The 115,343-nt window shown below is 33.1% G+C and carries 91 protein-coding genes, 3 pseudogenes and 1 riboswitch (1 of these 95 cut by a window edge); of the genes and pseudogenes, 63 read left to right on the top strand and 31 right to left on the bottom strand.

Features of this window, described 5'->3' with window-relative positions:
• A protein-coding gene (xylR, locus tag D9V42_RS03035) for a transcriptional repressor XylR (RefSeq protein ID WP_107555308.1) crosses the window boundary here: on the bottom strand, positions 1–545 show its 5' portion. The gene continues 607 nt to the left of window position 1, outside the view; the window shows 545 of its 1,152 coding nt (coding positions 1–545); the start codon lies at positions 543–545; its stop codon lies off the left edge, out of view.
• A gap of 575 nt (positions 546–1,120) precedes the next feature.
• Here xylR and D9V42_RS03030 point away from each other — a divergent pair.
• The 3 genes from D9V42_RS03030 to D9V42_RS03020 all read left to right on the top strand — a co-directional run bounded on the left by D9V42_RS03030 (position 1,121) and on the right by D9V42_RS03020 (position 3,890).
• Positions 1,121–2,554 carry a YhgE/Pip family protein gene (locus D9V42_RS03030; RefSeq protein WP_122063008.1) on the top strand — a complete coding sequence of 478 codons (1,434 nt, stop codon included), beginning with the start codon at positions 1,121–1,123 and terminating at the stop codon, positions 2,552–2,554.
• 22 nt (positions 2,555–2,576) lie between these two features.
• Entirely contained in the window at positions 2,577–3,029 is a 453-nt protein-coding gene (locus tag D9V42_RS03025) for a MarR family winged helix-turn-helix transcriptional regulator (protein WP_107531936.1), read from the top strand.
• Between the two features lie 294 nt (positions 3,030–3,323).
• Positions 3,324–3,890, top strand: coding sequence for a DUF4064 domain-containing protein (locus D9V42_RS03020; RefSeq protein ID WP_107555310.1), 567 nt, complete (start codon positions 3,324–3,326; stop codon positions 3,888–3,890).
• 91 nt (positions 3,891–3,981) lie between these two features.
• Here the strand turns inward: D9V42_RS03020 and D9V42_RS03015 are convergent, their stop codons facing one another.
• The gene (locus D9V42_RS03015; RefSeq protein ID WP_107555311.1) at positions 3,982–4,803 is read right to left on the bottom strand and encodes a helix-turn-helix transcriptional regulator; all 822 of its coding nucleotides are present in this window, start codon (positions 4,801–4,803) and stop codon (positions 3,982–3,984) included.
• 875 nt (positions 4,804–5,678) lie between these two features.
• Between D9V42_RS03015 and D9V42_RS03010 the strand changes: the two genes are divergently transcribed.
• From D9V42_RS03010 to D9V42_RS02960, 11 genes are all read left to right on the top strand, one after another.
• On the top strand, positions 5,679–6,602 hold the full coding sequence (locus D9V42_RS03010) for an AEC family transporter (protein WP_122063006.1): 924 nt from the start codon (positions 5,679–5,681) through the stop codon (positions 6,600–6,602).
• Between the two features lie 101 nt (positions 6,603–6,703).
• A complete protein-coding gene (gene xylB / locus D9V42_RS03005; RefSeq protein ID WP_122063004.1) occupies positions 6,704–8,191 on the top strand; it encodes a xylulokinase in 1,488 nt (495 codons plus the stop codon).
• Between the two features lie 148 nt (positions 8,192–8,339).
• Positions 8,340–8,449: riboswitch (TPP riboswitch) on the top strand.
• A 68-nt stretch (positions 8,450–8,517) separates the two neighbouring features.
• Positions 8,518–9,102 carry a thiamine phosphate synthase gene (locus D9V42_RS03000; RefSeq protein WP_142402305.1) on the top strand — a complete coding sequence of 195 codons (585 nt, stop codon included), beginning with the start codon at positions 8,518–8,520 and terminating at the stop codon, positions 9,100–9,102.
• Entirely contained in the window at positions 9,095–10,207 is a 1,113-nt protein-coding gene (locus D9V42_RS02995) for an NAD(P)/FAD-dependent oxidoreductase (RefSeq protein WP_122063015.1), read from the top strand. Before D9V42_RS03000 ends, D9V42_RS02995 begins: the two co-directional genes overlap by 8 nt.
• Positions 10,197–10,397 carry a sulfur carrier protein ThiS gene (gene thiS / locus D9V42_RS02990; RefSeq protein WP_122063002.1) on the top strand — a complete coding sequence of 67 codons (201 nt, stop codon included), beginning with the start codon at positions 10,197–10,199 and terminating at the stop codon, positions 10,395–10,397. Before D9V42_RS02995 ends, thiS begins: the two co-directional genes overlap by 11 nt.
• Position 10,398: 1 nt before the next feature.
• The gene (locus D9V42_RS02985; protein WP_107555315.1) at positions 10,399–11,166 is read left to right on the top strand and encodes a thiazole synthase; all 768 of its coding nucleotides are present in this window, start codon (positions 10,399–10,401) and stop codon (positions 11,164–11,166) included.
• A complete protein-coding gene (locus tag D9V42_RS02980) occupies positions 11,166–12,164 on the top strand; it encodes a ThiF family adenylyltransferase (RefSeq protein WP_208639066.1) in 999 nt (332 codons plus the stop codon). Before D9V42_RS02985 ends, D9V42_RS02980 begins: the two co-directional genes overlap by 1 nt.
• Before the next feature lie 230 nt (positions 12,165–12,394).
• On the top strand, positions 12,395–14,245 hold the full coding sequence (gene nrdD / locus D9V42_RS02975; protein ID WP_122062998.1) for an anaerobic ribonucleoside-triphosphate reductase: 1,851 nt from the start codon (positions 12,395–12,397) through the stop codon (positions 14,243–14,245).
• Positions 14,242–14,778, top strand: a complete 537-nt coding sequence (nrdG, locus tag D9V42_RS02970) for an anaerobic ribonucleoside-triphosphate reductase activating protein (RefSeq protein WP_107555318.1) — start codon at positions 14,242–14,244, stop codon at positions 14,776–14,778. Before nrdD ends, nrdG begins: the two co-directional genes overlap by 4 nt.
• Positions 14,779–15,164: 386 nt before the next feature.
• Positions 15,165–16,148 (top strand): choloylglycine hydrolase family protein, encoded by a 984-nt coding sequence (locus D9V42_RS02965; RefSeq protein ID WP_107555319.1) that lies wholly within the window; start codon positions 15,165–15,167, stop codon positions 16,146–16,148.
• 187 nt (positions 16,149–16,335) lie between these two features.
• Positions 16,336–21,594, top strand: a complete 5,259-nt coding sequence (locus D9V42_RS02960) for a GA-like domain-containing protein (protein WP_122062996.1) — start codon at positions 16,336–16,338, stop codon at positions 21,592–21,594.
• Between the two features lie 99 nt (positions 21,595–21,693).
• On the opposite strand, the gene D9V42_RS02955 is transcribed toward D9V42_RS02960, so the two are convergent.
• The 4 genes from D9V42_RS02955 to D9V42_RS02940 form a co-directional block, all read right to left on the bottom strand.
• Complete coding sequence (locus D9V42_RS02955; protein WP_107531305.1) at positions 21,694–22,263, bottom strand: NADPH-dependent FMN reductase; 570 nt, start codon at positions 22,261–22,263, stop codon at positions 21,694–21,696.
• Positions 22,264–22,273: 10 nt separating this feature from the next.
• Entirely contained in the window at positions 22,274–23,335 is a 1,062-nt protein-coding gene (locus D9V42_RS02950) for an LLM class flavin-dependent oxidoreductase (RefSeq protein ID WP_122062994.1), read from the bottom strand.
• A gap of 13 nt (positions 23,336–23,348) precedes the next feature.
• Complete coding sequence (locus D9V42_RS02945) at positions 23,349–24,275, bottom strand: VOC family protein (RefSeq protein ID WP_122062992.1); 927 nt, start codon at positions 24,273–24,275, stop codon at positions 23,349–23,351.
• Positions 24,276–24,495: 220 nt separating this feature from the next.
• A complete protein-coding gene (locus tag D9V42_RS02940; RefSeq protein ID WP_122062989.1) occupies positions 24,496–25,113 on the bottom strand; it encodes a GntR family transcriptional regulator in 618 nt (205 codons plus the stop codon).
• A 116-nt stretch (positions 25,114–25,229) separates the two neighbouring features.
• Between D9V42_RS02940 and D9V42_RS02935 the strand changes: the two genes are divergently transcribed.
• The 3 genes from D9V42_RS02935 to D9V42_RS02925 are packed head-to-tail and all read left to right on the top strand — an operon-like array spanning position 25,230 to position 28,868.
• Entirely contained in the window at positions 25,230–26,105 is an 876-nt protein-coding gene (locus D9V42_RS02935) for an NAD(P)-binding domain-containing protein (protein WP_107555941.1), read from the top strand.
• An 8-nt stretch (positions 26,106–26,113) separates the two neighbouring features.
• A complete protein-coding gene (locus D9V42_RS02930; protein WP_122062987.1) occupies positions 26,114–27,490 on the top strand; it encodes a four-carbon acid sugar kinase family protein in 1,377 nt (458 codons plus the stop codon).
• Positions 27,491–27,506: 16 nt separating this feature from the next.
• Complete coding sequence (locus D9V42_RS02925; protein ID WP_122062985.1) at positions 27,507–28,868, top strand: gluconate:H+ symporter; 1,362 nt, start codon at positions 27,507–27,509, stop codon at positions 28,866–28,868.
• Positions 28,869–29,015: 147 nt separating this feature from the next.
• Here the strand turns inward: D9V42_RS02925 and D9V42_RS02920 are convergent, their stop codons facing one another.
• Positions 29,016–29,591 carry a LysE family transporter gene (locus tag D9V42_RS02920; protein ID WP_107555944.1) on the bottom strand — a complete coding sequence of 192 codons (576 nt, stop codon included), beginning with the start codon at positions 29,589–29,591 and terminating at the stop codon, positions 29,016–29,018.
• A 131-nt stretch (positions 29,592–29,722) separates the two neighbouring features.
• On the opposite strand from D9V42_RS02920, the gene D9V42_RS02915 reads away from it, so the two are divergent.
• Together D9V42_RS02915 and D9V42_RS02910 are read left to right on the top strand one after the other, a co-directional pair.
• A complete protein-coding gene (locus D9V42_RS02915; protein WP_051283187.1) occupies positions 29,723–30,271 on the top strand; it encodes a helix-turn-helix domain-containing protein in 549 nt (182 codons plus the stop codon).
• A gap of 285 nt (positions 30,272–30,556) precedes the next feature.
• The gene (locus D9V42_RS02910) at positions 30,557–31,576 is read left to right on the top strand and encodes a DUF418 domain-containing protein (RefSeq protein ID WP_107555945.1); all 1,020 of its coding nucleotides are present in this window, start codon (positions 30,557–30,559) and stop codon (positions 31,574–31,576) included.
• A gap of 101 nt (positions 31,577–31,677) precedes the next feature.
• On the opposite strand, the gene D9V42_RS02905 is transcribed toward D9V42_RS02910, so the two are convergent.
• A complete protein-coding gene (locus tag D9V42_RS02905) occupies positions 31,678–33,246 on the bottom strand; it encodes an alanine/glycine:cation symporter family protein (protein ID WP_122062983.1) in 1,569 nt (522 codons plus the stop codon).
• Between the two features lie 246 nt (positions 33,247–33,492).
• Here D9V42_RS02905 and D9V42_RS02900 point away from each other — a divergent pair, with 246 nt between their 5' ends.
• Positions 33,493–34,029, top strand: a complete 537-nt coding sequence (locus tag D9V42_RS02900; RefSeq protein ID WP_233665012.1) for a sulfite exporter TauE/SafE family protein — start codon at positions 33,493–33,495, stop codon at positions 34,027–34,029.
• Positions 34,030–34,251: 222 nt separating this feature from the next.
• Here the strand turns inward: D9V42_RS02900 and D9V42_RS02895 are convergent, their stop codons facing one another.
• Together D9V42_RS02895 and D9V42_RS02890 are read right to left on the bottom strand one after the other, a co-directional pair.
• Positions 34,252–34,674 (bottom strand): DUF2871 domain-containing protein, encoded by a 423-nt coding sequence (locus tag D9V42_RS02895; RefSeq protein ID WP_029379243.1) that lies wholly within the window; start codon positions 34,672–34,674, stop codon positions 34,252–34,254.
• 384 nt (positions 34,675–35,058) lie between these two features.
• A complete protein-coding gene (locus D9V42_RS02890) occupies positions 35,059–35,919 on the bottom strand; it encodes an oxidoreductase (protein WP_122062982.1) in 861 nt (286 codons plus the stop codon).
• 82 nt (positions 35,920–36,001) lie between these two features.
• Here D9V42_RS02890 and panB point away from each other — a divergent pair, with 82 nt between their 5' ends.
• The 6 genes from panB to D9V42_RS02860 all read left to right on the top strand — a co-directional run bounded on the left by panB (position 36,002) and on the right by D9V42_RS02860 (position 48,129).
• Complete coding sequence (gene panB / locus D9V42_RS02885; RefSeq protein ID WP_107563158.1) at positions 36,002–36,814, top strand: 3-methyl-2-oxobutanoate hydroxymethyltransferase; 813 nt, start codon at positions 36,002–36,004, stop codon at positions 36,812–36,814.
• Positions 36,811–37,659 carry a pantoate--beta-alanine ligase gene (panC, locus tag D9V42_RS02880; protein WP_122062981.1) on the top strand — a complete coding sequence of 283 codons (849 nt, stop codon included), beginning with the start codon at positions 36,811–36,813 and terminating at the stop codon, positions 37,657–37,659. The genes panB and panC overlap by 4 nt, the downstream gene beginning before the upstream one ends.
• Positions 37,660–37,907: 248 nt before the next feature.
• On the top strand, positions 37,908–39,395 hold the full coding sequence (gene mqo / locus D9V42_RS02875) for a malate dehydrogenase (quinone) (RefSeq protein WP_107555950.1): 1,488 nt from the start codon (positions 37,908–37,910) through the stop codon (positions 39,393–39,395).
• Positions 39,396–40,077: 682 nt separating this feature from the next.
• Entirely contained in the window at positions 40,078–45,963 is a 5,886-nt protein-coding gene (locus tag D9V42_RS02870) for an Ig-like domain-containing protein (RefSeq protein ID WP_122062979.1), read from the top strand.
• A 220-nt stretch (positions 45,964–46,183) separates the two neighbouring features.
• Positions 46,184–47,704 carry an aldehyde dehydrogenase family protein gene (locus tag D9V42_RS02865; RefSeq protein WP_122062976.1) on the top strand — a complete coding sequence of 507 codons (1,521 nt, stop codon included), beginning with the start codon at positions 46,184–46,186 and terminating at the stop codon, positions 47,702–47,704.
• Positions 47,705–47,802: 98 nt separating this feature from the next.
• Positions 47,803–48,129: a hypothetical protein gene (locus tag D9V42_RS02860; protein ID WP_107556080.1), complete on the top strand. Its 327-nt coding sequence runs from the start codon at positions 47,803–47,805 to the stop codon at positions 48,127–48,129.
• A 118-nt stretch (positions 48,130–48,247) separates the two neighbouring features.
• Here the strand turns inward: D9V42_RS02860 and D9V42_RS02855 are convergent, their stop codons facing one another.
• Positions 48,248–49,189, bottom strand: coding sequence for a DsbA family protein (locus D9V42_RS02855; protein ID WP_172592884.1), 942 nt, complete (start codon positions 49,187–49,189; stop codon positions 48,248–48,250).
• 140 nt (positions 49,190–49,329) lie between these two features.
• On the opposite strand from D9V42_RS02855, the gene D9V42_RS02850 reads away from it, so the two are divergent.
• The 3 genes from D9V42_RS02850 to D9V42_RS02840 all read left to right on the top strand — a co-directional run bounded on the left by D9V42_RS02850 (position 49,330) and on the right by D9V42_RS02840 (position 51,514).
• A complete protein-coding gene (locus D9V42_RS02850; protein WP_107556082.1) occupies positions 49,330–49,887 on the top strand; it encodes a TetR/AcrR family transcriptional regulator in 558 nt (185 codons plus the stop codon).
• Positions 49,888–49,913: 26 nt separating this feature from the next.
• A complete protein-coding gene (locus D9V42_RS02845; RefSeq protein WP_107556083.1) occupies positions 49,914–50,261 on the top strand; it encodes a DoxX family protein in 348 nt (115 codons plus the stop codon).
• 272 nt (positions 50,262–50,533) lie between these two features.
• Positions 50,534–51,514, top strand: coding sequence for a tRNA dihydrouridine synthase (locus D9V42_RS02840; RefSeq protein ID WP_107556084.1), 981 nt, complete (start codon positions 50,534–50,536; stop codon positions 51,512–51,514).
• A 57-nt stretch (positions 51,515–51,571) separates the two neighbouring features.
• On the opposite strand, the gene D9V42_RS02835 is transcribed toward D9V42_RS02840, so the two are convergent.
• The gene (locus D9V42_RS02835; protein ID WP_107556085.1) at positions 51,572–52,762 is read right to left on the bottom strand and encodes an MFS transporter; all 1,191 of its coding nucleotides are present in this window, start codon (positions 52,760–52,762) and stop codon (positions 51,572–51,574) included.
• Between the two features lie 424 nt (positions 52,763–53,186).
• Between D9V42_RS02835 and D9V42_RS02830 the strand changes: the two genes are divergently transcribed.
• The 8 genes and pseudogenes from D9V42_RS02830 (at position 53,187) to D9V42_RS02795 (ending at position 61,611) form a co-directional block, all read left to right on the top strand.
• Positions 53,187–54,152 (top strand): DUF4352 domain-containing protein, encoded by a 966-nt coding sequence (locus tag D9V42_RS02830; RefSeq protein ID WP_208639064.1) that lies wholly within the window; start codon positions 53,187–53,189, stop codon positions 54,150–54,152.
• 30 nt (positions 54,153–54,182) lie between these two features.
• Positions 54,183–54,533, top strand: coding sequence for a DUF4064 domain-containing protein (locus D9V42_RS02825; protein WP_107554472.1), 351 nt, complete (start codon positions 54,183–54,185; stop codon positions 54,531–54,533).
• A 446-nt stretch (positions 54,534–54,979) separates the two neighbouring features.
• A complete protein-coding gene (locus tag D9V42_RS02820) occupies positions 54,980–56,032 on the top strand; it encodes a M23 family metallopeptidase (RefSeq protein ID WP_122062972.1) in 1,053 nt (350 codons plus the stop codon).
• Positions 56,033–56,208: 176 nt separating this feature from the next.
• Positions 56,209–56,952: a glycerophosphodiester phosphodiesterase family protein gene (locus D9V42_RS02815; RefSeq protein WP_107554470.1), complete on the top strand. Its 744-nt coding sequence runs from the start codon at positions 56,209–56,211 to the stop codon at positions 56,950–56,952.
• Between the two features lie 214 nt (positions 56,953–57,166).
• Positions 57,167–57,614: pseudogene (gene arr / locus D9V42_RS02810) on the top strand (NAD(+)--rifampin ADP-ribosyltransferase).
• A gap of 193 nt (positions 57,615–57,807) precedes the next feature.
• Positions 57,808–58,749, top strand: coding sequence for a mechanosensitive ion channel (locus D9V42_RS02805; RefSeq protein ID WP_122062970.1), 942 nt, complete (start codon positions 57,808–57,810; stop codon positions 58,747–58,749).
• A gap of 336 nt (positions 58,750–59,085) precedes the next feature.
• Positions 59,086–59,541, top strand: coding sequence for a MarR family winged helix-turn-helix transcriptional regulator (locus tag D9V42_RS02800; protein WP_107529870.1), 456 nt, complete (start codon positions 59,086–59,088; stop codon positions 59,539–59,541).
• A 426-nt stretch (positions 59,542–59,967) separates the two neighbouring features.
• On the top strand, positions 59,968–61,611 hold the full coding sequence (locus D9V42_RS02795; protein WP_122062969.1) for an alpha-keto acid decarboxylase family protein: 1,644 nt from the start codon (positions 59,968–59,970) through the stop codon (positions 61,609–61,611).
• A gap of 89 nt (positions 61,612–61,700) precedes the next feature.
• Here D9V42_RS02795 and D9V42_RS02790 read toward each other — a convergent pair whose 3' ends face one another.
• The gene (locus tag D9V42_RS02790) at positions 61,701–62,927 is read right to left on the bottom strand and encodes an NADH-dependent flavin oxidoreductase (protein ID WP_411775704.1); all 1,227 of its coding nucleotides are present in this window, start codon (positions 62,925–62,927) and stop codon (positions 61,701–61,703) included.
• Positions 62,928–63,191: 264 nt separating this feature from the next.
• Between D9V42_RS02790 and D9V42_RS02785 the strand changes: the two genes are divergently transcribed.
• The 6 genes from D9V42_RS02785 to D9V42_RS02760 all read left to right on the top strand — a co-directional run bounded on the left by D9V42_RS02785 (position 63,192) and on the right by D9V42_RS02760 (position 67,646).
• Positions 63,192–64,196: an LLM class flavin-dependent oxidoreductase gene (locus D9V42_RS02785; RefSeq protein ID WP_122062967.1), complete on the top strand. Its 1,005-nt coding sequence runs from the start codon at positions 63,192–63,194 to the stop codon at positions 64,194–64,196.
• Positions 64,197–64,217: 21 nt separating this feature from the next.
• The gene (locus D9V42_RS02780) at positions 64,218–64,550 is read left to right on the top strand and encodes a glycine cleavage system H family protein (protein WP_107554463.1); all 333 of its coding nucleotides are present in this window, start codon (positions 64,218–64,220) and stop codon (positions 64,548–64,550) included.
• Positions 64,551–64,553: 3 nt separating this feature from the next.
• Positions 64,554–65,339 carry a protein-ADP-ribose hydrolase gene (locus tag D9V42_RS02775; RefSeq protein ID WP_122062965.1) on the top strand — a complete coding sequence of 262 codons (786 nt, stop codon included), beginning with the start codon at positions 64,554–64,556 and terminating at the stop codon, positions 65,337–65,339.
• Positions 65,332–66,216, top strand: a complete 885-nt coding sequence (locus D9V42_RS02770) for an SIR2 family NAD-dependent protein deacylase (protein WP_107554461.1) — start codon at positions 65,332–65,334, stop codon at positions 66,214–66,216. Before D9V42_RS02775 ends, D9V42_RS02770 begins: the two co-directional genes overlap by 8 nt.
• A gap of 9 nt (positions 66,217–66,225) precedes the next feature.
• Positions 66,226–67,248 carry a lipoate--protein ligase gene (lplA, locus tag D9V42_RS02765; RefSeq protein WP_122062963.1) on the top strand — a complete coding sequence of 341 codons (1,023 nt, stop codon included), beginning with the start codon at positions 66,226–66,228 and terminating at the stop codon, positions 67,246–67,248.
• Positions 67,249–67,445: 197 nt separating this feature from the next.
• Positions 67,446–67,646, top strand: a complete 201-nt coding sequence (locus D9V42_RS02760; RefSeq protein WP_107554459.1) for a hypothetical protein — start codon at positions 67,446–67,448, stop codon at positions 67,644–67,646.
• A 94-nt stretch (positions 67,647–67,740) separates the two neighbouring features.
• Here the strand turns inward: D9V42_RS02760 and D9V42_RS02755 are convergent, their stop codons facing one another.
• Positions 67,741–68,073 carry a YflT domain-containing protein gene (locus tag D9V42_RS02755; protein WP_107554458.1) on the bottom strand — a complete coding sequence of 111 codons (333 nt, stop codon included), beginning with the start codon at positions 68,071–68,073 and terminating at the stop codon, positions 67,741–67,743.
• 42 nt (positions 68,074–68,115) lie between these two features.
• The gene (locus D9V42_RS02750; RefSeq protein ID WP_122062961.1) at positions 68,116–68,514 is read right to left on the bottom strand and encodes a hypothetical protein; all 399 of its coding nucleotides are present in this window, start codon (positions 68,512–68,514) and stop codon (positions 68,116–68,118) included.
• A 207-nt stretch (positions 68,515–68,721) separates the two neighbouring features.
• On the opposite strand from D9V42_RS02750, the gene D9V42_RS02745 reads away from it, so the two are divergent.
• On the top strand, positions 68,722–69,717 hold the full coding sequence (locus D9V42_RS02745; RefSeq protein ID WP_122062959.1) for a Gfo/Idh/MocA family protein: 996 nt from the start codon (positions 68,722–68,724) through the stop codon (positions 69,715–69,717).
• 216 nt (positions 69,718–69,933) lie between these two features.
• On the opposite strand, the gene larC is transcribed toward D9V42_RS02745, so the two are convergent.
• Genes larC through D9V42_RS02715 form a run of 6 tightly spaced genes read right to left on the bottom strand, consistent with a single transcriptional unit; the run spans position 69,934 to position 76,339 of the window.
• Positions 69,934–71,115 (bottom strand): nickel pincer cofactor biosynthesis protein LarC, encoded by a 1,182-nt coding sequence (gene larC / locus D9V42_RS02740; protein WP_122062957.1) that lies wholly within the window; start codon positions 71,113–71,115, stop codon positions 69,934–69,936.
• 17 nt (positions 71,116–71,132) lie between these two features.
• A complete protein-coding gene (larB, locus tag D9V42_RS02735) occupies positions 71,133–71,891 on the bottom strand; it encodes a nickel pincer cofactor biosynthesis protein LarB (protein ID WP_107554454.1) in 759 nt (252 codons plus the stop codon).
• 21 nt (positions 71,892–71,912) lie between these two features.
• Positions 71,913–72,737, bottom strand: a complete 825-nt coding sequence (gene larE / locus D9V42_RS02730) for an ATP-dependent sacrificial sulfur transferase LarE (protein WP_122062955.1) — start codon at positions 72,735–72,737, stop codon at positions 71,913–71,915.
• 16 nt (positions 72,738–72,753) lie between these two features.
• Entirely contained in the window at positions 72,754–74,016 is a 1,263-nt protein-coding gene (gene larA, locus D9V42_RS02725; protein ID WP_122062953.1) for a nickel-dependent lactate racemase, read from the bottom strand.
• A gap of 3 nt (positions 74,017–74,019) precedes the next feature.
• Positions 74,020–75,183, bottom strand: a complete 1,164-nt coding sequence (locus tag D9V42_RS02720) for a 2-keto-3-deoxygluconate permease (protein WP_122062951.1) — start codon at positions 75,181–75,183, stop codon at positions 74,020–74,022.
• Between the two features lie 25 nt (positions 75,184–75,208).
• Positions 75,209–76,339, bottom strand: coding sequence for a glycerate kinase (locus D9V42_RS02715; RefSeq protein ID WP_122062949.1), 1,131 nt, complete (start codon positions 76,337–76,339; stop codon positions 75,209–75,211).
• 134 nt (positions 76,340–76,473) lie between these two features.
• On the opposite strand from D9V42_RS02715, the gene D9V42_RS02710 reads away from it, so the two are divergent.
• The 4 genes and pseudogenes from D9V42_RS02710 (at position 76,474) to D9V42_RS02695 (ending at position 83,436) form a co-directional block, all read left to right on the top strand.
• Entirely contained in the window at positions 76,474–77,553 is a 1,080-nt protein-coding gene (locus D9V42_RS02710; RefSeq protein WP_107554449.1) for a CdaR family transcriptional regulator, read from the top strand.
• Between the two features lie 1,057 nt (positions 77,554–78,610).
• Positions 78,611–81,244 carry a pyruvate, phosphate dikinase gene (gene ppdK, locus D9V42_RS02705; protein ID WP_122062947.1) on the top strand — a complete coding sequence of 878 codons (2,634 nt, stop codon included), beginning with the start codon at positions 78,611–78,613 and terminating at the stop codon, positions 81,242–81,244.
• The gene (locus D9V42_RS02700; RefSeq protein ID WP_122062945.1) at positions 81,237–82,052 is read left to right on the top strand and encodes a pyruvate, water dikinase regulatory protein; all 816 of its coding nucleotides are present in this window, start codon (positions 81,237–81,239) and stop codon (positions 82,050–82,052) included. Before ppdK ends, D9V42_RS02700 begins: the two co-directional genes overlap by 8 nt.
• A 467-nt stretch (positions 82,053–82,519) precedes the next feature.
• A pseudogene (locus D9V42_RS02695) lies at positions 82,520–83,436 on the top strand (AEC family transporter).
• A gap of 25 nt (positions 83,437–83,461) precedes the next feature.
• Here D9V42_RS02695 and D9V42_RS02690 read toward each other — a convergent pair.
• The 4 genes from D9V42_RS02690 to D9V42_RS02675 form a co-directional block, all read right to left on the bottom strand.
• A complete protein-coding gene (locus D9V42_RS02690; protein WP_122062942.1) occupies positions 83,462–83,977 on the bottom strand; it encodes a hypothetical protein in 516 nt (171 codons plus the stop codon).
• On the bottom strand, positions 83,970–84,449 hold the full coding sequence (locus tag D9V42_RS02685; protein ID WP_244204770.1) for a hypothetical protein: 480 nt from the start codon (positions 84,447–84,449) through the stop codon (positions 83,970–83,972). Before D9V42_RS02685 ends, D9V42_RS02690 begins: the two co-directional genes overlap by 8 nt.
• A gap of 37 nt (positions 84,450–84,486) precedes the next feature.
• Positions 84,487–84,687, bottom strand: a complete 201-nt coding sequence (locus tag D9V42_RS02680) for a helix-turn-helix transcriptional regulator (protein ID WP_107529893.1) — start codon at positions 84,685–84,687, stop codon at positions 84,487–84,489.
• 293 nt (positions 84,688–84,980) lie between these two features.
• Complete coding sequence (locus tag D9V42_RS02675; protein WP_107529894.1) at positions 84,981–85,526, bottom strand: helix-turn-helix domain-containing protein; 546 nt, start codon at positions 85,524–85,526, stop codon at positions 84,981–84,983.
• Positions 85,527–85,612: 86 nt separating this feature from the next.
• On the opposite strand from D9V42_RS02675, the gene D9V42_RS02670 reads away from it, so the two are divergent.
• From D9V42_RS02670 to D9V42_RS02645, 6 genes are all read left to right on the top strand, one after another.
• Positions 85,613–86,797, top strand: a complete 1,185-nt coding sequence (locus D9V42_RS02670; RefSeq protein WP_107529895.1) for a CynX/NimT family MFS transporter — start codon at positions 85,613–85,615, stop codon at positions 86,795–86,797.
• 181 nt (positions 86,798–86,978) lie between these two features.
• Positions 86,979–88,463 carry a cardiolipin synthase gene (gene cls, locus D9V42_RS02665; RefSeq protein ID WP_107529896.1) on the top strand — a complete coding sequence of 495 codons (1,485 nt, stop codon included), beginning with the start codon at positions 86,979–86,981 and terminating at the stop codon, positions 88,461–88,463.
• Between the two features lie 315 nt (positions 88,464–88,778).
• Positions 88,779–90,179, top strand: coding sequence for a MocR-like transcriptional regulator GabR (gabR, locus tag D9V42_RS02660; RefSeq protein ID WP_122062938.1), 1,401 nt, complete (start codon positions 88,779–88,781; stop codon positions 90,177–90,179).
• A gap of 97 nt (positions 90,180–90,276) precedes the next feature.
• On the top strand, positions 90,277–91,593 hold the full coding sequence (gene gabT / locus D9V42_RS02655) for a 4-aminobutyrate--2-oxoglutarate transaminase (RefSeq protein WP_122062936.1): 1,317 nt from the start codon (positions 90,277–90,279) through the stop codon (positions 91,591–91,593).
• 84 nt (positions 91,594–91,677) lie between these two features.
• Positions 91,678–93,057, top strand: coding sequence for an NAD-dependent succinate-semialdehyde dehydrogenase (locus D9V42_RS02650; RefSeq protein ID WP_122062934.1), 1,380 nt, complete (start codon positions 91,678–91,680; stop codon positions 93,055–93,057).
• A 173-nt stretch (positions 93,058–93,230) separates the two neighbouring features.
• Positions 93,231–94,631 (top strand): APC family permease, encoded by a 1,401-nt coding sequence (locus D9V42_RS02645; RefSeq protein WP_122062933.1) that lies wholly within the window; start codon positions 93,231–93,233, stop codon positions 94,629–94,631.
• Between the two features lie 162 nt (positions 94,632–94,793).
• On the opposite strand, the gene D9V42_RS02640 is transcribed toward D9V42_RS02645, so the two are convergent.
• The 3 genes from D9V42_RS02640 to D9V42_RS02630 form a co-directional block, all read right to left on the bottom strand.
• A complete protein-coding gene (locus D9V42_RS02640; protein WP_122062931.1) occupies positions 94,794–95,801 on the bottom strand; it encodes a PTS sugar transporter subunit IIC in 1,008 nt (335 codons plus the stop codon).
• A 224-nt stretch (positions 95,802–96,025) separates the two neighbouring features.
• The gene (locus D9V42_RS02635; RefSeq protein WP_017723888.1) at positions 96,026–96,916 is read right to left on the bottom strand and encodes a fructose bisphosphate aldolase; all 891 of its coding nucleotides are present in this window, start codon (positions 96,914–96,916) and stop codon (positions 96,026–96,028) included.
• 135 nt (positions 96,917–97,051) lie between these two features.
• Entirely contained in the window at positions 97,052–97,768 is a 717-nt protein-coding gene (locus D9V42_RS02630; protein ID WP_017723887.1) for a class I SAM-dependent methyltransferase, read from the bottom strand.
• A 529-nt stretch (positions 97,769–98,297) separates the two neighbouring features.
• On the opposite strand from D9V42_RS02630, the gene D9V42_RS02625 reads away from it, so the two are divergent.
• On the top strand, positions 98,298–99,920 hold the full coding sequence (locus D9V42_RS02625; RefSeq protein ID WP_017723886.1) for a BCCT family transporter: 1,623 nt from the start codon (positions 98,298–98,300) through the stop codon (positions 99,918–99,920).
• A gap of 176 nt (positions 99,921–100,096) precedes the next feature.
• On the opposite strand, the gene cudC is transcribed toward D9V42_RS02625, so the two are convergent.
• A complete protein-coding gene (gene cudC / locus D9V42_RS02620; protein WP_017723885.1) occupies positions 100,097–100,657 on the bottom strand; it encodes a choline uptake/conversion transcriptional regulator CudC in 561 nt (186 codons plus the stop codon).
• A 199-nt stretch (positions 100,658–100,856) separates the two neighbouring features.
• Here cudC and betB point away from each other — a divergent pair, with 199 nt between their 5' ends.
• Both betB and betA read left to right on the top strand, forming a co-directional pair.
• Entirely contained in the window at positions 100,857–102,350 is a 1,494-nt protein-coding gene (betB, locus tag D9V42_RS02615) for a betaine-aldehyde dehydrogenase (protein WP_122062929.1), read from the top strand.
• A 68-nt stretch (positions 102,351–102,418) separates the two neighbouring features.
• A complete protein-coding gene (gene betA / locus D9V42_RS02610; protein WP_107529905.1) occupies positions 102,419–104,101 on the top strand; it encodes a choline dehydrogenase in 1,683 nt (560 codons plus the stop codon).
• A gap of 307 nt (positions 104,102–104,408) precedes the next feature.
• Here betA and D9V42_RS02605 read toward each other — a convergent pair whose 3' ends face one another.
• Positions 104,409–106,571, bottom strand: coding sequence for a bifunctional glycosyltransferase/CDP-glycerol:glycerophosphate glycerophosphotransferase (locus D9V42_RS02605; RefSeq protein ID WP_122062927.1), 2,163 nt, complete (start codon positions 106,569–106,571; stop codon positions 104,409–104,411).
• Positions 106,572–107,017: 446 nt separating this feature from the next.
• On the opposite strand from D9V42_RS02605, the gene D9V42_RS02600 reads away from it, so the two are divergent.
• From D9V42_RS02600 to D9V42_RS02590, 3 genes are all read left to right on the top strand, one after another.
• The gene (locus tag D9V42_RS02600; RefSeq protein WP_244204769.1) at positions 107,018–107,488 is read left to right on the top strand and encodes a GNAT family N-acetyltransferase; all 471 of its coding nucleotides are present in this window, start codon (positions 107,018–107,020) and stop codon (positions 107,486–107,488) included.
• Between the two features lie 241 nt (positions 107,489–107,729).
• A complete protein-coding gene (locus tag D9V42_RS02595) occupies positions 107,730–108,356 on the top strand; it encodes a nitroreductase family protein (protein WP_107529907.1) in 627 nt (208 codons plus the stop codon).
• 470 nt (positions 108,357–108,826) lie between these two features.
• Positions 108,827–109,966, top strand: coding sequence for a CapA family protein (locus D9V42_RS02590; protein ID WP_122062925.1), 1,140 nt, complete (start codon positions 108,827–108,829; stop codon positions 109,964–109,966).
• Positions 109,967–110,023: 57 nt separating this feature from the next.
• Here the strand turns inward: D9V42_RS02590 and D9V42_RS02585 are convergent, their stop codons facing one another.
• Positions 110,024–110,965: a nucleoside hydrolase gene (locus tag D9V42_RS02585; RefSeq protein WP_122062923.1), complete on the bottom strand. Its 942-nt coding sequence runs from the start codon at positions 110,963–110,965 to the stop codon at positions 110,024–110,026.
• Between the two features lie 283 nt (positions 110,966–111,248).
• On the opposite strand from D9V42_RS02585, the gene D9V42_RS02580 reads away from it, so the two are divergent.
• The 3 genes and pseudogenes from D9V42_RS02580 (at position 111,249) to D9V42_RS02575 (ending at position 115,084) form a co-directional block, all read left to right on the top strand.
• Complete coding sequence (locus D9V42_RS02580) at positions 111,249–112,646, top strand: MFS transporter (RefSeq protein WP_107529910.1); 1,398 nt, start codon at positions 111,249–111,251, stop codon at positions 112,644–112,646.
• A 102-nt stretch (positions 112,647–112,748) separates the two neighbouring features.
• Positions 112,749–112,907 (top strand): annotated as a pseudogene (locus D9V42_RS15545) (ABC transporter ATP-binding protein); the annotation flags it as partial.
• Between the two features lie 536 nt (positions 112,908–113,443).
• The gene (locus D9V42_RS02575; protein WP_122062921.1) at positions 113,444–115,084 is read left to right on the top strand and encodes an APC family permease; all 1,641 of its coding nucleotides are present in this window, start codon (positions 113,444–113,446) and stop codon (positions 115,082–115,084) included.
• Positions 115,085–115,343 lie beyond the last annotated feature (259 nt).

The raw sequence follows: 115,343 nt of genomic DNA, 5'->3' as shown, positions 1-115,343 counted from the left end.
ATAACGACAGGAACATTTGTGAATGACTTTAATTCATCAGTAAATGTACTGCGTTTATTTTTATGAAAAGGAAGGTTGATAATGTTTTGCTCATCGTCGACGATACCATGTATGGATATAGATATACCAAGTAACCCATGTAACGTATCATATCTTTCTGACACATTTATATTAGATTCTAAAATTTGTAATATGCTGCTTACATTCTTATCTTTTAATTCGTAGGAATCTTGCTTTAATATAGTGGCATCAAAGTAGTTGTACATTAATTCAACAGAATCATATGTTAAATCCATGGAAATATAGTAGCCATATTTTTGGTTGATTTCGAGTAAAATAGGCTTACGTCCACCACTTTTAGTACTATTACCTTCTCCTACTTCATTAACTAAACGCTTGTGTTTTAAGTTGTTCAGAATGTTAGAAATAGTAGCTTTATTAAGTTCTAAATTCTTCGATATTTGTGTTCGTGAAATATTACTGTTATTGAATATTTGTTTTAATACACGCTTCTCATTTTCATTTATTATAAAATTATTTTCCATTTATTATTACCTCTTATCTAATTTGGACAGGGGAAGTTCAGTTAATATTACCAAGTGTAACATAGTGTAATGTGAGTATTGGCTGTTGGCAAACGATATAAGCAACTTTATTCTATAATCAATTATATATTATAAAGTGGAAAATATAAATTTAAGTTATAGACGTAGCATATTGAGTGAGCATAGATTGATTAATATACGTCACACTTTAATAATGAATTTAAGTAAGTTTATAAAATTATGATTTCATTTTAATGACGACAATTTAAATGACTAAGCTTAAGTTCAAATTAATTTACAATAGATTGTTATATAATGAAAATAAATTCTATATAATATGTTTATTGATTTTACAATAATAGAATTTATCTAATTATAATAACTTCGGTTGACAACTGATTTTGAAGCGAGTATGATATAAAAATGTATAAGGGGTGTACTGTTTTGAAGATTTATATATCCCCAAAAATTTGAATAGCTATAAACGCCCCGGAATAAGCACTCTAGCATGTTTCGGTTTTTAAAGTTCTAATAGTACACACAGTGTACAATTTAAAAAAGGAAGGTAAGAAAAGATGTTTAATGAATTTAAATTTATTTTTAGAAACAAAATGTTAATAATAGCGCTTATAGCAATCGCAGCTATCCCATTGCTATATGTAGCATTATTTGTAGGTTCAATGTGGAGCCCATATGATAAGACAGATCAATTAAAGATTTCCATTGTTAACCAAGACAAGACTGCAAAATTGAATGATGAAAAAGTTACAATCGGTGATGATGTAGTCGATAAATTAAAAGATAATGATAAATTTGACTTCCAAGAGGTTTCCAAAAAAGAAGCATATGACCAACTTGAAAGAGGGAAAAGCGTTGGTACAATTATTATCCCTAAAGATGCATCAAGTAACGCAACAACATTATTAGATAAAAATCCTAAAAAAATAAATTTAGAAACACAAGTAAATCCAGGATCAAGTTACACTGGTAGTCAATCAGCTCAGAAAGCAATTAATACAGTGACAGATTCAATCAAAGACAATATTCGTTCAAATTATTTAGACCAATTATTTGATAGCGCCAAAAAATCAAAATCTGGTTTCCAAGATACTTCTGAAGCTTTAGGAGAAATGTCAGATGCTGAATCTCAACTTATTGATGGAAATCAACAAGTTACAGACGGTTTGAAACAGTTAGAACCTGCAGTAGGACAGCCTGCACAACAATTGATTTCAGGAAATCAACAAGTTACAGATGGTTTAACTCAATTACAACAAAATAATAATCAATTAAAAGAAAAAATTGACCAATCAGTTTCTCAACAAGAGGGTGTCGCATTTGAAGGAGATAATGAAAAAGCTCTAAATAATGTGACGAAAGTGGATGAGAATAACGCTACAGAAGCTGATAAGTATGGTGAAACAATTGTCCCATATATGGCAAGTGTTAGTTTATTTGTAGGCGCAGTTTCATTTAGCGCAATTTATCCTTTAAGAAAAGTATTAAGTAAAGAGATAACATCGATTAAACAAGCATTTGGCAAACTATTATTGTATCTTGTACAAGGTACAATATCAGCACTTTTAATGAGTAGTTGGGCGATATTTGCACTGAATATGTCTATCGATAATATCGGTAAATTTATCTTGGTAGGATTATTGTGGGCCATCGCAGCAATTACCATTACAACATTCTTGAGCCTATTGCTAGATAGAATAGGACTCTTTATATCAATGGTCTTACTGATACTGCAGTTAAGTTCAAGTGAAGGGATGTTCCCAATAGAATTATCTGCACAATTCTTCAGATGGATTCACCCATTCTCACCAATGTCATACGCAATACAAGGTTATAGAGAAGCAATCTTTACTCATGCAGGACATTTTAACTTTGGTTTTGTGGTAGCCTTACTCATTGGTATTATTGTAGTAATGATGATTTTACAATATATAGTTATATTATGGTTTAACAAAAGACAAAGAGTACCATTCTCAATAGAGTTTAAATAAGTGTTATTCGGAGGTGGCTTATTTGGAAAATGTAGATAAGACAATTGAAGAAGCGATTATTAAGTTTCAAATAGTAATGTTGCATTTAAATAAAGAGATTGTGGATATCGTTAAGGAGACCGGGCTGAGTAATTTGCTTTCAAGAGAACAGATTGAGGCAATGAGAATTATAAAAACTGAGGGCAAAGTAACGATTAATGAATTAGCTGGTTTACAAAATATTTTTAAAACGGCAGCATCAAAGCGTATAGCGAAATTAGAAGATATGGGCTATGTGCAACGTGCGTATTCAGATAATAAACGTATCAAACTCATTAAATTGAGTGATGAAGGTGAAGCATTTTTGAAGAAAGCAACAGCTGTTATGACAGAAGCAGTGAAAGATCGCCTTGGAAATAAATTTACAGCCGAAGAAGTTCATCATTTCGTAGATCAACTTACACATATTGATAATGCTTTTAGAGAACACAAATAAATTACAAAAAATGACCCGAGACATATAGTGATGTTTCGGGCCATTTTTTTATGTAGACTTCTTGTCGAAAATGAATGAATACAATGAAATCATTTTAAGCAAGTAGTTTTTGGTCTGATTCTCTTAATTTTTTATCTAATATTTATAATAAGAAGAAAGGCTAATACCTATAAAATATAGACTTAAATATTCGCAATTAGTATAATTAACATTGTAATTAAGTATTTTTTATATTATGTTGGTAAATATTATTGTTTTAATAAATTTAATTTTATAAATAGGAGGAACATTGTTATGAAAAGAACAACAGAACGCGTACTAACGTGGATTGGTATCGCGCTACAATTAATTGCTGTAATCATATTGGCTGTTTTTATTCCGATGTTTGGAAATAGTGAGCTCAAAGATACTTTTATTAATCAAATGATGCAAGAAGAGGCTAGCGTTACATATGAAGATGCTAATGCATTCTTTAGTACACTAAGCGGACTTGTAACTGCAGGTTTAGTAATAGGTATTGTAATTTTAATTATCGCATTGATAGCAGCATTCTTAATTGGTAAAAAAGCTAAAGTAGCAGGCGTTTTACTAATTATAGCAGGTGTAATTTCTTTATTAGGTAATTGGATTAATGCTGTGCTGTGGATTGTTGCTGGTATCATGCTATTAGTGAGAAAACCCAAAGCACCTATTTATAGTAAAGATAATGATGAGGACGTAAATCCATATATTAAAGATGGTTCACAAGTTAAAGAACACAATAATTCGTTTGTTTTATCAGAAGAACAAAAAGAAAATGAAAAAGAAGCTATCAAAGATGAATATACAAAATCAGATGAAGAGAACAAATATAAATACTAAATAACAAATGTAATAACATAATTTTAAACACCAAGTCGCCCTTAATGTATGAGGTACTTGGTGTTTTTCATATACAAATAATGATGTAAAATCATTCGGATTTTATTAAATCTAATATTTGTTGTAAATATTTATATAACTCATGCTGCTCGATTCTTTCGTTCACTTGATTAATAGGATTTTGATTGATAAATTCTTTAGGTGACATGTGCATTATATTTTTAAAATCACGCAAATAAGTATTGTAAGAACGAAATCCATACTCTCTCCAGGTAGATTCCCAATTACCATGTAATAAAAGCTCCCTCGATAAACTGTAAATCTTCACTTTTTTTATATACTTTAATAAAGATATATTCATTTTCTTTGAAAATTCACGTGAGAGATAACTACTGTTAACGTAAAACTTCTTTGAAATGTAAGATAAAGTTAAAGGTTTTTTATAATTTTTATTGATATACTCGACTACATTTTTAATTAGTTTGTTTGAATATGACATATTCACATACAAATTATCTTTTGAATGATTAAGGTAATTAATAAGTTTTATCACTCCAATATCCGCATTGAAAAAATCCTCCTCTAGAATTGCCTTTAATGTCTCAATATAAGTTTCAGTTATTACTTTTGGAGGTGGATAATTGTCTGAAGCACCTTCTCTGTACACTAATGAAAAACGGTGATAGGTGATGTTGTTTACAGAAATACAAGCAATGATAGCTTGCCTACTAATTATTAAATTTTCTTCGAAGTCATAAACTATAAAAACTTCACCTTGTTGGAACGTATACGTTGAAGCCAATTTTTGAAAAGAGACTTCACCTGCGATAACTAAATATAAATTCGCGAAGTTAGGTGTATTTAAATAGTTTAGTTTGTCATGTTGTTTATAAATAACTAGGTTGTAATTCACTATGCTCCCTCCGACCTTTTTATAGTGGAATGAATTCTTGAATTAATTTCAGCCACAAAAGCATATATTATATTAAAAATATTACAACTAATTTATATTACGGTCAATTATTAAAGTGTAGTTAAATAAAAATTACTTAATAATATAAAAATATTTGATTTAGTAGATGATTTTGCATGTTTTTTTGCATGTTTTTTGCTTAGAAATGTCATGACTTGACTCTGTTTTTTAGATTTGAATTCTATCATAGAAGTTTGTGGCTACGCATGTTCTATTTTTTGAGGGAGTAACTGATATAAACTATAGCTTACCTAGTTGCACATTACTTATTAAAAATATTTTTTATAGTCATTTAGTTGTGTTGTTTTTGAATGTTTTAATAAAACGTTTTGAACAAACTAAATTGTTTTATTGAGGAAGATGTATAAAAGGTGTAAATTAATATTATAAGGGTACTACTTGATTTATTATCTATACTTAAAATTCATTTTTCAAAATATCAAATAATGAGGTGAAGTAAATGTTAATAATGGTTGCAGTTCTTACACCAATATTACTTGTCGGCTTTATCGTGATGTCGATTTTAGAAGAAAAGAAAAAAGGAAAGAAAAAGTAAGTTTATTACTATAAATTAATAAACAAAATTTAATTTGCTGGTATTGATACATGTTGTTTAACGTGAAACATAACTTAACAGTTTTGTGGGTATGCTCAGTTCTTGCATTGTATAAAAGAATTTGTAATGGCTAGGTCATATGCAAATAGTTTTAACATGACCTATATTTGATTGATTTTCAAGGGGGCACTTATGTAAATTTCTCATTATTTCATAAGTACAAAAGTAAGTGGAATTAGGCAAAGGGGGCAAAATTAAAATGCATGAAATGTTAATTATTTTAGAGACTGTATTATTGCCTATTTTTATTATGATTGTAATAGGGTATGTACTGCAGAAAAAATTCACATTAGATTTAAAAACATTGGCAAAGTTAAACATATACATATTTGTACCTGGATTCATATTTGTAAAATTTTACAAGACGAATTTTGAAATCAAGCTCTTATTGTATATCGTAGTATTCTTTATCATATACATAATTATTCTCTATGGTATTGGTAAGTTGTTGGCCTATTTTGGTACAAAGGATAAAGGTGAAGCAACAACATTAACGAATAGCGTATTATTTTTTAATTCTGGTAATTACGGCGTTCCGGTAAATGATTTAGTATTTAAAGGAGATCCTTTGGCGATGTCTGTTCAAGTCATTGTGCTTTCCTTACAAAATATATTTACTTTTTCATATGGTATATTTTCAATACAAGCTGTGCACATTGGGAAACTTAAAGCGGTATTAGGTTACTTTAAGATGCCTGTTTTATATGCTTTAATATTTGCGATTGTTTTAAATTATGGTAATGTCCCTATACCTAAATTTATATGGACACCGGCAAACTATATTGCAGATGCAATGATAGCAATTGCCTTATTATTATTAGGTGCCCAGATTGCTAATATTAAATTTAGCTTTAAGTGGTCAAGTTCATATGTGTTTATATTTGTGAGGCTGATTGTTGGTCCGGTGATAGCCCTTGGTATTATCAAACTGATGGGGCTTGAAGGTATCATAGCACAAGCGTTATTTATTACTTCAGCTATGCCTACATCCGTTAATAGTTCAGTTATTGCCCAGGAATATGATAATCATCCAGAACTTGCGGCTGAATTAGTCTTTTTATCAACATTACTGAGTGCGATAACTGTAGTCATCGTCATTTATATGTCGAAACTAATATTCTAACTTCAGCGTCATTGTCATATCATATGATTGGAAATTTGAAAGTTATTTCAATATGATACAGTTGTTGAATATTTAAAATCTAACAAAAGGAATCGATGATATTGAATGAAGCAGTGTTAGGTATAGATGTAGGAACAAGTTCAGTTAAAGTTATAGCCGTGAGTAAAGAAGGAGAAGTTTTAGCTAAGGTTAGCGAAGAGCTTGATGTGATACAACTTCAATCTGGATATAATGAGCAACAACCAGATGAATGGTTTGAGGCAACAAAAGTATGTATTAGACAAATAGTAAGTAACAACGCGCTAAATGATATCTATATTTGTGCTTTATCGTTATCTGGTCAAATGCATAGTTTAGTGGCATTAGATAGCAATAATAAACCGATTCGAAATGCAATATTATGGAATGATACTCGATCAACACATCAGTGCGCAACAATTGAACAACAATTTGGTAATTATGTGTTATCCAATCCGGTGTTAGAAGGTTTTACACTGACGAAATTGCTATGGATAAAAGATTATGAGCCTAAAAATTGGAACAAGATAGCAACATTCTTATTACCTAAAGATTATGTGCGGTTTAAGCTTACTGGTAAGATAAATATGGAATATTCAGATGCTTCGAGCACACTATTAATGGATCCAAAACAGAAAAATTGGTCGAAGGCCATTGGCTCACAATTTGGTATTCATAATATTTACCCCCCACTCGTATCATCCGGAGATTTTATTGGATATGTAGAAAGTAGCTTAGCTAAATCATTAGGATTAAAAGAGGATGTAGCTGTTTTTGCGGGTGGTGGTGATAATGCATGTGGCGCACTTGGTGCGGGTGTTATCAAATCCAATGATACATTATGCAGTATTGGTACGTCTGGCACGTTATTAACTTGTGAAGCAGATGAAGGGAAGATGTATCACCATAATTTACACTATTTTAATCATGTTGTAGAGAATAAATCATATGTAATGGGCGTGACGCTTGCTGCTGGAGATAGTTTGAATTGGTTAAAAAATCATGTGTTCCCTAATTTAACTTTCAATCAAATTTTAAGCTTAGCAAGTGAATCTACAATTGGCAGTGAAGGGTTGTTATTTGCACCATATCTTTCAGGTGAGCGTACACCACATGGCGATTCCAAAATTAGAGGCAGCTTTATCGGGTTAAGTACTTTACATACAAATGCAGATATAGCTAGATCAGTAATTGAAGGTATTACTTATTCATTGTATGAAACATTGGTATATTTACGTGAAAAAGGGAAAGACATAACGCATATTACATCAATCGGTGGTGGTGCGAAAAATGATTTTTGGTTACAATTACAGGCTGATATATTTAATGCGAAAGTCAGTAAATTGAAATATGAGGAAGGGCCTTGCATGGGTGCTGCAATGCTAGCGATTGTCGGTTTGGGTTGGCATGAAAACATAGAAGATGTAGTTAATCAATTTATTGTCTATGATAGAACTTTTCTGCCAAATAAAGCTCATCATGAACGCTATATTAAATATTTTGAAATATATCAAGAAGTCTATCGTCAGACCCGACCTATAACAGCACGTTTGTTAGAGTTGTCTTTATAAGTGAGAAAACACATAATCATGTTATCTATTATTAGTAACATGTGCTACCAATGTCAAAGTGATACTTGAAAAGTAAATCATTATAAGTTAGATTGTAAGTAATCGCTAAAACATGTGAATGAACATTTATTTTGAAAATTTAATAGATAGAAACCACTGGAAGTGCCTTTGATAAAGGCTGAGACCGAAGTAATAACTGAGGGATTCCTAGAACCTGATCCAGTTCGCACTGGCGTAGGAAAGTGGCGTTTTCTATGATAGAAGTAATCATATAACGTTATTTTTCCACCAGGAAAAATAACGTTTTTTTATTTGGGGTGAATATATTGTTTATTGCTATTACACCATATCAAGATTTGTCTAAATCACATATTAACCATTACTGTGAAATCGAAGGTATGATCGATTACTTATTAATAAGAGTGCCAATGAATACTGAAGAAGTCATTCAGTGGGTTTATGAATTACTAAAAAATGAGTTTCCTAAGGATAAGATTATTGTTCATAGTGATATCAACGTAATCCTACAATGTGACTTGTCGGCAATTCATTTTAGGGAAAATGACCCTTGTATTGAGGAGGTGCAAGCTAGTTACCCTGATATACAAGTAAGTATGTCTACGCATCATAAAGAAGCTATTGTTAACGCTAAATATTTAGGGCTAGATTTTGTGTTGTTTGGACACGTATTTGAAACACCTTCTAAACCACAGCAAACACCTAGAACAAAGTCGGAGGTTAAAGCAGCGCTACAAATTGATATTCCGATTATTGCAATTGGAGGTATTAATCAACATACTTTATCTTATTTACCTAATGGATTTTCAGGAATAGCCGGTATTTCTATTTTTAATCAATACTCGAAACAAGAACTCAAGCATATGAAGGAAGCGTGGGATGGGCATGTATGATGTCATTATTATTGGATCAGGAGTCATGGGCATGTCAATCGCACGTGGGTTAAGTCAGACTTTTGCGAATATAGCTGTGATAGATAGAGATGAAACAGGTAAGCATGCATCTTATAAAGCGGGTGGGATGTTAGGCGCGCAAAATGAATTTACCGAAAACAATGCTTTGTTTAGTTTGGCAACAACTTCTCAAAGGATGTTCGAACCGCTAAGGGACAGTTTGTTTGAAGAGGTTGGCGTGGATATTGAGTATTTAAATAGCGGATTAATAAAATTGGCTACGGATCATTATGATAATAAAAAGATTGAGCAACAATATCAATTTTTAAGACAACATTTTACATCTGTAGAACGTCTTAGCCCGACTGATGTCCAACACGTGTCCAATGGAGCCATTACTTCAAAACATACAAATGGTATTTATATGCCTGAAGATAATCAAATCAATGCAAACCGCTATACCAAAGCGTTGTTGAAGTCACTATCACATCGACATATAGATAGGATATACCAAACAACTGTGACTCATATTGAAGCCGAAAAAGACGGATACCGTGTGGATACACAAAGTGGAACTTATTATTCTGAAAAGCTAATTGTCACGGGTGGCGCTTGGACAAGCAAACTTTTACAGCAATATTTACCTTGTGAAGCGGTTAGTGGTGTAAAAGGGGAAGTACTATTGATAGAACAACCCGATTTGAATTTGGATGTTACCATGTTCCTGACAAATGGTTGCTACGTCGTCCCTAAATTAAAGAATAGATATTTAGTCGGTGCAACAAGTTACTTTGATGACTATTCAGTTGGGGTGTCTAATTCAGGAAAATCCTGGCTTAAGTCACAGGCTTTGCACTATATACCTGATTTGAAAAATGGAAAAATCATAAATCAATGGTCAGGTATACGGCCCTATTGTCAAAATGAACAACCTATTATGGATGAAGTAGATAAAGACTTATTTGTGATTGCTGGCCATTATCGCAATGGGATTTTACTTTCGCCTTTAATAGGTGAGTTGATGAGTCAATGGATTATCAGCGGACATAGGCCAACACAATTGTATGATTTTCAGATTAGGAGAGGTGAACGAAATGAAATGTAAGATTAATGGTGACGTATTTAACTTTGAACAACCAATTAATATACAAGAAATAATTCAATCATTGGGTCTCGATGAAAGACGTATTATTGTAGAGCATAATGAAACATTGATTAAGCGAGAACAATTTACATCTCGAATAGTCAATGACGAAGATAACTTAGAATTATTAGAATTTGTAGGAGGCGGTTAATATGTTTAAAATAGGCAACTTTACATTAAATTCAAGATTATTATTAGGTACAGGAAAATTTGATAATGAAGAGATACAAACTCAAGCTATTGAAGCAGCAGAAACAGAAGTATTAACTTTTGCAGTGAGACGCATGAATTTATATGACAAAGATTTACCAAATCCATTAGCAAAAGTTGATTTATCGAAATTCATCACATTTCCAAATACTGCAGGGGCTAAGACAGCTAAAGAAGCAGTCCGTATAGCAGAAATTGCTAATCATGCAGGTGTTTGCGACATGATTAAGGTAGAAGTCATTGGTGATGACGAAACATTATTGCCTGACCCATTAGAAACGTATGAAGCGTGTAAAATGTTATTGGAAAAAGGTTATACGGTCTGTCCATATATATCTAATGATGTTGTGTTAGCGAAACGATTAGAAGAGTTAGGTGTTCATGCAATTATGCCGCTTGCTTCTCCTATTGGTACGGGGAGAGGAATCAATAATCCATTAAATTTACGCTATATTATTGAACGCGTCAATGTACCAGTAATCGTAGACGCAGGTATTGGTTCACCTAAGGATGCTTGTCATGCGATGGAATTAGGAGCTGATGGTATTTTACTTAATACGGCGATATCAAGTGCAGCGAATCCTGTGAAAATGGCAGAAGCAATGAATAAAGGGATTAGTGCCGGAAGATTAAGTTATGAAGCAGGAAGAATACCTGTGAAGTATACAGCGCAAGCATCGAGCCCAACTGAAGGCATTGGGTTCTTATGATAGAACGTTACAATCGACAAGTAAGATATCACCAGTTTGGTGAGCACGGTCAAAGACAACTTCAAAAAACTCATGTCATGATTATGGGTGCAGGTGCGCTTGGTAGTCACAGTGCAGAAATGTTAGTAAGGATGGGGGTAGGCTCACTTACTGTAATCGATATGGATATTGTTGAGTTATCCAATTTACATAGACAAGCGTTATATGATGAGTTGGATGCGGAACAGATGCTACCTAAAGTTGAAGCATTAAAGCATAAGTTGAATCAAATCAATAGTAACGTACAAGTGACAACAATAGATAGTGAAATAACAAATTTAAATATTGAAAATCTATTAACGACATATCGACCGGATATTGTTATAGATGGTATGGACCATTTTAAAATAAGATATTTAATCAATGAATCTTGTAACAAGCACAATATACCTTGGATTTATGGCGCTGCAGTTGGTAGTCAAGGTACTGTTTATGGTATCGATGATCAAGGCCCATGTTTGAAATGTCTACTTGAAACAATGCCAAGTACTGGTGAAAGTTGTGCAATAAATGGTGTGCTACCACCAGTAATTTATCAAGTAGCTAGTATGCAAGTTTCCGAGCTAATGAGATGGGCCACTAACGAAGCATTTTCAAAAAAACTTATAACTATGGATTGTTTTAATATGCAATATAAGTCTATGGATATAAGTGCTTTAAAACAAAGTGATTGTAATGTTTGTGAGAAACATGATTATGCATTATTAAATGATAAATATGACACTAAGATAGAGAAGCAATGTGGAGACATGTTCTTGTTACGCTTTAATGCCGACATTTTTAACTATACTGGTTATTTACCTGTGACCGTAAAAAAAACTAATGACTTTGTGAAACTATTGTCCTATGGGCCTCATGAAATCACTCTGTTCAAAGATGGAAGAATGAATGTCTACGGTGTTGAAAATGAGGAGGCAGCGGAGAAAATTTATAGAGAAATTGTAAAGAGCATAAGTTGAATATAAAATAATTTAAAGCACTGACTAGACAATAGGATGATTAACTATTGTTTAGCAGTGTTTTCTATGCTTTTAGGTTATTAATATAGATATTTTGAAAACGCAATTAAAGTTCATAAAAACTTCGAAATGATTTTACGAATTTGTGAACGGCTTGCCCATTCATTGAAACACTATATGTTGTGTTATAAATTGTAATAAGACACAATATATAGAAATGAGGGGATAAAATGAATAAACTTGAACAAGATTTAAAGCATTTAATAACCAAAGATCCTACAGTAGTAAATGAAAATGCCAACAAGGATAGTGCCACATTTTCGACAATGAGAGATTTAACAGCTGGTGTAGTATCTAAATCATATGCGCTGAATTATTTATTACCAGAACATGTTGCAACAGCTCATAAAGAAGGGGACATACATTTTCATGATTTAGATTATCATCCTTTTCAACCGCTTACGAATTGTTGCTTAATAGATGCAGAAAGTATGCTCAAGAATGGTTTTCAAATTGGGAATGCAACTGTGACTTCACCTAAATCAATTCAAACCGCCTCTGCCCAACTTGTACAAATCATTGCCAATGTTTCTAGTAGCCAATATGGAGGGTGTACAATTGATCGTGTTGATGAATTACTGAGCCATTACGTTCAATATAATGAAGCTAAGCATCGAGAATTGGCTGGAAAATTTGTGAAACCACAAGACATAGAAACTTATGTTGATTATCGAGTTTCACAAGATATTGAAGATGCTATAGAAAGTTTAGAATATGAAATCAACACATTGTATACATCAAATGGTCAAACACCTTTCGTAACATTAGGGTTTGGATTAGGAACGGATGCATATAGCCGTAAAATTCAGCAAGCAATCCTTAACACTAGAATCAAAGGTTTGGGTAAAGATCGTATTACTGCGATTTTCCCAAAACTTGTGTTCTCAATTAAAAAAGGTGTGAATTTTAGTTCGAAAGATCCGAATTATGATATAAAACAATTGGCATTAGAATGTTCTACTAAAAGAATGTATCCCGATATTTTGAATTATGATAAAACGGTCGAAATATTAGGTGATTTTAAAGCTCCGATGGGTTGTCGTTCATTTTTACCAGCTTGGAAGAACAAAGATGGACAATTTGAGAATAATGGAAGATGTAATCTAGGTGTTGTGACATTAAATGTGCCTAGAATGGCAATTGAATCTAATGGTGACATTGAAATATTTTGGAAAATATTCCATGAACGAATGGCACTAATGCATGATGCGCTCGTATATCGCATTCAACGCATTTCCGAAGTAACACCTGATAATGCTCCTATTTTATATAAAAATGGTGCATTTAAACATCGTTTAACGGATACAGAAGATATTATGACGTTGTTAAAAGGAAAACGAGCTACTTTATCTATGGGATATATCGGTTTGTATGAAGCCGCTACAGTGTTTTATGGTCCTAATTGGGAAACGCAGTCCATAGCTAAAAAATTTACATTAGATATATTAAAAGCAATGAAAGTTTACCAATTGAAATGGACTGAGCAATATGATGTTTGGTTCAGTATTTATAGCACACCAAGTGAGTCTCTAACTGATCGTTTTTGTAGACTTGATATGGAGAAATATGGTGAAATACCAAACGTCACTGATAAAGGATATTATCAGAATTCATTTCACTATGATGTGAGAAAAGATATTACACCATTTGAGAAAATTGATTTTGAAAAGGATTACCCTTTTTATGCAAGTGGCGGTTATATCCATTACTGTGAATATCCGAAATTAAATCATAATTTAAAAGCATTAGAAGCAGTGTGGGATTATTCATATGATAAGGTAAGTTATTTAGGTACGAATATTCCGATTGATCATTGTAGGGAATGTGACTTTAGAGGTGATTTTAAAACCACAACAACAGGCTATCAATGTCCTGAATGTGGCAATGATGACCCTACTACGGTTGATGTAGTAAAACGTACATGCGGATATCTTGGTAATCCAGTTCAACGCCCTACAATTGAAGGAAGACATAAAGAAATGTGTGCACGAGTGAAACACTTGAAAGACCAAACAACATGACAATATTAGATATTAAAAAAGGACAAGGTTACATTGCCAAAATTGAGTCACAAAGTTTTGTTGATGGAGAAGGTGTCAGATGCAGTTTATATGTCTCAGGGTGTCCATTTGCCTGTGAAAATTGTTATAACAAAGTGGCGCAAAATTTTAGATATGGTGAAAGGTTTAACGATTTAATCTTAGAAGAAATATTAGAAAACTGTGAACCTGACTATATTTCCGGGTTAAGTATCTTAGGAGGAGAACCATTTTGTAATTTAGACATTACATTAAAGTGCGCCCAAGCATTTAGAGAAAAATTTGGCTATTCAAAGACATTATGGGTTTGGACAGGTTTTTTATTTGAATATTTAATGGAAGATAAAGGTGAAAGAAACGAGTTGCTTAATCATATAGATGTGCTTATAGATGGTCCTTTTATAAACCATTTATATCAACCTAACTTACCATATAAAGGTTCTTTGAATCAGCGAATAATTGACGTAAAAGCATCTTTATCACAGGCACAAGTACGTGAACTACAATTAACGTAATTTAATGTAGAAGCAAGGTTGAGATAAATAATCTCATAACTACGACTACCAACTTAACAAAGCAGTTTGTTATTATCATAGCGCAGCTATTAATATAGTAAAGTATATTAAAAACGAAAATATATTGGCTTTCTCACTTATAGGGATGGGACAACACAATCATTTTTGAAAAAAGGTGATTTCTGTCTCGTCCTTTTTAGTGTCCTTTTTAGTGAAAGTCGTTACACGATGAAAGTTGATTTCAAGTGTCAACTTTTCATAAATGGATGCATATCACAAGCGAATTACTATTAATATAAAGTATAATTAACTAAAATAAATATTGATGAAAAATATAAAGTAATTAATTTTTTGACATAGAGAAGGGTGAAAGGAGCAGATTAATCATGTGCACTGGTTTTTCATATTTATCGAAAAGTAACCAAGTGATGTTAGGGCGTACAATGGATTTTGTATATCAATTAAAAGGGAACCCTGCTGTACAACCTCGTCACTTTTATTGGGAATCACGCGTAGCGTATAAAGGTAAAACAAAGTATGGTTTTGTTGGATCGGGTAGTGATATGGAAGGATTCTTATTTGCAGACGGTGTAAATGAACATGGTCTCGGGGCTTCAATACAGTATTTTAGAGGATATGCAACATATGCCACTGATGTACGAGAAGGGTATATGAACATTGCTCAAAGTGAAGTGATTACATGGGTGTTAGGTTACAATCAAAATATTGAAGATTTAATAGAAAATGCTAAATCTGTAAATGTTGTTGCACACACACTTAATGATATAGCTGAAGTTCCTCCATTACATTATCATATTACTGATGATTCAGGTAGAACGATTGAATTAACTTTTAAAGAGGGTAGTATGATTGTAAATGAAAATCCAGTAGGAGTCTTAACTAACAATCCAGATTTAAATTGGCATTATGAAAATTTGAGGAACTATATAAATATTACGCCACAACGTCCTCAAGCAAGCCAACTTATGAATACTATTTTCCCAACTCTAGGAAATGAAGGTGGAACATACGGATTACCCGGTGGATACACTTCAGCCGAACGTTTCGTTCGAATGGCTTACTTAAAAAATAATTTAGAAGAAACAAGTAACGCAGAAGAAGATGTACTCAATGCATTTAAACTTTTAGAAATTGTTAGTATACCCAAGGGCGCAGTTAGAGACGAAGAAGCGGCCCTCCATTATACTTTGTATCAAACAGTCCTAAATTTAACTACACGTACAATGTACATTAAATGGTACGATTCAAATCAGATTACAGAATTACAACTCACAGAAAATTTATTGAATAAAGAAGCATTAACGATATTTGAACCAGTTGCAGGCTTAGTAACAAATCGGTTAAATTAACAAACATTATAAATGACAGAACGCCTTTCAATATAAAATGGAAGGCGTTCTTTTTTTGTGTTATCCCAAAATTTTACTGTGAAGAACCATTTTTTTACTTAATATATAAAGTTACTCCTTCTTCTTATACAAAAAAATATAATTATAGATGGTGTCGATATTATCAAAAAAGGAGAAGTAGACAACTATGAGAGTACTCGCAGAATATATTGCTAGAAGAAACAATAAGTATTCTATTCGGAAATTTACTATTGGAACAGCATCAGTGTTATTAGGATCCGTTCTTTTTATCAATCAAGATAGCGAAGCAGCAGCAGATATGGTAAATGACAAAGAAAGCATTGCAGCACAAAATAACGCTGAAGCGCAAGTTATTTCAGAAGCAAAACAGTTTGATTTAGAGGAAGTTGCAGAAAAGCATTCTAAAGAAACTCAAATTGATGAAAATAATTCAAATGTTGTAAATCAAAAATTATCGAAAAGTAAAGAGACAAATCAAACAACACAAGAAGACGAACAAAACGCTCTTAAAAATGAAGTGAAAGTAGAAGAAGGGCAAAGGCAAAGTGAAATTTCAAATAAAGTAGATGAGTCAACAAACTATAATTTTGAAAAAGAGCAAATAAAGAAGCAAGAAAATAAAATAACTGAACAAAATAAAACAACCATTTCATCACATGAAAAATCTTCTAATACAAATAGGGATAATGATAATTCTATACCTATAGAAGAAAAGCAATCTACAGTAGAGAAGAAAGTGGAAAACGCTAATCAAATTAAAAATAATGGTGTTGAAGAGCAAAAATTTGTTGATGATGGAGAACAAAACAAAGTACCTGTAGTTACACAAAAGATAGAAAGTAACAATGATATCAATCAAAGTAATAGCTTAAATGTAATAGATTTAAATAATGAAACAAAAGAATCGGATAAAAATAAGCCTAAATCACGAGTAGCAAGGAGCTTGAATAGGTTACCTTATAATAGTCGTTTCAGTTATAGACGCTACAGTCAGAGGTTAAATTACGATACTGTACAATCAGGGGATTATATTCTGACAGCCATAAGAGAGGTAGAAAGAAATAGAGACGAATTAACTGAAGAAGAAAGAAAACTATTCATGAGAAATATCATTCGACAAACATCACTTAAGAATAATAAGAGCGTTTATAATAATGTTTTTAGAGGCATTTACTCAGTACTTGGAAATAGAAAAATCAATGCTGCTCAAGCAGATAAAATCAATGAGTTATTATTTAAAATGAAAGATTTAACTTTTAATAGAGACAATAATGATTATCGAGCTGTTTATACATTTACGAATCAATCTGATGTAACTAAAAACCATTTTGGTATCGTAGAAGATGAGATTTTTTATAATGACGGTGAAGTACTAATTGCAACAATGGTTTTGTCGAAAGAAAAAGGTAGAGGTACGTACCGATTTGAGAATTATGGAATAAGACCTAACGCAAGTCTTAGTAAAAAAATTAAAAAAGTTTTCGCTGTATATAATGGTAGACAAAGAGTTTTATTACAACAAGACCATCTTGGATATTATTCATATACTCGACCAGATAGTGGGTCTAATGGAAATCCAAACACTGGAGGCGGTTCTGGAGGTAGTGTTGAATTTGTTATATCATTTGATGCTAGTTACTATATAGATGTTAAAAAAGATAAATTATTTGGATATATACTAAGCGATACATTAGATCCAAATGTCCTTAGAGGAGTCAATATTACCAACCAATCTGTGGATATTGATGATGTAGCAAGAAGAATTAATGGAGCTCTAGTTAAAGCTAAAAAACAAAAGGCAGAAGAAGCTATCCAATCTGCAGAACAAGCACAACAATACGCTGAACAACAGTTAGCAGAAGTAACAGCGGATGGAGCGGTAAGCCCTGCTGAAAAACAGAAAGTTGATGAGGCAATTACCGCTTTGGAAGAAGCAAAACAAATAGCTATAGCTAAACTTGGCACCGTGTTGGAGGGTGCAGCAGGTAAAGAAGATCTTCAAGGTAGGATAGATGGAATACCTACATTGACTTCCCCAGAAGTGAATGATTTAGATAGTAATGGTGTAATAGATACTGTTCAATTGGCTGAAGCTGCTCAAGCTGTACAAGCCGCAGAAGAAGCCAAACGAACTTTAGATCAAAAGTTAGAAGAAGCAACAAGGGATAGTTTAATAAATCCCGATGAACAAGCTACTATTAATCAATTAAATCAAGCATTCAAAGTGGCTAAGAGCGCAGCCAGTAACAAAATTAAAAATGTACCTGATGGAACTAAAGGTAAAAACACCCTTCAAAATAAATTAGATCAAATGAATGAAGTGACAGTTCCTGAAATCAATGACCAAGATAGTAATGGTGTTCTAGACACAGAACAGTTGTCACAAGCAGATCAAGCTGTTCAATCAGCAGAACAAGCGCAACGAGCTGTAACTCAAAAATTGTCAGAAGTGAATTCAGATGGACTAATTACTCCAGATGAAAAAGCTGAAATAGATAGGTTGAATCAAGCATTAGAAACGGCTAAGACAACTGCATCTGAAAAGATAGATAATGTGCCTGAAGGAATGCCAGGTAAATCAGATCTTCAAACAAGGTTAGCGAAAATCACCACAGTTGTATCACCAGAAGTGAATGATCGTGACAGTAATGGTGTACGAGATGATCAGCAAATATCTGAAATAGCACAAGCCTTAATTGCATTAGAAGCAACAAAAATAATAGATGATCAAAAGTTAGCAGCAGTATTATCAGATGGCTTAGTAACTCCAAGTGAAAAAGAAGAAATTGATAAATTAAATAAAGTTCTATCGATGTTAAAAGAGGAACTATTAGAAAAAGTTAATGAATTGCCTGATAGTATGCTAGATAAGGCCCAATTTCAACAAAATATAAATCGAATTACTTCTGTAATATCGCCAGAAGTAAATGATAGAGATAGTAACGGGGTCTTAGATACTGTTCAACTATCAGAAGCAGAAAGAGCAATTATAGCAGCCAAAGAAGCTAAGCGAGCAGCAGATAATAAATTATCTGAGGCTACAGCGGATGGATTGATTAATCCGACTGAAAAAGGCGAGTTAGACCAACTCATTGAAGCGTTAGAAACAGCGAAGACAAATGCATCAGAGAAATTGACTAACGTCCCAAATGGTATGACTGGAAAAGCCGATTTACAAACACGCCTAGAAGGAATCGGAACAGTAACGTCCCCAGAAGTTAACGACCGAGATAGTAATGGAGTGAAAGATACAGTCCAATTATCATATGCGGAACAAACAATTGTGTTAGCTGAAGAAGCTAAGAGAGCGGTAGATAATAAGTTAACAGAAATCACAGGTGATGGCTTAGTGAATCCAAGTGAGAAAGCTGACTTAGACCGATTAATTGAAGTATTAGATAAGGCTAAAGCAGACGCTTCTACCAAATTAAATAATGTACCAGACGGTACAGCTGGTAAAGCTGATTTACAAACACGTCTAGAAGGAATCGGAACAGTAACAGTACCTGAGGTCAATGATCGAGACGGTAATGGAGTTCTAGATACTGTACAACTATCGGAAGCAGAACAAGCAATTGTGTCAGCTGAAGAAGCTAAGAGAGCGGTAGATAATAAGTTATCTGAGGTTATAGCGGATGGATTGATTAATCCGACTGAAAAAGGTGACTTAGATCAACTCATCGAAGCGCTCGAAACAGCGAAGACAAACGCAACAGAGAAATTAAATAATGTACCAGATGGTACAGCTGGAAAAGCCGATTTACAAACACGCTTAGATAGAATCGGAGCAGTGACAGCACCAGAGGTCAACGACCGAGATAGTAACGGAGTTCTAGATACTGTACAACTATCGGAAGCAGAACAAGCAATTGCGTTAGCTGAAGAAGCTAAGCGAGCGGTAGATAATAAGTTGTCTGAAATTACAGGTGATGGATTGATTAATCCGACCGAGAAAGCAGAGTTAGATCGACTCATCGAAGCGTTAGAAACAACTAAGATAAACGCAACAGAGAAATTGATTAACGTACCAGATGGAACAGCTGGAAAAGTCGATTTACAAACACGCCTAGAAGGAATCGGAACAGTAACGTCCCCAGAAGTTAACGACCGAGATAGTAATGGGGTTCTAGATACAGAGCAGTTAACGGATGCGGAACAAGCGATTGCGTTAGCTGAAGAAGCTAAGCGAGCAGCAGATAACAAGTTATCTGAGGTTACAGCGGATGGATTGATTAATCCGACTGAGAAAGCAGAATTAGGTAGATTAATTGAAGTGTTAGATGAGGCTAAAGCAGATGCTTCTACTAAATTAAATAACGTACCAGACGGTACAGTAGGTAAAGATGGGTTACAAACACGTCTAGAAGGAATCGGAACAGTGACAGCACCAGAGGTCAATGACCAAGATAGTAATGGAGTTTTAGATACAGAACAGCTGTCAGAAGCAGAACAAGCAATTGTGTCAGCTGAAGAAGCTAAGAGAGCGGTAGATAATAAGTTGTCAGAAATTACAGAGGATGTATTGATTAATCCGACTGAGAAAGCTGACTTAGACCGATTAATTGAAGCACTCGAATCAGCGAAGTCAAACGCAACAGAGAAATTAAACAACGTACCAAATGGTACAGCTGGTAAAGATGCGCTGGAAACACGCTTAGACCAAATCGGAACAGTAACAGTACCGAAAGTCAACGATCAAGATAGCAATGGCGTCCTAGATACAGAACAACTTGCTGAAGCAAACAAAGCCATCCAAGCAGTGGAACAAGCAAAAGCGAAAGTTGAAGGAAAATTAGCAGAAATTAAAAAAGATGGATTAATTACTCCAAGCGAGAAAGTCAAAGTAGACAAGTTAATTGAAGCGCTCCAAAAGGCTAAGGTATCAGCGATAAACATAATTAAAAAACTACCGAATAGTGATATAGATATAAATGCACTTCAAAACAAATTAGAACAAATTACATTAGTGACACCACCAAAAGTAAATGATAAAGATGGCAATGGCATATTAGATATAGAATCTCCAAATACAAAAGGTCAAAATCATGCTAATGTAAATAAACATTTGGATAAAACTATCAGAAAATTAAACTCACAAAAATCTATGAATAATAATGTGAAAATACAAAATTCAAATGAAAGAGATAATATGCTATTAGATGAAAGCCCTCATATAGGACTTTATAGACATAACTCAGAAGCGCAACAATTAAACGTAATTTCAAGTTATTTACAAATAATGGAAAATGAGACTAATGGAAATTCAGAAAATAATATGAATTCAATAACTCATTTACCTGATGCAGGAGGAGAAAGTAAAGATAGTTGGATTTTTGGAACTTTATTAGGAGCTATAGGTTCAATGATGCTCTTAAGAAAGAGACAAGAAAAAAAGAAAGGAACAGAAAAAATAACTAAAATTTAATAACGACTATCAATATAGTACAAAAAAGAGCCGAGGCATGTTATTTATGCTTCGGCTCTTTGAATTCATAGGTAGCTAAAATATGATTACACTCGTGATTTAAAAATCGTATTGATCATTTTCTTCTTCTAAAAGCTGATTATATAATTTAGAAACACGCAAGGTTGATGTTGCTAAATCATTAATTCTAAATATAATGTCATCATTAACGATAGTGCCATTAGAAAAATCACGTTCTTCGATAAATACATAAGTTTGCATAACGTGGGCTTTCATATAGCTTAAAATTGGTTTTAATTGTGTTTCAGCAATTAAGTAATGCTTCGGAGAACCCGCAGTTGCTATAATACCTACAACTTTATCTCTAAATGCATTAACAGGAAGTAAATCAAATACGTTTTTAAGCGTGCCTGGTATAGATGCTTGGAAGATTGGAAAGCCTATAAAAATAATATCAGCTTGCATTAAAGCAGAAGTTAACTCTAATGTGTCTCCAGAATAATCCAAGTAATTTCGTCCATCGCTAAACGATAAATCTAAATTCTTCAAATCGAATAATTGAATATTAAGTGTATCATCTTGATTTGTTATGGCTTCGTTTAGATATTTTATAGCAGTACTTGTTTTAGATCCAACTGTAGAACCAGATAGTAACACAACGTTTTTCATTTTATACCTCCTATTTGTTTAAATGTTTTTTAACCCCTGGAATAATTTCATTACCAATGAGTTCTATATTTTTCATTATTTTATCGAAAGGTACGCCACCGAAATCAATTTGAGCCATAAATCTCTGATGATTATAAAGTTCATGTTGGTAAAGTATTTTTTCAATGATTTGTTGTGGGCTTCCAACCATTAAGGCATCTCTATAATCTGGCGCATTAGCAAATTGTTGTTTTGGATATCCGGCACCTCTTATAAATGACATACCGACATTAAGGTGAGGGTAATATTCTTTTAACGCTAATTGTGTAGTTTCAGCAGTATAGAATAAACTAGCAGTAGAAACTGGTAACGATTGGGCTGAAGTATCGAAACCATGGTCTTTTGCAGTTAATCGATATTCATCTATTGAATCTTTAAATGTCATTGCAGGCCCACCTAATGTTGTAATCATCATTGGGATACCTTGGCGCCCTGCTTTAATCGCACTTGCTGCAGGTCCGCCAACAGCACGCCAAATTGGTAGTCCATCGTCTATCGGTCTTGGGAATATTTTCATATTATTTAAATCTGGTCTAAATTTACCAGACCAAGTGATTTTATCAGTCTTATTCAACTCTAATAGTAAATTTAATTTTTCTTCGTATAACTCATCATAATTATTTAAATCTAAACCAAATAAATCAAAGATACCTGTACGAGAAGCTCTACCTGCTACTATTTCTGCTCGTCCATGTGATATAAGGTCTAATGTTGCAAAATCTTCAAATATTCTAACTGGATCTGCTGCGCTTATAATTGAAGAAGAACTAGATATTTTAATTTTATTAGTTGCTTGGGCAATAGCACCTAATACAACTGTATGTGCTTGTGTAGTAAAGTGCTCTTGGTGACTTTCCCCAACACCGAATACGTCTATACCTGCTTGTTCTGCTAATTGACTTGCCTCGATTAATTCTTGTATGCGCTGTTCATAACTTACCTTTTCACCGTTATGGGGGTTGAGTAGGTGGTCTCCCAGTGAATAAAGTCCAAATTCTAATGGAGTATTTTCATTCATTTTTAAAATAGCCATATATCATCATCCTTTATAAATCGTGTAATTGTGATTCAATTTGAGTACGTTGATCTTCCATAAAATCTGGTAAATTGAGTTGTTTTCCCAAATTCTCAATAGCTGTGTCTACTGTGAAACCAGGGGATTCAGTTGCAAATTCATACATAATACTATTGTGTCGGTAGTATAATGATTTGAAAAAGTAACGATCAATCATACCACTATTATTTCCAGGGTTTTGATTAACTGTTGCTAAAATAGCTTCTAAATTTGAATCTTTGGGTGTATTTACAGCTATGTGGTGCACATAACCTTGACCAGGTCTAGCACGTTGACCTTGTTGTTCGACAATCACAAAGTCTGAGTATAAGCCATTTTCATCCAAGGTCATAACTGTTTCATTTGTAGCTTGTCTTGGAGTATAATGCAGTTCATGCTGTAAAAAATCAATGGTTTTTTGAGTATCGCGTAATCGAAATTCGACAGGTCCCATACCTAAAATTTGATGTTCAGTAGGAATATCTGAGTACGGGTTTTTGCGCCATGATTTTGGTAGATTATATTGATTGTTAGTAATTAATATAATCTCTAAATCATCTGGATCTTTAAATAACAAGGCTTGTTGGTTTAAATATGTCATATTTATTGTATCTATATTGTTATCTTCTAATCGAGATTGAAAATAAGTTAACGATGTTTTATCAGGGACTAATAAGCCTATACGATGAATAGAATTTGTACCAGGACGATTTTTCCCTAGATTAGGTATCTCAAAAAAGCTAAGCAATGTTCCGGCAGAACCGATTTCATCTCCAAAAAATAGATGGTACATCATAGGGTTATCTTGGTTTACAGATTTTTCTACTAAACGTAATCCTAAAATTTGAGTATAAAAATCTTTATTTATTTGTGCATCTTTTGTATACATTGAAATGTGATGATGGCCAATGATATTCATATAGCGCCCCCCTGTAGAATTGATAGTTACTATTGTATTAATTATTACCAGTTTACAGTATATATAAACCATTGGTATAAAAAATATACTTGTTAGCAATAATATATACCTTGTTTAACAGAAAATCAATACCTAGCATTTGCACACTACGATTCATTAATTATAAATTAATTTCAATTCATAAAAAGACACGAAACTATTAAGTTTGTGTCTTTTTAAATTATTCATTGTTTTTAAATTCTAAATAATAAAGGCTGAATTCTAAGTCGTTTTTTAAATGGTCTTCGAGTAACGTGACAGCCAAATTAATATCCCTATCATACAGTGCTGAAACAATGGCCTTGTGTTCTTCTATTAAGCCGGGACGACGTTTGTTAATTACAGTTTGGCTAAATAAATAAATGAAACTCTTATATTTCTGGTATGTATCTAGAATAAATTGGTTATTAGTAGCAGCGATAATTTTTTGATGGAATTTGTCATTGATTTCAATGATTTTAGCTTCATCCTCGACTTCGATATCTATCTCTGTATAACTTTTTAATTCTTCTAAATCTGATGTTGTATAAACAATAGCAGCTTTTTTTAATGCGTGTGTTTCTAATAAAATACGCATTTCAAATATTTGTCTGTATTCTTCACTGGTTGGTATGAAAATATAAGCATTTTTAATAAAGTATTCTAGTTCTAGTTGCTTTAATGCTTCACGAATTGGAGTTCGACTTACCTCATACTTTTTTGCAAGTTTAGCTTCTGTAATTTTCTCATCTTTTTTAAAAGTACCAGAAATAATATCATTTCTTATTCTTTGATAAATTGTTAATTCATTATTATTCAATTAACTCACCTCATTACAATAAGTGTACTATAAAAAAAATAGTAATAAAATGTATACATTTTAACTAGTTTGGTATACAATATCTCTTGTAAACGTTTTCAGAAAGGGTGTTAATTATGAAAGTAGGATTTATAGGTTTAGGTATTATGGGCAAACCAATGGTAGAAAATTTATTAAAAGCGAACGTAACTGTTCTTGTTAATGATTTAAATAAAGAAGCAGAAAATGAAGTAGTGAGACAAGGTGCAAATGCTGTTTCAGTACAACAAATGGCTCAACAAGCTGACTATGTTATTACATCATTACCAAATGGTGCGATAGTAAAGGCTGTTTTATATAGTGGTGAAGATGCAATAGTTAAACAAACTGATATTAAAGTAAAAGCTGTTATTGATACTAGCTCTTTAACTCCAAATGAATCATTGGAAATAAGTAAAGTACTAGAAACAAAACAAATTAAATATATGGATGCTCCCGTAAGTGGGGGAGAACCTTTAGCTATAACAGGTGAATTATCAGTGATGATTGGTTGCGCAGAAACGGATTTACCAGAAGTTCAAAAAGTTTTAGAACCTATTGCTGCATCAGTTATAAGAGTCGGAGATGTTGGTGCTGGTAGCGTAGTAAAGTTAGCAAATCAAATTATAGTTAACACCAACATTGCTGCGCTTTCTGAAGCGGTAGTATTAGCGAAAAAATTTGATATAGATTTAGCAAATATGTATAAAGCAATTAAAGGTGGTCTAGCAGGTTCTAGCGTAATGGATGCGAAGTTTCCAAAAATGATTGAGGAAGACTATCAACCAGGGGGCACGCTAAACATAAATTTAAAAGATATGAAAAACGTGAGTTCAACAGCAGATACAGTTGGTCTTACATTGCCTATAGCAAATCAAGTGAAAGAAATATACAAATCAGAAGTTGCACGCGGTAATGGTATGAATGATCATTCAGGCATTATAAAATTCTTTGAAAATATAAATAATATGTAGGTGAAAAGATGTTAACTGAACGTTTAATAAATGAAATGAAGCATGATGTTATTTCAAAAAATCTTAATACTTTTAAATATAAAATTATTGTCCTAGATGACGACCCAACTGGCACTCAAACAGTAAAAGACTTACCAGTATATACAGAATGGTCAGAATCGTTAATTGAAGATGGTTTTAAGCAAAAGAATCATATGTTTTATATATTGACGAATTCTAGAGCATTAAATGAACAAGAAACAACACAACTACATCAAGAAATCAGTCGTAATATAGCACGAGTTTCGCAACGATTAGATCATCCATACATTGTAATAAGTAGAGGAGATTCGACATTAAGAGGGCATTTTTATTTAGAACCGAAAGTCTTGAGCGAAGCTTCAGATGAACAATTTGATGGAGTATTTTATATACCAGCGTTCTTTGAAGGGAAACGTTACACATTTGATGGTATTCATTACTTAAAAGAAGGTGACGCATATATGCCTGTGTCTGAAAGTGAATTTGCAAATGATACTACATTTGGATTTAGTAGTAGAACGATGGCAAGTTTTATAGAAGAGAAAAGTAACGGAGAAATTAATGCAAATGACGTAAAACATATTCGTTTATCACAAATACGTGAACGCGATGCTCAATCAATTAATGAAGTGCTTAACAGTATCTCAAATTTTGATGCTGTTGTTGTCGATGCATTAAATGATGAAGACATGGATTATTTTGTTTCATGTTTAACTACATTTTTAGGAAGTAATGATAAAAAATTCATGTTTAGAACAGCCGCGTCTTTTGTTAAAGCTATGTGCGAAACACCTGGAGAGATTATTAACTTGAATCATTATGGTAACCAGACGAATGGTGGACTAATGATTGTAGGATCACATGTTAAAAAAACTTCATCGCAGCTACAACATTTATTAACAAATACTGATATTGCATCCATTGAGTTTGATGTAAAAGCAGTCACTACAAATGATTTACAATCGTACATAAACCAACAAATAGAAAAAGTGACATCATTGATTCAATCGGAGAGAGATGTCGTTGTCTATACTTCAAGAGATGTAATCAAAACAGAAGATTTAACGAATAATTTAAGTATTTCTACGAATATTTCGAATGCATTGGTTGGTATTGTACAAGGCTTAAAAGTAAAACCAAGATTCATTATTGCTAAAGGTGGTATTACTTCTAGCGATGTTGCCACTAAAGGACTGAATATTAAAAAGGCAATTGTTATCGGTCAAATAACGCAAGGCGTACCAGTTTGGTTAACAGGGGAAGAAGCAAAGTATAGTCAAATGCCTTATGTTATTTTCCCGGGAAATATTGGAGACGAAGATACATTAACAACTGTATATAAGATGAATTCGAAAGAGATATAGAAAGTAGGGGAAGAACATGATGGGAGAAATTTGGCCGTTAGTTGCTGTTGTGATTGGAGTACTTATATTATTAATGTTAATTATGTGGTTTAAACTTAATACATTTATTGCTCTAATTATCACTTCAATGGTAACCGGTATTTTACTGGGAATGCCTTTAGATACAATTGTAACCACTATTGAAAAAGGTATGGGGGATACACTAGGACATATTGCGATTATTTTTGGATTAGGTTCTATATTAGGTAAGTTATTGTCAGATGGTGGTGGTGCTACACGTATTGCCGATACATTAATCAATGTATTTGGTAAGAAATATGTGACGTGGGCAATGATTATCGCGTCATTTATTATTGGGATATCATTATTCTTGGAAGTGGCATTTGTGTTATTAATACCTTTAGTATTTACATTAGCTAAAAGGATGCAGATTTCAAACTTAACAGTTGGGCTTCCGATGGCAACCTCTATTGCAGTCACACATGGTTTTTTACCGCCACATCCAGGACCAGTTGCAATTTCAGAAGCGGTAAATGCTAATATTGGTCATGTATTGATGTATGGGGTTATTATCGGTATACCTTTAGCAATTATTGTTGGAGCTATTTTCCCAAAAATTGCACATAAATTAACGCCTGAAGCTTTCAATAGGAAAGGAAATCAAGCAGCTGTCGGTGAGTTTAAAGTATTTGAAAACAAAGATTTACCAAGTTTTGGTATGAGTTTGCTCACAGCACTTGCACCAGTTATCTTGATGCTATTAGCTACAATTGTACAGTTAATAACTGATAATGAAGACGGAAAAGCAAATGGTTTCGAAGGTTTTATCTACTTTATTGGAACCTCTGTAACTGCGATGTTAATTGCCGTATTATTTGCAATTTATTCTATGGGTATTAGAAGGAAACAGAGTATGAAGCAGATTATGGATACCGTTTCGAATGCCATTACCCCCATTGCAATGCTTATTCTTATCATAGGTGGAGGCGGAACATTTAAACAGATACTAATTGATGGTGGTGTAGGTGACACCATTTCAGAGATATTTAAAGGTACTGAAATGTCACCACTTATCCTTGCATGGTTAGCTGCGGCGTTATTACGGACAGCACTAGGATCAACAACAGTTGCAGCGATTTCGTCAGTAGGTATTGTTTTACCTTTATTACAATCGTCTGATGTCAATATTTCATTAGTTGTTTTAGCCATCGGAGCCGGTAGTATTTTCTGTTCACATGTGAATGATGCAGGATTTTGGATGTTCAAAGAATATTTTGTTTTAACTATGAAAGAAACATTTTTAACTTGGACCTTGTTAGAGTCCATCTTATCAGTTGTAGGTTTAGGATTAATTTTAATTGTGAATTTCATCGTATAATAATAAATTGGAGTGAGTATTCTCAATCAAGTTTGGTTGGGGACTCGCTCTTCTTTATTATAAAAGAGTTATTATTTTTATTAGAAAAACGATTATCTATTATTTATAAAAGCTTTGATATGATATTGGGATCCTTAATTTAAATAGTTATTCTAACAACATCATAAAGGCCAATATGACCAAACAGAATGACATACAAATTTTATATGCAGTATTATATTTTAATAATATTTTTTTGAAACAAAGCCCTAAAAATGCCCAAGCAATAGCGCCAGAAACGCCTATTAGTGCGATGGTAACTGTATAGCTCATGGAAGCGAAAAATGTCATGTCTTGTGTAGTGATATAAGTGACAATTGCAGTTAGCACGTAAACGATAGTCTTAGGGTTCATGTATTGAAGATATAATCCATCGCGTAAACGATATGTATGACCAAGGCTATCATTGTTGTGATTATGTTTAAACACTGTATATGCTAGATATAATAAATAAACAAATCCTAGAAATTTTATAATCAAAATAAAACTTGTGAAATAAATTGTCATAAACTTACTAAAAATAAGACATAGCAATGAAAGTGTTAAGAAGCCTAAACCAATTCCAATTAGGAATTTCAATGTACCTCTAATACCTAATCGTAAGGCGCCATCCAAAGCTAATAAATTATTTGGTCCAGGTGTATAGCTCATGAAAAATGTATAAATGATAAAAGATATAAACAAATTGCATTCTCCTCGCATTATCCTTTACTATGGAAATATACCGATAATAATTCCTATGTATAGGATATATCCTTTTAAAAGGATTTTATATCCACTTTAAAGGAAAGTCAATATAAAAAGGAGCAGTTATGATGGAATTCCATAAAATTGTGGCAAAAAATATTTATCTATATAGAAAGAAAAACAAAATTAGTCTGGAAAAATTATCAAAACTCACTGGGGTGAGTACGTCTTCGCTAAATGAGATAGAAAAAGGCAATACAATTCCATCTATTAATACTGTTTGGAAGATTAGTAACGGACTGAAATTGTCATTTAGTAGCCTGATGAGTGAAGCAGAATCTGACTATATCCAAGTAAAAAAGGAAGATATTGTACCAGTAACAGAAAATGAAGGGAAATATAGAGTTTATCCTTACTTTCCATTTGAAAAAAGTAAGTCATTTGAGTTCTTCTATGTTGAATTAGACCCCGGTGCCACTTTAAATTCTGAACCACATTTGGCTGGCTCTGAAGAATCAATTATCATTATTGAAGGTCAATTAGAAATGCATTTAGAAAATGAAGTACTTACTTTAAAAGAAAGAGATGCATTGAGATTTAAATCTGATATTGCTCATAGTTATATTAACAATGGAAACGAAATTACACTCATTTCTATGGTTATAGATTACAAGTAAAAAGTCAGAATCCAGATAAATCTATTTCTGGGTTCTGACTTTTTACTTAATAAAGTGAGTGGCGTAACGAAATTATTTTTAGCGATAAGTAATTTGATTGTCTTATTTAGCATAAGGTAAAATTGTGAAAAATTTTAAAATTACAAAATTGTCACCTCTTTTTCACTCTATAATATGGTAGCTGTAATGACTGCAATGATAGACTTAAGCGAAGTTTAATTGGTTTAAACTATTGTGAATAATTAACTGGCGTATCATAAATTTAGAGTGAAGAGGAGTAATATTTTGAACAAAATTAACAATAGAATAGAAACATTGGATTTTCTCCGTGGTTTTGCGTTATTAGGGATTATACTTGTAAATATTATCGCGATTGCACAATTACCGGCGCCGGAACTTTCAAATGATATTACGTATAAAAAGTTCCTGGATTTCTTTATTGAAAGTAAGTTTTTTGCTATTTTTTCATATTTATTTGGTATTGGTTTTTATATATTTATGCAAAGAGCTGAGCATAAAACTGGAAATAAGTATGTTATATTTTTACGTCGTATTATTATACTTGGTATTTTTGGTTTCTTACATATGCAATTGCAACCGGGAGAGGCATTGCTAATATACGCGATATTCGGATTGTTGCTGATTCCATTTTTTAAATTGAACAAGTATATTAATTTTACAATCGGTTTAATTGTATTAGTTTTGTTTATTTGGTTAGATGCTAAATTCTTGATTCCATTTCCATATTTTATATTAGGATTAGCGTCAGCACAATTTGGAATTATTTTTAAATTTGATACTGCGAGCAAGGTATGGAGTATAGTAGCAATTAGTTCAGGGATTATATCAATAATTGGATGGTATGTACTTAATAAATTCTACGTTGTACCATATATTGATTTATTACCCCGACAATTGCAAAAGAGTACAGAAGATTATATAACAGCTGTAGACCAATATCATCATCTTATTACGATATTCTCACCTTTCATGAGTTTATTTTATATTTCTTGTCTCATTTTATTACTGAATATGACGTGGGGACGTTTTATTTTAACGCCCCTAAAGTATTATGGCAGAATGGCATTAACTAATTATATTGGGCAGACTTTAATTATATACTTATTAATTATAATATTTGATGGGAAACATTGGAGTTTACTTCAATCATTATGGATATGTTTAACGATTTATATAGTTCAAATAATTATAAGTATGCTATGGCTTAAATATTTTAAATTGGGACCCTTAGAATATATATGGAAATTAGCAACTTATATGAAATGGATTAACATGAAAAAATAAAACTAATCACAAAAAGTCCGAGACAGCTATTTAGGTCTCGGACTTTTCTTGTGATTTGTTATTCTTGCTAGAAACGGAATAATATAATGAAATCATTTTTACTACTTGTATTTATAAAAATTTTGTTCATTTTTTGCTTTATCTATCCAAAAATCAGCATTGGGTATTTCTTTGTTTGTAGGACGATATACAGCTAAACTGCCGGAACCTTTTTCTTTTTTTTGCTTTTCAAAATCTTTAAGAGCATGAAAGGCAGGCTTAAATAGCATCCATATAGCTATAATATTTAACCACGCCATCAAACCGACACCTAAGTCACCCATATCCCAAGCAGCATCTGCTGTTTTTAAAGTTACAAATGCAGTAGCAATAATTAACATACAACGAGTCAAAGTGATATAAAAATTTGATTTTTTAGGAGTCATTCTCCGAGTTAGATATGCCATATTTGTTTCAGAAATGTATGAGTATGCCAATATTGTAGTAAATGCAAAGAAAAATAGAGCAATAGCTATAAAATATGAGCCAAAACCAGCAAAATTAGGATCGAAATGGTAGTCAGATCCTTGGAATGCTTTATCAATACCAGATTGAACATACATCGCTGTACCCGAATAATCTTTTGAACCATCTGCATTCTGTACATAAATACCATTATCCTCTATTAAATTTGGAGATCCATGTGCATTTTTAGTACCATCTGTAGTGTTAAAAGTACCTGACATTAAAATAATTAATGCAGTGGCGGTACAAACAAATAGTGTATCTATGTAGGCAGAGAATGCTTGAACAAGGCCTTGTTTAGCTGGGTGAGATACTTCAGCTGCCGCAGCTGCGTGAGGGCCTGTGCCTTGTCCGGCTTCATTAGAATAAAGTCCTCTTTTCACACCAATTTCAATCATTGCACCGACTATACCACCAAATGTTGATTGTAGTCCCAGTGCAGATTTAAATATAAGTGCAAACAATGCTGGTACTTCTCCTAAATTCAGACAAATAATAATAACAGCTAACAAGATATACGCAATAGCCATAAATGGGACCACTGCAGTAGCCATACTAGCAATGCGCTTAATACCACCAAATATTATGAGCGCAAGAAGTATGATTAGACAAATTGTGACAATCCATTTTGGAATATTAAAAGCACTGTGCAAAGAAGTTGCAATTGCATTGGATTGAACACCTGGCATTAAGAAACCTATAGATATTACTGTAATAGCAGCAAATACTAGCGCGAATATTTTACCAAATTTGCCTCCAATACCTTTCTCTATATAGAAAGCAGGTCCACCTCTGTACTCTCCGTTTTCTTTTTGCTTATAGATTTGGCCTAGTGTGGATTCTACAAACGCTGTACTAGCACCAATTAACGCAGTAACCCACATCCAAAATACTGCGCCAGGTCCACCTATAAAAATGGCTGCAGAAACACCGACAATATTTCCAGTACCAACTCTGCCAGCAAGAGATAGGGATATAGCCTGGAAGCTAGAAATACCTTGTGGAGATTTTTCACCTTTAAATAATAAGCGAATCATTTCTTTAAATTGCCTGATTTGTGCGAAACGAGACATAATTGAAAATAGTAATCCAGTAATTAATAATCCAAAGACGAGCGGTGGACTCCAAATGATTTTATCTAAGAAACTAATGATCTCTGAGAGCAAAATAATTCTCCTAACATAATGAATTTACACTAATTTTTGTAAGCGTTTCCACTGATTCTACACTTTTGAAAAATCTTAGCAAGTCTACATATTAAATTGTTAATTGTTTAATTCATTAAATTATTAAAATTATTTTAAAATGTTTATAAAGAAGAAAATAATAGTGATATGATGTAAAGGAATTTGAAAATTATGTGAGATTTTGTATTTGAATATTTTCAATTAATTGGATATAGGGGTATATGTATGGATGTAATTATAATACTTAGTCTGTTCGCGATATTTCTAGGAGGATTAGTAAGGACATATTTTGGATTTGGAGAAGCACTTATAAGTATGCCATTACTAGCACTAATAGGTTTAGAAACGCATGCAGCAATATCTGTCGTTGGTTTGGCTGGCTTATTTGTAGCGAGTTTAAATATATTTTCTGGTTATAGAAATATAAAATATAATGTTTTATTCCTGATGTTAGTAGGTAGTTTAGTTGGTATACCTATAGGTATTTGGATTTTAAGATATTTTAATACTAATATTGTGCAAATGATGTTAGGTGGATTTTTAATTATGTACGGTACATATTCATTATGTAAGTTTTTATTTTTTAATAATCGCATACGAGTTGTATTAAAATCTAACATATGGTCTGGTATTACAGGCATTGTTTCTGGAACTTTAGGCAGTCTATATAACTCTCATGGTGTTCCAGTTGTAATCTATGGTACTTTATCACGTTGGCATATCAAAGATTTTAGAAGTACAATTCAAGCACACTTTTTTTAACGGCAATATTTGTAGTTATGGGGCAAGGGTTTGGCGGTATATGGACAGAACAAACGATTCCTTTATTTTTATTGTCATATTGGGAGCGTTAATATTAATAACTTAAAAAAGAATAAAGTATGATGCTCCTCTTCATTATTGCATCATAATAAATAAAATCGCTTTAAAATACTATTTCACTATAGACACTTTAAAGCGGTTTTATTATAAAAATATAAATCATTATTTAATTTTATTTGAGTTAGCATTTATTCTTTTATTTAAAAGTACAAAGAATAAAATAAAGGCAATAGAAATCATGATGTGGCCTAAACCTGCGATACCTGCAATTGCTGGGCTAACGCTAAAGCCTTTGATAGTTGCAATACCATTAACATATTGCATAGCTACTGTTACTAAAATACCTAAGTGGAATAAATAGAAAAAGCTATTAAATAACTTACTATTTTTAGTTAATTTCAATTGGTATTCAATAACCATAAATATTAAGAACATTATCGTACCTAAAACGAGTAAATGCGTGTGTGTGACATTTAATTGAGAGTAGCCACTAAAATTTTCGCCTTTAGACATTTCACGGTAAAAAAGACCACTTAACATACCTAGTAAAGTATAGAATGCTGAACTAAACATTAATTTTTTCATTTTTTTCGACCTCCGATTTGTTAATAACTGTAATATAAACTTCTTATATGAACTCTATATGAACAAAAAGAAAAAATGCTAATTTTATAGAGTGTATGCAGTTATTAAAAAGATAGGATAAACAGAAAGGGAATTGTGTCTTAGCTATATTTTTTAGTATTAGCAATTATTTTCAGAAAGTCTGTAAATCTGTAGGAGTTGTAATGAATGATGGTTATGAAGTATCGTGCCTTTATTTATAATTTTAGGGCTAATGTGATTGTTGAAATGTGCAGTTGATCATTACTTCCATACCGCCATTTATTAGATAATGATGAAGCCTAAGTAATAACTTTATATTAATTGACCACTTAGGCTTATTGCAATCGGAAATAGTGTTTTAATTTAATTCTTTTGTTGTGCTAGTAAAAGGGGATAAATTGTATCAAGTGTAGGGGTCTTTAAACCATGCAATCGTGCTTTGTTATATAAAAAACCTTGAATTCCTTCAATCTCTAGTGGCTTGTTTTCTAAAACATCGTAGTACATACTCGTCCCCATTTCATTAGGGTAACCTTCATAAATTGCCATAATTTCAGTTACAATTTGTTCTTCAAATCGTACATTTTCAAATTTAGCAATTTCAATACCTTCGCGTAATAAATTATCGCATAGATTTTTAATGCCTGGGACAGTTAATACAGAAGCGGTAGAACGACTCAAAGCAGTTACGCTATTGATAGCTAAGTTCACAAGCAGTTTATACCAAATTGCTGCTCCTATATCATCAGTTAGGTGAATATCTAGTGGTGTATTTTCGAGTTCTTTGCGTAGTGCTTTTGTTTGAGGTGTATTCTTCAAGATTAATTTATGGTCACGAAAGTGAGTCACTTTATCGTTCTCTTTTTGACCACTAATATACACAACAGCTTGATAAACAAATGGATGTTTAAACTTTGATAATTGACCATGACCATTTTGAGCTAAAATAATAGTAGTATCTTTATGTAACAAGTGGTCTAATTCAGTTAAGACTTTTGATAGTTGGTGTATCTTTACAGCGATAAATATAACGTCAAATTTTTCATTACAGTCACTTAAAGCAGTTACAGTTAATTGATGTGCCTCAGTTGAATTTCCATCAACAAAGAAATTAAGCGTTTGATTGCGACGCCCTAATAATTTCAAGTTTGGTTGATTGTGTTGAAGATCAAACGCAATTGTACTTCCTACTGCGCCAGGACCAATAATAGCGAAATTGCTCATGTTATTTTATTTCCTTTTCTAAAAAGTTTAGTTAGTATATGTATAACAATATAAATATATCAAATTGTGGAGTTGATTTTAATTGAAAACATTGAGTCAGTTACAAGCATATAAAGAGAATAAAGAAAAAATTTCAATGGTAACAGCTTATGATTACCCAAGTGCTAAACAAGCTGAAGCAGCACAGATAGATATCATATTAGTTGGAGACTCACTAGGCATGACAGTTTTGGGTTACGACAATACAGTACAAGTAACTGTCGAGGATATGATACATCATGCAAAGGCAGTGCGTAGAGGTGCGCCTGATACTTATGTAGTTGTCGATGTGCCATTTGGTGGAGTAGGCATTTCTGAACAATATGACTTAGAAATAGCAGTCAAATTGTACCAGCAGACTAGTGCCAATGCGATTAAAGCAGAGGGTGCACATCTAACAAAATATATTGGAAATTGTAGCCGTATGGGAATTCCGGTCGTTTCACATTTAGGTCTTACACCACAAAGTGTAGGTATCACAGGATATAAAATGCAAGCAAGTAACAAAGATGCGGCACAACAACTTCTTAATGATGCCCATGCTGTACAACAGGCAGGCGCAGTCATGTTAGTGCTAGAAGCGGTACCTGCTGATCTAGCGGCGGAAATCTCAAAACAACTAGACATTCCTGTAATAGGGATCGGAGCTGGTAAAGATACAGATGGACAAGTGTTGGTTTATCATGATTTATTAAATTACGGTGTCGAGCATCAAGCGAAATTTGTAAAACAATATGGCGATTTTTCAGTTGGCATTGATGCATTGACTGAATACAATAGAGAAGTGAAATCTAGCGAGTTTCCTGATGGGAATCATACTTATAAAAAACGCGTGATGGATGAGGATACAAAATGACTAAAATAATCACGAGTATTAAAGAAATGGGACAGATTACAAATGAACTAAAACGCCAAGGTAATAATATTGGTTTTGTACCTACTATGGGTGCATTACATGATGGACATTTAAAGATGATGGCTCAATCAGTTGCAGAAAATGATGTAACTGTGATTAGCATTTTTGTTAATCCTTTACAATTTGGACCAAATGAAGATTTAGCATCATATCCAAGAGACATTGACGGTGATGCAATTAAAGCACAATCAGTAAACGTTGATTATATATTTCATCCAAACGAGAAGGAAATGTATCCACAAAAACCGACCATTGAAGTGAAAGCAGGCCGTCTTGCTACAGTGTTAGAAGGTGCTGAGAGACCCGGACATTTCGATGGCGTTGTTACTGTTGTTAATAAATTATTTAATATTGTACGCCCCAATAAAGCATATTTTGGTAAGAAAGATGCACAGCAGTTAGCTATCGTTGAAAAAATGGTAGAAGATTTCAATCATCCAATTAAAATTATTGGTGTAGATATCGTAAGAGAAGAAGATGGATTAGCCAAAAGCTCCCGTAATATTTATTTAACAGAACATGAACGTTCAGAAGCGGCATATTTATATAAGAGTCTTTGTTTAGCACAATCAATGTATGAACAAGGAGAGAGAGACAGTAAAAAGTTAATTGAAAAAACACGTAAATATATTGAAAAGCATACCGCTGGTAACATTGAAACAGTGGCTATTTATAGCTATCCACAACTCATTAAACAAGAACAAATAAAAGGGAAAATATTCCTCTCATTAGCAGTTAAATTTAGCAAAGCGCGTTTGATAGATAATATCATTATAGGTGATTAATTAGCATGCTATAAACAATACGCTTAATGCAATTTAACAGAAATTAATCTTATCGTAATATACATTTTACATTTCGACAGTGTTGTTTTATCATATGCTATGAGAGATATATATCGAGAAGCAAATTTATGATATTAAGATAGTATTATAGGGTATGAATACATTAGGAAAAGAATAACTGGTATCTTATAAAATAAAAAACATTATAAATTGCTATTAAAAAGTGATAATTGAAAGGTGGAAACATAATGAGTGAATCAAACTCTAAAGACGTTATTTTAATTGGCGCGGGTGTTTTAAGTACAACATTCGGGACAATGTTAAAAGAACTTGCACCAGATTGGAATATTAAACTTTTTGAAAGACTCGACAAACCTGCTATAGAAAGTTCAAATGAGCGTCATAATGCTGGTACTGGACATGCTGCATTATGTGAATTAAATTATACAGTTGAACAAAAAGATGGCTCAATAGATGTAGAAAAAGCTAAAGAAATAAATGAACAATTTGAGATTTCAAAACAATTTTGGTCTCACTTAGTAAAAAGTAAACAAATCGCGAACCCACAAGAATTTATTCGCCCTTTACCACACATTAGCTTTGTACAAGGGGATAAAAACGTAAACTTCTTGAAAAGACGTTATGAGGCATTAGCGCCATTATCAATGTTTAAAGGTATCGAATATACTGAAGACCATGGAAAACTAAGAGAGTGGATGCCATTGATGATGGAGGGGCGTGACCCAAATGAAACAGTTGCGGCTAGTAAGATTGACGAAGGTACAGATGTAAACTTTGGTGAACTTACTAGAAAGATGGCTAAAAATTTAGGCGAACATGAAAATGCACAGCTTTTCTATAAACATGAAGTCCAAGACTTTAGCCGTCGTAAAGATGGTAAATGGGAAGTTAAAATTAAAGACCTAAAAACTAAAAAAGTAGAACATCATATTACTGATTATCTATTTATCGGTGCTGGTGGTGCAGCGATTCCATTATTACAAAAAACTGGTATCCCAGAAAGCAAACATTTAGGCGGATTCCCAATTACAGGCGAATTTTTAGTATGTAATAACCCTGAAGTTGTAGCTAAACATGAAGTGAAAGCTTATGGTAAGGAACCAGAAGGTACACCACCAATGACTGTACCTCATTTAGATAGACGTTACATTCAAGATGAAAACTCGTTATTATTCGGACCATTTGCAGCAATCGGACCAAAATTCTTAAAAAATGGTTCTAACTTGGATTTATTCAAATCAATTAACCCAAGTAATGTGATTACGATGTTATCAGCAGCTGCTAAGAACTTCCCATTAATTAAATATTCAATTCAAGAAGTATTAGCTAAAAAAGAAGATCGAATGAAAGAATTACGTCGATTTGTTCCTGACGCTAAAGATGAAGATTGGGACATCTTACAAGCTGGTAAACGTGTTCAAGTTATTAAAGACACTAAAGAACATGGTAGAGGATTTATTCAATTTGGTACAGAGGTTGTTAATTCTAAAGATCATTCTGTTATTGCATTATTAGGTGAATCACCAGGTGCTTCAACATCAGTATCTGTTGCTCTAGAAGTTATTGAAAGAAACTTCCCAGGTCAACTTAAACAGTGGGAGCCAAAATTGAAAGAAATGATTCCATCTTATGGTAAATCATTGATTGAAGACTATGCGTTATTGAAACAAATACGTCAAGCTAATGACACAGAGCTTCAATTAAACAATAAATAATAAAATTACTTTAACCTCGAAACATAAACATGTTTCGAGGTTTTTTGTTTTGAATTATATTAATGTATCCAATGTCGTTAAAATGAATTTTATAAAAATAAATTTCTCATAATAACTATATAAATATTTTAACTACTATAGAAAATATTTGGATATTTATCGATACTATGAAAAATATTAATTACTATAATTATTTTAATATTTAAACTATTGCTAAGACGCTTTGAATTGTGCACTATTGAAAATATAATTAATAGTGACTCGCATTACTCGCAAAATAATTGATTAAATGCAAAAAAATTAATATATAATATCATGTTGGTCATCATGTTTAACCATTGGAATGTATGAGAAATATAATCTTGTTCTTATACATTTTAAATAACATGCTGTTTAAATCAACAAATTAATTTAAATTATTTTGTATTTCTCCCCAAAAAATTTCAATGAATTTAGTCTACGCTTTAAATACTTTCAAACTTAAAAAACGAATTTAAGAAGGAATACCAATATAATCTTTATAATTGCGCATGTTTAAATTGTGCGGCACAATAATGTAACTTTTATAAAATGTGTGCGTTTAAATGTATTAATTATGTAAATATTTCGAAAAAACACTTGCATTTATTATTCAATTGGGTAATATCGAGTTGTGAAAAAGTAAATTTGAGGTGGAAAAATTATGAAAAACAAACAAGGGTTTTTACCTAATAGATTGAATAAATACTCTATTAGGAAATTTACAGTTGGGACAGCATCGTTATTAATCGGAGCTACTTTAGTTATGGGGATAGGTAATGAGGCTCAAGCAGATGAACTTGATTCAATAACTAGTGATAGTGCAAGTACTAAAGATAAAGGTGAAGCTTTAGATATAAGTGATATTAAAAGTGTAGAGGAAAATAACTCTATAGAACAAGATTCAGAAGAAGTGGTAAATGAAAGTAACGATAAAGCAACGCAAGAAAAAACAGAAAATTCTGAAGTTAATTCTGCTAATGAAGTAGAACAATCGACAGCAAATGAGAATAGTGATGAACAAATAAAAAATGAAGAACCTAAAACAGAAGAAACTAATACTAAACAAAAGGATTCAGACAACACAGATACAATACAAGAACAAACTCCATCCTCTGATAATACTACAAATGAAACGGTAAATGAAAAGGAAACAACACAAGAAAATAAAAATGAAGAATTAGATACAAGTGATGTGCAATCTAAGACTGTAGCACCATCAACAGAAACTAACACAAAAACAGATTCTGTAAAAACAGAAACATCTGAAACAAAAGTTAATAAGAAATCTGATAGTGAGAAAGCTACAAAAGTAGAACAACCACAAAAAAATGCTAATCAACAAGTTACAGAAAAACAAAAATCAGAAATGAAAAAAGATGAAATTGCAACATCTAAAAATTCAAAAACTTCGTCTGAACTTGATAAATCGAAAGTAACTACTACAGAAGACAAGAAAAATGCTAAATCTAAATTAGAAACAAAGTTAGCAACAGCTAAAGACAAAAAAGCTACAGTTAAATCATTTTTAAGTAGTCAAGTATCAACAATAGAAGCAAAAACGATCATGGATAATGCAGATATTAATTATGAGACTGCCACAGATGAAGAAATCAACATTGAAATCTTGAAAGCGTCACTTATCGAACTTGTTAATGATCAAGAGAGCGCAACAACACTTGCAACACCAACACGTACGATGTTTAGAGCAATGGCTACACCGACAGCGTTAGCTGCGGCAGTAGATCAAAGTGAAGAAGTAGAAAAATCATTAGGTTATTTAGATAATTATACGTTTGCATCGTTAATATTTGATCCAGGTTCACTAGATAATCCAACAACGTTGAATAGTAATGTCATTCCATTTGATATTCATAGTTATATGTCAGGAGCTAACTCTGGAGATAGATATAAAATTGATTTGAAATTAGACCCGATTATCGCTCAACATGTTACAAAGATAACCGTGAATCCATCAGGTAGAAGTCAGCCAGTTGAATTTGTTAGATTAACTGATGAAAATGGCAAGCTGACAAATACTTGGGAAGTAAACTTTATTAGAGCAAATGATGGTTTGTTTGGCGGAGCAGAAATCTTATCACAATACACAGCTACAAACGGTAAAATAGAACTTGATGATACAGTGGCTAATATTTTAAATAGTGCTGGTAGTTTAGAAAATAATAAATTAAATTATCAAATGTTTGTACGTGACTCTACTGGCAATAGAATAGTGCGTACATCTGAAAGCAGTGGTTATTTCTTAACTGGTGCTGACAGTGATTTAGTCGATTTACAAAATAGCGTTTCAAGTGAGAACAGTAATACATTTAAAGCAAGCAGTGGGTCAGCTGCTTACGACGACGCTCCTGGAAAGTATGGCGGTTTTATTATTGATCAACAAATAATGAAAAATGGTATATTTTCATATAGCAAAACGAAAAGTAATCAATGGTCATATAATTATCAAATAGATAAAGACTTATTACCTTATATCGAAAGTGTAGAATTACACAAGTATGATTATCAAGGCTTAAGTGGTTTTGATAAAACGTATCATGTAGCAGACAAAGTTGCTGATTTAACTTTAGATGATATTGGAAATGGCTCAATTACTAGTGATAATTTAAATAAACTTATCGAATTTAACAACCTTTTACCTGAAACAGTAGGTGTTAGAATCGTAATTAAATTAAATCAAAGTGTAAATAACATTTTAACTAAAGATGCAGAATATGATGCACAAGGTAACTTAATCAGAGAAACTACTAAACAAAAAGAAGACTTTACTTTTGCAGGTTATTTAACTGATAGTAAAGGATTACTTATCAATAATACATTAGGCACATCAACGTTAGCTTTACAAGACTATGATAAAGATGGGTTACTAGATAGATACGAACGTCAAGTATCGCTTTCAGATCCTGAAAATAACGATACAGACGGCGACGGAAAAAATGATGGAGATGAAGTCATCAATTATAAGACTTCTCCATTAGTTGGTAAGCCTGAGGCGGCTGACATTACGAACGAAGATACTGTTGTAAATGGCTCAGTTCCGCTAAAAGAAGGTGCCGCATCACAAACAGCTAAAGTTATAGATGCAAATGGTAAAGTGATTGGAACATCATCAGTTAATCCAGATGGTATATTTTCTGTGTCAATTCCTCAATCACCAGAAGGTACATATACAATTGCGATTGATTCGCCTAACTATGAAAATGATGAAATTAATACATTTAACATTATAGATGTTTCTAAAGTACCTGCACCATCTATTAATCCAGTTGACGATAATGATACAGAAATACAAGTTAATGGCACGGCCGGTGCTACTGTTACTGTTCGAGATAACAATAATAATGAAATAGGTTCGGTTCAAATACCAAGCGATGGCTCAGCAGCAACTATAGTATTAAACCAACCGTTAACAGCTGGTACAGTATTAACTGCAACAGCTAGCAAAGATGGTAAAACAAGTGAGATTTCAGACCAAATTACTGTTACAGATGAAACAGCCCCAGATGCACCAGTAATTAATCCAATTACAAGTGATGATACACAAGTTACAGGAAAAGCTGAACCTAATTCATCAGTTACAGTTGGTTTCCCAGGTGGAGGTAAAGTTTCAGTAACTGCTGATGATCAAGGAAACTTTACAGTTGATATACCAAATAGTGTAATTCTTGAAGGTGGAGAAGCATTTAAAGCAATTTCAACAGATGAAGCTGGAAATGAATCGCCAGTAGCAACAACAATAGTTAAAGATGTGAAAGCGCCAGATGTTCCAGTTATTGGGGATATTACTAGTAATAGTAATCAAGTAACAGGAACAGCCGAAGCAAATTCAACGGTAACAGTGACATTTCCAAGTGGAGCAGTTGTAGAAGTAACAGCAGATGAAAATGGCAACTTTACAGCTAGTATCCCAGAAAATGAGGAATTGCAAGGTGGAGAAACAATCCAAGCTACATCAACAGATGTTGCAGGAAATATTTCACAATCTGGTAGTGCAACAGTAATAGATGAAACAGCCCCAGATGCTCCACAAATAAGTCATGTAACAAGCGTGAGCACTGAAATAACAGGAATAGCTGAAGCAAATTCAACGGTAACAGTGATATTTCCAAGTGGAGCAGTTGTAGAAACAACAGCAGATGCACAAGGTAACTTTACAGTTGTTATTCCAGAAAATGAAGCATTACAAGGTGGAGAAACAATCCAAGCTACATCAACAGATGCGACAGGAAACGTTTCGCACCCAGGTTCTACAACAGTTACAGACGAAACAGCACCGGCACCACCAACGGTTAATAGTGTGACAAGCGAAGATGCACAAGTAACAGGAACAGCCGAAGCAAATTCAATAGTAACAGTTACTTTCCCAGGTGGCGTGACAGCTACAGATGAATCAGATGCTAATGGAAATTATGCAGTAGCTATTCCAGATGGAGTTGATTTAGTAGGTGGAGAAGAATTATTACTAGCTTCTATAGATAATAATGGTAATATTTCTGATTCTGTAAAGGCAATGGTTGTAGATACAACAGCGCCAGAGGCACCAAAGGTGAACGAAGTAACAAGTGAAGCAACAACAGTTAGTGGCACAGCGGAACCAGGCTCAACAGTAACCGTCACGTTCCCAGATGGCACAACAGCAACAGGTACAGCGGATGATCAAGGTAACTACACAGTAGAAATCCCATCAAACGTAGACTTGAATGGTGGAGAAGAACTCATAGTTACTTCTAAAGATAAAGAAGGTAATACATCTGAAGAAGCAACAACAACAGTTACTGACACAACAGCACCAGCGGCACCAACGGTGAACGAAGTAACAAGTGAAGATACAACGGTTAGCGGCACAACAGAACCAGGTTCAACAGTAACCGTAACGTTCCCAGATGGTACAACAGCAACAGGTACGGCAGATGATCAAGGTAACTACACAGTAGATATTCCATCAAACGTGAAACTAGAAGGTGGAGAAGAACTCATAGTTACTTCTAAAGATAAAGAAGGCAACACATCTGAGGAAGCAACGACAACAGTTACTGATACAACAGCACCAGAGGCACCAAAGGTGAACGAAGTAACAAGTGAAGATACAACGGTTAGCGGCACAGCGGAACCAGGCTCAACGGTAACAGTCACGTTCCCAGATGGCACAACAACAACAGGTACGGCAGATGATCAAGGTAACTACACAGTAGATATTCCATCAAACGTGAAACTAGAAGGTGGAGAATCAATCAAAGTTGTAGCCGAAGATAAAGATGGTAATACATCTGAAGAAGCAACGACAACAGTTGTAGATACAACAGCGCCAGCGGCACCGACGGTGAAAGAAGTAACAAGTGAAGCAACAACAGTTAGCGGCACAGCGGAACCAGGCTCAACGGTAACCGTCACGTTCCCAGATGGTACAACGGCAACAGGTACAGCGGATGATCAAGGTAACTACACAGTAGACATTCCATCAAACGTGAAACTAGAAGGTGGAGTATCAATCAGAGTTGTAGCCGAAGATAAAGATGGTAATACATCTGAAGAAGCAACAACGACAGTTGTAGATACAACAGCGCCAGAGGCACCAAAGGTGAACGAAGTAACAAGTGAAGCAACAACGGTTAGCGGCACAGCAGAACCAGGCTCAACGGTAACAGTCACGTTCCCAGATGATACAACGGCAACAGGTACAGCAGATGATCAAGGTAACTACACAGTAGAAATCCCATCAAACGTAGACTTGAATGGTGGAGAGCCAATCAGAGTTGTAGTCGAAGATAAAGATGGTAATACATCTGAAGAAGCAACGACAACAGTTGTAGATACAACAGCGCCAGAGGCACCAAAGGTGAAAGAAGTAACAAGTGAAGCAACAACGGTTAGCGGCACAGCAGAACCAGGCTCAACGGTAGCCGTAACGTTCCCAGATCGTACAACGGCAACAGGTACAGCAGATGATCAAGGCAACTACACAGTAGACATTCCGTCAAACGTAGACTTGAATGGTGGAGACACTGTCATAGTGACTGCTACGGATAAAGATGGTAATACATCAGAACCTACAAATACAAATGTAACTGGCACAGGAGAAAATCCAGGCACAGGAGAAAATCCAGGTACAGGAGAAAATCCAGGTACAGGAGAAAATCCAGGCACAGGAGAAAATCCAGGCACAGGAGAAAATCCAGGCACAGGAGAAAATCCAGGTACAGGAGAAAATCCGGGTGCAGGAGAAAATCCAGGCACGGGAGAAAATCCAGGCACGGGAGAAAATACGGTCGCAGGTTCTAATTCACCAAATGCTAGCCACAACACAGATAATAGCAACTCTAATGAATCAAAAGTAGAAGATTCAAATAATAGTTCTAACGTTGTGGAAAACAACAGATCAAAAGATAATAAAGAAAATAAGCGATCAGAATTACCTGAAACAGGTGAGGAAGAAACACGTAATGGTACATTATTTGGTTCATTGTTTGCAGGATTAGGTGCATTATTACTATTTGCTAAACGTCGTAGAAAAAAAGAAGATGAAAAATAGTCGTTTCAAATAAAGTATTATAGAAAGTCATTACTTATAGAGGCTGGGACAAAGTTATGTCCTAGCTTCTATTTTTTATAATTAAGAAAGTACCGCAAAAGATTAAATAAAAGTTTACCCCCTGTGTCAAAGTATTAAATATTTCTTCTTTTACAGTTGTTAATTTAAGCGCTTACACAAATATTTGCAGGGTATATGACAATATAAAGGAGGTATTTATATGATTTATACAAATCCAAATGAAAGTAATGCAAAATACAAAGTTAAAGAGCAATATAGTAACTTTATTGATGGAAGTTGGATAGAGCCACAAGAAGGTGAATATTTTGATAATATTTCCCCAATTACGGGTGATAATTATACAAAAGTACCTAGGTCTTCACAAAAAGATGTAGATTTAGCAGTAAAAGCTGCTAAAAAAGCACAAGTTGAGTGGGGAACAAAGTCATTAGCTGAAAGATCACAACTTTTATTAGATATTGCGGATCGTGTAGAAGAGAATTTAGAATACTTAGCAGTTATCGAAACTTTTGATAATGGTAAACCTGTTAGAGAAACACTTGCTGCAGACTTACCATTAGTTGTAGATCACTTTAGATATTTTGCAGGTGTGATACGTGCCGAAGAGGGTGGTATTTCACAAATAGATAATGATACAGTAGCTTATCATTATAAAGAACCGTTAGGAGTCATTGGTCAAATTATTCCGTGGAATTTCCCGTTACTTATGGCAACTTGGAAAATAGCTCCGGCTATCGTGACTGGAAATGCTGTCGTCCTTAAACCAGCAGAACAAACACCTGTGTCTATTCTACATTTCATTGAAATAATTAAAGATATTTTACCAAAAGGATTAATAAATATCGTAAATGGGTTTGGCAATGAAACTGGTGAAGCACTTGCTACGCATAAAGAGATTAATAAAGTCGCTTTTACAGGTGAAACAACAACAGGTAAGATTATTATGAAGAATGCTAGTGATAATGTCATACCAGTAACTTTGGAATTAGGAGGCAAATCACCCAATATATTTTATAAAGATATTATGGATAAGGACGACGAATTCTTAGATAAAGCAGTAGAAGGATTAGTTATGTTTGCCTTAAATCAAGGTGAAGTTTGTACATGTCCTTCTAGAGCATTGATTCATGGTGACATTTATGATGAATTTATAAAATTATGTATTGATAAAGTTAATAAGATAAAACTAGGTAACCCATTGGATGATACAACAATGGTAGGTGCACAGACCTCCAATGAACAACAAGAAAAAATTAAGAAATACTTAGATATAGGTAAAGATGAAGGTGCAGAAATACTTGTTGGAGGTAATGTAAGAAAAGAAAATGAGAATTTAAAAAATGGTTTTTATATCGAACCAACTATTTTTAAAGGTAATCAAAATATGCGTGTTTTCCAAGAAGAAATTTTTGGACCTGTATTGTCGGTAGCTACCTTCAAAAATAACGATGAGGCATTGGCCATGGCAAATGATACAATTTATGGCTTGGGTGCTGGTATTTGGACAAGAAATCAGAATATAGCATACCGTGCTGGTAGAGGTATTCAAGCTGGTAGAGTATGGGTTAATAATTATCATACTTATCCGGCACATGCTGCTTTTGGTGGCTATAAAATGAGCGGTATAGGTCGAGAAAATCATTTGATGATGCTAGACCACTACCAACAAACCAAAAATTTATTGGTTAGTTATGATACGAAGCCAACAGGATTGTTTTAAAAAATTGTTGTAAATTAAATTTATTTTGTTTTATAAATTGCGCTAAATGTGTACAGTATAATAATAAATAATATAATGTTAGAATTGGGGAACTTATTATGTTTATTATTATTCAGTATAGTAGAGGCAATACATTATTCTATTTAAGAAATAAAAATAAAGAACCAATTAATTCCAGAGTAGTGGCTATTTCTGGAAATAATTATAAGGCATTATTATTAGAGAGTATTGAGAAGCTACTTGCTCAATCTAATCATCATTCAGAATCACTACGTTTTATACTACTCGAGATGAATGAAATAGAAAATTTGCAAGTTAATGCCGTTTGTGAAGTGAGTAGATATCTTAGATTTAAGCTTGATACAAGTGTAGTTGTTACCAATAATATTGAAACATTTGATTATGATGAGTATTTGAATGTATAGTTGATATCTATAAAAATATAGTCCCATTAAAAATCTAATTAGTTTTTATTAAAATACTCAATGATATTAAGAAGGAAACACCAAAATTGAATCCTCGATTTTGGTGTTTCCTTTTAACTTAATTTAAAGTGTATTCGTAATAGTTTTCGCCTAATATATTTTGAGTAGTGTAGTTAGAATGATTTAAATATTGTTGCATAAATTCTGGCACATTTTCTTTTTTTAAATCATACATTACTTCAATTTCCTTAGAAAATAACCTTGGATGAGCTTTTAAATATAATGACAAATCTGGCAAGGGCTTGGAATCAATTTTACTAGATTTATTTAAATCCTTAAGTGTGTCTACATATACATTGAGTTCTCTTGCACCTACAATTTTAGTGCCATGATTATCATCGTTTAATAGGACTATAGTTGGAAAACCTCGAACCCCTAATTTATGAACTAAATCAAAATCTTCAAGAAGTAATTGCTTTCCTTTGGTACTGTTTGATAAAGCTAAAATATCTTCTATACGAATTGTGTCTTCATTTTTATAAAATTGTTGTAGCAGTGATTTAAGTACATTTTCATCAGAAATATTTTTGTTGAAAACAAATACGGATTCTCTTACTAGCCTAATAAATTTTATTGCAGCTGTAGGTGAGTCTAAGTGTTGAATTGCTTTATAAACGCGTGACGCCGGATATGAGGATTGTACAGGGTCAATCTCCATTATTGTGCCATCAATTGGCATGCGTGAATATTGTCCTACTTCTTGCCAATGTGGTGTAACATCTGCCGGTTTGAAAATGCCATTCGCTGGATCTATAGGTCCGTCTCCCCATTCTTCTAATAGTCCACCCATAACCATTTGGAAATTAAATAAATGTCCATATTGTACCAATAATTTATTTAAAGTGGGTTCAAATGCCCAACAATGAGAACACATAGGGTCGGTAACATAATATAAAGTCTGTTTAGACGTCTCTGTATTTAAATTAATTGTTTCTATTTTATTTGAATCACTAGGCTTGCACACTCCTGAGTAGATATCGCATACCATATTTTTCTCCATAATTTGACCTCCAAAGTTTAATTAAAAGTAATATAGTTTTATAATAAGCAGTAATAGGATTTATAAATACCAACAACTTGTCAATAATGTTGGATATTCAACATCCACACTTCATTGTTGGAGGGAAATGAGGCCGTCGAATGGTACAATCAAAATCAGACTTGCGCGTAATCAAAACTAGAAAATCTATCATGCAAGCTTTTATTAAGCTATCAGATGAAAAGGATTTTAAAAATATAACAGTAAAAGACATTACCCAAGAGGCGCTTATCAATAGAGCTACATTCTACTATCATTTTAGTGATATATATGATTTGTTAGACAAAGCACTTGCAGAAGAGTTATTAATTAATTTGAACTATGAGTATTTTGATCAAAAGAAATTAGATGAAGCAACGCTTGCGCATATTTTTGAAATCGTGGCAGAATTTCAACTATCTTTAAGTCGAAGATGCCATAGAAGTTATCCTGAAACGATTGGTGATATTATTCAAGAACATATTGAACGTGTGTTGTTGAGGTTATTGGCTGAGGTGAAATTTGAGGATGAATCTGCACGTCAATTAGCAGCGAGCATGTTAAGTGCAAGTATTTATAGAGCTTCTGAAAAATGGTGTGAAGGTTTTAGTGATATTTCTGCCGAGTCTTATATTAAACGTGTAACACCTTATATTATATCTGGTTTAGTAAGTCGATAGAAAACGATTAAAGGAGGAATGGTTTTATGGGAATTATTATCTTAATATTGCAAGTGATCCTAGGTTTATTCTTTATCATGACGGGATTTAAAATATTTTCTGGTGAGATGAAACAAGAATTTGCACGATTTGGGTACCCGCCTATTTTTAATAAAATCACTGGAGCATTTGAGTTTATTGGAGCTATAGCGATGTTAATCGGTGTTTTCTATAGTCCATTGGCGATATTTGCTAGTGTATTAATAGGTTTAACTATGTTGGTTGGTGCATTGTCACATATCCTTTTAGGAAAAGATCCAGTTACGAAAGCGATGCCAGCGATTGTGCTATTTTTATTAAACTTGATTATATTCATTTATTTTATAGCAGTTTAAAGCTGTGTGATTTTCAGGAATTGGGGCATATTATGGCCTCGATTTTTTGCATTTATAAAGCTGTCACTTAAAATATTTAGTAATATTTGGTAAGGATAAATGGATTGAATATTAGCGTATTTATTATTTAATTCTTTGGTGTTATCACGAATATGATGAAGCTTTACAAGATTTTTATGAATCATAATCCTTTTGTGTAAGTTGACTTTTTGTGGTAATATCGTCATGGATAAAAATTCGAGATAATAATAGATAAGAAGGTTTAAATATATATGAAAGAAAATTTTTGGCGTGAATTACCACGTCCATTTTTTGTTTTAGCACCTATGGAAGATGTTACAGATGTTGTCTTTCGTCATGTCGTAAGTGAGGCTGGAAGACCTGATGTATTTTTCACTGAATTTACGAATACAGAAAGTTTTTGTCATCCTGAAGGCATACACAGCGTACGTGGTCGCTTAACATTTACGGAAGATGAGCAGCCAATGGTTGCTCACATATGGGGCGATAAACCTGAGCATTTTCGTGAAATGAGTATTGGTATGGCTGAGATGGGCTTTAAAGGTATCGATTTAAATATGGGGTGCCCAGTAGCAAATGTTGCAACGAAGGGTAAAGGTTCAGGCCTAATACAACGACCTGAAACTGCAGCTGAAATCATTCAAGCAGCAAAAGCAGGTGGTCTGCCAGTGAGTGTGAAAACAAGACTCGGTTATTCTGAAATAGATGAGTGGAGAGACTGGTTGAAACATGTGTTTGAACAGGATATTGCCAACCTATCTATTCATCTTCGTACACGTAGAGAGATGAGTAAAGTAGATGCACATTGGGAATTGATTGGAGAAATTAAAAAACTCCGTGATGAGACTGCACCAGACACATTATTGACGATTAATGGAGATATTCCAGATAGAAAAACGGGACTTGAACTTGCCGAAAAGTATGGTATTGACGGCGTAATGATCGGGCGTGGCATTTTCCATAACCCCTACGCATTTGAAAAAGAGCCACGAGAACATACAAGTGAAGAACTTTTAGGATTATTAAGGTTACACCTTGACTTGTTTGATAAATATTCAAAAAATGAATCACGTTTATTTAAACCTTTACGTAGATTCTTTAAAATATACGTACGTGGTATTAGAGGAGCAAGTGAATTAAGACACCAGCTAATGAGCACAAACACAACAGATGAGGCTCGTGAATTACTTGATAAATTTGAAGCACAAATAGAATCGACAATAGAACAGTAAAGTTTAAATATAAATAACAAAATAGACTTGGAAATCTTAAAACTTAGATTTCCAAGTCTATTTTTGTTTAATAGTAAGAGAAATAGCAAAGGCAATAAGCATAAAAATTGTAATCATTAAAACTACGCCAGGCCATTGCATAAAGTTATAAAAAACACCAGCTAAAGTACCGCCAACAGAGGATCCCATATAATAAAATAATAAGTATAGGCTAGAAGCTTGTGCTTTATGATCTTCTGCGCGACTGGTAACTACTGCACTTGAGATTGCATGCCCACTAAAAAATGCATAGACACTAAAGGCTAAACCAATAATTTTAAAATATATAGGTGATAATAAAGTAATGTTTATCCCGATAATTAGTAATAAAACGCTAAATTTTAACGCGTTTAAAGTACCTAATTTAGTACGTAATTTTGCATTTAAAATCGAGGAAATCATGCCTATTAAAAATAATAAATAAACAAAGCTAATGATACTATCATGCAAATTGTACGGCCTATCTGCTAATTCAAAACCAATATAATTAAATGCAGCTATATTGCAGCCAAGTAGTAGAAAACCTATCATAAAGGGTTTGAGTAACCGGATATTTGTTAAATGATTATAATAACTAATTAATAATGCTTTTACAGAAAAAGGTTGTTTTTCAAAATGTTTAGACTTCGGTATTAAAACTATGAACAGTATAGTGGCAATGACACTAATTGTTGCGATAGATAAAAGTCCGATTTGATACCCATAAATACTTGAAATAAATCCTGTAAATATACGGCCAAAAGCTCCTCCAAAGGCATTTCCACTTATATAAATTCCCATGGCTTCAGGCAAGTTATGGGGTGAAATTTCTTCTCCAATATAGGCCATAGCTATAGAAGGTAATCCTGCTAAACAAACACCTTGTATCAACCTTATAATGAGGAAGGTATTAAAGTCTGCCACAAAGGGTTGAACTAATGCTAAAAGCGTAACAGATGTAACCGAAAAGATCATGATAGACTTACGACCTAAAACTTCGGATAGTGCACCAAAAAATAACATAGCAATAGCTAAGGTGATGGTTGCTGCTGATAAAGCTAAACTCGCAACAGTTTCACTAATATTAAATGATTTTGTAAAATGTGGAATCAATGGTTGAACACTATATAAGATTGAAAAGATAGTAAAACCAGAAATAAAGAGTGCAACAATAATTTTGAGATAATCTGTTGAACCTTTTGCTACATAGTTGTTTTTTAAATTATTCAATGTCATGTCCTCACTTATTAGTTGATGTGTTTATCGTAGCATGTAATTAATAATATAAAAAATATATTATTTTTATTTGAATGGTGTTTTCATATGATAGAGTTTGTTTTATGAAGTTTTACCTTTTAAATATATTGAACCTTTTCTGTAAAAGTAAAAACATATTTGATATAAGTTTTTTAAAGAAAAGTGAGAATTACTGTGCGTAATTTTGTTTCTAAATTAATTGTTTCCAAATTCATTTTTGTATTATATATACATTTTTCAAAAAGAATACATTAATAATTTTGAAATTGACACAAATTTCAAAAAATACATTGATTTTAACTAAAAGTATTATAAGATAATGTAGTATGCTTTAAAAATATTTTAAAGTAGAGCTAAATTAATTTTAGCGTTGAACGTAAAATGGGGGAGTGGGAAAATGAAAAAACTATTGTTTTTTGCTGTTTTAATCATATGTATATTAGCTGGATGTAATACAGAAAGTAAAGAAACTAAATCTGACCGAAAAGAAGATAATAAATCAAAAGCTACTAACACAATGAAGAATTTTAAAATTGAGCAAGTGGTGGACGCTGATGGTGTAGATGTGAAATTAGCAAAAGTAGAATATGTAAACAACTATGATGAATATAGTGAACCGGAAAATGGTAGGGTTATTAAAGTATATTTAAAATTTAAAAATAATAACAAAGATCAAGTGTTAGTTGATTCGACTGATTTTAGTATGAAGGTAAAAGGTGAGAATTATCAAGAATGGTATGGGGATAGTGAAGAATATTCTGGTTTTTCACATCAATTGAACAAAGGTAATACTGGCTCAGGTTTTATTACATATGATGTTCCTGATAGTGACACTTATACTTTAGAAATGGATGCTACTCCAAATTTTGAAAATGTTAAGGCAAAATGGGAGATAAAGAAAGATGATATAAAAGAAATAAGTAATCAATCAAATAATAATTCTGTTTCAGAAAGTAGTAGTAAAGAAAATTTGAGTGACACAGAAGCTGATGAAGAAGCTAATGCTGAAACAGAAGAGAATGAAAGTGATGAAATAACATATCCAGCAGAAATGTATAATACATTAGTTGATGAATACAATGAACTCACAGATGGTGAGAAAATGGATCATGTTGAAAATGAAGTGTTAGAGATCGAATATGATCAATTAGAAGCACGTGTTGAAGAATTGTACAATAAAAAAATAGAAGAAGAAGACCAAGCATTTGAAGAAGAAATGAAACAACAAGATGAAGCATATGAAAAAGAAATGGATGAAATGGACAAAGAGTATGAAAAAGAAATGAATGAAATAGATAAAGAGTACGAAGAAGAAATGAAACAAAGTGAAGAAGAGACAACTACTGAAGACGAAGCAGCGTAGTAATAAAAAACATAAAAAGAGGTAATTTAAATGAATGAAAATATTGGTAAAAAACAAACAAATAGAGTAGCTGAGATGATTTTAGGGATACTAGGCAGTATCTTCGGTATTATAGGTGGTTTATTCGCTATAATGGTCGATGGAATTGGTAAAGAATTTGGAGCAACAGATAGTGGGAGTATTACTGGATTGGGCATAGCAGTAATATTAACGTGTATAATAACATTGATTCTTAGTTGTGTAATAAACAGAAAGAGAGTACTAATAGGTGTATTATTAATTATAGGTGGTATTTTAAATATCATTTTTATAAGTTTTTTCGGTATTTTGTCAGGCATATTAATATTAGTGGCTGGTATTTTAGCATTAATAAGAAAGTAATATAGTAACTAATAAAAAACATGAAACGAACCGAGATATAATTTATGTCTCGGTTTTTTTATTATCTCTTAATTAATATGGGTGATTGTTAACTAAACAGATATAAAGAATCACTTTAAAGGCAATTCTATGAAAGTACAACTTTTAATTTGTAAAGTTAGTGTATATATAAGATTCAATCAGACTTTTTAACAAAAAATTACCTGAGTTATCTTGGATAGAATAGAACAACAAAACTATGTTCGAAAATCGTATCACAAGACTAAGCTACTATTCATTTTTCTATACTTTAAACCTGTAATAAAAGGCCATGTTAGGAATATTCAAAAAAATTACAGCTATCTCAAAATAATTACCAGTAAATTAAAAAACGATGTCTACTATTCTATTAAATCACTTCATCTGATATATTAGCTTAAGAAAAAATCTGGGAGGATTTATTAATTATGAAAAAGTTTGTTACAGCAACGATTGCTACATTGTCATTGGGAGCAATTGGCATAGCACAAGGAGAGGCACAAGCATCAGAAAATGATCAATCTAATTCACAATATTCAAGTAACCAGTCTTCTAATAGTATTTTTAACTATGGTTATATTGATCAAGATGCTAGCGGTAATTATCATCACACGCTAGATGGTAATTGGGACCAATCTATGTTTGATCAACAACAATATTATTTCTATTTAATTGATGGCGAAGGAAATTATCATTACTTTTATTTCCCTATGAATAATCAAAGTGGAGATGCAAATGCAACAGTAAATAATGATAACAATTATTCTGCTAACCAAAGCCATGAAGCAGTTCAAAAAGATGGTTATGATGTAAATCAAAATAATAATCAAAATGATACACAAAACATAAATAGTTCAGACGAAGTTTCTGCTCAAACTTCATCTGAACAAGCAACATCAAATGTAGACTACAATGATAGTTATACACGTAATGATGGTAACGGTAAACAAAACGTACAACAGAATGCAACATCGAATGAAACATCAAATGCAACGTCAAATGCAACAACTAATACAACAGCCCAAGATTCAACAAACCAAAGTACTTCAAACAATACATCGGATTCAAATGCAACAAGCAACTCAAATTCATCAAATTGGTTAACTAAAAACCGTCAATTACAACCATACGGTCAATACCATGGTGGCGGCGCGCACTATGGTGTCGATTACGCTATGCCTGAAAACACACCAGTTTATTCATTAACTGATGGTACAGTAATTCAAAGTGGTTGGAGTAATTATGGTGGTGGTAACCAAGTTACTATCCAAGAAAAAAATAGTAATAACTATCAATGGTATATGCATATGAATTCTTTAAATGTTCAAAAAGGACAGCAAGTTAAAGAAGGACAACAAATAGGTGCATCAGGTAGTACGGGTAACTCTACTGCGTCTCACTTGCACTTCCAACGTATGCAAGGTGGCGTAGGTAATCAATATTCAGTTGATCCTACATCATATGTAAATTCAAAAGCATAATAAACAATTAATTAGTCGTCTTTGAATACCTTTAAAAAGGTGTCAAAGGCGATTTTTTTGTTAAGTCGTATGTTTATAAAATAAGTGAATAACTCTGATAAAATATTTAGATTATTTGTAATATCTTAAAGTACATATCATAATTACATTAAAATCTATTTGAAAAGGAAGATGAGATGTTTACTATATATGGACATAGAGGATTATCAAGTAAAGCACCTGAAAATACTATAGCAGCATTTGAAGCGGCAGCAAAAGTGACTGGACTAAAATGGGTGGAACTAGATGTTGCAATTACAAAGGATGAACAACTCGTTATTATCCACGATGACTTTTTAGATAGAACCACAGATATGATTGGTGAAATTACACAATTAGAGTATGAAGACATCAAGCATGCTTGTGCAGGGAAGTGGTTTGGCTCAAAATTTAAAGGTGAAAAATTACCAACATTTGATGAGATAATTGCATTTGCTAATGAATATCAAATGAATTTAAACATTGAGTTAAAGGGTGTGACTGGGAATAACGGTAGTGATTTATCTTTAAGTATGGTTCAGCAAGTAGCTGAAAAATTAAAAGACTTAGATAAAAGCCTAAACGTATTGATATCTAGTTTTAATCTATATTTAGTAAAGTTAGCAGAAGTACATATGCCAGCATACAAACGAGCAGTTATCTTCAAAGCAGCAGCGTTTCAAGGAGACTGGAGAACGCTTTTAGATTTTTGTGGATCGACAATTGTTAATATTGAAGATGCAAAACTTACAAAAAATCGTGTTCGCGCAATAAAAGATGCTGGCTATGAATTAAATGTATGGACAGTAAATAATAAGATGAGAGCAAATCAATTGGCTAATTGGGGAGTAGACGGGGTCTTCACAGATAAAGGGGATGAATTAGCTCATTTAAATAGTTAATCCATCTACATATAATAAATAGCATGAGGATACAAAATTGTAGTGTGATTTTGTATCCTCATTTTATATAAAACGATGTATGATATCGTTTGAAGTATGTTTAATAATTACAATTAAATATGCCCTTTGTGTTTATTATACTACATGAAAAATAAATATTATAGACTACTTCTTTTATTCAATGGCACCTATAATAGTAAGACGTTTTAGAGAAATGAGGGGGAACTATTTTATGAAAAATCAAAAGCAAGCATTTGAACAAGATTTATACTTACATGGCACAAAAGTGCAGTTGCAGATAGGTGATTTATTGAAACCTTTGCAAAAATCTAATTACCAAGACCGCATAATGAATCATATTTATTTTACAGGAACATTAGAAGCAGCAAAATGGGGGGGCTGAATTGGCTGTAGCTTTATCTAAAGAAGAAGCAGATGCACACATTTATATCGTAGAGCCACTAGGAAACTTTGAAGATGATCCTAATGTTACAGACAAGAAATTTCCTGGCAATCCAACGCGTTCATATCGTTCTACTGAGCCATTGAAAATTGTTGCAGAATTAGGTTCATGGGAAAGTCATTCAAAAGAAGAAATCAATCAGATGCTAGCAGGTATCGAACAGTTGAGAAGTGAAGGTCTAGACATTATAGAGGATTAATAGTTATAAATAAAAAATAATTAGAAGGTCGCTTAATTTATATTTAATTAATTGGCAATCTGTTTATTTAGCGTTTGATAAATAAATAGCGTGTGTAATTATCTTAATTTACAAAATTGTTTTTAAAAAATTTATATAAATATGATTATCTTTATTTTTCTAGGGTATTTGTCCAAAAAAGGGGGCAATTCACATGAGTAAAATTTTAGATTCTTTAATGGGAGCACTTGATAGTGTTATCAGTTTCATCCCCAATATTATAGGTGCATTAATATTCTTAATTATTGCTTGGATTATTGCAGTAATCGTTAAGAATATCATAGTCAAAGGCCTGGGCGCATTAGGTTTTGAGTCCTGGTTACAAGAAAAGGGCTTAATAGATGCAGAAAGCGGAAAGTCTGAGTCAGCAGGTTTGATACAAACATTTGGTAAGTTAGCATACTTCCTTGTATTCTTACTATTCTTACCATCAGTTTTTGATTCATTAAACATGCAATCAGTATCTAAACCTATTAAAGGTATGATGAGCAGTATACTTAACTTTTCACCTAAAATTATTGTTGCAGTAGTTATATTAGTACTTGGTTTATTTATTGCAAAAGTTTTAGGTACATTAGTAAAAAACATATTATCAAGCTTAAACGTAAGTAAGTTTAATCAATATGTTAATTTTGGAAAGAATGAAGATAGCATAGATATTCCAGTAGCAGCTGGCTGGGTAATTACTACGCTAATTGGCTTGTTCTTTACGGTCCAAGCCCTTAGTACAGTGAATTTATCTGTATTAAATCAAATTGGTGAAGCGATTATCGGTTACTTACCGCTTGTTATTTCAGCTGCAATCATTTTAGCGCTAGGATTAATCGGTGGTAACTTAGTTGCAAAATTAATCAATAAATCAACTGGAAACGGTATGTTAGCTGAAATTGTAAAATACTTAGTTATCATTGTTTCCGTATTCATGACATTAGATCAGTTAAACTTTGCGCAAAGTATTGTTAACGTGGCATTCTTATTAATTTTAGGTGCTGTAGCTGTAGCATTTGCAATTGCGTTTGGTATTGGCGGTAAGTCGTTTGCTGAGAAACAACTTGAAAAATTCTCTAATAAAATCGATTCAGAAAATAAAAAATAAATAAAAGCAGAATTAGTTTTTGCTTTATTAGCGAAAGGACTATTGCTACCAATTTTGGGGCAATGGTCCTTTTTTCTCATTATGAGTTGAATACAAAAAATAATGTATTATATTCAATAAAAAGGGTTAAGTTTTATGGAGATATCGTTATTCTCTTTTTATTTAGCTGCTCAGAGTCAACAGTGATAGAGGGTTTAATGATTTATAACGAATTAATTCAGCAATAAGTCTGTTATAATCATAAAAGTGTTATGGTTATATTGTATATATTTCCTAGGAAAAAGGTAAAACGATTATAATAAAAGTGATTAATATAGATAAGGAATGTGAGTATGAATGGAAGGAAATAATAATGATTATGAAAATTTGTTATTTTACTTTGCGTATAAAACATTTATAAATACCGCAGATGAAATAATTGAAGATTATGGTTTGAATAGACAACATCACAGATTTCTGTTTTTTATAGAGAAAGTCCCAGGTATTACAATCAAAGATCTCTTAAAAGGCATGGAAATTTCTAAGCAAGGTAGTCACGCAACTTTGAAAAAACTTAAAGATGAAGCGTATATTATTGAAAAACAGACTGAAGCCGATAAAAGAGTCAAAGCGCTTTACCCTACTGAAAAAGGTACAAAATTAGTGCGTGAATTAAACAAAGCACAGAATGATTTATTTAGAGATATTCAAAAAAAAGTAGGAAATGATTGGTATGCAATTATGGAAGAATTTGCTTCGTATCGTACAGGATTTCAAGAGGTAAAATATTTGAAAGATGAAGTGAAAGATTAAAAAGTTAGTACAATATCCAGTTCATGTTTTAACGTTGATAGGTCCAAAGCTTTTTAAATTGTAGTATTGTATGAATACAATGCTACATGAGTCTGAAAAAACTAAATTACACTATATAAATAGATTCCGGGATAACATTAGATGTCCCGGAATTTTTAATTATAGGTAGGAATAACATAATTAATATTTCAATTAGTTATGTTTTAAATTATACAATTTTTGAGGGAGGGCACAATTTAATTATAATCATAGGTCTCTATACTCTCTTTTATGTGCGTCTATAAGTCGTTAAGTTTAATCGTGTTGATATATAAGTGAGCAATCTAGGAAGATTCATCCAATAATAAAAGTCAATATTGTTGACCTTTATTATGTTATAAGTTAAATTTGAAGTGTATTAGATATAGAGTAAAAGGGGAAATGAAAATGAAAAAACGTGTAGGACAATATCTAATGGACTGTTTGAGCAATGTTGGTGTAGATAAAGTGTTTGGTGTACCAGGAGATTTCAATCTTACCTTTCTAGATGACATTATTAGTCGTGATGACTTAGAATGGGTTGGCAATACGAATGAATTAAATGCAAGTTATGCAGCGGATGGTTATGCAAGGTTGAAAGGCATTGCTGCTATGGTAACGACATTTGGTGTAGGAGAACTAAGTGCCGTAAACGGTATTGCAGGGTCGTATGCAGAACGTGTACCAGTTATCCAAATTACTGGGGCACCGACACGTGCCGTTGAACAGGATGGTAAATATGTACATCATTCTTTAGGTGAGGGACGTTTTGATGATTATAGAAATATGTATGCTTCAATTACAACAACACAAGCGTATATCACACCCGAAAACGCACAATCAGAAATTCCAAGGGTGATAAGCGCTGCATTATTTGAAAAGAGACCGGTTCATATTCACTTACCAATTGATGTAGCGAATACTGAGATAGAAGTAACAGCATCATTTGAACTAGCAGAACGTCAACATATGGATGTTTCTAAATATATGCAAATGATAATGGAAAAATTACAAAGTGCAGACCAACCGGTTATCATCGCTGGTCACGAAATTAACAGTTTTGGGTTACATGAAGATTTAGAAAAATTCGTAACACAGACACATATTCCAGTTGCACAATTATCATTAGGTAAAGGTGCATTTAATGAGGAAAGTCCATATTATATGGGAATTTATGATGGTGCATTAGCGGATAAAGCCATTAGAGACTATGTAGATCAAAGTGATGCAATTTTAAATATTGGTGCAAAATTGACAGATTCAGCTACAGCCGGTTATTCATATCAATTTGATATTGATGATGTAGTAATGATCAATCATCATAATTTTAAAATGAATGAAACGAAAGATACGAATGTATCGTTAGTAGATTTGCTAGCTGGATTAAATAAAATTAATTATGTAAATCACATGGATTTTCCGAAATATCAGCGTCCAAGTGCGCATGATTATGATTTGAATGCGGATCCTTTAACACAAGAGACTTACTTCAAAATGATGCAGGATTTTATTAAAGAAGAAGATGTGATTATAGCTGAACAAGGAACTTCATTCTTTGGAGCGTATGATTTAGCATTAAATCAACATAATAAATTTATAGGGCAACCATTGTGGGGATCTATTGGATATACTTTACCTGCGACTTTAGGTGCTCAATTGTCTGACCCTAATCGTAGGAACTTACTATTAATTGGTGACGGTTCTTTACAATTAACTGTGCAAGCAATATCTACGATGATAAGAGAAGAAATTAAACCAGTTATATTTGTTATCAATAATGACGGATATACAGTGGAACGTAAAATTCATGGCGAAAATGCAGTGTATAACGATATTAAAATGTGGGATTATAAATTATTACCAACGGTCTTTGGTGGTAAAGAAGAAGTTTGCACATATGATGTCAACACGAGTGAAGAATTCCAAAAAGTATTGCTCCAAGTCGAAGCGCAACCTGACAGAATGCATCTTATAGAAGTGAAAATGGATATCCATGATGCACCTCGTAAGTTAAATGCGATAGGTCAGGCATTTGCTAAGCAAAACGGCTAATATGCAAAAATAGTTTAGAATATATATATTAGATTTATAGCTAATATCTCAACTTAAAAGAAGCGGAAACATAAGATCAAATTAGGGTCTTATGTTTCCGCTCTTTTTTCAACTGCAGTATATTCTACTTGGTCATAATTTTTTTCAAGCTTACGTAGTTCGTCTCGTGTTTCTTTATTTAAGCCCTCACCGTAATCCATCATTTTAACGATATCTTTAAATGCTGCATATGGGATAGCTAATTCATCTATATCTTTTAATGTGACATGTAAATTGATTTTTTCTGGCGTACCATTTGCTAATTTCGTTACGAAATCAGGCTCTGTTACAAAGGGTGAAGACATACCAACCATATCAGCATGTTTTAATGCGTCCAACGCGCTTTCAGGGGAATTAATTCCACCACTTGCAATCATAGGCACTCTACCGCTTAAATAGTCATGAACAACTGCATTTACAAATTGTCCCTTATAGCTACCATCTGAGCGAACCTTGTTTTGATAAATTTGACGTCCCCAACTAGCAATCGCTAAATATTGTATATCTGCTACTTCTAAAACCCAGTCTAGATGTTGGTTGAATTCGTCAATCGTGTAACCAACATCGCTCCCACGTGTTTCTTCTGGTGTGGCACGATAACCTAGTATAAAGTTAGGTGGCGCCTCCTTATCAATTACAGATTGCACAGCATTTAATATCTCTAAGGCAATACGTGCCCGATTCTTAAGGTTTTGTGGTCCATATTGATCCGTACGTTGATTAGAGAATGTAGAGAAAAATGTTTGAATGAGTAAACGTTGTGCTGCAGAGATTTCAACGCCATCAAATCCAGCTTGAATGGCACGTGAAGTTGCATCTGCATATTGTTTGGTTACAGCGTCAATCTTTGTTTGTGACATTGCTAAGACTTCATGTTCGATAGGTGAATGTAGTGACATAGGGCTAGGGCCATAAACTTGGCCAAAATTTAAAATAGCTTGGTTTGAAAACCTACCTGCATGTGTAAGTTGCAAAATGGCTTTATTGCCATCTTGTTTCATGGCAGTAGCTAGTTTTTTTAAACCTGGTATACAGCTGTCATCTATAATACTAAAGCCGTATTCAAATAGTTGACCATAGGGTTCTATATAAGCTGCACCTGTTACTTGAAGAGGTGCTGCATGCGAACGTCTTTGTGCATAACGCAAGTCTTCTTCGGTAATATGTCCATTTTGTGTGGAGGAATTAGTCGTCATAGGCGAAAGTACAAAACGATTATTTAATTTAATACCGTTAGGCAATATAAGTGTTTTGAAAAGTGAATCAAAATTATTTATCATAGCTTTGACCTCATTCTTTGTTGTAATATGTAATTTTAAATTAACACTAATGTGACAGAATGGTCAATTAAACAAGAAATTTCAGCATTTTATAAGCAAAATATAACAAAAATTTTCTATATCCGTTATTCTATAAAGTGAGGGTAATATGTATTGAATATGATACTTTGACTGAGTATAAAATAATATTACATGGCCATATGTAATAAATATAGAAATGCAGACGCATATATATGTGGTATAACGGGAGTGAATGTGAACGTGGTTCAGTTGAACATATTAGATTATGCTGTCATTGATGAAGGTCAAACGGCACAAGATGCTTTGCAAGATACTGTGAAGTTAGCGCAATTAGCAGATGAATTAGCTTACAAGCGATTTTGGATTACCGAGCACCATAATGTACCGGCGTTTGCCTGTGCAAGTCCAGAATTGTTGATGATGCAAATATTAGCAAAGACACGACGTATACGGTTGGGATCGGGCGGTGTGATGTTACCACACTATAGTCCTTTTAAAGTGGCAGAAAACTTTCGATTATTGGAAGCCTTTTACCCGGGGAGAGTGGATTTAGGCATTGGTAACAATCCGGGGACATCTAGCGTGAAGAAAGCACTTAATGAAACGAAGTCTTATTTTTTAGACTACGGGCAGTCTATATCAGATGTGAAAGACTATTTAATTGAAAACAATAGCGAACAGCGATTAGATAGTGTCATAGCACAACCAAGTGTTACGACAGTTCCAGAAATGTGGTTGTTAAGTACAAGTATTACCTCTGCGGAAATGGCTGGTGAAGTAGGTATGGGTTATACATTGGGGACGTTCTTATTACCCAATGCACAGGCTATTCAAAATGCAAAAGCAAGTGTTCAAACTTATAGAAAGTCATTTAAACATACTAAGTTGAATATGGCACCTACAGTTATAGTCACGGTATTTACCATAGTTGCTGATAGTGAAGTACACGCGCAATCATTAGCACAGTCATTAGATGTTTGGCTTTTAGGCAAAAAACAATTTGCAGAATTTAAACAGATGCCATCAATAACAACAGCTCAAAATTATCAAAAATCAGAACGAGATGAGCAACTAATTAAGCAAAATCGTGCTCGCATGGTTGTGGGAACAAAAGCAACTGTTCAAACTCAACTAAAGCAAATAATAGAGACTTTCGATGCAGACGAACTTATGATTGTACCTTTAATACCAGGTATCGAAAATCGAAGGCGCACCATAGAATTGATTGCACAAATGAATTTATAATCAAAGAAAGGAAGAATAAAAATGAAAAAATTAGCGAATTACTTATGGATAGAAAAAATTGGAGAACAATATGTTTATAGAATGACACCAGAACTACAAGACGATGTTGGAACAGTTGGTTATGTGGCATTTATGGGTGAAGATGATGTGAAAGTTGACGATGAAATTGTCAGTATCGAAGCTTCAAAAACAGTTTTAGACGTGCAATCACCATTAGCAGGTAAAATTGTGGCGCGTAATACAAAGGCAGAAGATGAACCGACGCTGTTAAATTCTGAAAAACCAGAAGAAAACTGGTTAGTAAAATTAGAAAACGTTGATGAAACAGCCTTTAATGCACTTCCAGAGGCATAATATATGCAACAGATGGAACGCTTAGCGTATTTGATTGACTATTTATGGCAAGAGGCAAATGGTGATAAAAGATTAGACTTACCTGATACGGAACAAGCACGATGGGACATGTTTAGAAGTTTAATAAATGTAAGACCAGCAAAAGATATAGCTAACGATTTTACTGATGTACAAGATGCATTGTTAATTCAATATAATAACCAGCAAGTGACGGATATAAAGTCATTAACACCTTCTATAGGCAACGATATTTATTTATGGCAAGGTGACATTACGCAATTACAAGTCGATGCAATTGTTAATGCGGCTAATAGTCAGTTCCTAGGCTGTTTTGAACCAAATCATAATTGTATAGATAATATCATTCATACAAAAGCAGGTGTACAGTTGCGTTTAGCATGTGCAGAACTGATAGAAAGACAAGGTAAACGTGAAGGTGTGGGTAAGGCAAAAATTACAGATGCTTATAATTTACCAGCCAATTATGTCATTCATACAGTAGGGCCACAAGTACGTAAGACACCAGTGTCACGAATGAATAGTGATTTACTTGCACGATGCTATCAAAGCTGTTTAGAAATAGCAGATGCTCATCAATTAACGAGTATTGCTTTTTGTTGCATCTCTACAGGTGTTTTTGGTTTTCCTCAAGCAGAAGCTGCTCGTATCGCTATAGATACGGTGTTAAATTATAAACGAACGCATCAATCAGATATCAAAGTGGTATTTAATGTGTTTACTGATACAGATTCAAAGTTATACAAGGAAGGATTGAAACAGAATGACTGAGTCAACGTGGAATGCCTTAACGACAATATATGACCAACAAGCTGACCAATTAGCAGACGCATTACAAGAAGCAGATGCAGTCGTAGTAGGCGTTGGTGCAGGTATGTCTGCGGCAGATGGGTTTACATATATTGGAGAAAGGTTCACGCAACACTTTCCAGATTTTATAGCTAAATATGGTTTTTTTGATATGTTGCAAGCAAGTCTACACCCTTTTGAAAGTTGGCAAGAATATTGGGCATTTGAAAGTCGTTTTGTTGCATTAAATTATTTAGATCAACCTGTTGGCGCATCTTATGTAGCATTAAAACAAATTTTAGAAGCTAAAGACTACCATATTATTACGACAAATGCTGATAATGCTTTTGCAGTGGCAGGTTATGATTTGGAGAAAGTCTTTCATATTCAAGGAGAGTATATTTTGTGGCAATGTAGTCAACATTGTCATGCGCAAACATATCGTGATGATGATGCGATACGTCAAATGGTAGCGCAACAAGAAAATATGAAGATACCTAGAGCATTAGTGCCGCATTGTCCAAAATGTGATGCACCTATGGAAATAAATAAACGTAAAGCGCAAGTTGGAATGGTAGAAGATTCGGATTTTGAGGCACAATTGTCGCGTTATAACCAATTCCTAAATGCACATAAAGAAGCTAAAGTACTGTATCTAGAAATAGGGATTGGCTACACGACGCCACAATTTGTGAAACATCCTTTTCAACGTATGACAAAACAAAATCCAAACGCATTATTCATGACTTTGAATAAAAAAGCTTACCGAATTCCAGAAGATATCAGTGAGAGAACGATACATTTAACTGATGATATTTCAGCATTGATTTTAGAAGCAAATAAAAAATTAACGAAATAGGAGATAGCTATGTATTTAATTGAACCGATTAGAAATGGTGAATATATAACTGATGGTGCTGTAGCATTGGCTATGCAAGTATATGTAAGTGAAAATATATTTTTAAATGAAGATATCCTTTTCCCATATTACTGTGATCCTAAAGTAGAGATAGGTCGTTTTCAAAATACTGCCGTAGAAATTAACCAAGATTATTTAGAACAAAAGGATATTAAAGTTGTACGCCGAGATACCGGAGGTGGAGCGGTTTATGTAGACCGTGGGGCAGTGAATATGTGTTGTATCCTAGAAAAAGATGACACAATCTATGGTAATTTCAAAAAATTCTATGAACCGGGTATTCAAGCGTTACATCATCTAGGCGCCACTGAAGTAGAACAAAGTGGACGCAATGATTTAGCGATTAATGGTAAAAAGGTATCTGGAGCGGCTATGACACTCATCAAAGGTAGAATTTATGGCGGTTACTCTTTATTATTAGATGTAGATTATGAGCCCATGGTAAAAGTACTAAAACCGAATCGTAAAAAAATTGAATCTAAAGGTATTAAATCGGTACGTTCTCGTGTAGGCAGTATTAGGCCATACTTAGCATCAGAATATCAAAATATAACAATAGAAACATTTAAAGATTTAATGGTTAAACAAGTGTTAGGTGTTGATGATTTAAGTGATGCTAAACGTTATGTTTTAACAAATAAAGATTGGGAAGTCATTGATGACATGCTTGAGAAAAAATACAATAACTGGGAGTGGAATTATGGACGCTCACCACGATATGAATATAATCGAGATGTGCGGTTAGTAGCAGGTACGATTGATATCTCTTTAGCAGTTGAACATGGCCGTATTTCAGCATGCCGCATTTATGGTGATTTCTTTGGACAAGGCGACATTAGTGATGTCGAAAATCAACTTCAAGGTGTACGTGTAGTAAAAGATGATATTATAGCGGCATTAAATAAGCTAGATGTTACATACTATTTTGGGAAAACATCTGCTGAAGAGTTAGCGGACGTTATTTTAAGTTAATTAAAATATCAAAGTAGATCGTATACCTTAGCTTTGAATAAAAAGGTGTTATTTTGATTCGTCTTTATTTTATAAAAATGATTTTAAACTACTTATAAGTGTGTAGCTGAAGTAGGTCAATATCCATATCGTTTTGAAAAGTAGCTGTCGGGTATAGCAATTACAAATGCTTGATAGATACGTAAGGAGGATATCGTATGGATAAAAATCATATCAAGGCAGCGTTATCTAAAAACTCAGAAGTTATTATAGAAACTGTTGAGCATGAACGAATAACTGTTAAAGCAATAGCAGATAATAATGATTCACAATATTTGCATGTTACAGAGCCAAAAGAGCAACAAGTAGAAATCGATAAAATAACTGATATACAAGTAAATAACTTTAATCAACTTTAATATTAATAAAAAGAGTTAAAGTATGTAAAACGACCTTCCACAAACATTAAATTGGGTGGAAGGTCGTTATCTATTTATTTCTATATTAATAGTGTTATAAGACATCTCTTGCACGAGAATCAGTAACGATTAATAAAACTTTACCTTGATCCATGAGTTCTTCGTATTCATGAGCATCTTCTTCGGAAATGCCAAGCACCTGTAGTTTTTCACGCAGTTGACTTCCTTGTTTAGCCACTTCGTCACCCACGTTAGAACGGTTGTAATTAATACCGGACACTTCGGTTTGATTTACAATTCGTTCAGTGCGGTCAGGATCGTGAGACAATACAAAGACATCTTTTGCATTTATTTTTTGATCTTTTAATGTGTTAATATTCACTTCGATTTCTTCATCATTTGAATATACTTTTATAATTGGCGTCATTTATAAACCCCCTTGAAATAGGACAAACTTAATTCATTTTACTTATTTATTATTTTGCTCTTTAAGTTTATCGTAGCGTTCATGCGTAATATAAAAATGTGTGTGTTGAAGTGCATAATCATATACTTCATCTCTTTGGATGTTGGTAGGCAATTCAAAATGAGTATCTACTTTTTCTTCGTTCTCATTTTGAACTTGAGATACATTATTATGTTTAATGTTTAATGTTTCTTTAGGATAAACTAAAGTGATATGCTGTGGTGTTTCTTTGATAGCTTTTAAGTTTTCTATTTTGAACGCTTCGTTGATATAGTTTTCAACCCTTTTTTCACGTTTACGTTTTCTTTTATTCACGGAAGCTTCTTTCCTATATAGTTTCTTGATGAGTAGGAAGAAAGCCACGACTATTATGAGAAATATTATAAAATAAAATATGGACATCTTATAGCCCTCCTTACGCATAAAAAATGCGACTGCAATTTTATACCTTTATATTAAATGTATACCACCGAATTAATTTTAAAAACAAATCTAATGATTTTGTGTTATTGATTTTGAATTAAATGTATCTATAAAGTACACTATAGTTATGTAATTAATTATTAAAATAAATAGAGAATACAAATAATTAACAAAGGGGAATGACTTATGAATCTAGGAATTGTTGGGGCGGGCAAAATTGTTAAAGAAGCGCTACCTGTTATGGAGCAAATACCAGCGTATACTTTTCAGAGTCTTGTTTCTTCAGGGAGAAATCCAGAAAATGTAGAGCATTTACAAAAGCAATTTAATATCAAGCATATTTTTGATAATTATGATGCATTTTTAGCAGATGAGACAATCGATACTATCTATCTAGCCGTACCGAATCATTTACATTTTGATTATGCACGTAAGGCAATTAAACAACATAAACATGTGATATGTGAGAAACCTTTTACGTTAACGAAAGCAGAATTATTAGAATTAAAGACTCTAGCTGAGGCTCATCAAGTTATTATTATAGAAGCCATTACTAACCTATATTTGAGTAATTTCGATGTATTAAAGCAATCTTTACTTGAAATAGGAAATGGTAAGATTGCGCAATTTAATTATTCGCAGTATTCATCAAGGTATGATGATTTTAAAAAAGGTATTATTCAACCTGCATTTGACCCAGCTAAAGGTGGCGGTGCTTTAATGGATATCAATGTTTACAATATTCATTTGGCAATTGCATTATTTGGTAAACCGCATGGAGTAGCTTACTTCGCAAATATAGAAAATAATATTGATACGTCAGGCATTTTACAGTTAGATTATGACGGTATAAAAGTTGTATGTATCGGTGCGAAAGACTCTAGTTCAGATAATCAATCTTATATTCAAGGGGAAAAAGCAACAATAAATATTAAAGGTCCTACAAATGAATTAAAAGCTTTTGAACTAAAATATAATGATGGTGGAACGCAATCGTATCAAGTTAATCAACATGAACACCGCATGTACGAAGAATTTGTGAAAATTGCAGAAATCATTAAAGAGAAAAACTTTGACGTAGCTATCCAAAAATTAGAACACAGTATTCAAGTAAGTGAAGTATTAGAACTTGCGCTAGATAGTGCACATATTGAATTAGGTCCTTCTGTTAATAATAAATGATTGAACTGAGATGAGTTCTTAAGAGAATCTACAATAGCACAAATTAAGTTAAAATAACGCACCTCAATTCGACTAATGAATTGAGGTGCGTCTTACGTTTGATTAAAGATATAATTCAGATTAAAGAAATGTATAACAATTATGATAGATATGATGCTTCCTAATTTTAATATGATGATGAGGTTGTGATTAAGTTTTGTTTATCTTTGTGTTGGATTAATCAATTTCAATATTAATGTGTTTTTGTATAGTTGTTTGAATATCGTTATAAACGGTAGCAAAAGGCATGCCTGATTGAATCGCAGCATTACGAACATCTTCAAATTCAGGTTTGGCTTTTATAACTTTGTCACCCAACATGCCTAATTTCACTAATATTGCGCCGTAATCTGTGTGCACGGTTTGAAATTGACGATGTAAGATTTTTCGATTTACTGTATAGCTACGAACACCTAGAGATGTCGTATGTTTGAGAATATAGTTTTCAAAATACTGTGCTTGCGTCAGACTACAAATCACTGTGAGTTGTGTAGCTGGGCGACTTTTTTTCATTGTGATAGGCGTGCAATAAGTGTCCAAAGCACCATCATCTATGACTTGTTCCATGAAAAAACCAAGCATTTCTGCTGTCATATCATCAAGTTGGCATTCTAATACTTGAACTTGAGAGGGAGTCGCTTCTTTTTTAGAAAATTGAACTGCACGTAGTATATTTGGAAAATCAAAATCTTTTGAACCACAACCATAACCAATATTCGATATTGTGACACTTGGTAGTGGACCGACTTCTGATACTAATCCTTTAATAAAACCCGCTCCTGTTGGGGTTGTTAATTCACTTGCAACATCAAAAGCGGCAAGCGGGATGCCTTTGAGTATTTCAGCAGTTGCCGGTGCAGGTACAGGGTAAATGCCATGTGCGATATTGATTTTTCCGTGTCCCGTAGGAATCGGTGAGGAAAGTAAAATATCAATGTTTAAGTTTTCTAATGCTAAACAACTACCAATAATATCAATGATTGAATCCATTGCACCTACTTCATGAAAGTGAACGTTTTCAACTGACATGCCATGAATTTTTGCTTCTGCATGTGCAATAACATCAAATACGTGAATACTTCGTTCTTTTACTCTGTCAGGCAAGGTGCTTTCATTTATCATTCTGAAAATATCCTGAGCTTTTCTATGGTGATGTGCTGGTTCAAAATCGATTGATAGTGATGTGGCTTGGATACCTTGTTTGTTTTGTGAAGAAAAGTTTAACTTAAATTTGTTCAAGGGTAAGTCGTTTAAATGCTGCTCAATATAATTTATATCTGCACCTAAATCAACAAGTGCAGATAGCAACATATCGCCTGCAATACCTGCATGGCAATCTAAATAAATTGCATTAGGCATATTGTTTCACTCCATTTCTAATGAGCTTCAATCATTTTTATAATCATCGCGGCATTATAGCCACCACCAAAGCCATTATCTATATTGAGGACGCTTGTTCCTGGCGCACAGGAATTAACCATTGATAATAGTGTTGTTATACCTTCTAAGTTCGCACCATAACCTATACTAGTAGGAACAGAGTAAACTGGATGATCTACTAAGCCTGATACTACACTTGAAAGGGCGCCTTCCATACCGGCAACAACGATTGAAACCTTACTTTGTCTAATTGCTTCTATATGTGAAAATAAGCGGTGAATACCAGACACACCTACATCATAAAAGCGTTTTACATGTATGCCCATTACTTCAGCAGTAATGGCTGCTTCTTCTGCAACCGGTAAATCAGAAGTTCCGGCACAAATCACAGATGTGTAATAATTAGATTTTGAAATATTGCTTACAGGGGTACAAATAATACGCGCGGCTTCATGATATTCAAGTTGACTATATTTAGCGATAATATCTTGTGCTTTGTCATGGTCGACCCTTGTAACTAGAACAATCTCATCGTGGGCGAGTAATGTGCTGATGATATCTATGATTTGAGAAGTTGTTTTTCCTTCACCAAAAACAACTTCTGGAAAGCCTTGGCGTTGTCTCCTATGCAAATCAATTTTGGCAAAACCTAATTCGTCATAATGACTTAATTGAGTCTTGGCTTCTGAAACAGAAAGCTGATTCGATTGAACAGCTTGAAGCAATGAGTCTAGGGAATCTTGCTTGTCAGTCATAGTTAAGCCACCTTTATAAATTTAATATGCATCTAATGAATTGATGACTTCGTTCATACTTCCTGTACGATAGCCTTCTAAATCAATCGTTACATAGTCAAAGCCTAATTCTTTAAGGCGCAGTGTGATTTCTTTTCGATATTTTACTACGGTTGGAATGTCGGTATCGTTAACTTCTACTCTAGCAATATTATGGTGATAACGTACTCTAACATTGTTAATATCTAGACTTAAAATATATTTTTCCGCTTCGTTAACTTTATTTACTTTTGCAAAATTCAATGTTTCTCCATAAGGAATACGAGAGGCAAGACTACATAATGCTGGTTTATTCCAAACTGGTAAACCATTAGCCTTACTAATTTCTCTTATTTCGGATTTGTATAAATTAGCTTCTTGCAATATACTTCTTACATTAAATTCTGTTCTTGCTTTTAATCCTGGTCTGAAATCATCTAAGTCGTCCATGATCATGCCGTCAAGCACATAGTTAAAGTTGTATTTCTTTCTTAACGCTTCTAATTTTGAATATAATAAACGCTTGCTGTAATACCAACTATCAGGCGTGTTTTCAATAATGTGTGGGTCTTTCAATTCTTCAATTTCAGCCTCTATTATTGGGGCATTAAGTTGATTTGCTAATTGAATAGCTTGATTGAATTCTTCATGTCTAAATAATTCTGATTTGACTATAACGGCTTTAACATTTTCATGACCTAATATATCAATGGCTTTCTTTAAGACCAGACTGCTATCTACACCACCAGAAAAAGCAATAACTACTTTGTTCATATCTTTAAGGATGTTTTCTAATTTTTGTTCTTTATTTAAAGTTTCAGTTAACATGATTATTCCTCCTAATTTATGATTCAACGTATGGAATCGTTAGTGGTCCTAAGGGCATAACGCCAATCGTCATATCTTTCCCATATTTGTCTTCAAGCATTTTTAGTGTGTCATTAATTTCAGTAACTGGATATAGCATAGCGTCTTTAGTCTGTTGATCAGTGAGTTTGGAATATAAATAAACATCTGCAAATGTTTGGATAACGGCTTGTTTTTGAACTTGCCATTGATCCAACATAGCAAAGTTAGGGTCGTTAATCATGTCGACGAGTGCTTGTGGGCTATCAGCCATTTTAAGAATTTCAGCATAGTTACCGTGATTTGGATATCCATCACTACACTCTGATAACATGATAATACTGCCACCTTCTTTGACAACTTTGTGTGCAGCACTCATCCCTTTAACAGTTTGATATAAGTTTTGGTCTAAAGGATAACCAGAGTTAGAAGCTATTACAACATCAAAAGGTTCATCGCATTTGAACATGGCATGTTTCTTAGCGTAAGCACAACCTTTATCATGTGCTTCATATAATTCTCCAGCAAAAACCTCAGTAATTGCTTTCTCTTTGTTTAATGTCACATTCAGCATAAAGTCTGGCTTACACATGCCATTAATTTCTCGAGTCATATCTTGAACAGGATTATCTGTCATGTTACCCCAAGTGGAGCGAATATCACCAATCATTTTTGCATTATGGAAGGTCATAATGGTTTCGATACCTGCAATTCCTGGCATGATCCCTTTAGGACCACCTGAAAACCCAGCAAAGAAATGTGGTTCAATAAAGCCTGTAACAATTTTAAAATCAGCTTCGACATATGATTTATTCAGGTATACATCGCACCCATATTTACAATGTCCAACTTTGCTCAAGGTTGTTTTATCATTACAATGATTATGAACAATTTTGATGTTATTAACGATGTCTTCACCCAGCATTTGGACAAGCTCTTCGCGAGTTTGGTCACGATGTGTGCCAGTACCATTAATAATTACAAAATTATCCAATGGTACATGGGACAAGGTTTTTATAATTAAAGGAACCAATATATGATTAGGCGTTGGTCTCGTGATATCACTAATCACAATAGCTACAGTTTGATTGGCTTGAACCATTTCACTCAAAGGTTTAGTACCAATAGGGTGACGTAAAGCGTTTTGAATTGCACCGATATCATCTTCAAGTGCAGTTAAGTCTTGAGGCTCAATTAAGACACTGTGATCAGGTAAATCAATTTCAACATTAGATTTACCATATAGAATAGTAGTTTTCAAAACTTACTCCTCCTTTTTGTTTAAAGCGCTTTCATAAAAACGTAGTTTATTTACTTGTTTTAGTTTGAAAAATGATTCGTTTGTGCGTTTAAAATATTCTTTTCTTCCATATATACCCTTATTTTTCTGGTATTTATCAACCATTATAACTGCTATTGGACATAAAATAGCTGTAGTAATAGCAGATATTGATATTTGCGCCGTTGCCACAGGGGCTATTTTTTCTATCATTGCATACTCACTTTGAGTTAAATTACCGTTGGCTAGGGCGGTAGAAGCAGCTGCAACTACTGCAGCTGGAGTAGATACAGCATTCCCAGCAGTGGAAGCTTCAGAAATAGGAGCGATAATACTTTTTTCTTTAAATAATTTAAATGCAGCTATACCAGTAATAGCGGTACATATAAATGTTAGTAAAGCTAAAGTGAGCCCACCTGATAATACAGAGAAATTAAAGAATTCAGCTAAATTCATACCAGCACCTAATGAGAAAGCGAAGAACGGAATTAGTATTGTTTCTCCTGGGCGAAGAAATTCTGAAATTTTAGGATCTAAATTACCTAATAGCATACCAATACCTAACGGAAGAAGTACTGATATGAAGGATATGACTGGAAAAGTAGTGCCAATGAACCCTAATGAAATTAGGGTGAGTAAAGGTCCATCATTAATTGCTAATATAGATAGTCCACCAATATCTGAACGATTTCCATATGCACTTGTTAATGCAGCATACATACCACTATTACTATTTGTCATGGCAGCAATAATTGCAATTGTAGATAACCCAAACAATCCTGTCCACGGATCAAAAATAGCACCGAGTAGTAAACCAACTGCTAACCCTGAAAAGTATTTAGTAGATGTTAATAAGACCCCCTTTTTTAATGCCTTTCCACCGATTTTTAAATTCATTTGGCTTCCAACACAAAAGATGAAAAGTGCAATTAATACTAATGCACTATCTTTAAATAGCTCCTGTGAGAACCCGCCAATTTGCAACATTTCATAATGGCCATGCTCAGTCTTGGGCGCACCGAGTTGTTTTAATATATTCATGATAAAACTTAAATGTAGCTGGTCAATGGTATTAATTGTAGCACCCAAAAGTAAGGGCACAACCATCAATCCCCCTGGTATTTTTTCAATCGTATCTTTGATTCTCATAACTAACATCCCCTTGAATATGTTATTAATTATGGAAAAATGTTTTTACGATATTCTTAGTTGCTTTCTTTATTAATTTTTCCGAATTAGCAATCGTATGTGCAAGTGACATAGGTCCATCGGTTAAACTAAAAGCACTTACTACACCAACATCTTTAAACATATCAACGTCTACATCGACAGTTCCTCCAATAAAGACGACAGGTACATTGAACTTTTGGGCGCATTTGGCGATACCAATTGGCGTTTTACCATAAAAAGTTTGGAAATCAATTTTACCTTCGCCAGTAATGACTAAATCTGCATTTTGTAAATAATTTTCGAGATGTATAAGGTTTATAACGACTTTAATACCATCATCAAATTCACTAGGGAAAAATGCTTTGAAAGCACCTCCTAGTCCGCCAGCAGCTCCAGCCCCAGCCAATTCATGTAGACGTATGTGTTGTGTGGATTCAACAATGTTTGCCCAATGTGTAAGGTTTTGCTCTAGTAATGTTATTTCTGAAGATGAAGCGCCTTTTTGTTTTCCAAAGACATGTGATGCACCATCTATCCCAATTAATGGATTTTGAACGTCTGTTGCAATTACAAAGTTACAATGTTGAATTCGATTATCGAAGTTTTTTAAGTCGATGTGATGGATATGTTTTAGTGCAGCACCGCCAAAAGGTATATCATTAAGGTCTTTATTGACTAATCTTGCGCCTAATGCCTGTAACATACCAGCGCCGGCATCATTTGTTGCTGAGCCACCAATTGCTAGAATGAATTTCTTATAACCTTTATTTAGTGCGTCTTGTATTAACTCTCCGGTACCGTAGGTTGTTGTAATCATTGGATTTAGTTTTGTTTCTGGTACATGTTTTAATCCTGAAGCTTCTGCCATTTCAATGACACAAGTTTTATTATCATCTAATACGCCGTATTGAGCAGTAACTTGATTACCTAATGGTCCAGTAACGGAAACAGTTTCAAATTTACCATTGGTTGCATTTACTAGGGCTTCCATGGTTCCTTCGCCACCGTCACCAACAGGTAAAGCATGAACCTCGGCCTGAGGGTAAGTTTCGGAAATACTTTGAGACATATAGGATGTGACCTCAGTAGCCGTCATACTCCCCTTGAATGAATCAGGCGCTAAGACAATTTTCAATTTAAATGACCTCCTTGTAAACGCTTTCTGATATATATTATTCTATTATATATATTTTATTTTATTGAAAATAGGGTTAAACTATACAATAATATACCTTTAAATTTGTATAAAAGTGATAAAGTGGTGAAATAATGGAGATATTAACAGAGGAAGTAGCAACGCTTATTGTGGAAGAAACTGCAAAAAGAACAAAAAGTAATATTAACATAATGAATTTTAACGGTAAGATTATAGCATCATTTGATAAAAGTAGGATTGGTAGTATACACGAAGGCGCACGTAAAGTATTAGCGTGCGAGCAGATGGTTATATTGACTGAAGAAGATTGTGAGAAACTGCAGGGGACACAGCCAGGTATTAATTTACCTATTATATTTCAAGATGACATTGTCGGTGTGATTGGTATTACAGGGGACCCTAAAGCATTGCTATACGTAGCAGATTTAGTGAAAATGTCGACCGAATTATTGTTATATCAAAATTATTTTACGTATGAACTGGAAGGACATATACGTAGCCAAGAATTATTTATTGAAGAACTGTTGAAAAGTAATCCCTCTAATTCGTTTATACAATATTTAACGAAGCAACTTAACACCAATTTACTAGCTTATAGAAAATGTATTATTGTTAATTTAGAAAAGCAAATATTCTCAAGAAATAGCATCGTTCGTACATTAACTAGTAAAATTGATCAAACCACTTTTACATTAGCTTTTACTAATCATAACCGTATCGTAATACTAGCTTCTGATGAATCACAAAAAGCTTTAGATGAAAAAATTGTGAGAATTTATCATGCCTTTAAATCATTGAAATTAGAAGTAAGTATGGCTTCAAGTTTACTTTTTTCGAGTTTGAACGATTTCAAAAAGGCTTATGAAGAGTGTGATCTGGTATTTATGTTGAATGATCAAACCCAAACATTGATGTCCTTTGAAGATGTAGAAGAGAAAACGCTACTTTATCAAATAGAAAGTGGAATAAGAGAAAGATATAAGCAAAGAATTTTAAGTGATCTAGATTCACAAAGTATAGAAACTTTGAAAAGTTTCTTCAAAAATGATTTGAATATTGCTAAAACTGCAAAATATCTCTATATTCATCGCAATACGTTACTTTACCGATTAGAAAAATGCGAAACACGTACAGGATTGAATCCAAAGAAATATTCAGATGCGATTAAATTACAAATAGCTTTATGGTGTTAACTATTCGTAGTTTAGTTGATATGTTTCTTTTATTTAGAAAATCGATAATAAGTAGCAATACCACAATGTAGCAATATCATAAAATATAGTGGGCGCGTTTTTTAGGAAAGTATCAAAAAACACTTTACAAATTACACGACTAACAATATAATTAATTTAAGTTATTACTAAATAATTCTATAAATTTTAGAATAAAAATCTTTATAGATACAAAACGTTTTGTTTTCAATCTGAAATGTTTAAATAGTAATGGTGCCATTATTGAGTTATTAAGTGATAACTCACATCAACTTGTTATTGATGTACCATGAAATGAAGGGATGTGGACATAATGGATAAAAAGTACTTATGAAGTTTTGAATGAATTATTGTGATGATTTGATGAAAACATATTACACTACATGAAAATAGTCAAAACGAATTAGGTTTAACAATGTATGAATGTTGTTGTAACTTATCATGCTAGGTTAACTATGAGAAGCTAGTATGATAAATCCTCTGTATGTCACTTTGACAAACGATTATATTTTAAATAATAATCACTTACTCTAGCACAATACAACACTTGTGCTGTAATCTGCCATTTTTTGTAATTTTCGTACTCCAATTTATTTAGTATATCTTGATTAGAAAATGTGATTTCTCTATTTCACCTACTTTTAAAGTCCGCAAAATTTTAAGAGCCAGTTTAAATCAAATAGTAATTTGAAATAGAAAGAAGATAGTGTAAATGCATCTGCTTTTAACTTTTAGTTATACAAAATTATAATTATATGACTTAAATGCTCTCATTTGAAAAATAAACCTAATAATATATTAAGTCATTTAACCATGTTATATAAAAATGGCAATGAACTGGTGATGTTAAAAGTTCCAAGCAACAAATCAATGTTGCTTGGGCTTTTTTTATACAACAAAATTATGATATATCAAGAGATAAAGGTGCAAAAAGAAATGAATATGAACAAATTTTTATATTTTAGTTGTCATTTTCCGCTTAATACGACATACTCAATAGCAATTAGTATAACATAATAACTATTTGAGGTGATTCAGTATGACAAAATATATTTATGCATTTGATGAAGGGCAAAAATCGATGAAAGATTTATTAGGAGGTAAGGGGGCTAATTTGGCAGAAATGAAGCACCTGGGTTTACCAGTTCCTGATGGTTTTACATTAACAACGGAGGCATGTATAAAATATTTAGAACATGGGTCTAAGCTTTCTGATTCACTCATGGATCAATTAAATACTCAATTGGCTGATTTCTATGAACGTACACAAAAATCGTTTTCTTCAGACACAGCTTTATTATTAGTTTCAGTAAGAAGTGGCGCTAAAATTTCTATGCCAGGAATGATGGACACCATTTTAAATTTAGGTTTAAATGATGACAATGTTAAAAAGCTAGCTGAAAAGACTGAGGATGCTCGTTTTGCTTATGATTGTTATCGCCGTCTATTACAAATGTTTGGCGAAGTCGTATATAGTATTCCAATGGCATCATTTGATACATATTTCAATCAATACAAAATAAAGCATGGTTATCAAAATGATGCAGATATTCCAGCTGAAGGACTACAAGTAATTTGCGACCATTTTAAAGAAGTGTACATTGAAGAAGTTTATAAGCCATTTCCACAATCGCCTATTGATCAATTAACGGAAGCTATTGAAGCAGTGTTTAAATCGTGGGACAACGATCGCGCCCGTATATATCGTGAATTGAATGAAATACCACATGATATTGGTACTGCTGTCAATATCCAAGAAATGGTATTTGGCAACAGTGGAGAACATAGTGGGACGGGAGTTGCGTTTACACGTAATCCAGTTACAGGAGAAGCTAAGCTCTTTGGAGAGTATTTGTTAAATGCACAAGGTGAAGATGTTGTGGCAGGTATCCGTACACCTAAAGATATCGAGTCATTGAAAGAACAAATGCCACAAGTACATCAACAGTTTGTAGATGTTTCTAAACGTCTCGAAACGCATTACAAAGACATGCAAGATATTGAGTTTACGATTGAAAATGGACAGTTATATTTACTACAAACGAGAAATGGCAAGCGTACTGCTAATGCTGCCATACACATTGCAGTTGATTTAGTTGAAGAAGGCGTTATAAGTAAAGAAGAAGCAGTAATGAATGTCGAAGTAAAATCTATTGATCAGTTACTGCATCCTAATTTTGATGAGCAATCACTTAAACAAGCAACTACAATTTCTAAAATTGGTTTGCCAGCAAGCCCAGGAGCAGCGAGTGGTAAGATTGTTTTTTCAGCAGAAAATGCGAAAGAACAAGCAGAAAAGGGCAATAAAGTTATTTTAATGAGACCAGAAACTTCTCCAGAAGACATTGAAGGAATGATTGCAAGTGAAGCAATTATTACAACGCATGGTGGTATGACTTCGCATGCAGCCGTTGTAGCACGCGGAATGGGTAAATGTTGTGTTACAGGATGTTCTGATATCGAAATTAATGTCATAGATAAAGTAGTTAATTATTCAGGAGGTACGTTGCACGAAGGAGATGTTATTTCCGTAGATGGTGCAAAGGGCGATATTTATTATGGCGAAGTGTCGACGATGAAAGCAGAGCGTAGTGAAGCGTTTGAGCAGTTTATGTCATGGGCAGAAGATGTAGCGAAATTACAGGTTAGAATGAATGCGGAAACGCCTCAAGACATTCAGACTGGTTATCAGTTTAATGCTAAAGGCATAGGACTTGTTCGTACAGAGCACATGTTCTTTGGCCCTGAACGCTTAATTGAAATGCGTCGCTTTATCTTATCAGATACACAAGATAAACGTATTAATGCATTAAATAAAATTCAGCAATATCAAATGACTGATTTTGAAGAGATATTAAAGTTATCTGGTCAAAGACCAACGATTATTAGGTTGTTAGATCCGCCACTTCATGAATTTTTACCAAGTTCTGTGGAAGAAAAAAACAATGTAGCTCAACAGTTGAATGTGTCTGTAAGAGAATTGGAACAATACATTGAGAGTTTAGACGAAGTAAATCCAATGTTGGGGCATAGAGGCTGTCGTCTTGCTATTACGTATCCAGAATTGTATGTGATGCAAGTTGAAGCTATAGTGAAAAGTGCGTTACGTTTGAAAGCACAAGGTATTGAGTGTCAACCAGAAATCATGATTCCTTTAGTTTCTACAGTGGCTGAGTTCACAATTTTAAGAGCTAAAATTGTTGAAAAGATAGAACAATTGCAACAAGAGGCTGGAGAAACAATTCAATACCTAATTGGAACAATGATTGAAACACCAAGGGCTTGCCTAATCGCCGGTGAATTAGCGAAGGTATGTGATTTCTTTAGCTTTGGTACTAACGATTTAACGCAATTAACGTTTGGGTTCTCTAGAGATGATGCCGGTAAATTTATTGGTTCCTATTCAGAACAAGGTGTTTTAGAAAATGACCCATTCCAAACATTAGATCAAGATGGTGTTGGTCAACTTGTCAAAATGGCTACAAAACAAGCTAAAGCTGTTAACCCGACTATTAAAATAGGGGTCTGTGGCGAGTTAGGTGGAGACGATAAATCTATCCATTACTTTAGTCAAATAGATATTGACTATGTTTCATGTTCACCATTTAGAGTGCCTGGCGCATTGTTATCGACTGCACAAAGCGAGGTTAAAGGTGGTCGATTACATGTTTAATGATTCGTTAGAACCACAACTCAGATTATATGTTATTTCAGATTCCATAGGAGAAACAGCGCAACGGATGGTACATGCAACGTTAACTCAATTTCCTGATGTATCACAAATTGAAATAAAAAAGTTTCCTTTTATAAAAAATGAAGAAGAGCTTATTAATATATTAAAAAGTGCTAAAGCACGCGCAGCAGTTGTGATAACAACATTAGTGAATCCTGAATTTAATATGGTTGGTCAACAATTTGCAAAAGAAGCGGGTATCCCATATGTTGATTACATGTCTGACTTAATTGGTATTATCCAGCAACGCACAAATTGTTCGCCTATTTTAGAAAGTGGAGCCTTACGTAAATTAGATGAAAATTATTTTAGAAGAATAGAAGCTATGGAATACTCTGTTAAATATGATGATGGTAAACATTTTACTAACATAGGGGAAGCCGATGCACTTATTGTTGGTGTTTCAAGAACATCTAAGACACCGCTTAGTATGTATTTAGCGAATAAAGGTTACAAAATTGCAAATATACCATTGGTACCAGAAGTAGATATACCTGATGAAGTTTTTAGGCATCAGGATTTAAAAGTATTTGGTTTAACTGCCAGTCCTAATTATATTTTGAACATACGTAATGAACGTGTGAAAGTGTTGGGGCTACACGGTCCAACAAACTATAACAGTATTGAAAGAATCAGAGAAGAATTGATATATGCTGAAGAGATTTTTGAAAAATTAAACGCAACAGTCATTAACACGGAATACAAATCAATTGAAGAATCAGCGTTTTATATAGAAAAGTTTTTATGATTTGATGTTATTACTATTTAGAGAATAGTAAAAGAAAATATTAAATCTAAAAACTAAAAATGGAACTGGGTATAAACTTCATTATCAAAAAATGACTAATCCACATGATATTGGATTAGTCATTTTTATATTTAAAGGGCGTTGCCAAAACAATTTCTACCGGTTGCTTAGAAAAAATTCAAACACTTCGTTATGGCTTTAATAGAGAAGAGATTGTTACACTAAATAATTGTCTAAATACTTTGTAACAGTATAATTATTTGAATGAATTACATTATTTTTACTAATTATAATTAAATTTTTTAAGAGGAATAGATACATTAAAGATTAATTTTTTAAACTATAAGCTAATCTTATGTATATAAATAATAAATTAAGTTTATACTTATAGTTATAATTATGGTAATTTAAGCTATAGTTAGGTGGGAGGAAGAGCACTATTAAATACGCTATAGTGAGGGTTGTTTATGTTTATATTTATTATCTTAGAAGTTATATTACCCATTTTACTATTAATAGTTATTGGGGCATTTTTGCAAAGAAAATTTGACTTTAAATTACAAAATTTTTCTACGTTAATTACATATTGCCTAATGCCTGCTGCTGTCTTTATAAACATTTATCATATTAAGATTGAATTTCAAGTATTTTCGCAAATTATATATTATGTAGTGATTTACAGTATTAGTTTAATATGCATAAGTCACATTATTGCAAAATTATTAAAATTAGAGGATGGCGAAGGAGCAGCTTTAAAAAATAGTATATCTTTAATGAACTCTGGAAACTATGGATTACCTGTCAGCCAATTTATATTCAGCCAAAACCCATTGGGTGTTTCTGTACAAATTTTGATTTTAGTATTTCAAAATTTATTAACTTATTCATATGGTATGTATAATTTGTTATCAGCCACAAGTTCTATCAAAGATATCGCTACTTTTTTTCTAAAACTACCTGTGTTTCACGCACTTTTACTAGGTGTTTTTTCCAAGTATTTGAAATTAAATTACCACAATTTGCGCTAATACCAATTGAGCAGCTTTCAGATGGCTTTGGTTCCATAGCGTTACTTTTACTGGGTGCTCAATTATCAAAAATTAAATTTAAATTTTTCCATCGTGTTATTACGATTTCGTTAATAGGCAGATTACTAGTAGGCCCAATGGTTTCTCTAGCTGCTATCTATATACTTAATATTGATGGCATTATTGCACAATCACTATTAATTGCGAGTTCATTTCCAACTTCTAGAAATGCATCGACAATTGCCATGGAATATCAAGTGGAACCAGAACTTCACGCGCAAATCGTCCTTTTTTCTACATTATTTAGTATGTTAACAGTTACTGGTGTGATTTATTTGTCTTATGTTTTATTTTAAATAAATCATAAGACAATTCATATTATTAATCATTATCTTTGTATGCTTTAATGAGTTTAATTCTAGCAAAACCATAAATGACAAAACCCGTTATAATAGCAATGATTAAATTAACAAATAGATTTTTCAAGATATCTGAACTTTGTGGTAAATCAGAACCTGAAATGAGTGGTATCCAATAATTATTTAGGTTGAATACTACAAACATTATAGTTGCGAATAATATGCTACTTTTATGTAATTTTTTTAATTGCATCTTATATTGTGCCTCAGTATATACTTCTAAAGTATCTACTTTTTTCTTACGAAGTGAAGCGATTAATATGATTGAATAGATTAAGATTAATATGAAAGTTAATGTACCTAATATAGGTAGGCGATTTAGATAGCTAGTTATAAAAAAATCTGACGCACTGATGATGAGTCCACCATAAAAAATCCATGGAGAGAACCTAGCATAATCATGTAATAGTTGTTGACGTTCATATTCGTCTGTAAATCTAAAATTAGGGATTAAACGTAGAATTTTGTCATTATCCATCATGTTTACCCCTTTCATCTAGCAATTTTATCCGCGAATCCTTTGTAATCGTAAATATTATAAAGACAATTAAAGGTAGATAGGTGTTGAACTTGGTTAAACTAGTAAAGTTTAAACTATTGCCTGCAAGGATTGGCGCAATCACTGTTGTAGTCAACAGCATATAGCTTATTGCAATGATTAAGAAAATGATTCTTTTATTACGAGTTTCTCGTAGCAATTTATGATATACTTCTCGATCTTTCACCTCTATTTCTAATGGATCAGCACTAAATTTACTCATTGACATTCTACAACCTAAAATGATAAGTAATAACGCCCCGCCAATAGTAAACGGAGATAAAAACTCACGTTCAATGTCGAAGAAAGCAGATAAATAAACGAGTGCGATAAGTACATATAATCCGATAATACTATGTTTGGCTAGAGTTTTATCGATTTCATACTGTTGGTATTCATCTGGATTACTCATTGAGCCGGTGAAATTTTGATATAGCCACTTATCTTTTCTATTCATATGAATGCTCCTCCCAAAATAAATCATTGAGTGTAACATCTAAAGCTTTCGCTATATTAATACATAAATTCAATGATGGATTATATTTATTATTTTCAATCATATTGATTGTTTGCCTTGATACTTCAACTGTTCTTGAAAGTGTAAGTTGAGACATATGCTTGGCGTTTCGATAATGCTTAACTTTATTCATGGTGAATATATCGCCACCTTGTGTGTCAAATATATGTTACATGTACAATATATACGACATTTGCAAAAGTGTCAATGCTACATTTTTTATTTAATGATCAAAATAATATGATGATATGTTTTGTTAAGCGAAATAGATATGTTGTAGAACAGTTGTAAGGGTTTGTAATTAAATATGAGGAATATATGAACTAATGGACATAGAAAAAGTCCCACTTGCTCAATATTTTGACAGTGGAACTTTTAGAAGTGGTTTTATAAAGTAGTTTCCTAGCATAGTGACTTTATAATGGATTATTGATAATACATTGTAGAGGTGAAAACAGCAGTTACGTTTCCACGATTTCGATAACAGTGTGGTACATCACTGTTAAAACGAAAAGCTTGATGATGGTTAATTGTATATATTGTTGAACCAACTTCTATTTCAAGGCTACCTTCGTTTACAATGATATATTCTTCGGAACCCATATGGTGAGGTGCTGAGTCCATTTTCCCATCTGGTTCTATTACCATTTTAAACATTTCAAATTTCTTATGATCATCGTATGGAAAATATGGATAAATGGTAACTTTATCATCAATGATTGGCACAATGTCAGATTCATCAATAAAATCTACTGTATCATTATTTAATGATGTTAATTGTGATAAAGATAGATGAAGTCCATTGGCAATTTTCCAAAGGGTTGTAATGGTAGGATTTGAATTTCCTTTTTCAATTTGGCTTAACATATTTTTGCTGACTCCAGTCGCCTTTGCAACTTTCTCTAAGCTAAGCTGATGCTTCCTACGATGGTCGGCAATGTTTTTCGCTACTATATTCTGAATATTATACAAATGCATCGCTCCTATTTACAATATAACGTACATATCGTACCATATAGTGTGTTGATTTTAAAATAATCCCCTCAAGGTGGTAAGGTATGGAAAATTATAGAAAAACAAAACCATTTAATTGGTTATTATTTATAGGTATTTTATTAGTTGGCGCCAATTTACGAGCGCCTATAACTTCTATAGGTGTTGCATTACCAGATATAAAAGCAGATTTAGCATTATCCAATAGTGCTGTTAGTGTGGTTACAGTTGTACCTTTGTTAGCCTTTGCTGTAATTTCATTATTTGCTGCTAGAACGAGTAATAGGTTAGGACTTGAGAAAACGATTTTCCTAGCTTTATGCTTAATATTAATAGGTATTATTGTTAGGTCAGTTACGGGTGTTTCATGGTTGTACATAGGCACTATATTGATTGGTATAGGTATTGGTTTTGGTAACGTGCTCGCACCAGCAGTTATTAAAGCGAAGTTTCCACTGCATATTGGTATTATGACTGGTTATTATACTGTTGTTATGAATGTCTTTGGGGGCTTATCTTCATATGGAACAGCGCCATTAGTAAAAGCCTTTAACTATAATATTGCGATCAGTGTTATTGGCATTGTAACGCTTTTAACAATTATTTTATGGTCATTCCAATTAAAAGGTAAACAAGAGATGACGACCGCCATATCTGGAGAAAGTATTAATGTATGGAAATCTCCGTTATCATGGCAGATTACTATACTAATGGGGGGACAATCGCTGATCTTTTACGCACTTATAAACTGGATGCCAGCATACCTTGCACAAAGTGGCATGTCAATCAATGAAGCGGGCGCTTATCTATCGGTGCTTCAAATATCAATTATCCCATTTACATTTATTACACCTATTTTTGCTACAAAAATGAAATCTCAGTTTTTATTAACTTTTATTACTGGGTTATGTTTTATAGTAGGTGTTGTAATTATGATATTTATGCCACAATTAGCAATTGTATCAACAATTCTTATTGGGATGGCGGGTGGTATTGCATTCGGTTTAGTTAACACGTTCTTTAGTCTGAGAACAGAGCATAGTGAAACAGCTGCTAAATTGTCAGGTATGGCACAATCTATCGGTTATTTATTTGCTGCAATTGGCCCATTACTATTTGGTATTTTACATGACATTACGGGTGAATGGTTGGCTTCATTATCCATTTTATTAATAACAGCATGTATTATCACGCTATTTGGTTCTCAAGCTGGTCGTAATCACACTATTGAACAAACTCTACAGAAATAACGCAAATCATTTTATAAACAATAGACTGAAGAAGATGGTAAAATTAAAGATTTTACAATATAATTGATTTTGATAATCATTGCACTTTTAGTAATATACATGTTGTATATTTAATTTAATTAGTAAATATTTTGATGGCTTTATAAATCTTTCGACAAGCCAAGCACAATGAGGTGAGTTTATGCAGTTAATTTTTGATCCAAGTGTAAGTCCGATCTACCGAGGTGTTTTAGCATTTTTCTTCGTAGTGAATATTATATTAGCACTTTTAATTGTATTTTTAGATAGAGATAGAAGAGATGCGACAGCAACTTGGGCATGGTTGTTCTTACTTTTCGTCATGCCTATATTAGGCTTCTTTATCTACATCTTCTTTGGTAGAGGTGTGCGTAAGAAACGTGAGCGAGGCTTTGCACATAACCAAATAGAGGATGGTATGAAACGTGTAGAATCTCAATTGAAACCATCGACAAATAAAATTAGTGATTCTGAAAATCCAATTGTAAGAAAACATAAAGATATTGCAACAACGTTATTAACAAAAGAACCATCATTTTTAAGTAATGATAATAATGTTGATATTTATACTGATGGTCATGATTTATTTGCGCAGATGAAAGAAGACTTACGTAATGCTAAGTCCTACATTCACATGGAATATTATGTTTTAGAATTAGATGGTTTGGGCACTGAAATTGTTAATATTTTAGAAGAAAAAGCAAATGAAGGGTTAGAAGTTAAACTATTATATGATGCAGTAGGTTCAAAATCTGTCCACAAATCAAAATTCAAATCATTCCAAGAAGCGGGTGGCCAAGTTGAAGCATTCTTTCAAGCCAAAATTCCTTTAATCAATTTTAGAGTGAATAATAGAAATCACCGTAAAATTGTTGTCATTGATGGTATGACTGGTTATGTCGGAGGCTTTAATATTGGAGATGAATACTTAGGATTAAATGAAAAATTTGGTTATTGGAGAGATACGCATCTAAGAGTTAGAGGTGATGGCGTAGATGCATTACAGCTAAGCTTTATTCATGATTGGAACTCGCAAGCTAAACGTGAGCAATTAGATTATAATGAAAAATATTTCCCAGAAAATGCGAATCAAGGCGGCGATGTGTCCATGCAATTAGCACTCAGTGCGCCAAGTGATAATTGGCATCAAATTGAATTTGGTTACATGAAGATGATTATGAAAGCTGAGAAATCTATTTATATGCATAGTCCGTACTTTATTCCGGATAAAGGTTATATTAATGCTTTGCGTATTGCTGCTAAGTCAGGTGTGGATGTACGTTTGATTATACCTTGCAAACCGGATCATATATTTGTATATTGGGCTACAATTTCAAGTGTGGCTCAGCTTATACGAGATGGTGTTAAAGTTTACACATATGAAAATGGCTTCATCCACTCTAAAATGATGATTATAGATGACGAAGTTGCAAGCGTAGGTTCTGCCAATATGGATATCCGAAGTTTTGAATTAAACTTTGAAATCAATGCCTTTATGTATGATGAACGTATTACTAAAAAACTTAAAGACGCTTTCTTTGAAGATTTGAAAGTATCACAAGAATTGACAGAAGCACGTTATAATCAGCGTTCTAATTGGATTAAATTTAAACAAGCTATTGCAAAATTAGCTTCACCTATATTATAAGTGAGAATGATGGTATCCCGAAAAAGAGATAACTGTTGCATCAGCACATAGATAAGAATTAGGGTATCAATCCTAGAAAAGAAGCATTCAGATGATTTAATTCAATTCATCTGAGTGCTTCTTTTTGTTCAATACTTCGTATTGTTGGCTCGCTTACTTAGGGGACAGCTTCAGCCTGTGGTTTTCAGCTCGTCCTGTCCCCTCAATAGTCTCGCCAAAATACGTCGCATTTATATGATATAATTTATAAAATCATGAATTACTATAGCTAATAGTAATAATAATTTATTTATTGAATAATAGAGAGGTGTGCCTATGCAGCGTGATACAAATCAATATATCTATAGACAATTATATAAACGTTTGAAGTCTGATATGCTAGCTTCTAAATACGAAAGCCATGAAAAGTTACCTTCCAAAAGAAATATGGCGAAGCATATGAATGTAAGTGTGAATAGCGTCAAAGCCGCATATGAACAATTATTAGCTGAAGGATATATTTATACAGAAGAGCGAAAAGGCTATTTTGTGGAGCCATTAGACAAATTAATCATTAACCCAGAAGCCCAAAATACACTTGCTTCGTATAAAAGTGTTGCAGAAATAGATTATGACTATTCATTTTCTCATATGAGCACTGACATATCTGAATTTCCAATAGATATATGGACAAAATTAACCAAACGTGTCTTTCAAGACTATGATCATTACCTCTCATCAATCCCAAATGTGAAAGGGCCAATAGAATTAAGGCAATCTATTGCTAAACTCGTCTCTTATCAAAGAGGTATTCAATGTCATCCAGAACAAATAATTATTGGTTCAGGCACCAATACATTATTAATGAAATTGATACAACTCATGTCTGAAAATGTGAAGATTACAGTCGAAAATCCAGGTTATTCTAGGTTCAGGACTATATTGCAGCAAACACAAACACAAATGGTTCCTGTTTCATTAGATAATAAAGGTATTTCTATAGAAGAAATTAAAAAGGTACAACCAGATGCTATTATTGTGACACCTTCGCATCAATTTCCTATGGGCACAATTATGCCTGTATCTAGACGTATAAGCTTATTAAACTGGGCGAGTAAGACGCACAGTTACATTATTGAAGATGATTATGATAGCGAATTCAAATATGAAACGGATAATATTCCTTCACTATTTAGTTTTGATAAAAATGAACGCGTAATATATTTAGGCACTTTTTCAAAAACGTTAATGCCAGCGTTGCGTATCAGTTATATGATATTACCAGCGAAATTAGTTCGAAAATTTGAAGTACAAAATCAAAGTACAATTCCTGATTTTTCAATATTAAATGCTTTAACATTAAATTTACTGATTAAAGAAGGACACTATGAAAAATATCTAAAAAGGATGCATCAGTTATACGGTAAAAAGAGGGCATATCTTATTGAGGAATTGCAAATGACATTTGGTAATAATATTGATATCAAAGATACGCAAGCAGGTTTACATTTTATTATTGAAGTTGTTTCACCGTATACTTATGAAGAAATTGAATCACGCGCTAAAGCATATAAATTAGAGCTTTATACAATAAATCGTTTTAATGTGAAAGCGCTTCAAAATAATAGTGAGCGAAAGACATTGATTATTGGTTTCTCTAAAATCGAACAACAGCAAATACCTGAAGCGGTTCAACGTTTAAAAAAAGTAATCATTGATCCATCTGGTACCATATAATGAGTTAAACTGGTACTTTACAGAACACCAATAATATTTTAAATTTTTAGACAATAAATGAAATAACATTTGTAATTAAGTTATAGGAGGTTTCATGATGTCAGATAAATTTAATTATTATAAAGAACAACGTGAAAAATATGTAGCACGCGGTGTAGGAAACGGAAATTTGCATGTTGCTAATGAAGCGCAAAGTGCAACCATTAAAGATGTCGAAGGTAATGTATTTATTGATTTTGCCGGCGCAATTGGAACATTGAATGTAGGACATACACATCCTGAAATTACGAAGCACTTAAAAACGCAATTAGATAAATTTATACATCCAGGGTTTAATGTGATTATGTATGAAAGTTATCTAAACTTAGCACAAAAGTTAACAGAGATTACACCAGGTAGCTTTGAAAAAAAATCAATATTGCTTAATTCGGGCGCAGAAGCTGTAGAAAATGCAGTGAAGATTGCAAGAAAATATACTGGCAGACAAGCGGTCGTTTCATTTGTAAGAGGATTTCATGGTAGAACAAATTTAACTATGTCAATGACAAGTAAAGTGAAACCTTACAAATTTGGTTTCGGTCCATTTGCACCAGAAGTTTATCAAGCGCCTTACCCAAATATTTCAGAAAAATCTGAAGAATTATCAACTGAAGCTTATACAGACCAAATTATCAATAAATTACATGATTTCTTTATAGAAACAGTAGACCCAAGTGATGTGGCTTGTATTGTTATGGAACCTGTTCAAGGTGAAGGTGGGTTCATTATCCCAGATTCTAAATTTGTAAAAGCAGTCAAACAAATTTGTGAAGATAATGGTATTGTCTTTGTAGCTGACGAAATTCAAAGTGGTTTTGCTAGAACGGGCAAAACTTTTGCTATAGAACATTTTGATATTGAACCAGATTTAATCACTGTTTCTAAATCTTTAGCTGCAGGCTTTCCATTAAGTGGTGTAGTTGGTAAGGCAGAAATCATTGATAGTGCTGCACCAGGAGAATTGGGTGGTACTTATGCTGGAAATCCATTAGCTTGTGAGGCTGCGCTTAAAGTTATTGAAATTATAGAGACAGAAGATTTAAACGGTAAAGCAGAACAACTAGGTTATAACTTAGAAACATATCTAACATCATTGAGCGAAACATATGATCAAATCTCAAGTATACGTCGATTAGGTGCCATGGTTGCTTTTGAAGTAGTTAATCCTGAAACCGGTGAACCTGATAAAGCATTAACAGGTAAACTTGTACAAGTAGCAAATGAAAAAGGTCTATTGTTGTTATCTGCCGGTATTAAAGGCAATGTTATTCGATTCTTACCACCTTTAGTTATTACAGATGACGAGTTAAATGAAGGCTTACGTATTTTAACTGATGTGTTTGAGACTGTAATTACTAAAGAAGGTATCGCATAAACAGTTATACTTTATGCTTTTTTGATATAGGGTATGGATAATTATAAGTATTTTATAATTGATCAATAAAAAGGAGACCTTAATATGACAAAATTAGAAGTATTTAACCCAGCTACAAATGAAGTCATTGAACGCTTAGATTATACAAGTGGCGAAGATATTCAAGCACAAGTGGAACGAGCACATAAAGCATTTCAACAATGGAAAAAAGTAGACGCTCACGAACGTTCTGCTAAATTATTGAAATGGGCAGAACTTATAGATGAACATCAAGATGAATTAGCACGACTCATCACATTAGAGGGCGGTAAACCACTTGCTGAAGCAAAAGGTGAAGTTACTTATGCTAATTCTTATGTGAAGTGGTATGCAGAAGAAGCAAAACGTGTTTATGGTCGCACAATTCCAGCCAATGCTTCGTCTAAAAAAATTATTATAGATAAATTCCCAGTAGGCGTTGTTGGGGCAATTACGCCATGGAATTTCCCGGCAGCTATGATTACGCGGAAAATGGCACCAGCCTTAGCAGCCGGTTGTACAATTATTTGTAAACCAGCAGTAAAAACGCCATTAACTACAATTAAGTTAGTAGAACTTGCCCATGAAGCTGGCTTCCCTAAAGATGCTATTTCTTATATTATTGCATCTGGTAAAGAAGCAGGTGATTTATTTACTGAACATGAACTTATCAGTAAAGTGACATTTACTGGGTCAACTGCAGTGGGTAAAACATTGATAGAACAATCAGCACAACAGGTTAAAAATGTAACAATGGAATTAGGTGGACTCGCACCGTTAATTGTGCATAAAGATGCGGATATTGATGCAGCTGTTGATGGAACAATTGCTTCTAAATTTAGAAATGCAGGTCAAACGTGTATATGTGCCAATAGAATTTATGTACATCAAGATATCGCAGAGACATATACAGAGAAATTAATAGAAAAAGTGCATGCACTGACTGTAGGTAATGGTTTAGAAAATGACGTGAAAGTAGGACCACTTATCGATGCACAAGCTGTTAAGAAAGTATTAACGCATATAACTGATGCGCAAGCGAAAGGCGGAGAGTTGTCGCGTAGCATTGAAGAGATTCAATCGTTAGGTGGAAATTTCTTGAAACCAGTAGTTATCTCTAACGCAAATTTGGATATGAAAGCTATGCATGAAGAAACATTTGGACCAGTTGCACCAGTTATGACATATGAAAATTTAGATGAAGTTATTCAAATAGCGAATGATACAGAATTCGGTTTAGCATCATACTTCTTTACTAATGACTATCGTACTGGATTAAAATTCTTTAATGAATTAGAGTATGGCGTTATTGGTTGGAACGACGGAGGCCCTTCTGCTGCACATGCACCGTTTGGTGGTTTGAAAGAAAGCGGATATGGCAGAGAAGGTGGCATAGAAGGTATTGAACCGTATTTAGAAACAAAATATCTTTCTATTCAAGAATAACTTTAGAAATGAATGCTTAAAGTACTTTCAATTGAAATATAAACAAGGGTTGAAGATTTAAGAAATAATAATTAATTCAGGACAAGGTTGTAAGCACAGTAATTAAGTCATATTACTGTGCCGACCTTGTAAAATTATTATTTTAATTTGAAGAATGTAATGGGGTATGTTCAATGAAATCACAAAAATCACAGTTTGATAAATCAATGAATATTGTTGATGTCTTATTTCTTGCAATCGGCGCCATGCTTGGATGGGGATGGGTCGTATTATCGGGAGAATGGGTGTCAACAGCAGGCTTTGTAGGAAGTATTGTTGCCTTTTTAATAGGAGGATTTTTAGTAATTGTAATTGGTCTTACATACGCAGAACTTGCTTCTGCAATTCCAGAAACTGGTGGAGGATTTGTCTTTGTAAAAAAAGCATTTTCACCTGGTATTGCTTTTATTTCTGGTTGGTCAGTATTATTTGGCTATGTATCAGTAATTACATTTGAAGCGGTGGCTTTACCAACAGTAATAGATTATGTTGTTCCTTTTCAACATCAAGGATTTATGTGGAATATTGCTGGATGGGACGTGTACTTAACATGGGTGTTAATTGGTTCTGTTGGTAGTATTGTCTTAACGTCATTAAATTACTTTGGTGTTAAACCTGCAGCGATAATGCAGACAGTTTTTACAATCTTTATAGTTTCGGTCGGTTTGTTACTTGTTTTTGGTGCTGGATTTAATGGCAATTTCAGTAACTTAAAGCCGTTTGAACATGGTGTAGGTGGAACAATGTCCGTATTGATGATGATTCCTTTCCTATTTGTTGGGTTTGATGTGATACCACAGATTGCTGAAGAGGTAAAAGCACCTTCTAAAAAAATAGGTGGTATTTTAATCTTATCGATTATTGCATCTGTGATTTTTTATTTACTTATTGTTTTTGGTGTCGCAACAGGATTATCTCCAAAAGCACTTGGTACAAGCAGTCTAGCTACAGCTGATGCAATGGTAAATCTTTTTGGGCATAGTGGATTTGGCGTTTTACTCGTACTGGGTGGCGTCGCAGGTATTATTACCAGTTGGAATGCATTTATTATAGGTGGTAGTAGGATTTTGTATGCTATGGCTAAAAACAAAATGATTCCACAATGGTTTGCTTATATTCACCCTAAATTCAAAACACCAACACATGGTATTTTATTTTTAGGTGTACTTGCATTTGTAGCGCCATTATTAGGAAGACCAGCACTTTCATGGATTGTTAATGCTGGAGGTATTGGTGTCGTATTAGGTTATTTATTAGTGGCAATTTCATTTTTAAAATTGCGTAAGACACAACCTGATCTAGAAAGACCGTACCGTATTAGAAATGGTAGGGTTGTTGGTATTATTGCAGTTGTACTTAGTATTTTGTTTATAATTATTTATCTTCCTGGCATGCCTTCGTCACTCGCTTGGCCAGCAGAGTGGTTAATCGTATTAGCGTGGTACTTTGTTGCCTTTGTCCTTTATTTTACTCAAAAGAGAAGAGTGACAACTGGCCGACAAGTAACAATACAAGGTGATGAACAATCTAATTAGTATTGAATAAAAAAAGATGACTCGATTTCTACAAGCTGGTTTAAGCAGCAATAGAAATTGAGTCATCTTTTTTTTTATATGTGAAGTGGCAATAGTAAATAGATTGTTACTTAGCGTTTAATGAACCATATAAAATCATAATATGATTAACATATCATATCTTTAACTAGCTATATTGATACGTTGATCTCCTGGTTTAATCCATTGTTTATTTAAGAAAAATTTATATAACATAAAGCTGAGACATGAAGGTAGCAAAATATGGAATATAGCTATCAGCAACCATGTTTGAATCGAACCACCCATTGTATTAATCGTCATAATTTGACCTATAAAGCCACTTGTACCCATACCTGCACCTGCAGGATTATTCGTCATAGGGAATAGTGTTGTCATAATTGGCGCAACAATGGCACTTGCAAGTGTTGGCGGTAAGAGAATCATTGGATTTTTAATAATATTCGGAACCTGTAACATGCTCGTTCCAATTCCAATTGATAGTAAGCCACTCCATCCATTATCTTTATAACTATTGACCGCAAATCCAACCATTTGGGAAGCGCAGCCAATAGTGGCTGCGCCAGCAGCTAAACCACTTAAATCAAGCATCAAAGCCAGTGCTGCGCTAGAAATAGGTGCTGTTAAAGCTAGGCCAAATATAACAGACACGACTATTCCCATAACTAATGGTTGCTGTTCTGTCCCAACTATAATCACTTTGCCTAAGCCAGTCATGAATTGATTTAAAGCTGGACCAAATAGTTTTGCTATCGCCCCACCCACTACAATGGTAAGTAAAGGCGTGATGATGATATCTATTTTTGTCTTACCAGCATAAAGTCTGCTTAATTCAACAACAATAAGTGTTGCTATATATGCACCAACAGCGCCCCCACCAAATGTGTCATAACCAAGGGTCCCAACGATAACACAAGAAAAAATAACTAGAGGTTTTGCACCTAGACCATAAGCTATAGCAACACCAATTGCTGCTCCAGTTACGGACATAGCTACCTTGCCTATTTCAGATAAGAAAGATAAATTGAGTTGAGATATCAAAGTTTGGTTTCCTAATGTTTCTAAAATTAGTCCAATGATTAATGAACCAAATAAGCCAAGTGCCATAAAACTTAGTGCTTCAATAACCCATCTATGTAAATGATTTTTCATTAAGTATGCTCCCTGTTTTTTAAATGAAGTTATTTTATAAATTAATATTAGTATATAGATAGTTTTCAGTGTTGGCTAGTTTATTTAGAAATTGATACAACTATTGTTATATATTAGTGGAATAAAATTTGAGGCTAGGACACAAATACAATGTCCCAGCCTCAGAAAGCTTAATGATTTAATTTATATAGCGCTACGTGTTACGAAACTATAAGAATGAATACTTAGTTTTTATTAACCGAAGCATCATAGATAGATTCAACTGTTTCGCCTAAAATTCTGTCGAACTCTTCATCTGATTGATTTACATTTAAATCATTGATTAGTGCACGAGAGAAACTTGCTATTAAGTCTTTATTTTGTTTAAGTACTTCATTAGCATGTTCTCTGCTATAACCACCAGATAACGCAACGACGCGAACAACGTTTGGATGATTAATTAGTGATTGATATTGGTCTGCTTTAGTAGGGATAGTTACTTTAAGCATTACTAATTGATCATCAGTTAATTTATTTAATTCTTCTAATATAGAATCAGTTAAGTAAGCTTCGATTTCTTCTTTGTTTTCAGCATTAATATTAACTTCAGGTTCAATAATAGGAACTAAACCTGCAGCAATGATTTGTTTAGCTACTTCAAATTGTTGTTTAACTACTAAATCAATACCATCTTTATTAAGTTCTAAGATATTAGAACGCATTTTAGTTCCAAAAATTTTATGTTCGTTTGCACGGCTTAATAAATCGTCTAATTCAGGCATTGGTTTCATCAATTGAACGCCATCTTTTTGTTCATCTAAACCTTTATCTATTTTTAAGAATGGTACGATACCTTTATCTGCAAGGTAGTCACCAGTATGTTTACCTTCTACTTCACGATCCATTGTTTGTTCGAAAAGGATTGCACCAACAATTTTATCAGAGCTAAATGAAGGTGATGAAACAATACGTGTACGCATGTCATGAACGAGTTTGAACATTTCATCTTCACTATTGTATTGATCTTCAGTAACACCATAGTCGCTTAGCGCTTTAGGTGTACTACCACCACTTTGGTCTAATGCTGCAATGAATCCTTTACCATTTTTTACTTTGTCAAATTGTTCTTTATTCATTCTTACCACTCCTTTTACTTTATTCAATTAATAGTATGATAAAAAACTGTCTGAAACGCAAGTTGTAGGCACCTTGTATAACAGAATATAATAAAAATTCTATCTATTATAAAAAATACGTAATAATAATTGTATCTATTTTGTAACGGATATCAAAAATATAGGTGTTGGGTTATAGAAAGCGTCCTTCTCATTATAAATACGATGATATACGCCTTCATCAAGATGTATATGATTAAAGCCTAATGCTTTAAGTATTTGAATATCATATTGTGGTCGGGGGTGATGATTAATTGGGATACTCTGCTTAATAGCTTCGCTTTCTGCTAGCATATCTTTATCAAGTGTGTCATGAGCATGATTTGACCCAATCGATTTATAGGATTCAAATGAATCTTTACCATAATCAGCATCAATATTTATCAGCTTACCCTGTGGTTTTAATACGCGTAACCACTCTTTATAAGCAGCATTTGTATTTGGTAGGAGCCAAGTTACATTTCTTGAGATAACAATATCAAATGTTTCATCTTCAAAGTCTAGATTTTCAGCGTCCATAATCCTGAAATCTAGATTTTGTTTGAAGTGTTGTGCATTTGCTTTAGCATGTTCTATCATTTCTGGTGAAAGATCTATACCAGTAACTGTTCCTCCGTGTTGAGTGCATAAGATTGCTAAAAATCCAGCACCAGTACCGATATCTAATATTTTCATCCCTTTATGTATAGGGGCAATTTGATTGATTTCATCAATCCAGGTTAATGCATGCTTACTCTCTAATTCTGCTTGTTTATTTTCGCCAAAAGAGCCAGCTCGTTTATCCCAGTAATTAACAATTTGTGATTTTCCCATTTGCAGTACTCCTTTATTTTATTTGACTCAAAAGTTTCTTATCTTATTATAGAATATTTGAGCGAAAAAGTGAGTTAAGAGAATTAAAACATTAAAATTTTGCAAATGATTGCCAATAATGGCATTCATTTTATCTAATTAAAAAATATTGATTTTATACTTTTTTAGGTATTAAGAATTTAATTTTTTTATAATAATTAATTCTGTTTTTTTGAATTCAAACAAAAAAAGTAAAACAAATATTTATGCATTAATATAGTATAAATATCCAAATAGTAAAATTGTAAGATTCATTAATTACGTTAAATTTAAACTTAACACTGTGATTGTGGCGATTTTTATATGATGGACAAATGTTTGTTTTATATAATTATTCATATTTTGGTGGAGGTATTTTTGAATGTAATTTGCATTATTATTTAAAGTTCGTTAGGCTCATGTTTGTGAATTAATATTTTGTTTTGCTAATATTTATTTATTTTAGCAACTTATACATAGTTAAGAAAACTAAATTCAGGGGTGTTCAAAAATGGAAAAGAATAAAGTCATGGATTGGACGACCTTTATAGGATCATCGATAATTTTACTTATTGCAGTAATTCCTATGATGGTCTTTCCAAAAGCAAGTCAAGATATTATTACTAAAATGAACGATGCTGTTTCTAGTTCAATAGGTTCTATATATTTACTAATTGGCTTAGCAACATTGATTTTCGTATTATACATAGCTTTTGGTAAATATGGAAACGTAACTCTAGGTAAAGCAACAGATAAACCTGAGTTCAATAATTTTAGTTGGGCTGCAATGCTGTTTTGTGCTGGTATTGCTTCTGATATTTTATACTGGGGTATCATTGAATGGGCATTTTATTATCAAGATCCTCCACATGGTGGTAAAGGGATGACAGATAGTGCGCTTAATTATGCAACTATGTATGGTATGTTCCACTGGGGGCCAATTGCATGGGCAACCTTTGTATTACCGGCGCTTTGTATTGGTTATCTTGTATTTGTGAAAAATAAACCAGTTTATAAAATTAGTCAGACATTACGTCCTATATTAAAAGGACAAACAGATGGTATTGTCGGAAAAATAGTTGATATTGTCTTCATTTTTGGTTTGTTGGGCGGAGCAGCTACATCATTAGCATTAGGTGTGCCGATGATTACAGCAGGAATAGAGCGTCTTACAGGCATAGATGGAGATAATATGCTCATGAAGAGCATTATTTTGTTAGTTATTACAGCAATATTTGCTTATAGTTCATATTCAGGGTTGAAAAAAGGTATTAAAGTTTTAAGTGATGGAAACGTAATATTGTCATTTATATTACTCGGATTTGTATTAGTTGTAGGTCCGACCGTATTTATAATGGAAACAACAATCACTAGTATGGGTAATATGTTTAAAAACTTTTTCCAAATGGCTACATGGATTGAACCGTTTGGTGGTATAGGGGGACGTGAAGAAACAATGTTCCCTCAAAAATGGACCATATTTTATTGGGCATGGTGGATAGTTTATGCACCATTTATTGGATTATTTATTGCACGTATATCAAAAGGTCGTACACTAAAAGAACTTGTTTTAGGTACGCTAGTATATGGAACATTAGGCTGTATGTTATTCTTTGGTATCTTTGGAAACTATGCAGTATATTTACAAATAAGTGGTCAATTTAATGTAATTGAATTCTTAAATACGCATACTACTGAAGCAACAATTATTGAAGTACTACATCATTTACCGTTTCCAAACTTGGTTATCGTGCTATTCTTGGTTTCAGCAATCTTATTCTTAGCAACAACATTTGACTCTGGTTCCTACATTTTAGCTGCAGCATCACAGAAAAAAGTGATTGGTGAGCCATTAAAAGCAAATCGCTTATATTGGGCATTTGCTTTGTGCTTGTTACCATTTGCGCTAATGTTAGTAGGTGGTGAACGTGCATTAGATGTATTGAAAACAGCTTCCGTATTAGCAAGTGTGCCAGTACTTGTTGTGTTTGTAATGATGATGATTTCCTTCTTAAGGACATTGTCTGAAGATCGACTCAAACTGGAGCACCGTGCTGATAAATATAGAGAAGTAGAACGCCGTTCATTAAGAATTACGCAAGTGAGAGAGAAAAAAGAAGACGACAATCTATAAAGTGCAAAATAGCTGCCGACAGCATGTCGGCAGCTATTTTTATAATTTTATTAATTAAATGAGAATGCAACGCCACATATTATCGAATAGGGTTAAATTAAGTATATAAGACAAAAATGAAGGTGAATCATTAACAGAATAAGTAATAGAATCTTTATTTTTATAAATCCGAAAACTTATTCTTCTCTGTGCGTTTCTTCTGGTATGGGGAAGTATTTGAAGATTTCGCCACTTTCAAGCGCATCACTTAATTGATCTAACCATTCATAATAAGGCAATGTATCAACGAGTTGCTGTTTAGTTTCAACTGCTTCACTCTTAGTAGCCGCATCAACGTTTTTATCATTAATGATTTTATCTAAAATTGCAACTGAATCATGGACAGCTTCAGCGTTAATGACAATTTCTCTTCTCCATTTTCGAGTGAAGAAATTTCTGAAGAAATTAAAGAAATCTTTTTCGGCTATGAAATGCTGTTTTCTACTTCCACGAGTGAATTGTTGTTTTACGATATCAAATTCTTGGAGCCTTTTAACGCCAGCACTCATACTCGGCTTACTCATTTGTAACTGTTCGCGCATTGCGTCCAACGTCATACTATCTTCGAAAAGCATAGTACCAAATAAATTTCCAACGCTTCTATTGATACCGTATAAATCCATGGTCTCACCAATGGCATTGATAACAATATCTTTGGCTTCGTCTAATTGATTTTCAGGGTTGTTAGAATGTACCAATATGTACACCTCCGATTAAAAAATTTTAAGTTCAAATTAAGGAAAGACAATTCATCTAAGTAATATAGATACTAGATAATAATTGAAAATGAGTGTGTAATATTTGAACTCGTTTGACACCCTTTCAATTACTATGCTAACATAAACTCTATAAAATTCGTTAAATAAAAATTTAACAAACTTAACGGAGGTAATTTTAATGGAACTTGTAAAAAATTTATCTCGCCGTCAATTTATTGATGGTGAGTGGGTTGAAAGCTCAAATAAAGAAACAAGAAAAATTATTAATCCATTTAATCAAGAAGTGATTTTTGAAGTTGCAGAAGGAACAGCCGATGATAGCGAGCGTGCAATATTAGCAGCTAGACGTGCATTTGAAGATGGTGAATGGGCTAACGAAACAAGTGAAAATCGCGGTAAGAAAGTGAGAGCAATCTCTGACTTAATCGTTAAGCATCGTGAAGAATTAGCTAAACTTGAAACATTAGACACTGGTAAGACGTTAGAAGAATCTTATGCTGACATGGACGATATTGCTAATGTATTTAATTTCTTTGCTGGACTAGCAGACAAAGATGGCGGTGAAATTATAGATTCACCAATTCCAAATACAGAAAGTAAAGTTATCAAAGAACCAATTGGTGTCGTTACACAAATCACACCGTGGAATTATCCTTTACTTCAAGCATCTTGGAAAATAGCACCTGCATTAGCTTCAGGATGTTCATTAGTCATGAAACCGAGTGAAATTACTCCGTTAACAACTATTCGTGTATTTGAATTGATGGAAGAAGTAGGCTTCCCACAAGGTGTAATTAACCTTGTACTAGGTAAAGGTTCAGAAGTAGGCGAGCCACTATCATCACATAAAGAAGTGGATCTAGTATCATTTACCGGTGGTATTCAAACAGGTAAACATATTATGAAAAATGCGGCAGATCACGTAACAAATATTGCTTTAGAATTAGGCGGTAAAAATCCAAATATTATATTTGATGATGCTGACTTTGATTTAGCAGTAGATCAAGCATTGAATGGTGGATTTTTCCATGCAGGTCAAGTTTGTTCTGCAGGAGCAAGAATTATCGTGCATAACGATATTAAAGAAAAATTTGAAGCAGCACTTATAGAAAGAATAAAAAATATTAAATTAGGTAACGGTTTTGACGAAGATACAGAAATGGGACCAGTCATTTCAGCCGAACACCGTGAAAAAATTGAAAACTATATGGAAGTTGCTAAATCAGAGAATGCAACGATTGCAATTGGTGGTAAACGCCCTGAACGTGAAGATTTACAAGATGGTTTCTTCTTTGAGCCAACAGTTATTACAGATTGTGATACGTCAATGCGTATTGTACAAGAAGAAGTGTTTGGCCCTGTTGTAACGATTGAAAGTTTCACAACTGAAGCAGAAGCAATCGAACTTGCTAACGATTCAATTTACGGATTAGCAGGTGGCGTGTTTACAAATGATGTTGGAAAAGCAGAACGCGTAGCAAATAAATTGAAAATGGGTACCGTTTGGATTAACGATTTCCATCCATATTTCGCACAAGCACCATGGGGTGGATATAAACAATCAGGTATTGGTAGAGAGCTTGGTAAAGCTGGATTAGCTGAATATCAAGAAGAAAAGCATATTTTACGTAATACAAATCCAGAGCCAGTCAATTGGTTCGGTAAAGCATAACTAAATTATAAAATATATATATAAAGAAGGCTAAATAACATTTAATAAATTCAGGAGGCAGTATAACAATGAAAGAATCATATGATTATATCATCATAGGTGGCGGTAGCGCTGGTTCAGTACTAGGTGGCCGTTTAAGTGAGGACGTATCAAATAATGTACTTGTTTTGGAAGCGGGACGTAGTGATTACCCATGGGACTTATTAATACAAATGCCAGCAGCTTTAATGTATCCGGCTGGAAATAAATTATATGATTGGATTTATGAAACGACACCAGAACCGCATATGGGTGGCCGTAAAGTTGGTCATGCACGTGGTAAAGTTTTAGGTGGTTCAAGTTCAATTAACGGTATGATTTACCAAAGAGGTAACCCGATGGATTATGAAAAATGGGCTAAACCTGAAGGTATGGATTCATGGGATTTTGCACATTGTTTACCGTATTTCAAACGACTAGAAACAACATTTGGTTCTACTAAAGATGATCCTTACCGTGGACATCATGGTCCAATCAAGTTAAGACGTGGTCCTGCTGATAACCCATTATTCCAGGCATTTTTCGATGCAGGCGTAGAGGCAGGTTATAATAAAACACCCGATGTAAATGGTTTCCGTCAAGAAGGATTTGGACCATTTGACAGCCAAGTGCATAATGGACGTCGTGTATCGGCTTCTAGAGCGTATTTACATCCAGCGATGAAACGTAAAAACTTAGAAGTACAAACACGTGCCTTTGTTACTAAATTAAACTTTGAAGGTAATAAAGTGACAGGCGTTACATTTAAGAAAAATGGTAAAGAGCATACAGTAAATGCCAAAGAAGTTATCTTATCTGGTGGTGCAATTAACTCACCGCAATTATTACAATTATCAGGAATAGGTGATTCTGAACACTTACGTTCATTAGGCATTGAACCTCGTATTCACTTACCAGGTGTTGGTGAAAACTTTGAAGATCATTTAGAAGTTTATGTGCAACATGCATGTAAACAACCAGTATCAATGCAACCAAGTTTAAATAAATTGAAGATGCCATTTATTGGTTTACAATGGATATTAGGACGTAAAGGTGCTGCAGCATCAAATCACTTTGAAGGTGGCGGATTCGTTCGTTCTAATGAAGATGTAGATTATCCAAACTTAATGTTCCACTTCTTGCCAATAGCAGTAAGATACGATGGTACGAAAGCGCCAGCTGCTCATGGGTACCAAGTGCATGTTGGACCTATGTATTCAAACTCTCGTGGTCACTTGAAAATTAAATCAAAAGACCCGTTTGAAAAACCTGAATTTGTATTCAACTACTTATCTACTGAAGAAGATAAGCGCGAGTGGGTTGAAGCAATTAAAGTAGCTAGAAATATCTTGAAACAAAAAGCATTAGATCCATTTAATGGTGGAGAAATTTCACCAGGACCTGAAGTACAAACGGATGAAGAGATTATAGAGTGGGTAAAACGTGATGGTGAAACTGCGCTACACCCATCATGTAGTTGTAGAATGGGTCCGGCTTCAGATGAAATGTCTGTGGTAGATCCAGAAACATTCAAAGTTCATGGTATGGAGAATTTACGAGTGGTGGATGCTTCGGTAATGCCACGCACGACAAATGGTAATATCCATTCTCCAGTACTAATGATGGCAGAAAAAGCTTCTGATATCATTCGTGGTAAAAAACCATTAGAACCAGAATATATTGATTTCTATCGTCATGGTGTACATGATAAAGACGCTGGTACAGTTAAATAAATACTAGATATTTAGTTTAATATAGATAATCTTAAGACTGAGACAATTTTAATTGTCTCAGTCTTAATCATTATGTTAGCAGTAAATGAATACCTAATTTTATGTGTTTAGGGTTTATCGTTAAATAAAAAATTGAAATACAAAAAGAGCCCGGACATTTCCAGGCTCTTTCTTTATTCAGAGGTAACTTATGCAAAAGCATTAGTATAGCTCTCTTTAATTTATTATTAGATTTTTAGTCATTAAGTCTAAATGAAATGACTGTAATTAAAATTTAGATTGTTATCACGCAATAAGGTAAAATAAATTACTCATGCTTTTTACCTGTAATTAAATCTGCAATTGCTTTAGAACCTTTACCTTTTTCTAATGAACAGAAGTCATTATAGAATTTATCAATTTTATCTTTATAATCTATAGCTATTTGATCTAAGTTTTTTAGCTCTTCTGTTAACTGGTAAGCATCTTGGTGGATAGGACCAGGTAAATCTTTGTGATAATCAAGATAGAAACCACGTAAGTCTTGTCCATATTTATCTAAATCATAAGCAAAGAAGAACTGTGGTCTCTTAAGTACGCCATAATCAAACATTACAGATGAATAATCTGTAATAAGACAATCTGAAATTAAATACAATTCAGAGATATCACTATAGTTTGACACATCAATTGCAAAGTCTTCATAACCACGTAAATCCAATGCATTAGAAATAAGATAATGCATTCTTAGTAATACGACATAGTCATCGCCTAATTGCGCTTGTAAATTATCTAAGTCAATTTGTAAGTTGAATAGATATTTACCTTTTTTGACGAATTCATCGTCTCTCCACGTTGGCGCATACATAATAACTTTCTTATCTGCAGGTAAGTTTAGATTTTCTTTAATTTGTTGAATATATGCTTTGTCGTTTGCGTGATTCACCAACACATCATTTCTTGGGTATCCAATTTCAAGAATTTGTTCTGGATTCATCCAAAAAGCAGTTTCGAATATTTTAGATGAATAAGCATTAGGTGAAACAAGATAATCCCAACGGCTCGTTTCTTCTCTGAAATTACGTTTGTAATTATCAGTTGTTGTTCCAGGCATACGAATTACTTTCATATCATTTGCCAGACGTTTCAAAGGTGTACCATGCCAATTTTGAATATAAACTTGGTTAGGCTTTTTATTTAGATATAAAGGTAGTCTTGCGTTAGTTACCCAATATTTAGCTGTTGAATAAGCCTCATAATATGCTTTAGACCCTTTTTTAACTTTTTTAGCCGATCCAGGTAATTGAACTTTCGAAGGGTTTTTGAAGACCCATATAAATTCATAATTTGGGTGATGTTTCATCATATATTCGTAAATATATTTAGGACTATCACTATAATTTTTACCACCAAAGCTTTCAAATACGATTCTATTTGACTTCACTTTATCTTCACTGTCTGTTAACTGATACAGTGCGCGGTGTTTATTTTTTCTACGTAAAACAATATTTTTAACTAAACGTGCTTGCTTTCTAAATTGGTTCACTTTAAAAGCAAAATTGCGTTTGTTGAACATAAGCATTAATGATTCGATCATAAATAATGGTTTTTCATTTTTAAATATGGTAGGTAATAATTCGCGCGTTACTTTTGGTAGTAATTCACTATTGTTTTCGTAACGTTCAGGTAGTTTTCTCAGTGATGGTTCAAAAGAACGTTTGAACAAGTTTTTCATTTTATTTTTAATGAATATCTTGTTTTCTTTTAGTGGTGCGCGTTTAACAGAATCTGAGAAACTATAGACGTAATCATTAAATATAATGCCAAAGTCTTGTTGTGATAATGCTGGTTTTAAAAATGGATCATAGATTTCCCCTTTAATATAGAAAGGGAATCGGCTGATACGCACGAAGTCGTTAGCATATTTAATGAATTCTAATATAAATGACCAATCAACAAAGATATTTAAATCTTCGTTAAATTGTAGATTATGCCCACGTGCAATCGCCGTTTTGAAAATAATGTTACAAACCGTTTGCTTACGTAAAAATTGGTTTGATTTTGTTTTTGTATTTAAATATTCTGTACGCACTAAATTTTGATCAACGTACTGAGGAATATCTAAAGTAAAAGAATGAATCGGCGCAATTAAAGCATCAAAACTATTCAATTTCTTCATATAAAATGATAAAGCATAAGAAGCTAGGTAATCATCCGAATCAATAAAAATGAAGTAAGGTGATTCAACTTCTTTAAGACCAATGTTTCTAGCGTGTGCATGGCCAGTATTATGTGGTAAATCTATTACTTTAATGGGGATATCCCATTCTTTAGTAGTTGCTGTCGCAATTTCTTTAGAATTATCAGTTGAACCATCATTAACTAAAATGAGTTCAAAATCTTGGAATCTTTGCTTTTTAAGACTACTCAAACATCTTTCGATATAATCTTCTGAGTTGTAATAAGTCACTATGACTGAAATGGACTTCATTATGTTCCCTCTTTTTTTAAAATTTTCTCTATATTTTTATACAAGGTAAAATATTAACAAATATCAATCTCAAATATCAAATATTAATACATAGGTAGAAAGACTGATTTTGTAAAATTACGCTCTGACATCATCGTATAGGTAGCATTGAATTATTAATTTAAAGCACATGTTAAAGCATGGTTTAAAACTGTAATCAAAAATAAACAAGTTTAGATACTTATGCAAAATAATCATAAATTACTTTAGTTCTTTTTTGCCTATTTATTTTTTGTAAAAGTGCTACTAATATATTTTACTATAAATTTACAATTAATATAGTGTGTAATTAAAATTTAAATCATATTAAACGCTTACATTTAGTTAAATTTTCAACCCTGATGCAAAAAATAGCTGTTTTAGGGAAACGAGATATTAATTAAAGATAGATTGTGTGCATTTGCACAATGGAAAATGAAGGAGTGGGATTGATGATGTCTATTAGAAAAGCGAATACTAAAGAGCTAGAAGAAATAAATCAAATGATACCAGATGTGTTTAAATCATCTGTAACTGTGGATTTTAACTTGAGTGAAGATTGTATGCGCGCGATGTCTAAGCAATTGCAAGCAGAAGGCGCATCGTATTTTGTTTATTCTGAAGATGAGATGATACGAGGGTTTGTACTTGTAGATAAGAAAACAGACGCTATTGAACAGATAGAATATGGTTTTATTTATGAATTATATGTATTAAAAGCTTATAGAAATCAAGGTATAGCTAAAGAATTAATTCACTTTGTTAATGATTACTATAAAAAACATAATGTGAGTGAGGTAAGGCTCAACGTATTTGCAGGAAATGAAGCGAAATATTTATATGAAAAAATAGGCTTTCATGAAAGAACTATTTCAATGTCTATGGATATTGAAATATGATTTCCCAAAACTTTATGTGGATGTAAATAAAATCATTTTAAATTGAGTTCAAATAATAACTAATTATTTATAAGCATGTCATCTCTTTTTGAAAAAATTTATGTGTGCAAACATTGATCGGAATAAGGTTTTAGCATGTTTTGTTATGTTATGAAAAATATTTATAAACAAATGATTTGTAAAAGTGGTCAAATTGAGTATAATTTGATTTTGTTAAAAATAATTAAGGAGTAGAAAAGGAATGATAAATAATAATTTTGAAGATATTTTAAACAATAGAAAATCAGTGAAAGTGTTTGACGACCAATTTAAAATCCCTAGAGAAGAAATGGACGAAATGATCCAAAAAGCAACGAAAGCCCCATCATCTGTTAACATGCAACCTTGGCGTTTTTTAGTGGTGGAAAGTGATGAAGGTAAAGATAAATTACGTCCGTTAATTCGTTTTAACACGCGTCAAAATGACACATCATCAGCAATGGTAGTTATTTTTGGTGATATGCAAAGCCAAACTAACGGTGAAGAAATTTATGGCAATGCTGTAAAACATGGTTTTATGCCGGAAGAAGTTAAAAATGAAATGTTAGATAAAGTTGTAGCGCTTTATGATAGTGCACCTAAAGAGCAAATGAATGATATTGTTAAAATTGATAGTAGTTTAGCTGCAATGCAATTTATGTTAGTTGCTAAAGCACATGGCTATGATACAAATCCAATTGGTGGATTTGAAAGTGATCAAATAGCTGATGCATTTGATATTGACTCAGAACGTTACGTACCTGTATTAATCGTTGCTGTTGGAAAAGCAAAAAATCCAGCACATGATTCATATAGATTGCCTACTGAAACTGTTACAAAATATGTTTAGTCATTTATTTGACTACAAGATGATTAGCTAAATCATATAATTTAGTTATATCTGAATATAGGATTATCAAAAATAGAATAATAGATATCTAAGTATATTTACAACTTGGTGAGTTGACTAATATTTAAAGGAACTTGTTTCAAGACTTTTAGCTATTTGTCAGGTCTGTAATATTCTATAGATTAAGGCTGGGGCAAATTACTTGTCTCAGCCTTAATTATTGTATAAGCCTTATACATGAGGGAGAGTTCAATTAAACCATTTATCCTTAGCAATGCTAATTGACTTTGTAAGTAGTAGAAGATGATGGGATTTTCACAATAAATTAGATTTCTGTACATTAATATTTTTTAACTTTGATAAAATTAAAGTAGTAGCCCTAATATAATTGAATAGTAGAACGATAAAAACTATACTGAAATTAATGAAAGTAGATATATAAGTTAATTCTTGGTGAGAGGACGTCTTTGATGAGGTATCGTATACTTTTAACTTTTTTGTTTTCACTTTTTTTAACGCTGTGTATATTTTGTTTATCAGATCAAAAGAATTTAACTCATGAAGCATCCTTTTATGCAGTAGGTGATAATTTAATACACCCAGTTGTATATCGTGACGCATTACAAAGTAATGGTTCTTTTAATTTTGAACCTATGTATGAATCACTAAAGAAAGAAATACAGGCAGCAGACATTGCCTATATAAATCAGGAGTCACCGATTGGTGGAGATGAAAAGGGGCTTTCTGGGTTTAAACAGTTCAACACACCTAACGACATTGCTAAGGATGTTGTTAATACTGGCTTTAATGTAGTGAATGGTGCCAACAATCATGCTTTGGATCAAGGTACTGATGGATTATTAAATGAAATTAATGTATGGGAACATTTTAAAAATGTTTTTTATACAGGAACATTTAAATCACAAAGAGACAGAGATACCATTCCAACATTTAATAAAAAAGGGATTAAAATTGCAATGCTAAGTTATACATACGGCACGAATGATATTAAACCGGAAAATAAATATCAAATTAACTACTTTAATGAGGAACAAATCAAAAAAGATGTAGCAAAAGCTAAAGAACAAAGTGATATGGTTATGGTATCGGCTCATTGGGGCAATGAAGGCAAACACGAGCCTAATGCAAAACAGAAAAAATACGCTAAGGTATTTGCTGATGCAGGCGTCGATGTAGTAATAGGCACACATCCTCACGTGATTCAGCCAATCCAATGGGTGAAGGGCGATAATAATCATCAAACATTGGTTGCTTATTCCCTGGGAAATTTCTTGAATGGCCAATCTACTGGTAATGAAAGTAATGCGCTAGGAGGCAACCTTCAGTTTAATATTGAAAAACAACCTAAAGGTATAACAATCAAAGATGTAAAATGGAAGTCATTAGTAACACATTATGACATTGCGAATCCGCTTGATAGTAATACAAGACAAAATTTTAAAATGTATCCACTGACTGATTACAGTAATAATAAAGCTAAGCAACACGCTTTGAATGCAACTGCAGAAAATGAAATGACTAAAGATAAATTGGAATCTATTACTAAAAAGGTCATAGATAATCAATATTTAGATGACAGCAGTTATTAAAATTATATAGCATATAAACCCCTGAATCTTGAAGTAAAGTTCAGGGGTTTTTGTTTATTACTTTGTAACTTTTTTAGCTAAATCAGTAATATATTTGAAGAATTTATCATGGTCAACATAGTCGATTACTGAAATTGGTCTACCATTTTGATCATCGACATAAGTTTTACCTTGGCTAGGGCCCTCTATGTACACTGATACATTTAAATCATGCTTACGAATCAGTTCAGGCATACCAATATAAGCTGTAGTTAAGACATCCCAAAGGAAATAAGTTGAATTCGTTTGGAAATGAGTCAATGGTGGCACAGCTGCATAGCTTACACCTAAAAAATCTACACCTGGATAATGGCGTTCATTTGCCCACGCTTGTCTAACATCCCATGTCATAGGTACTTGGTTGGTGCTTTCTAAAGCAACCATATCTATTTTAATATTTGTATCAAAAACTTTTTTTACAGCTTCTGGATCCCAAAATGCATTCCATTCTGCAGTGCCATCATGTTCAGGTTCTTCAACATTACCTTTCTCTAAAAATGTGCCGCCCATCCATACTAAGCGTTCAATATTTTGAACAATCGTAGCATCTACAGTGATTGCTTTAGCTAAATCAGTAAGTGGTCCAGTAAAAAGTAAAGTAACTTTTTCAGTACTACCATGAATTTTATCGATTATATCTCGATAAGCTTCATGTTCTAGAATATTAGAATGTCTGTTTATAGGCTCGTTTAAGATAGGTAACGCATCCATAAAGAAAGCGTGAATACGCCAATCTTTTGGGAATGGATTTTTACCGCGTTCTTTTGAGGCAGCTATGTGAATTGGTTGTTTAGAGAAACGATTGACAATTTTTTGAGAGGCACTTACTGCAGGCTCGATATAACTATCTGCGCCAATAGCACTAACACCAACAAGGTTGATATCATCCATATGTAATAGAAGAAATAAGGAAATTAAGTCGTCTACGCCACCATCATGGTTAAAGTAAATTTGTTTCATTATTGAATACGCCTCCATAAGTTGTTGATGATTTTATTATAACAAAATTTAACAATATTCGTTATAAGCTTAAAAGTGGTTGCTTAGCATTAATTTAAGTTGTCTGGTAACTACAAATGTTCATTTAAGTTGAATCTAATTGTTATAAAATGAGTTGTGCATATTAATTGGGGATAATTTTTTAGGAATTTAAATATACTGTTATACGAATTTGAAGTGTTTACAAAAAAATATAGAGGTTATGTTATATTAGATAGAAATAAATTAAGGGGTGTTTTTATTTGTGAAGTTTAAAAAGGAAAAAGTTAACAGAGTAGATTCGGATCAAGCTAAAAAAGGTGTGGTCGCTACTAGTATTGGTAATGCCATTGAATGGTTTGACTTTGGTTTATATGCACAATTAGCAGTAATTCTAAGCGCAAATTTCTTTGGTAATTTACCACAAGAAATGCAAATAGTATCTACGTTTGCTGTATTTGCTTTTGCATTTATTGTTAGGCCTATCGGTGGTATATTCTTCAGTCATTTAGGGGATAAATATGGACGGAAAATTGTACTGTCGACAACAATACTACTTATGGCAGCATCCACACTGATGCTAGGCTTATTACCAACACAAGAACAAATTGGTATATGGGCACCGATTCTATTACTAGTAGTTCGTATGATTCAATCATTCTCGACAGGAGGAGAATATGCAGGCGCAATGACTTATATTGCTGAAACAGCACCTGATAAGACTCGTGGTAAATTGGGAAGCGGTTTAGAAATTGGTACACTTGCTGGTAATATAATGGCGGCGATTTTAGCAGGCTTGATGTATTCATTACTAAGTGATCAACAAATGGCAGATTGGGGTTGGAGAATTCCATTTATTCTTGCTGCACCATTAGGTATTGTGGGAATTATTTTACGTTCAAGCTTAGACGAAAGTCCTGCCTACGAATCTACATTAGAAGAAAAAGAGGAATTAGAATATTCTTATTTAGATATATTTAAATATTATTGGAGAGATGTTGTCGTTTGCTTCACTGGTGTTGCATTTTTAAATGTCGCAAACTATATGGTCCTTTCATATATGCCTTCTTTCCTAAACTCAACCATTAACTTAGGTGGAACGATGGGTTCTATTTTAAGTACTGTAACAATGTTAATGATGATACCTGCAGTGTTCTTCTTTGGTTGGTATAGTGATAAGGTTGGTAATAAACGTACAATAATATTTGGATTAGCAGGATTTAGTTTATTTTCCATACTTGCTTTTTGGTTAATGAGTATACCAATGATTCCGTTCGTGTTATTAGGCTTGTTTATTATTGCATTATTCATGTCTACATTTGAAGGTGTAATGCCTTCAGTTTTACCAAGTATGTTTCATACAAAAGTAAGGTTACGTACGCTATCACTTGTATATAATATTGGTGCCGCAGTTTTTGGTGGCTTAACGCCATTTATCTTGTCTACTTTAGTAGAAACTACAGGACAACAAATTGCGCCGTCTTATTATCTAATGTTTATTAATGTGATTGGGCTTATTATTTTCATAACGATGTTTAAATCTACATCTAATAAATCGCTTAGAGGTTCATACCCTAACGTCGAAACTCAAGAAGATTATGAAGATGTTGTGAAAAATCCAAAAGACGCATTATGGTGGGAATCAGAAGAAATTCATAAATAGTAATATAGTCAAAAAGTAGTTGCCTTTTATATAAAAGGTAACTACTTTTTGTGTTTTATAAACGATTGTGATGTTTAAGTACAATATATGCTTATTCATATATTAAATAAAATGAAGAGAACGTGTTTGATTATTTTAACTATACATCATTTAGACGAAGTAGAAGCATTGGCTGATCAAATAAAAGTAATTGGTGATAATCCGTTCTATAAAAATATTCTTCAAGAAAAAGGTTGGCAATATGAGACGTATGATAATTAACTGTACTATTGGATCATCGTAGTTTATGAGAATTGTATGTAATTGTATAGTTATTTATTTGATTTTTATATTTGTGTGACATTATAAAAAAACAGTATTTACAAGGTATTTCGAGAATAAATTGTAAACACTGTTTTATTTTGTATTTATACACATTAAAAGTAAATGTGATATTAAATTTGTTTTTCAACGTACTATAAAATGCTTTAAACACTGGTGTTATAGGCCTCGAGCAACATTTACTACTTTTTAGAATTTATTTGTATTTATACTTTAAATGAATAAATGAGTAACATTAAAAAATTGGCCTTCACGTTGTTTGTATCGTGAGGTCAAAGCGTATTAATTGTGCAAAACTATCATACATTAATCATCTATATTTTGTATAAAAATACTAAAATATACATAGTTTGGCAATTAGAATGTTGATTTGACTTGAATTTTAATCAGAGTATAATAACGAAATATACAAGAGCGTGTATAAATTTTACATTTCCTTGTTATGAATATAAAAGACGTTTAAATTAGGAGTAATTATGGAACAAAAGGATGAAAGTAATAAGATTAATTTACCGCAGTTGGTATTGCTAGGTTTAGGTTCACTCATTGGTTCCGGTTGGTTGTTCGGTGCCTGGGAAGCCTCATCTATAGCGGGTCCAGCTGCAATTATCTCATGGATTATAGGTTTTGTAGTCATTGGATCAATTGCTTATAACTACATAGAGATAGGTACGATGTTTCCACAATCAGGTGGAATGAGTAACTATGCGCAATATACGCACGGTTCGTTGTTAGGGTTTATTGCCTCTTGGGCTAACTGGGTGTCATTAGTAACTATTATCCCAATAGAAGCAGTGTCAGCAGTACAATATATGAGTTCATGGCCGTGGTCATGGGCAAAATTTACAACAGTTTTAATGAAAGATGGTTCTATAAGTAACGCTGGATTAATGGCAGTGTTTGTAATTATTATTATATTTTCGTTATTGAACTATTGGTCAGTTAAACTGTTAACTTCATTTACAAGTTTAATTTCAGTATTTAAATTAGGTGTACCGTTATTGACGATTATTATGTTAATGATTTCTGGTTTTGATACAGGTAATTATGGACATACAGTTGGCCAATTTATGCCTTATGGTTCAGCACCTATATTTGCAGCGACAACGGCTTCAGGTATTATCTTTTCTTTTAATGCATTCCAAACGATTATTAATATGGGCTCAGAAATACAAAAGCCCGAAAAAAATATCGCGCGAGGCATAGCTATTTCACTAACATTAAGTGCAGTGTTATACATAGTGCTTCAAAGTACATTTATTACATCAATGCCTAGTGACATGCTTCATGAAAATGGTTGGAGTGGTATTAACTTTAATTCTCCATTTGCTGATATGGCCATTCTTCTAGGTTTGAATTGGTTAGCTATTTTATTATATATGGAAGCTGTTGTTTCACCATTTGGCACAGGTGTATCATTTGTTGCAGTAACTGGTCGTGTTCTACGTGCAATGGAAAAAAATGGTCACATCCCTAAATTTTTAGGTAAGATGAATGAAAAATATAACATTCCACGTGTGGCTATTATTTTTAATGCCATTATTAGTATGTTAATGGTGTCATTGTTCCGTGATTGGGCGACATTAGCAAGTGTTATATCAACAGCAACACTAGTTGCCTATTTAACTGGACCGACTACAGTTATTTCATTACGAAAAATGGCTCCGAACATGCATAGACCGTTTCGTGCAAACTTGCTGAAATTTATGGCACCATTCTCTTTTGTTATGGCATCATTAGCTATTTATTGGGCTATGTGGCCAACAACTGCGCAAGTGATCTTTATTATTATTTTAGGCTTACCAATTTACTTCTTTTATGAATATAAAATGAATTGGAAAAATACTAAGAAACAAATCGGTGGTAGTTTATGGATTATTTTATATCTTATAGTACTTGCTTTCTTATCATTTATAGGAAGTAAAGAATTTAAAGGTATGAACTGGATTCACTATCCATATGATTTTGTAGTAATTATCATTATTGCACTAATGTTTTATAAAATTGCTACGACTAGTTATTTTGAAAGTGTTTACTTTAAACGCGCTAAGAAAATAAATAAAGATATGCGTGAAGATTTAAAAGAGAAACATGAGGCAGGGCAAGAAGTAGACTGATTTTTAATAGAGAAATATACAAGAAGAGTGTTTTAACGATGCGTTAATAGCACATAATAATGAACTAATATCTAACTTTAAATGTGTCTCAAACTATAGAGAAACAAGTCAACTTTGTGGGGCAAGCATATGGAATTAAATTATTTTGTAATTTCGTGTGCTCGCCCCTTTTTATTTATTTTTATGTTTTACGGTTGTCTAGATTGTTTTACATAATGAACTAATCCTATTTTATTGGAGTACAATTTAACAGTATACT

The organism is Staphylococcus pseudoxylosus, assembly GCF_003697915.1.
In the GTDB taxonomy this organism is placed as follows: Bacteria; Bacillota; Bacilli; order Staphylococcales; family Staphylococcaceae; genus Staphylococcus; species Staphylococcus pseudoxylosus.
Note: the sequence above shows the minus strand (reverse complement) of the source record. Positions and strands in the feature narration are given on the sequence as shown.

Coding starts and splice junctions, on each gene's coding strand:
- D9V42_RS03030 (WP_122063008.1), top strand. CDS start 1,121: ATGTTTAATGAATTTAAATTTATTTTTAGAAACAAAATGTTAATAATA.
- D9V42_RS03020 (WP_107555310.1), top strand. CDS start 3,324: ATGAAAAGAACAACAGAACGCGTACTAACGTGGATTGGTATCGCGCTA.
- D9V42_RS03010 (WP_122063006.1), top strand. CDS start 5,679: ATGCATGAAATGTTAATTATTTTAGAGACTGTATTATTGCCTATTTTT.
- D9V42_RS02995 (WP_122063015.1), top strand. CDS start 9,095: ATGTATGATGTCATTATTATTGGATCAGGAGTCATGGGCATGTCAATC.
- thiS (WP_122063002.1), top strand. CDS start 10,197: ATGAAATGTAAGATTAATGGTGACGTATTTAACTTTGAACAACCAATT.
- D9V42_RS02985 (WP_107555315.1), top strand. CDS start 10,399: ATGTTTAAAATAGGCAACTTTACATTAAATTCAAGATTATTATTAGGT.
- nrdD (WP_122062998.1), top strand. CDS start 12,395: ATGAATAAACTTGAACAAGATTTAAAGCATTTAATAACCAAAGATCCT.
- nrdG (WP_107555318.1), top strand. CDS start 14,242: ATGACAATATTAGATATTAAAAAAGGACAAGGTTACATTGCCAAAATT.
- D9V42_RS02965 (WP_107555319.1), top strand. CDS start 15,165: ATGTGCACTGGTTTTTCATATTTATCGAAAAGTAACCAAGTGATGTTA.
- D9V42_RS02960 (WP_122062996.1), top strand. CDS start 16,336: ATGAGAGTACTCGCAGAATATATTGCTAGAAGAAACAATAAGTATTCT.
- D9V42_RS02955 (WP_107531305.1), bottom strand. CDS start 22,263: ATGAAAAACGTTGTGTTACTATCTGGTTCTACAGTTGGATCTAAAACA.
- D9V42_RS02950 (WP_122062994.1), bottom strand. CDS start 23,335: ATGGCTATTTTAAAAATGAATGAAAATACTCCATTAGAATTTGGACTT.
- D9V42_RS02945 (WP_122062992.1), bottom strand. CDS start 24,275: ATGAATATCATTGGCCATCATCACATTTCAATGTATACAAAAGATGCA.
- D9V42_RS02935 (WP_107555941.1), top strand. CDS start 25,230: ATGAAAGTAGGATTTATAGGTTTAGGTATTATGGGCAAACCAATGGTA.
- D9V42_RS02930 (WP_122062987.1), top strand. CDS start 26,114: ATGTTAACTGAACGTTTAATAAATGAAATGAAGCATGATGTTATTTCA.
- D9V42_RS02925 (WP_122062985.1), top strand. CDS start 27,507: ATGATGGGAGAAATTTGGCCGTTAGTTGCTGTTGTGATTGGAGTACTT.
- D9V42_RS02915 (WP_051283187.1), top strand. CDS start 29,723: ATGGAATTCCATAAAATTGTGGCAAAAAATATTTATCTATATAGAAAG.
- D9V42_RS02900 (WP_233665012.1), top strand. CDS start 33,493: ATGGATGTAATTATAATACTTAGTCTGTTCGCGATATTTCTAGGAGGA.
- D9V42_RS02895 (WP_029379243.1), bottom strand. CDS start 34,674: ATGAAAAAATTAATGTTTAGTTCAGCATTCTATACTTTACTAGGTATG.
- D9V42_RS02890 (WP_122062982.1), bottom strand. CDS start 35,919: ATGAGCAATTTCGCTATTATTGGTCCTGGCGCAGTAGGAAGTACAATT.
- panC (WP_122062981.1), top strand. CDS start 36,811: ATGACTAAAATAATCACGAGTATTAAAGAAATGGGACAGATTACAAAT.
- mqo (WP_107555950.1), top strand. CDS start 37,908: ATGAGTGAATCAAACTCTAAAGACGTTATTTTAATTGGCGCGGGTGTT.
- D9V42_RS02870 (WP_122062979.1), top strand. CDS start 40,078: ATGAAAAACAAACAAGGGTTTTTACCTAATAGATTGAATAAATACTCT.
- D9V42_RS02865 (WP_122062976.1), top strand. CDS start 46,184: ATGATTTATACAAATCCAAATGAAAGTAATGCAAAATACAAAGTTAAA.
- D9V42_RS02860 (WP_107556080.1), top strand. CDS start 47,803: ATGTTTATTATTATTCAGTATAGTAGAGGCAATACATTATTCTATTTA.
- D9V42_RS02855 (WP_172592884.1), bottom strand. CDS start 49,189: ATGGAGAAAAATATGGTATGCGATATCTACTCAGGAGTGTGCAAGCCT.
- D9V42_RS02850 (WP_107556082.1), top strand. CDS start 49,330: ATGGTACAATCAAAATCAGACTTGCGCGTAATCAAAACTAGAAAATCT.
- D9V42_RS02845 (WP_107556083.1), top strand. CDS start 49,914: ATGGGAATTATTATCTTAATATTGCAAGTGATCCTAGGTTTATTCTTT.
- D9V42_RS02840 (WP_107556084.1), top strand. CDS start 50,534: ATGAAAGAAAATTTTTGGCGTGAATTACCACGTCCATTTTTTGTTTTA.
- D9V42_RS02830 (WP_208639064.1), top strand. CDS start 53,187: ATGAAAAAACTATTGTTTTTTGCTGTTTTAATCATATGTATATTAGCT.
- D9V42_RS02825 (WP_107554472.1), top strand. CDS start 54,183: ATGAATGAAAATATTGGTAAAAAACAAACAAATAGAGTAGCTGAGATG.
- D9V42_RS02820 (WP_122062972.1), top strand. CDS start 54,980: ATGAAAAAGTTTGTTACAGCAACGATTGCTACATTGTCATTGGGAGCA.
- D9V42_RS02815 (WP_107554470.1), top strand. CDS start 56,209: ATGTTTACTATATATGGACATAGAGGATTATCAAGTAAAGCACCTGAA.
- D9V42_RS02805 (WP_122062970.1), top strand. CDS start 57,808: ATGAGTAAAATTTTAGATTCTTTAATGGGAGCACTTGATAGTGTTATC.
- D9V42_RS02800 (WP_107529870.1), top strand. CDS start 59,086: ATGGAAGGAAATAATAATGATTATGAAAATTTGTTATTTTACTTTGCG.
- D9V42_RS02795 (WP_122062969.1), top strand. CDS start 59,968: ATGAAAAAACGTGTAGGACAATATCTAATGGACTGTTTGAGCAATGTT.
- D9V42_RS02780 (WP_107554463.1), top strand. CDS start 64,218: ATGAAAAAATTAGCGAATTACTTATGGATAGAAAAAATTGGAGAACAA.
- D9V42_RS02775 (WP_122062965.1), top strand. CDS start 64,554: ATGCAACAGATGGAACGCTTAGCGTATTTGATTGACTATTTATGGCAA.
- D9V42_RS02770 (WP_107554461.1), top strand. CDS start 65,332: ATGACTGAGTCAACGTGGAATGCCTTAACGACAATATATGACCAACAA.
- lplA (WP_122062963.1), top strand. CDS start 66,226: ATGTATTTAATTGAACCGATTAGAAATGGTGAATATATAACTGATGGT.
- D9V42_RS02760 (WP_107554459.1), top strand. CDS start 67,446: ATGGATAAAAATCATATCAAGGCAGCGTTATCTAAAAACTCAGAAGTT.
- D9V42_RS02755 (WP_107554458.1), bottom strand. CDS start 68,073: ATGACGCCAATTATAAAAGTATATTCAAATGATGAAGAAATCGAAGTG.
- D9V42_RS02750 (WP_122062961.1), bottom strand. CDS start 68,514: ATGTCCATATTTTATTTTATAATATTTCTCATAATAGTCGTGGCTTTC.
- D9V42_RS02745 (WP_122062959.1), top strand. CDS start 68,722: ATGAATCTAGGAATTGTTGGGGCGGGCAAAATTGTTAAAGAAGCGCTA.
- larC (WP_122062957.1), bottom strand. CDS start 71,115: ATGCCTAATGCAATTTATTTAGATTGCCATGCAGGTATTGCAGGCGAT.
- larB (WP_107554454.1), bottom strand. CDS start 71,891: ATGACTGACAAGCAAGATTCCCTAGACTCATTGCTTCAAGCTGTTCAA.
- larE (WP_122062955.1), bottom strand. CDS start 72,737: ATGTTAACTGAAACTTTAAATAAAGAACAAAAATTAGAAAACATCCTT.
- D9V42_RS02720 (WP_122062951.1), bottom strand. CDS start 75,183: ATGAGAATCAAAGATACGATTGAAAAAATACCAGGGGGATTGATGGTT.
- D9V42_RS02710 (WP_107554449.1), top strand. CDS start 76,474: ATGGAGATATTAACAGAGGAAGTAGCAACGCTTATTGTGGAAGAAACT.
- ppdK (WP_122062947.1), top strand. CDS start 78,611: ATGACAAAATATATTTATGCATTTGATGAAGGGCAAAAATCGATGAAA.
- D9V42_RS02700 (WP_122062945.1), top strand. CDS start 81,237: ATGTTTAATGATTCGTTAGAACCACAACTCAGATTATATGTTATTTCA.
- D9V42_RS02690 (WP_122062942.1), bottom strand. CDS start 83,977: ATGGATAATGACAAAATTCTACGTTTAATCCCTAATTTTAGATTTACA.
- D9V42_RS02685 (WP_244204770.1), bottom strand. CDS start 84,449: ATGAGTAATCCAGATGAATACCAACAGTATGAAATCGATAAAACTCTA.
- D9V42_RS02680 (WP_107529893.1), bottom strand. CDS start 84,687: ATGAATAAAGTTAAGCATTATCGAAACGCCAAGCATATGTCTCAACTT.
- D9V42_RS02670 (WP_107529895.1), top strand. CDS start 85,613: ATGGAAAATTATAGAAAAACAAAACCATTTAATTGGTTATTATTTATA.
- cls (WP_107529896.1), top strand. CDS start 86,979: ATGCAGTTAATTTTTGATCCAAGTGTAAGTCCGATCTACCGAGGTGTT.
- gabR (WP_122062938.1), top strand. CDS start 88,779: ATGCAGCGTGATACAAATCAATATATCTATAGACAATTATATAAACGT.
- gabT (WP_122062936.1), top strand. CDS start 90,277: ATGTCAGATAAATTTAATTATTATAAAGAACAACGTGAAAAATATGTA.
- D9V42_RS02650 (WP_122062934.1), top strand. CDS start 91,678: ATGACAAAATTAGAAGTATTTAACCCAGCTACAAATGAAGTCATTGAA.
- D9V42_RS02645 (WP_122062933.1), top strand. CDS start 93,231: ATGAAATCACAAAAATCACAGTTTGATAAATCAATGAATATTGTTGAT.
- D9V42_RS02640 (WP_122062931.1), bottom strand. CDS start 95,801: ATGAAAAATCATTTACATAGATGGGTTATTGAAGCACTAAGTTTTATG.
- D9V42_RS02635 (WP_017723888.1), bottom strand. CDS start 96,916: ATGAATAAAGAACAATTTGACAAAGTAAAAAATGGTAAAGGATTCATT.
- D9V42_RS02630 (WP_017723887.1), bottom strand. CDS start 97,768: ATGGGAAAATCACAAATTGTTAATTACTGGGATAAACGAGCTGGCTCT.
- D9V42_RS02625 (WP_017723886.1), top strand. CDS start 98,298: ATGGAAAAGAATAAAGTCATGGATTGGACGACCTTTATAGGATCATCG.
- betB (WP_122062929.1), top strand. CDS start 100,857: ATGGAACTTGTAAAAAATTTATCTCGCCGTCAATTTATTGATGGTGAG.
- betA (WP_107529905.1), top strand. CDS start 102,419: ATGAAAGAATCATATGATTATATCATCATAGGTGGCGGTAGCGCTGGT.
- D9V42_RS02605 (WP_122062927.1), bottom strand. CDS start 106,571: ATGAAGTCCATTTCAGTCATAGTGACTTATTACAACTCAGAAGATTAT.
- D9V42_RS02600 (WP_244204769.1), top strand. CDS start 107,018: ATGGAAAATGAAGGAGTGGGATTGATGATGTCTATTAGAAAAGCGAAT.
- D9V42_RS02595 (WP_107529907.1), top strand. CDS start 107,730: ATGATAAATAATAATTTTGAAGATATTTTAAACAATAGAAAATCAGTG.
- D9V42_RS02590 (WP_122062925.1), top strand. CDS start 108,827: ATGAGGTATCGTATACTTTTAACTTTTTTGTTTTCACTTTTTTTAACG.
- D9V42_RS02585 (WP_122062923.1), bottom strand. CDS start 110,965: ATGAAACAAATTTACTTTAACCATGATGGTGGCGTAGACGACTTAATT.
- D9V42_RS02575 (WP_122062921.1), top strand. CDS start 113,444: ATGGAACAAAAGGATGAAAGTAATAAGATTAATTTACCGCAGTTGGTA.